General features: G+C 40.1%; 101 protein-coding genes and 3 pseudogenes (1 of these 104 running past the window's edge). 69 read left to right on the top strand and 35 right to left on the bottom strand.

The genetic code is table 11. The features are described 5' to 3' along the window. Positions 1–1,909, bottom strand: partial view of a phosphate acetyltransferase gene (pta, locus tag C1642_RS07295; protein WP_001092293.1) — the 5' portion only. 236 nt of this gene lie to the left of the window's left edge; only the first 1,909 of its 2,145 coding nucleotides appear in the window; its start codon is at positions 1,907–1,909; its stop codon lies off the left edge, out of view. A 43-nt stretch (positions 1,910–1,952) separates the two neighbouring features. Further along, on the bottom strand, positions 1,953–3,155 hold the full coding sequence (locus C1642_RS07290) for an acetate/propionate family kinase (RefSeq protein WP_000236000.1): 1,203 nt from the start codon (positions 3,153–3,155) through the stop codon (positions 1,953–1,955). Between the two features lie 762 nt (positions 3,156–3,917). Between C1642_RS07290 and edd the strand changes: the two genes are divergently transcribed. From edd to C1642_RS07265, 5 genes and pseudogenes are all read left to right on the top strand, one after another. Beyond that, entirely contained in the window at positions 3,918–5,771 is a 1,854-nt protein-coding gene (edd, locus tag C1642_RS07285) for a phosphogluconate dehydratase (protein WP_000365488.1), read from the top strand. Positions 5,772–5,791: 20 nt separating this feature from the next. Continuing rightward, positions 5,792–6,412, top strand: coding sequence for a bifunctional 4-hydroxy-2-oxoglutarate aldolase/2-dehydro-3-deoxy-phosphogluconate aldolase (eda, locus tag C1642_RS07280; protein WP_000034283.1), 621 nt, complete (start codon positions 5,792–5,794; stop codon positions 6,410–6,412). Positions 6,413–6,607: 195 nt separating this feature from the next. Then, positions 6,608–7,966: a gluconate:H+ symporter gene (locus C1642_RS07275; protein ID WP_058061622.1), complete on the top strand. Its 1,359-nt coding sequence runs from the start codon at positions 6,608–6,610 to the stop codon at positions 7,964–7,966. Positions 7,967–7,983: 17 nt separating this feature from the next. Then, positions 7,984–8,496 (top strand): gluconokinase, encoded by a 513-nt coding sequence (locus tag C1642_RS07270; RefSeq protein ID WP_103236126.1) that lies wholly within the window; start codon positions 7,984–7,986, stop codon positions 8,494–8,496. 172 nt (positions 8,497–8,668) lie between these two features. Next, positions 8,669–10,290 (top strand): annotated as a pseudogene (locus C1642_RS07265) (NADP-dependent glyceraldehyde-3-phosphate dehydrogenase). 105 nt (positions 10,291–10,395) lie between these two features. On the opposite strand, the gene C1642_RS07260 reads toward C1642_RS07265, so the two are convergent. Continuing rightward, positions 10,396–11,661, bottom strand: coding sequence for a glutamate-5-semialdehyde dehydrogenase (locus C1642_RS07260; protein WP_001154159.1), 1,266 nt, complete (start codon positions 11,659–11,661; stop codon positions 10,396–10,398). A 299-nt stretch (positions 11,662–11,960) separates the two neighbouring features. Between C1642_RS07260 and C1642_RS07255 the strand changes: the two genes are divergently transcribed. Continuing rightward, positions 11,961–13,274, top strand: coding sequence for an alpha/beta fold hydrolase (locus C1642_RS07255; protein WP_017816405.1), 1,314 nt, complete (start codon positions 11,961–11,963; stop codon positions 13,272–13,274). A 53-nt stretch (positions 13,275–13,327) separates the two neighbouring features. Here the strand turns inward: C1642_RS07255 and C1642_RS07250 are convergent, their stop codons facing one another. Both C1642_RS07250 and nagZ read right to left on the bottom strand, forming a co-directional pair. Then, positions 13,328–14,170 carry a class I SAM-dependent methyltransferase gene (locus C1642_RS07250; protein WP_002132835.1) on the bottom strand — a complete coding sequence of 281 codons (843 nt, stop codon included), beginning with the start codon at positions 14,168–14,170 and terminating at the stop codon, positions 13,328–13,330. 325 nt (positions 14,171–14,495) lie between these two features. Further along, a complete protein-coding gene (nagZ, locus tag C1642_RS07245; protein ID WP_031999782.1) occupies positions 14,496–15,515 on the bottom strand; it encodes a beta-N-acetylhexosaminidase in 1,020 nt (339 codons plus the stop codon). Between the two features lie 192 nt (positions 15,516–15,707). On the opposite strand from nagZ, the gene C1642_RS07240 reads away from it, so the two are divergent. From C1642_RS07240 to C1642_RS07175, 14 genes are all read left to right on the top strand, one after another. Next, positions 15,708–17,891: a carboxy terminal-processing peptidase gene (locus C1642_RS07240; RefSeq protein ID WP_000776302.1), complete on the top strand. Its 2,184-nt coding sequence runs from the start codon at positions 15,708–15,710 to the stop codon at positions 17,889–17,891. A 138-nt stretch (positions 17,892–18,029) separates the two neighbouring features. Further along, on the top strand, positions 18,030–19,328 hold the full coding sequence (locus tag C1642_RS07235; protein ID WP_103236125.1) for a glycosyltransferase family 4 protein: 1,299 nt from the start codon (positions 18,030–18,032) through the stop codon (positions 19,326–19,328). 24 nt (positions 19,329–19,352) lie between these two features. Beyond that, complete coding sequence (locus tag C1642_RS07230; protein ID WP_000669565.1) at positions 19,353–19,904, top strand: phosphatase PAP2 family protein; 552 nt, start codon at positions 19,353–19,355, stop codon at positions 19,902–19,904. A gap of 99 nt (positions 19,905–20,003) precedes the next feature. Next, complete coding sequence (gene iscX, locus C1642_RS07225) at positions 20,004–20,204, top strand: Fe-S cluster assembly protein IscX (protein ID WP_000524329.1); 201 nt, start codon at positions 20,004–20,006, stop codon at positions 20,202–20,204. Positions 20,205–20,317: 113 nt separating this feature from the next. Then, the gene (gene ndk, locus C1642_RS07220; RefSeq protein WP_000963851.1) at positions 20,318–20,749 is read left to right on the top strand and encodes a nucleoside-diphosphate kinase; all 432 of its coding nucleotides are present in this window, start codon (positions 20,318–20,320) and stop codon (positions 20,747–20,749) included. A 122-nt stretch (positions 20,750–20,871) separates the two neighbouring features. Further along, on the top strand, positions 20,872–22,104 hold the full coding sequence (rlmN, locus tag C1642_RS07215; RefSeq protein WP_000093084.1) for a 23S rRNA (adenine(2503)-C(2))-methyltransferase RlmN: 1,233 nt from the start codon (positions 20,872–20,874) through the stop codon (positions 22,102–22,104). Positions 22,105–22,119: 15 nt separating this feature from the next. Further along, positions 22,120–22,920: a type IV pilus biogenesis/stability protein PilW gene (pilW, locus tag C1642_RS07210; RefSeq protein WP_193789719.1), complete on the top strand. Its 801-nt coding sequence runs from the start codon at positions 22,120–22,122 to the stop codon at positions 22,918–22,920. After that, positions 22,911–23,702, top strand: coding sequence for a helix-turn-helix domain-containing protein (locus C1642_RS07205; RefSeq protein ID WP_000405161.1), 792 nt, complete (start codon positions 22,911–22,913; stop codon positions 23,700–23,702). Before pilW ends, C1642_RS07205 begins: the two co-directional genes overlap by 10 nt. 21 nt (positions 23,703–23,723) lie before the next feature. Beyond that, a complete protein-coding gene (ispG, locus tag C1642_RS07200) occupies positions 23,724–24,839 on the top strand; it encodes a flavodoxin-dependent (E)-4-hydroxy-3-methylbut-2-enyl-diphosphate synthase (protein ID WP_000572095.1) in 1,116 nt (371 codons plus the stop codon). Then, positions 24,836–26,128, top strand: coding sequence for a histidine--tRNA ligase (gene hisS, locus C1642_RS07195; RefSeq protein WP_000095253.1), 1,293 nt, complete (start codon positions 24,836–24,838; stop codon positions 26,126–26,128). Before ispG ends, hisS begins: the two co-directional genes overlap by 4 nt. A gap of 28 nt (positions 26,129–26,156) precedes the next feature. Then, positions 26,157–26,855: a YfgM family protein gene (locus tag C1642_RS07190; RefSeq protein ID WP_000058788.1), complete on the top strand. Its 699-nt coding sequence runs from the start codon at positions 26,157–26,159 to the stop codon at positions 26,853–26,855. Then, the gene (gene bamB, locus C1642_RS07185) at positions 26,855–28,000 is read left to right on the top strand and encodes an outer membrane protein assembly factor BamB (RefSeq protein ID WP_103236124.1); all 1,146 of its coding nucleotides are present in this window, start codon (positions 26,855–26,857) and stop codon (positions 27,998–28,000) included. The genes C1642_RS07190 and bamB overlap by 1 nt, the downstream gene beginning before the upstream one ends. 187 nt (positions 28,001–28,187) lie before the next feature. Then, positions 28,188–29,597: a ribosome biogenesis GTPase Der gene (gene der, locus C1642_RS07180; RefSeq protein ID WP_000805592.1), complete on the top strand. Its 1,410-nt coding sequence runs from the start codon at positions 28,188–28,190 to the stop codon at positions 29,595–29,597. Positions 29,598–29,714: 117 nt separating this feature from the next. Beyond that, on the top strand, positions 29,715–30,371 hold the full coding sequence (locus tag C1642_RS07175; RefSeq protein ID WP_103236139.1) for a 4'-phosphopantetheinyl transferase family protein: 657 nt from the start codon (positions 29,715–29,717) through the stop codon (positions 30,369–30,371). A gap of 67 nt (positions 30,372–30,438) precedes the next feature. Here C1642_RS07175 and secB read toward each other — a convergent pair whose 3' ends face one another. From secB to rsgA, 4 genes are all read right to left on the bottom strand, one after another. Continuing rightward, positions 30,439–30,897 carry a protein-export chaperone SecB gene (secB, locus tag C1642_RS07170; protein ID WP_001288260.1) on the bottom strand — a complete coding sequence of 153 codons (459 nt, stop codon included), beginning with the start codon at positions 30,895–30,897 and terminating at the stop codon, positions 30,439–30,441. A gap of 27 nt (positions 30,898–30,924) precedes the next feature. Continuing rightward, positions 30,925–31,182 (bottom strand): glutaredoxin 3, encoded by a 258-nt coding sequence (grxC, locus tag C1642_RS07165; protein ID WP_000729828.1) that lies wholly within the window; start codon positions 31,180–31,182, stop codon positions 30,925–30,927. Between the two features lie 11 nt (positions 31,183–31,193). Continuing rightward, on the bottom strand, positions 31,194–31,610 hold the full coding sequence (locus C1642_RS07160; protein ID WP_000443006.1) for a rhodanese-like domain-containing protein: 417 nt from the start codon (positions 31,608–31,610) through the stop codon (positions 31,194–31,196). Positions 31,611–31,707: 97 nt separating this feature from the next. Then, positions 31,708–32,766: a ribosome small subunit-dependent GTPase A gene (gene rsgA, locus C1642_RS07155; RefSeq protein WP_103236123.1), complete on the bottom strand. Its 1,059-nt coding sequence runs from the start codon at positions 32,764–32,766 to the stop codon at positions 31,708–31,710. 125 nt (positions 32,767–32,891) lie between these two features. Between rsgA and orn the strand changes: the two genes are divergently transcribed. The 3 genes from orn to C1642_RS07140 all read left to right on the top strand — a co-directional run bounded on the left by orn (position 32,892) and on the right by C1642_RS07140 (position 35,286). Continuing rightward, a complete protein-coding gene (orn, locus tag C1642_RS07150; RefSeq protein ID WP_000099436.1) occupies positions 32,892–33,458 on the top strand; it encodes an oligoribonuclease in 567 nt (188 codons plus the stop codon). Positions 33,459–33,613: 155 nt separating this feature from the next. Continuing rightward, positions 33,614–34,345 carry a Bax inhibitor-1/YccA family membrane protein gene (locus tag C1642_RS07145; RefSeq protein ID WP_001191562.1) on the top strand — a complete coding sequence of 244 codons (732 nt, stop codon included), beginning with the start codon at positions 33,614–33,616 and terminating at the stop codon, positions 34,343–34,345. Positions 34,346–34,482: 137 nt separating this feature from the next. Further along, on the top strand, positions 34,483–35,286 hold the full coding sequence (locus C1642_RS07140; protein WP_004735881.1) for an enoyl-ACP reductase FabI: 804 nt from the start codon (positions 34,483–34,485) through the stop codon (positions 35,284–35,286). 69 nt (positions 35,287–35,355) lie between these two features. Here the strand turns inward: C1642_RS07140 and C1642_RS07135 are convergent, their stop codons facing one another. From C1642_RS07135 to C1642_RS07105, 7 genes are all read right to left on the bottom strand, one after another. Next, a complete protein-coding gene (locus tag C1642_RS07135) occupies positions 35,356–36,750 on the bottom strand; it encodes an efflux transporter outer membrane subunit (RefSeq protein ID WP_171304698.1) in 1,395 nt (464 codons plus the stop codon). A gap of 22 nt (positions 36,751–36,772) precedes the next feature. Then, positions 36,773–38,767 carry a MacB family efflux pump subunit gene (locus tag C1642_RS07130; RefSeq protein WP_000165905.1) on the bottom strand — a complete coding sequence of 665 codons (1,995 nt, stop codon included), beginning with the start codon at positions 38,765–38,767 and terminating at the stop codon, positions 36,773–36,775. A 2-nt stretch (positions 38,768–38,769) separates the two neighbouring features. After that, complete coding sequence (locus C1642_RS07125) at positions 38,770–40,110, bottom strand: MacA family efflux pump subunit (protein WP_001124214.1); 1,341 nt, start codon at positions 40,108–40,110, stop codon at positions 38,770–38,772. A gap of 107 nt (positions 40,111–40,217) precedes the next feature. Next, a complete protein-coding gene (gene holA / locus C1642_RS07120; RefSeq protein WP_000762831.1) occupies positions 40,218–41,207 on the bottom strand; it encodes a DNA polymerase III subunit delta in 990 nt (329 codons plus the stop codon). Positions 41,208–41,226: 19 nt separating this feature from the next. Then, a complete protein-coding gene (gene lptE, locus C1642_RS07115; protein WP_000549819.1) occupies positions 41,227–41,736 on the bottom strand; it encodes an LPS assembly lipoprotein LptE in 510 nt (169 codons plus the stop codon). A 27-nt stretch (positions 41,737–41,763) separates the two neighbouring features. Then, on the bottom strand, positions 41,764–44,388 hold the full coding sequence (gene leuS / locus C1642_RS07110; protein ID WP_031959665.1) for a leucine--tRNA ligase: 2,625 nt from the start codon (positions 44,386–44,388) through the stop codon (positions 41,764–41,766). Between the two features lie 186 nt (positions 44,389–44,574). Then, positions 44,575–44,910: a DUF4124 domain-containing protein gene (locus C1642_RS07105; RefSeq protein ID WP_001054472.1), complete on the bottom strand. Its 336-nt coding sequence runs from the start codon at positions 44,908–44,910 to the stop codon at positions 44,575–44,577. Between the two features lie 504 nt (positions 44,911–45,414). Between C1642_RS07105 and C1642_RS07100 the strand changes: the two genes are divergently transcribed. From C1642_RS07100 to C1642_RS07075, 5 genes are all read left to right on the top strand, one after another. Further along, positions 45,415–47,139 carry an acetolactate synthase 3 large subunit gene (locus tag C1642_RS07100; protein ID WP_000422094.1) on the top strand — a complete coding sequence of 575 codons (1,725 nt, stop codon included), beginning with the start codon at positions 45,415–45,417 and terminating at the stop codon, positions 47,137–47,139. Further along, positions 47,139–47,630, top strand: a complete 492-nt coding sequence (gene ilvN / locus C1642_RS07095) for an acetolactate synthase small subunit (RefSeq protein WP_001215920.1) — start codon at positions 47,139–47,141, stop codon at positions 47,628–47,630. Before C1642_RS07100 ends, ilvN begins: the two co-directional genes overlap by 1 nt. Before the next feature lie 32 nt (positions 47,631–47,662). Continuing rightward, positions 47,663–48,679 (top strand): ketol-acid reductoisomerase, encoded by a 1,017-nt coding sequence (gene ilvC / locus C1642_RS07090; RefSeq protein WP_001165443.1) that lies wholly within the window; start codon positions 47,663–47,665, stop codon positions 48,677–48,679. A 330-nt stretch (positions 48,680–49,009) separates the two neighbouring features. Beyond that, entirely contained in the window at positions 49,010–51,064 is a 2,055-nt protein-coding gene (locus C1642_RS07085; protein ID WP_000510211.1) for a GGDEF domain-containing phosphodiesterase, read from the top strand. Between the two features lie 607 nt (positions 51,065–51,671). Beyond that, positions 51,672–52,235 (top strand): TetR/AcrR family transcriptional regulator, encoded by a 564-nt coding sequence (locus C1642_RS07075; protein ID WP_103236121.1) that lies wholly within the window; start codon positions 51,672–51,674, stop codon positions 52,233–52,235. Between the two features lie 215 nt (positions 52,236–52,450). Here C1642_RS07075 and C1642_RS07070 read toward each other — a convergent pair whose 3' ends face one another. Beyond that, positions 52,451–53,023, bottom strand: coding sequence for a TetR/AcrR family transcriptional regulator (locus tag C1642_RS07070; RefSeq protein ID WP_000043988.1), 573 nt, complete (start codon positions 53,021–53,023; stop codon positions 52,451–52,453). Between the two features lie 330 nt (positions 53,024–53,353). Here C1642_RS07070 and C1642_RS07065 point away from each other — a divergent pair, with 330 nt between their 5' ends. The 14 genes and pseudogenes from C1642_RS07065 to C1642_RS06995 all read left to right on the top strand — a co-directional run bounded on the left by C1642_RS07065 (position 53,354) and on the right by C1642_RS06995 (position 71,753). After that, positions 53,354–54,217 (top strand): iron-containing redox enzyme family protein, encoded by an 864-nt coding sequence (locus C1642_RS07065; protein ID WP_032014121.1) that lies wholly within the window; start codon positions 53,354–53,356, stop codon positions 54,215–54,217. A gap of 379 nt (positions 54,218–54,596) precedes the next feature. Then, positions 54,597–57,418 (top strand): annotated as a pseudogene (locus C1642_RS07060) (DUF2345 domain-containing protein). A 6-nt stretch (positions 57,419–57,424) separates the two neighbouring features. Beyond that, positions 57,425–59,014 carry a type VI secretion system effector DNase TafE gene (tafE, locus tag C1642_RS07055; protein ID WP_001113300.1) on the top strand — a complete coding sequence of 530 codons (1,590 nt, stop codon included), beginning with the start codon at positions 57,425–57,427 and terminating at the stop codon, positions 59,012–59,014. Between the two features lie 14 nt (positions 59,015–59,028). Beyond that, positions 59,029–59,889 carry a type VI secretion system immunity protein, TaeI family gene (locus C1642_RS07050; protein WP_001070892.1) on the top strand — a complete coding sequence of 287 codons (861 nt, stop codon included), beginning with the start codon at positions 59,029–59,031 and terminating at the stop codon, positions 59,887–59,889. Between the two features lie 128 nt (positions 59,890–60,017). Beyond that, positions 60,018–60,896 carry a type VI secretion system immunity protein, TaeI family gene (locus tag C1642_RS07045; RefSeq protein ID WP_000564189.1) on the top strand — a complete coding sequence of 293 codons (879 nt, stop codon included), beginning with the start codon at positions 60,018–60,020 and terminating at the stop codon, positions 60,894–60,896. Between the two features lie 128 nt (positions 60,897–61,024). After that, positions 61,025–61,888, top strand: a complete 864-nt coding sequence (locus C1642_RS07040; protein WP_103236120.1) for a type VI secretion system immunity protein, TaeI family — start codon at positions 61,025–61,027, stop codon at positions 61,886–61,888. A gap of 132 nt (positions 61,889–62,020) precedes the next feature. After that, a complete protein-coding gene (locus C1642_RS07035; protein ID WP_001108359.1) occupies positions 62,021–62,572 on the top strand; it encodes a hypothetical protein in 552 nt (183 codons plus the stop codon). Positions 62,573–63,076: 504 nt separating this feature from the next. Beyond that, a complete protein-coding gene (locus C1642_RS07025) occupies positions 63,077–64,669 on the top strand; it encodes a peptide chain release factor 3 (RefSeq protein WP_000008538.1) in 1,593 nt (530 codons plus the stop codon). 69 nt (positions 64,670–64,738) lie between these two features. Further along, positions 64,739–65,581, top strand: coding sequence for a hypothetical protein (locus C1642_RS07020; RefSeq protein ID WP_103236119.1), 843 nt, complete (start codon positions 64,739–64,741; stop codon positions 65,579–65,581). A gap of 87 nt (positions 65,582–65,668) precedes the next feature. Next, positions 65,669–66,610, top strand: coding sequence for an RsiV family protein (locus C1642_RS07015; protein WP_103236118.1), 942 nt, complete (start codon positions 65,669–65,671; stop codon positions 66,608–66,610). Continuing rightward, positions 66,610–67,422, top strand: coding sequence for a TatD family hydrolase (locus C1642_RS07010; protein ID WP_103236117.1), 813 nt, complete (start codon positions 66,610–66,612; stop codon positions 67,420–67,422). Before C1642_RS07015 ends, C1642_RS07010 begins: the two co-directional genes overlap by 1 nt. A gap of 124 nt (positions 67,423–67,546) precedes the next feature. Continuing rightward, entirely contained in the window at positions 67,547–70,273 is a 2,727-nt protein-coding gene (gene acnA, locus C1642_RS07005) for an aconitate hydratase AcnA (protein ID WP_103236116.1), read from the top strand. A 117-nt stretch (positions 70,274–70,390) separates the two neighbouring features. Next, positions 70,391–70,864, top strand: coding sequence for a RidA family protein (locus C1642_RS07000; protein ID WP_103236115.1), 474 nt, complete (start codon positions 70,391–70,393; stop codon positions 70,862–70,864). A gap of 124 nt (positions 70,865–70,988) precedes the next feature. Beyond that, positions 70,989–71,753, top strand: coding sequence for a ThiF family adenylyltransferase (locus C1642_RS06995; RefSeq protein ID WP_103236114.1), 765 nt, complete (start codon positions 70,989–70,991; stop codon positions 71,751–71,753). 63 nt (positions 71,754–71,816) lie between these two features. Here the strand turns inward: C1642_RS06995 and C1642_RS06990 are convergent, their stop codons facing one another. Further along, positions 71,817–71,939, bottom strand: a complete 123-nt coding sequence (locus C1642_RS06990) for a hypothetical protein (protein WP_087606384.1) — start codon at positions 71,937–71,939, stop codon at positions 71,817–71,819. Positions 71,940–72,041: 102 nt separating this feature from the next. Here C1642_RS06990 and C1642_RS06985 point away from each other — a divergent pair, with 102 nt between their 5' ends. Next, complete coding sequence (locus tag C1642_RS06985; RefSeq protein ID WP_103236113.1) at positions 72,042–72,935, top strand: LysR family transcriptional regulator; 894 nt, start codon at positions 72,042–72,044, stop codon at positions 72,933–72,935. 7 nt (positions 72,936–72,942) lie between these two features. On the opposite strand, the gene C1642_RS06980 is transcribed toward C1642_RS06985, so the two are convergent. From C1642_RS06980 to C1642_RS06960, 5 genes are all read right to left on the bottom strand, one after another. Then, the gene (locus C1642_RS06980; RefSeq protein ID WP_000587862.1) at positions 72,943–73,452 is read right to left on the bottom strand and encodes a hypothetical protein; all 510 of its coding nucleotides are present in this window, start codon (positions 73,450–73,452) and stop codon (positions 72,943–72,945) included. A 336-nt stretch (positions 73,453–73,788) separates the two neighbouring features. Then, on the bottom strand, positions 73,789–74,793 hold the full coding sequence (dusA, locus tag C1642_RS06975) for a tRNA dihydrouridine(20/20a) synthase DusA (RefSeq protein ID WP_103236112.1): 1,005 nt from the start codon (positions 74,791–74,793) through the stop codon (positions 73,789–73,791). A 148-nt stretch (positions 74,794–74,941) separates the two neighbouring features. Further along, positions 74,942–76,126, bottom strand: a complete 1,185-nt coding sequence (locus C1642_RS06970; RefSeq protein ID WP_000106691.1) for an MFS transporter — start codon at positions 76,124–76,126, stop codon at positions 74,942–74,944. An 18-nt stretch (positions 76,127–76,144) separates the two neighbouring features. Then, positions 76,145–76,552: a RidA family protein gene (locus tag C1642_RS06965; protein WP_103236111.1), complete on the bottom strand. Its 408-nt coding sequence runs from the start codon at positions 76,550–76,552 to the stop codon at positions 76,145–76,147. A 67-nt stretch (positions 76,553–76,619) separates the two neighbouring features. Beyond that, positions 76,620–77,546: a DMT family transporter gene (locus C1642_RS06960; protein ID WP_045544549.1), complete on the bottom strand. Its 927-nt coding sequence runs from the start codon at positions 77,544–77,546 to the stop codon at positions 76,620–76,622. A 237-nt stretch (positions 77,547–77,783) separates the two neighbouring features. On the opposite strand from C1642_RS06960, the gene C1642_RS06950 reads away from it, so the two are divergent. From C1642_RS06950 to C1642_RS06940, 3 genes are read left to right on the top strand one after another with little or no spacing between them, the layout of a single operon-like run. Further along, positions 77,784–78,911: a Re/Si-specific NAD(P)(+) transhydrogenase subunit alpha gene (locus C1642_RS06950; protein ID WP_001165468.1), complete on the top strand. Its 1,128-nt coding sequence runs from the start codon at positions 77,784–77,786 to the stop codon at positions 78,909–78,911. Between the two features lie 11 nt (positions 78,912–78,922). Continuing rightward, on the top strand, positions 78,923–79,237 hold the full coding sequence (locus C1642_RS06945; protein ID WP_000230434.1) for a proton-translocating transhydrogenase family protein: 315 nt from the start codon (positions 78,923–78,925) through the stop codon (positions 79,235–79,237). A gap of 12 nt (positions 79,238–79,249) precedes the next feature. Next, positions 79,250–80,704, top strand: coding sequence for an NAD(P)(+) transhydrogenase (Re/Si-specific) subunit beta (locus C1642_RS06940; RefSeq protein WP_000394402.1), 1,455 nt, complete (start codon positions 79,250–79,252; stop codon positions 80,702–80,704). A 51-nt stretch (positions 80,705–80,755) separates the two neighbouring features. Here C1642_RS06940 and C1642_RS06935 read toward each other — a convergent pair whose 3' ends face one another. The 6 genes from C1642_RS06935 to C1642_RS06910 form a co-directional block, all read right to left on the bottom strand. Further along, entirely contained in the window at positions 80,756–81,577 is an 822-nt protein-coding gene (locus C1642_RS06935; protein WP_103236110.1) for an SDR family NAD(P)-dependent oxidoreductase, read from the bottom strand. 251 nt (positions 81,578–81,828) lie between these two features. Continuing rightward, complete coding sequence (gene rsfS, locus C1642_RS06930) at positions 81,829–82,230, bottom strand: ribosome silencing factor (protein ID WP_001047580.1); 402 nt, start codon at positions 82,228–82,230, stop codon at positions 81,829–81,831. Between the two features lie 81 nt (positions 82,231–82,311). Further along, a complete protein-coding gene (locus C1642_RS06925) occupies positions 82,312–83,106 on the bottom strand; it encodes a hydroxypyruvate isomerase family protein (RefSeq protein WP_000532984.1) in 795 nt (264 codons plus the stop codon). Between the two features lie 16 nt (positions 83,107–83,122). Continuing rightward, positions 83,123–83,989 (bottom strand): NAD(P)-dependent oxidoreductase, encoded by an 867-nt coding sequence (locus C1642_RS06920; RefSeq protein ID WP_001008365.1) that lies wholly within the window; start codon positions 83,987–83,989, stop codon positions 83,123–83,125. A gap of 10 nt (positions 83,990–83,999) precedes the next feature. Then, entirely contained in the window at positions 84,000–84,788 is a 789-nt protein-coding gene (locus tag C1642_RS06915) for a crotonase/enoyl-CoA hydratase family protein (protein ID WP_001196726.1), read from the bottom strand. Between the two features lie 96 nt (positions 84,789–84,884). Further along, positions 84,885–87,692 carry an ATP-binding protein gene (locus C1642_RS06910; RefSeq protein ID WP_000064534.1) on the bottom strand — a complete coding sequence of 936 codons (2,808 nt, stop codon included), beginning with the start codon at positions 87,690–87,692 and terminating at the stop codon, positions 84,885–84,887. 172 nt (positions 87,693–87,864) lie between these two features. Between C1642_RS06910 and cysM the strand changes: the two genes are divergently transcribed. Genes cysM through C1642_RS06890 form a run of 4 tightly spaced genes read left to right on the top strand, consistent with a single transcriptional unit; the run spans position 87,865 to position 93,358 of the window. Continuing rightward, the gene (cysM, locus tag C1642_RS06905) at positions 87,865–88,779 is read left to right on the top strand and encodes a cysteine synthase CysM (RefSeq protein ID WP_000072604.1); all 915 of its coding nucleotides are present in this window, start codon (positions 87,865–87,867) and stop codon (positions 88,777–88,779) included. 22 nt (positions 88,780–88,801) lie between these two features. Beyond that, positions 88,802–89,620 (top strand): 3'-5' exonuclease, encoded by an 819-nt coding sequence (locus C1642_RS06900; protein WP_103236109.1) that lies wholly within the window; start codon positions 88,802–88,804, stop codon positions 89,618–89,620. Between the two features lie 9 nt (positions 89,621–89,629). Next, on the top strand, positions 89,630–91,021 hold the full coding sequence (gene rlmD, locus C1642_RS06895) for a 23S rRNA (uracil(1939)-C(5))-methyltransferase RlmD (protein ID WP_103236108.1): 1,392 nt from the start codon (positions 89,630–89,632) through the stop codon (positions 91,019–91,021). 30 nt (positions 91,022–91,051) lie between these two features. Further along, positions 91,052–93,358 carry a RelA/SpoT family protein gene (locus tag C1642_RS06890; RefSeq protein WP_000259109.1) on the top strand — a complete coding sequence of 769 codons (2,307 nt, stop codon included), beginning with the start codon at positions 91,052–91,054 and terminating at the stop codon, positions 93,356–93,358. A 44-nt stretch (positions 93,359–93,402) separates the two neighbouring features. On the opposite strand, the gene C1642_RS06885 is transcribed toward C1642_RS06890, so the two are convergent. Beyond that, the gene (locus tag C1642_RS06885) at positions 93,403–94,176 is read right to left on the bottom strand and encodes an SDR family oxidoreductase (protein WP_000682841.1); all 774 of its coding nucleotides are present in this window, start codon (positions 94,174–94,176) and stop codon (positions 93,403–93,405) included. Between the two features lie 111 nt (positions 94,177–94,287). On the opposite strand from C1642_RS06885, the gene mazG reads away from it, so the two are divergent. The 9 genes from mazG (at position 94,288) to yjgA (ending at position 100,926) form a co-directional block, all read left to right on the top strand. Further along, complete coding sequence (gene mazG, locus C1642_RS06880; RefSeq protein WP_000359489.1) at positions 94,288–95,094, top strand: nucleoside triphosphate pyrophosphohydrolase; 807 nt, start codon at positions 94,288–94,290, stop codon at positions 95,092–95,094. Further along, complete coding sequence (locus C1642_RS06875; protein ID WP_103236107.1) at positions 95,063–95,473, top strand: ComEA family DNA-binding protein; 411 nt, start codon at positions 95,063–95,065, stop codon at positions 95,471–95,473. The genes mazG and C1642_RS06875 overlap by 32 nt, the downstream gene beginning before the upstream one ends. Before the next feature lie 124 nt (positions 95,474–95,597). Further along, positions 95,598–97,061: a polynucleotide adenylyltransferase PcnB gene (gene pcnB / locus C1642_RS06870; protein ID WP_103236106.1), complete on the top strand. Its 1,464-nt coding sequence runs from the start codon at positions 95,598–95,600 to the stop codon at positions 97,059–97,061. Beyond that, positions 97,058–97,540, top strand: coding sequence for a 2-amino-4-hydroxy-6-hydroxymethyldihydropteridine diphosphokinase (gene folK / locus C1642_RS06865; RefSeq protein ID WP_000219215.1), 483 nt, complete (start codon positions 97,058–97,060; stop codon positions 97,538–97,540). Before pcnB ends, folK begins: the two co-directional genes overlap by 4 nt. 45 nt (positions 97,541–97,585) lie before the next feature. Beyond that, the gene (gene panB / locus C1642_RS06860; RefSeq protein ID WP_000624763.1) at positions 97,586–98,395 is read left to right on the top strand and encodes a 3-methyl-2-oxobutanoate hydroxymethyltransferase; all 810 of its coding nucleotides are present in this window, start codon (positions 97,586–97,588) and stop codon (positions 98,393–98,395) included. 3 nt (positions 98,396–98,398) lie between these two features. Next, positions 98,399–99,247: a pantoate--beta-alanine ligase gene (gene panC, locus C1642_RS06855; protein WP_000846362.1), complete on the top strand. Its 849-nt coding sequence runs from the start codon at positions 98,399–98,401 to the stop codon at positions 99,245–99,247. A 22-nt stretch (positions 99,248–99,269) separates the two neighbouring features. Then, positions 99,270–100,121, top strand: coding sequence for an RNase adapter RapZ (gene rapZ, locus C1642_RS06850; protein WP_000821671.1), 852 nt, complete (start codon positions 99,270–99,272; stop codon positions 100,119–100,121). Continuing rightward, positions 100,118–100,387 (top strand): HPr family phosphocarrier protein, encoded by a 270-nt coding sequence (locus C1642_RS06845; RefSeq protein WP_000567533.1) that lies wholly within the window; start codon positions 100,118–100,120, stop codon positions 100,385–100,387. The genes rapZ and C1642_RS06845 overlap by 4 nt, the downstream gene beginning before the upstream one ends. A gap of 2 nt (positions 100,388–100,389) precedes the next feature. After that, positions 100,390–100,926 carry a ribosome biogenesis factor YjgA gene (yjgA, locus tag C1642_RS06840; protein ID WP_000124014.1) on the top strand — a complete coding sequence of 179 codons (537 nt, stop codon included), beginning with the start codon at positions 100,390–100,392 and terminating at the stop codon, positions 100,924–100,926. Positions 100,927–100,987: 61 nt separating this feature from the next. On the opposite strand, the gene C1642_RS06835 is transcribed toward yjgA, so the two are convergent. Next, positions 100,988–102,616: an acyl-CoA synthetase gene (locus C1642_RS06835; protein ID WP_000253052.1), complete on the bottom strand. Its 1,629-nt coding sequence runs from the start codon at positions 102,614–102,616 to the stop codon at positions 100,988–100,990. Positions 102,617–103,027: 411 nt separating this feature from the next. On the opposite strand from C1642_RS06835, the gene thrS reads away from it, so the two are divergent. The 4 genes from thrS to C1642_RS06810 all read left to right on the top strand — a co-directional run bounded on the left by thrS (position 103,028) and on the right by C1642_RS06810 (position 106,814). After that, the gene (thrS, locus tag C1642_RS06830) at positions 103,028–104,950 is read left to right on the top strand and encodes a threonine--tRNA ligase (protein WP_103236105.1); all 1,923 of its coding nucleotides are present in this window, start codon (positions 103,028–103,030) and stop codon (positions 104,948–104,950) included. Between the two features lie 5 nt (positions 104,951–104,955). Further along, the gene (gene infC / locus C1642_RS06825) at positions 104,956–105,507 is read left to right on the top strand and encodes a translation initiation factor IF-3 (RefSeq protein ID WP_012297364.1); all 552 of its coding nucleotides are present in this window, start codon (positions 104,956–104,958) and stop codon (positions 105,505–105,507) included. A 205-nt stretch (positions 105,508–105,712) separates the two neighbouring features. Beyond that, entirely contained in the window at positions 105,713–106,333 is a 621-nt protein-coding gene (locus C1642_RS06815; protein WP_000566575.1) for a glutathione S-transferase N-terminal domain-containing protein, read from the top strand. A 52-nt stretch (positions 106,334–106,385) separates the two neighbouring features. After that, positions 106,386–106,814, top strand: coding sequence for a YqaA family protein (locus C1642_RS06810; RefSeq protein ID WP_103236104.1), 429 nt, complete (start codon positions 106,386–106,388; stop codon positions 106,812–106,814). A gap of 40 nt (positions 106,815–106,854) precedes the next feature. On the opposite strand, the gene nreB is transcribed toward C1642_RS06810, so the two are convergent. Then, entirely contained in the window at positions 106,855–108,048 is a 1,194-nt protein-coding gene (gene nreB / locus C1642_RS06805; RefSeq protein ID WP_103236103.1) for a nickel resistance MFS transporter NreB, read from the bottom strand. Between the two features lie 146 nt (positions 108,049–108,194). On the opposite strand from nreB, the pseudogene C1642_RS19130 reads away from it, so the two are divergent. From C1642_RS19130 to rplT, 3 genes and pseudogenes are all read left to right on the top strand, one after another. Next, positions 108,195–108,326 (top strand): annotated as a pseudogene (locus C1642_RS19130) (hypothetical protein); the annotation flags it as partial. Further along, positions 108,314–108,508: a 50S ribosomal protein L35 gene (gene rpmI, locus C1642_RS06800; protein WP_001096359.1), complete on the top strand. Its 195-nt coding sequence runs from the start codon at positions 108,314–108,316 to the stop codon at positions 108,506–108,508. The pseudogene C1642_RS19130 and the gene rpmI, both read left to right, overlap by 13 nt. 11 nt (positions 108,509–108,519) lie before the next feature. Further along, complete coding sequence (rplT, locus tag C1642_RS06795; protein ID WP_000124858.1) at positions 108,520–108,879, top strand: 50S ribosomal protein L20; 360 nt, start codon at positions 108,520–108,522, stop codon at positions 108,877–108,879. A 47-nt stretch (positions 108,880–108,926) separates the two neighbouring features. On the opposite strand, the gene C1642_RS06790 is transcribed toward rplT, so the two are convergent. Next, positions 108,927–110,081 carry a hypothetical protein gene (locus tag C1642_RS06790; protein WP_005112076.1) on the bottom strand — a complete coding sequence of 385 codons (1,155 nt, stop codon included), beginning with the start codon at positions 110,079–110,081 and terminating at the stop codon, positions 108,927–108,929. Positions 110,082–110,103: 22 nt separating this feature from the next. Continuing rightward, positions 110,104–111,105: a hypothetical protein gene (locus C1642_RS06785; RefSeq protein WP_058062375.1), complete on the bottom strand. Its 1,002-nt coding sequence runs from the start codon at positions 111,103–111,105 to the stop codon at positions 110,104–110,106. 157 nt (positions 111,106–111,262) lie between these two features. Here C1642_RS06785 and pheS point away from each other — a divergent pair, with 157 nt between their 5' ends. From pheS to C1642_RS06770, 3 genes are read left to right on the top strand one after another with little or no spacing between them, the layout of a single operon-like run. After that, the gene (gene pheS / locus C1642_RS06780) at positions 111,263–112,243 is read left to right on the top strand and encodes a phenylalanine--tRNA ligase subunit alpha (protein ID WP_000050953.1); all 981 of its coding nucleotides are present in this window, start codon (positions 111,263–111,265) and stop codon (positions 112,241–112,243) included. A gap of 33 nt (positions 112,244–112,276) precedes the next feature. Continuing rightward, positions 112,277–114,658: a phenylalanine--tRNA ligase subunit beta gene (pheT, locus tag C1642_RS06775; protein ID WP_103236102.1), complete on the top strand. Its 2,382-nt coding sequence runs from the start codon at positions 112,277–112,279 to the stop codon at positions 114,656–114,658. Then, positions 114,655–114,951 carry an integration host factor subunit alpha gene (locus C1642_RS06770; protein WP_000126166.1) on the top strand — a complete coding sequence of 99 codons (297 nt, stop codon included), beginning with the start codon at positions 114,655–114,657 and terminating at the stop codon, positions 114,949–114,951. Before pheT ends, C1642_RS06770 begins: the two co-directional genes overlap by 4 nt. A gap of 170 nt (positions 114,952–115,121) precedes the next feature. On the opposite strand, the gene C1642_RS06765 is transcribed toward C1642_RS06770, so the two are convergent. After that, positions 115,122–115,343, bottom strand: a 222-nt coding sequence (locus C1642_RS06765) for a hypothetical protein (protein WP_103236101.1), incomplete at its 5' end; no start/stop codon positions are given.

Genomic DNA, 115,343 nt, shown 5'->3' with positions numbered 1-115,343 from the left:
CCTTTTGGCGTCCTACACTTTCAACTGAAGCCGCATCGTATTGTAGTGGACCGTCAATCAGTAAATCAGGCCGGCGTTGCTGTGCAATTTGAGTTGCTTGTTGCACTTTTTCAACATCAGCACCAGTACCAGATGTACCAGTTGAGTAGCTGATCATGGCAATACGTGGGTCAATTCCAAACGCTTTTGCAGAGTCAGCAGACTGAATCGCAATTTCGGCAAGTTGTTCGGCTGTAGGGTCTGGGTTAATTGCACAGTCACCGTAGACATAGACTTCATCCGGTAAAAGCATAAAGAAAATGGATGAAACCAGTGAGTACGCTGGAGCGGTTTTAATCAGCTGGAACGCTGGACGCACTGTATTGGCGGTTGTATGAACTGCCCCCGAAACTAATCCATCCACATGATCTAGAGCTAGCATCATGGTGCCGAGAACTACAGTATCTTGTAATTGCTCTTTAGCTTGTAGGTCGTTGAGTTTGCCTTTGCGGAGTTCAACCATTGGTGCAATATATTGGTCACGGATCTGATCTGGATCAATAATTTCTAACCCGGCCGGTAACTCGATACCACGTGCTTTTGCTACGTCATGTACAGCTTCTGGTTTTGCTAACAAAATACAATGCGCAATACCACGAGCCTGACATATAGCAGCAGCTTCAATAGTGCGTGGCTCATCACCTTCTGGAAGGACAATCCGTTTTTTAGCTGCAATCGATTTTTGTACCAGTTCATGACGGAATGCAGAAGGGGAAAGGCGTGGTGTAGCACCGTTATTACTATGTTGTTTAAGCCATTCGACATCTATGTGACTGGAAACAAATCGGGTCACTTGTTCGGCACGTTCAGTGTCATCGGTTGGAATTTCATTACCAAAATCGGATAGGCGCTGCGCAGTTTCTAGTGTATTTAAATGGGTATGTAAAATTGGCAACCCTTGTTTGATAGCACTTTGGCAAAACTCTAAAAGCTTGGGAGCAGGAGCTTCACGTTCAGTCAACACTAAGCCTGCCAGTGGAATACCATTACTGGTGGCGAGACTACTTGCCAGTAATACATCGGTACGTTCAGAAGCGCTAATAATCAGTTCACCAGCAATGAATTTATTCAGTTCATATTCAATGCTTGAGGCAATTAAACTTGAGTGCAAAATACGACGTGTTTTTGCTTCGCCTTGATTTACCCATTGGCCATCAATCACGCTCGCGATGTCTAATGTTCTAGGTACACTTAAGGTATTACTAAACGGAACTAGACCAATAATTGGTAAATCGCTTGATCCAAAGTAGCGGTTATATTTTTGCAATTCTGCCGTAAATTTTGCGATGTCTTCAGTTGGACGTAACGACGGGTCAAATGCGACAGGTATTTGAGCTGTTTCTTCAGACAACCCGCGTGTACGCATAAAGAGTACGCCCGCTGTTCGGTTAGAGGTTGCACCACCAAACTGCCGTAAGTGAGCTTCAACTTTCTCTGCTGTTTTACGTGGGTTTTGAATATCTGCTGTACTGACTAAAACCACTTCAGCATCAAGCGCTTGAGCAAGGCTTGCATTAAGTTCACTGGCAAAATGGTCTTGCCCATTTGGTAATAAGCCTTCAACAATAATCACATTATTGTCTGCTGCGATACTGCGATGAAGACTTACTGCTTCTTCAAGTAACTCATCGACTTCACCAGCCGCAATGCGTTGGGTTAGCTTTTCATGAGAAATGGATTGAACAGTTTTGCTTTGAAATAAATGACCAAATAAAGATGTAGTTCGGTCTAAATTTTCTTGATCTACCTGAGAGAACGGTTTTAAAAAGCCTGCTTTAATCCCATTACAATCAAGTGCATAAATCATACCTAAGCAGGCAGAGGTTAAACCAACCCCTTCACCTGTAGGAATTAATAAAATTGTATTCATATAAACCTATAAATAAATGAATAGCGTTTTTTGACTACTGTAATTAAGCAAGGCTTACTTCAGGAGATGTATTTTGTGAAACCTCTACAACCTGACGAGTTTCTTTGGCAATACGGCCTTCTTCATCGGTTGGAATCACCCAGATTTGTGGACCTGTGCCGCTATCAATACGGCCTTCTGTACCACGTTTTAAATTGTTGTTCTGGTCTTTATCGAGCTGTAAACCGAAATGAGGTAAATAAGCTAGAGTTTTTTCACGTATATAAGCTGAGTTCTCACCAATACCGCCTGTAAAAATCAAGCCATCAATACTTGGTAAACCACAACTTAGGGCAGCAAGTGATTTTGCAAGGCGATAGCTAAATACTTCAATCGCGAGGCAAGCATCTTCATTGCCATTTTCAGCAGCTTCAATCACTGTACGCATATCGTTAGAGAGTTGTGATAAGCCAAGTAATCCACTTTCGTTATTTAAAACTTTATCGATTTTTGCTAAGTCCCAGCCAAGATTTTTAGCAAGGAAGCTGTGTAAGCTTGGATCGACATCACCACTACGTGTTCCCATTACAACACCTTCAAGTGGAGTAAGGCCCATAGAAGTATCAACACTTTGTCCATTCCACACTGCACAAGTCGAGCTACCATTGCCCAAGTGTGCTGTTAACCAACCGCCTTTTTGGAATTTTCCTGCCAGTTCACTGCCGCGGTCAGACACATAAGCATGGCTTGTACCGTGGAAACCATAGCGACGAACATTATGTTCTGTATATAAAAACTTAGGGATTGCATAACGGTATGCATGTGCAGGCATAGTTTGATGAAATGCGGTGTCAAATACGGCAACTTGAGGTAATTCAGGGAATAGGCGCATCGTTGCTTCAATCCCGATTAAGTGAGCAGGATTATGAAGCGGTGCAAGCGGAGTGGCTGCACGAATACGTTCTACAATTTCAGGGGTGAGTAGTTCAGCTTTGGTAAGGCTTCCACCATGTACGACACGATGACCGATTGCTTGAGGTTTATAGTTTGCAAGACGTGCAAGTAAAGTTTCTAAAGCTTTGGCGTGGTCAGCATAAGGAATTGAAAGCTCTAGCGGTTCTCCACCGACGGTAATCCCTTTAATACGAGCATCAGCTGCCCCTAAGTTTTCTGCTAAACCGTAAATACGATCTTCACGACGCTCTGAAACCAGCGCGTATTTAATAGATGAAGAACCGCAATTAATAACTAATACTGATGTAGCCACGTTGAAATACCCAAGTCCTGATATAAAAATAGTTTTCCTAACTTCCTGATCAAAAGGCATTAATTGTGTGATGCATTAAGAGCAGGTTGTGATGTTTTAACATGTGTTGTTTTTCTGTCCAAGATAGACTTTAGCCCATTAGACTTAAGCACTATCGACCATTAAATTTTTTATAACTAATATTCGCTCAGTATAAAGCTTAACCACTGTATTTATTGTTTTTTTGTAGAAGAATTAAACAGTTTTTTGTATATATTTATGAAAGGTAGATTTCTATTTAATGTATTTTTCAAATATTTGGTATAAATTTTTTAAGAAAAAAGAAGTGCTGCTATTTTAATCAAACTAGAGGGGAGTATTACAAATAATATACGTAAATGAAATTAAATTTTAATCGTTTATATATAGGTTAAAATGAATAAATCATAAACATTTTTAATATAAAACTTAGTATAAAAAAGTCGGTATTAATACATTTATAAGAATATTTTATTGCTTTGATATTATGAGAATTTTCTCATAGTTAATAGAGGCAGATATACCAATAAATATAGTCAAAAATAAAACCAGCTTCTCGTTTAAAACTTAAACATAATTTGTATTTAATACCGATGCTCGAGTATTACCGTAAAGTTGACTAGGGCTTGCATGTCGCTTTTTGCCTTAATAATATTGTTCCTCCCCCTTATCAAATGATGATGAAATATATCATTTGGTCTATTTTTATGTTCCGGCTTATCCGGTTGTACAGGAGCGTCCAGCATGGACTTGCCGAATCCAGTATTGGCAAAAGTTACTGAACGTGTAATTGCGCGTAGCCAAAAAACTCGTTCTGCATATTTACAACGTATTGAACATGCCCAAGGCAAATTCCCAGCTCGTGGTGCACTCTCATGTGCCAACCTGGCTCATGGTTTTGCTGGCATGGAAGATAATGAAAAATTAATTATTAAAGTTGGCCGTGAACCAAATATTGGCATTGTGTCTTCATATAATGAAATGCTTTCAGCACATGCCCCATATAAAACATTCCCTGATATTATAAAAACAGCTGCACGTGAAAATGGTGGTGTTGCACAGTTTGCGGGCGGTGTACCGGCAATGTGTGATGGTATTACTCAAGGTAATGCCGGTATGGAATTATCACTATTTTCACGTGAAACCATTGCGATGGGGACTGCGATTGCACTTTCCCATAACATGTTCGATGCCGCATTGTGTCTCGGGGTATGCGATAAGATTGTTCCGGGCTTGCTGATTGGTGCTTTGCAGTTTGGTTATCTACCAACCATTTTTGTCCCTGCGGGGCCAATGAGTAGCGGTTTGTCGAATGATGATAAAGCTAAAATCCGCCAGCAATTCGCGACAGGTCAAGTAGGACGCGATGCCTTACTTGAAGCTGAATCGGCTGCCTATCATGGTCAGGGCACATGTACATTCTATGGTACTGCGAACAGTAACCAAATGTTGATGGAAGTGATGGGCTTACATTTGCCAAGTGCGGCATTTGTTCATCCTCATACCCCATTACGTGATGCTCTCACTGCCGAAGCTGCTAAACGTGTACTTGACTTAACTGCCGAGCGAGGCAACTACACGCCGATTGGCCATGTTATTGATGAAAAAGCTATTATCAATGGCATTGTGGCTCTACTGGCTACAGGTGGTTCAACCAACCATACGTTGCATCTTATTGCGATTGCACGTGCGGCTGGCATCTTAATTGACTGGGATGACTTTGATGAGTTGTCTGCTGTTGTTCCATTGCTCGCAAAAATCTATCCAAATGGCAAGGCCGATGTAAACCATTTCCAAGCTGCGGGTGGGGTAGCCTTCCTTATTCGTAACTTACTTGAGGCTGGTTTGTTACATAACGATGTGACGACTGTCGCTGGTAAAGGTTTACAGCATTACACCAAAGAACCGAAATTGATTGACGGTAAGCTCACTTGGGTTGACGGGGTAGTTCAAAGCCTTGATGACAAAGTACTCCGTAGCATTGATGCGCCGTTTCAGCCAGATGGCGGCTTGCGCTTAATGCAAGGTCGCCTTGGTCGTGGTGTTATCAAGATTTCTGCGGTTGCACCAGAGCACCGTAAAGTGAAAGCACCGGCAATTGTTTTTGACTCGCAAGAAGCGGTACAGGCAGCGTTTGATCGTGGTGAATTGCACCGAGACTTTATTGCGGTTGTTCGTTTCCAAGGTGCGCGTGCTAATGGTATGCCTGAGTTGCACCGCTTGACTCCTGTGTTGGGTGTTTTACAAGATCAAGGCTTCCATGTTGCATTAGTAACCGATGGTCGTATGTCTGGTGCTTCAGGCAAAGTGCCAGCAGTCATTCATTTGTCTCCAGAAGCGTTATTGAATGGTCCGATTGGCAAAGTTCAAACCGGAGATATGTTAATCATTGATGCTGAAGCTGGTGTACTCGATATTGAGTTAGATGAGCAGACTTGGCAGTCACGTCCTGTTGCTCAACCAGAACATCAGGCAGAAAACGAAGTTGGTTTTGGCCGTGAATTATTTGGTGTGTTCCGTGCGGCAGCAGCGCCTGCTGAACATGGCGCATCTGTGTTTGGTGCACTTGTTGGCGAAGAGCCACAAGGGCAGATTTAAGACAAAGGAATTACAAAGTAATGAGCAAGATTGAAGATGTTGTCAAATTAGGTCCAGTAATTCCGGTGTTGGCTTTTGACTCTGCCGAACAAGGTGAACATGTCTCACGTGCGTTGCATGCTGGTGGTGTAAAGGTACTGGAAATTACTTTACGTACAGCTGCTGGGCTTGCTGCCATTGAACGTGCATCTCAGTTAGCAGATGACATTGTGGTGGGTGTGGGAACAATTACCAAGCCTGAGCATTGTGCGCAAGCTAAAAAAGCTGGTGCTAAATTTGGGGTATCACCTGGTTTGACCAAAGACTTGCATTTGGCTGCACAAGATGCAGGTTTACCTCTTTTACCAGGCGTAATGACACCGAGTGATCTCATTCAAGCGATTGAGTTGGGCTACGACATTGTGAAGTTTTTCCCTGCTCAACAGGCAGGTGGGGTTGAGATGCTAAAAGCATTTTATGGTCCATTTCCAAACTTACGTTTCTGCCCAACAGGTGGAATTACAGCAGAGACAGCTCCAGATTTTTTAAAGCAACCTAATGTGGTGTGTGTAGGTGGGTCATGGTTAACGCCTAAACCTGTTGTCGCTGCACAAGATTGGGCTGAAATTACCCGTTTAGCCCAAATTGCAAGTCAGTTGTGAGTTTTACGAAAGTAATTGTGGTTTAAAAATCTAAAGTGTCTTTTAGGTGCTTTAGATTTTTTGTGATGCTGTGACTGGCGGTTGCCAGTCATACTAAATATAAAAAATGAGTGCTTCAACAATGAGTATATCTCTGGTTGAAGACCTTTATTTAGGCATTGCCTAGATAACATTATTCCAAGGAGAAAGTGTCACATGGAGACGGTTCAGGGTGGCATGTTGCTTGTCTATACTTTAATTGCGATCGTTGCTTTGATTGTCATGATCGCGAAGTTTAGAATTTACCCCTTTTTAGTTCTTATTATTGTTTCTCTAGGTTTAGCTCTTGCAGTTGGCATGCCAATGGACGGGATTGTTAAATCATATGAAGCAGGTACCGGTAAAACACTAGGTCACCTTGCGATTGTGATTGCGTTAGGAACCATGCTTGGCAAGATGATGGCTGAGTCAGGTGGTGCAGAACGAATAGCAATTACTTTAATTAAATGGTTTGGTGAAAAACATATTCACTGGGCTATGATGTTCATTGCGTTAATTGTAGGGCTTCCGGTATTTTTTGAAGTTGGTTTTGTACTTCTTATTCCAATTGCATTCAATATTGCCAAACGTACAGGTAAATCATTATTAATTGTTGGTTTACCTATGGTTGCGGGTTTATCGGTCGTACATGGGTTGATTCCACCGCATCCAGCCGCTTTGCTTGCGGTACAGGCTTACCATGCCGACATCGGTAAAACCATTATGTACAGTTTATTGGTTGGCGTCCCGACGGCGGTTGTTGCAGGTCCATTGTATGCATTATGGATTAACAAATATGTCAAATTGCCTGAAAATAATCCTTTAGCAAAGCAGTTTGTTGAAGCAGATACTAACAATACACGTGAATTGCCGAGCTTTGGGATTACCTTATTTACGATCATGCTACCGGTTGCATTGATGCTAGTTGGTAGTTGGGCAGATGTTTTCTTTGCACCAAAAACATTCCCAAATGAGTTATTACGCTTTATTGGTACTTCTGATATTGCATTGCTTATTGCTGTTTTGGTCAGCTTTATTACTTTCGGCACTATGCAGGGTTTTAACCGTGAACAAATTGAAAAATTCTGTGGTGGATGTCTGGCTTCAATTGCGGGTATTTTGCTGATTGTTGGTGCTGGTGGCGGTTTCGGCGGTATTTTAAGAGACAGTGGAATTTCTAATGAAATCGTCTCTACTGCTTTAAAAGCAAACCTTTCACCATTGTTATTAGGATGGCTTGTTGCTGCTCTCATACGTCTGGCAACAGGTTCGGCTACTGTTGCGATGGCCACGGCTTGTAGCATTGTTGCACCTATTGCGGCAGCAGCAGGTGTAGTCGTTAGACCTGAACTTTTAGTATTAGCGACAGGTTCTGGATCATTAATTTTCTCCCATGTAAATGATGCTGGTTTCTGGCTAATCAAAGAATATTTTGGAATGACAGTTGGGCAGACACTGAAGACTTGGTCTGTACTGGAAACAATTATTTCGGTACTTGGTTTGTCTTTCACATTGTTGCTTAGTGCTGTTTTGTAATTAGAGGTAGGTAATCCATGATAGTGATAGCAATGGGTGTTTGTGGCACAGGGAAAACCCTTATTGGTGAGTTGTTATCAGAGCGTTTGGCTTGTGAGTTTCTTGATGGCGATACGCTTCATTCAGCTGCAAATAAAAGTAAGATGAGCCAAGGTATTCCTTTAACCGATGAAGACCGCTTGCCATGGTTGCAAGCTATTCGTCAGGCAATTGACGCAAAACAAAGAGATGGTGAAACGGCTGTGTTTACATGCTCATCTTTAAAGCGGATGTATCGCGATATTTTAAGAGGGCAGGACCAGAACGTTAAGTTTGTATATCTAAAAGGTTCTTATGAACTATTACAGCAAAGACTTGCAGAAAGATCTGGTCATTTTTTTGATCCGGCATTGTTACAAACCCAGCTAGATACATTAGAGGAACCTGATGTGAATGAAGCAATTGCTATCGATATTGCTCTCACACCAGAACAGATCATTGAACAAGTTATCCAGAAGCTAGGGGTAACTGATAGTGTGTGTCGGGGGTAAATTCATCTAGAAAATATCGAAACTATCCATGCTTTAAGAATTCACCTTGTGGTCTACGGTTCAAGCAAGGTGAGTACTGATAATAATAGTGGTATTGATCCGAAGAAGAACTGATTTCAGTGTACGGTTCGGGGATATATAAAGACATACAAATAATAAGGTATTAAGAAGAATGAATCAGTTAAATAATTTACAGCATAAATTTCCAGTAGTGGACGGTATTCCTGAAAGTGTACGTTTGCCATCTCAAATTCATCAGCGTGTCTCACTCGTGGATGGTGAGTTGAAGTTATGGGCTGGTGCAACCAAGAAAACATTATCTCCGATCTGGATTCAGCAGCCTGACGGTAGCCTACAGCAAGTTGAACTTGGTAGTTATCCAGTCATGGGCGAAAAAGAAAGCGATGAAGCACTAGAGGCAGCGGTACGAGCTTATAACAATGGTCGTGGCGAATGGCCAATGATGAAGGTTAGTGAGCGTATTGCATGTATGCAAAATTTCATTCAACGCATGGTAGAGCAACGAGATCTGATTATTAAGCTGATCATGTGGGAAATTGGCAAGAGCTTGGCTGATTCAGAGAAAGAATTTGATCGTACTATTACCTATATGCGTCAAACCATTGATGCCCTGAAAGATCTGGATAATGCTAACTCCCGCTTTGTGAAGGCACCATTGGTCAAATTCGTCGTACTCCATTAGGTGTTGTGTTGTGTATGGGGCCATACAACTACCCGCTAAACGAAACCTTTGCAACCCTGATCCCGGCTATGCTGATGGGTAATACCATTATTTTTAAACCGCCTCAATTTGGAACCTTATTATTTGAACCATTGCTAGAGGCATTTCGTGATTCATTTCCAAAAGGGGTGATCAATACCATTTATGCACCAGGTTCTCTAGTAGTGCCGCATTTGCTGGCATCTGGGCAAATTAATGTACTGGCACTGATTGGTTCTAGTAAAGTGGCCGACCACTTGAAAAAGCAACATCCTAAATCTCACCGTCTGCGTGCGATTTTGGGGTTGGATGCGAAGAATGCAGCTATCATTTTGCCAGATGCTGATTTGGACCTGACAGTGAAAGAGTGTCTGTTGGGTGCATTGTCATTCAATGGTCAGCGTTGTACAGCTTTAAAAATGCTGATGGTGCACCGTTCGATAGCCGATGAGTTTGTTAACCGTTTAACGACTGAGCTGGCTAAACTGAAAGTAGGTATGCCGTGGGAAAAAGGTGTATCTATTACGCCGCTACCAGGCATGCACCGTACAGCCTACATGACTGAAGTGATTGAAGATGCGGTGGCAAAAGGAGCAAAAGTGGTTAATCCGGAAGGTGGTGAATTCTGCAAAACCATGTTCTATCCAGCCGTAGTTTATCCAGTGACTGAGGGGATGAGACTGTATCGCGAAGAACAGTTTGGCCCAGTGGTACCAGTTGCTGTTTATGATGATATTGAAACTGTATTGGATTATGTCACTACTTCTGATCATGGTCAGCAGGTGAGTATTTTTGGTAGTGACCCAGCGCAAATTGGCCATTTGGTCGATACACTTGTACATCAAGTTTGTCGTGTAAACATCAACTGTCAGTGTCAACGTGGTCCTGATGTATTCCCATTTGGTGGTCGTAAAGATTCTGCAGAAGGTACACTTTCTGTGCATGATGCGCTTCGTGCATTCTCGATCCGCTCTATGATTGCGGCTAAACAGACGGATGACAGTAAAGGTATGCTGGCTTCTATGGTGTCTGAGCACTATTCGAAATTTGTGAATACCGACTTTATTTTCTAATTGATCTATGGTTAAAAAAAACAGCCTTCGGGCTGGCTTTTTTATGGGAAATAACAAAATAAAAACGCCTGATATGGATCAGGCGTTTTTATTTAAATAGGAGGCTTATTGACGAATTTGACCGTCACCTAACACAATCCATTTTTGAGAAGTTAAACCTTCTAAGCCAACAGGGCCGCGTGCATGAATCTTATCTGTTGAGATACCAATTTCAGCACCTAAACCATATTCAAAGCCATCGGCAAAACGAGTTGATGCATTAACTACGACAGAGCTTGAATCTACACGAGCCAAGAACTGACGTGCCAAAGTATAGTTCTCTGTCACAATTGCATCGGTATGATGCGAACCATATTTGTTGATATGGTCAATTGCTTCATCAATACCGCTAACCACTTTAACTGCAAGAATCGGCCCTAGATATTCGGTATACCAATCTTCTTCTGTCGCAGGTTTGACAGTAGTACCCAAAATACGACGTGTTTCTGGGCAACCACGTAGCTCAACTTGTTTTTCAGCATAAAGCTCAGCAATGTGTGGTAAGAAAACTTCTGCAATTTTTTCATCAACGAGCAGAGTTTCCATTGCATTACAAACGCCGTAACGATGTGTTTTAGCATTCAAGGTAATTGGTAACGCTTTTTGTAAGTCTGCTTGTGCTTCTACAAACACATGACAGTTACCATCAAGATGCTTAATCACAGGAATACGAGCTTCGTTGGTTACACGCTCAATTAAGCTTTTACCACCACGTGGAACAATGACATCTACATACTCAGCCATAGTAATGAGGTGACCAACCGCTGCGCGGTCAGAAGTTTCAATCACTTGTACTGAGTGCTCAGGTAAACCAGCAACTTTTAAGCCATGCTTCACCGCTTCTGCGATTGCTTTATTTGACTCAAGTGCTTCTGAGCCACCACGTAAAATAATGGCATTGCCCGATTTAATTGCTAAAGATGCAGCTTCAAGTGTGACATTTGGACGTGATTCGTAAATCATACCAACGACACCTAGAGGTACACGCATTTTCCCAATTTGAATGCCTGTGGGGCGATATGCAAGATCCGTAATTTCCCCAATTGGATCGACAAGCGCGATCACATCTTTTAAACCTTGCAACATCCCTTTAAAACGTGCGGGCGTAAGCTCAAGACGATCAAGTAAGGCGCTGTCGAGCTGGTTGCTACGACCTTTTTCCATGTCGATTTGATTCGCCGCCAAGATAGCTGCTTGGTTGTTTTCCAAAGCAGTATAAATAGCAGAGAGTGCATGATTTTTAAGTGAGGTAGAAGCACTTGTTAAGACGCGTGAAGCATCACGTGCTTGTTGCCCAACTTTTTGCATATATTGTTCAATTGAATCTTGCATAGCATTTTTTAATCATTTACCAATGACTACGATAGTAGCAGTCAAATGCGGAACAATGAATGGCTTTTTTGGAAAAATGTGACCGCTATAAAAAAACATTTAAATATTTTGCAAACTATTCGCGGCTTAAACAGGATGAGCGGTCAATTCAGCGATTGCGTATATTTCAGACAATTGTTTAGAATGGACTTGTGCAATACAAACTAATACAAATTTTAAAGATTTGTGCATAAAAGATTACATGTTCAAGAAGGAACTCTTGCAGCATAAAAAAATTACAGCAAGGAGGAAGCAAGGATATGAATTCCATTATTCAAATGGATTCGGAGATAAACCAAGCTTATGCCGGTTTTGGGTTTTTCGATATCTACCATAGAGATAGTTTTAAACAGCCAGCTCGTACCACATGGATTGACGGTTGGAAAATTGAATACATGGCGATTGCAGACCCACAAACGATTCACAAAACACCGATTGTGATTGTTGGCGGTGCTTTTCAAAATTTTAACTCGTATAAATATTGTGTTGAACAACTATTTGAAAGTGGCCCAGTGATTTTAATCGACTTGCCATCTATGGGCGCAAATCAACAAATTACCAATCGAGATACCGGAATTTCTGCTGGAACATTAGAGCTTCCCGATTTGTCGGAAATGTTAGGACGTTGGCTAGATATCGTCGGAATTCAAAAAGTTTCTGTAATGGGAATGTCGTTGGGTTCAGTTGTTGCTTCTTGTTTTGCTTATCATCGTCCAGATTTGATGGACCGTATGATTTTAATGGGTGTCATGCAAAAGACCCGTAAAAGTTGGCGGATGATTCTGGAAGAGTCGCTCAAACTCATGCAAGAAAATCGTATGGAAGAGTTTGGGCAAGCGGTAATTTTATATTTGGTGAATCATGCCAAATTAGATAAAACACGTATGTCGCCTACAGCTAAAAAATTATTTTTTAGGCAAATGGCAGAATTTACGGGTACTGAACGAGAGCGTTATGAAATTAACTGTAATCGCCTTTTGCGTTTAACAGATGTACCTATTCCAGAATGTAAGACACTGGTCGCAGCAGGGCAGTACGATAGTTTTACTTTGCCTCATGAAAATGCCAATTTTGCTTTGCAATGTCCGAATATGGAATTTGCTCTGATTGCTAACGCCGACCATGTGCCGCAGCTCCAGCGTCGTAAAGAAACTATGAGTTTGTTCACTTCATTTTTGAAAGGTGAATCTATCCAAAATCTGGATGGCATTATTCCAATGACGCGTGAGCAAATGCAAAACATGGAACGCCGAGGTGAAGAGCGTATACCAGTTCTCCAGCCTAAAACCAAACTGAGCCACCGTGAATGTGAAACAGAGGTGCCAGTGACGATTGTTGACGTGACTTTCTTTGGGATGTATTTGAAGTTAGATGATGTAGCACAGCTTGAGTTTGTAAATGAACACCCACGTGATTTGGCTTTACATTTAGAAGATGAAGAGGGTGCTTTCTCGATTGAGTGTTTAATTTTTGAAGCTACTGAACAAGGAGTCCGTGCCTTATTTAAACATGGTAGCTTTGAGCTTGCTGACCGTTTAAGCCGCTTCATTGCTCGCCAGAAACAAGCAGCTTAACGTTTAATTCTTTTATGATTTGGAAGCCTCAAAACTCACGAGGCTTCCATTTTTTATTTTAATTGAGCATGGATAGTCCAGACTAAGTCGCCTAAATGCTCTTCATCGCTGTCTCTAGAAACTTGTCCAAAGAATATTTGAGGTTGTTCAACGTTAACTTGACTAAAGCCTGCATCTTTAAAAAAGTCTTTCACTTCTAGTGGAGTCTTAAAATGAAAACTAAATGAGCTTCGAGACATAAGTTTAAGTAATTTACTACTGTTCCAGATAATACTAGCAAGTTTGTTTTTAACGGGTTCAGGATACAGGTCGGTTAAATAATAAAGCTTTTTAAAGGAAGCACCATAGTGGGCAATGGATTGGATCAGTTGCTTTAATAAGTCTTTATCAAAATAGTTGATTAAACCTTCACTGATTACAACTAGTGGGCGATTAGAGTCAAATACTTCAAATGCTTGAGCAAAGGCTTCGGTAAATAAATCGACTGATAAAACCTCAGGTGCATTTTTTTCAATTTGTTGTAATGCATTTTGTTTGGTTTGTGCCATATCGGGTAAATCAAGCTCTCGATAGCTAATGGAAGGATAATGCTGCCTAAACCACCAGCCACGTGGTGATAAACCACAAGCGATTTCAAGAACTTGTAAATCAGGGTTTTCTTGAATTAACTTCTCTAAATCATGATCAAGCATGGTATGGCGCTGTTTAAGCGTCGTGCGCATGCTGCCGCCCACATATTTCTCTGCCCAAGACTCTAATGGGTGAACTAAATATGCCAGTGATTTGCCTTTACTGGTGGCAAGTGCTTCATGTGAGATCCCCATTTGATACCAGATATAGCCTGTATAGTGGGCTGTAAAAGAAATGTGGCGGTGTTTTGAAAGGTGTTGTGTCATTCGTCCTGAACTCGATTTATTGTTTTTGTGTGATCTTCATTATTAATAACAATGAAGAGGTTCTAATGCATTGATGGTGAATGAACCTGCATGACGGAGTCCTGTCAATTAGGTTGGCATTCTGGGATGAACTTTCAGTTGGAGTTACTTTTCTTTCGGGAAAAGTAACCAAAACCATTGTCATACGCAAAACCTGTTCACTTTCTGCATCTATCAAATATATTGAAGCAATCAATATCCTTCAGCAGATGAGCAGGTTGCGTATGACTTATCCGCGTATCAGATAGTGAATAGGTTTTTGTAGCCAATTAAAATTTTTACTAACTTAAATCGAATTCTTAAACTCTTCAATGGCTGTTTTGACAGCTTGCCAGTCATTTCCAAGCGATAAAGTTTCACCAACTTGGATTTGTGGAATTCGACCACGCATACGTTCTAAACGCTCTTGATTTGGTAGTTCTAAGTTTGCAATACCATCGAGTGCTGTACATGCTGCACTACGGTCATTACACACTAGCCCCATATCACAGCCTGCTGCCAGAGCCGCTTGAATACGCGCATCTGCACCCCCAGCGACACAAGCAGCTTGCATGCTTAAGTCATCGGAGAAAAGTACGCCATTAAATTTCAAGCGATTACGAAGGACTTCTTGAATCCAGAAAGGTGAGAAACCTGCCGGATTTGGGTCAACCTGATCGTAAATCACATGTGCAGGCATGAGCGCATCTAGCTCAGGCATAAGCTTAATAAAGCTTTGCATGTCATGGTTATAAATTTCGTCATAGCTACGGCTATCGATTGCAGCTGCGACATGTGAATCGGCTTTTACCGAACCGTGACCAGGGAAGTGCTTACCGGTATTTGCCATGCCGGCTTTTTTCATACCGCGCATAAATGCGCCAGCGAGCGGAGCGATATCTTCAATATTTTTAGAGAAGCCACGGTCACCAATTACATCGCTAATTGCATTCAGATCTAAAACTGGCGCAAAACTAAAATCGATCCCCACAGCCAAAACTTCAGTTGCCATTAACCAGCCGCACTGTTCAGCTAATCCAAGTGCTTTTTGAGGTTGAGTGATATAGAGCTCGCCAAAACGGCCCATGGCTGGCAATAATGTAAAGCCAGATTTTAGACGTTGAACGCGACCACCTTCTTGGTCGACAGCAATCAAAATATCTGGGCGAACTTGGCGCATATGGTCGGTTAAAGCACGGACTTGTTGTGGTGATTCAATATTTCGTGCAAATAAAATCATGCCACCGACTTGCGGAGCTTGTAATAGTTCAATATCTTCTTGAGTAAGTTCTGTGCCGGCTATGTCCAGCATCAACGCGCCAATCATATTGGTTCCATTTGAATTTTGATTGAAAAACAATAAGCGAATTTTGCAATGATTTGCTACATTTTGTCAGTACAGAATATGATAAAACTACACGGTATAAACAATTTAGTTGGTTAAGATGTTGAATCTGCTTAGTTCATATCGATAACAGAGCGTGTAAGATACGAACACCCAAGGAAGTATTAAGAATTTATGAAACTTCAAACTATAGCTTGTGCAGTAGCAATCGCGACTGGCGGTTTATTCTTCTCTCATACGATGAACGAAGCAAGAGCAGCAACCAATACTGCTGCTGTTTCTCAATCGATCCAGCCAACGCAAGAGCAAGCCTTGGTGGCTCGTCAACTGGCAACTTTAGTAGACCGCCAACATTATTTAAATATGCGTCTGGATGCGAACACATCTAACCGTATTCTTGATATGTACTTAGACAGTCTTGATCCGGACCACTCATTATTTTTAGACGCTGAAGTTCAAAACTATAAAAAGCTCTATGGTTCAAATTTTGGTGCTTCATTAAAAGCGGGGAATTTAACTGGGCCATTTGCTATTCACCAGCAATATCGTGAGCGCTTAAAACAGTTTTATGAGTTCATGCTTGCTGAGTTGAAGAAACCACAAAACTTAAAACAGCCAAATACTTTTATTGAAGTAGATCGCGAAAAAGCACCGTATTTTAAAACGTCAGCTGAACAGCAAAATCACTGGCGTAAAATGCTGGTTTCTCAGTTAATTAATTTAACAATTAGCCGTGAAGAAGAGCAGGCAAAACAAAAGGCGTTAAAAGAGAACCCTTCACTTGCTGATGGTCAAGATTTAACAGGCCCCGAAGATTTAACGCCAGCTCAGACTTTGACTAAGCGTTATACGCGTCAGCTTGAAAGAATTAGTCGTGTGAAAAGCGACGATGTGTTGGATAAAACATTAAATGCAATGTTGGCAACTTATGATCCGCACAGTAACTATTATCCGCCAATTGATGCGATAGAGCTGAACCGCCAAACAACCTTACAACTTGAAGGTATTGGGGTATCGATTCGCCCAGAACGTGGTAATGAAGATTACACCAAGATTGAAACTATTGTAGAAGGTGGTCCTGCAAGTAAGTCTGGTCAAGTGAAATCAGGAGACCGAATCGTTGGTGTCGCTCAAGAGGGCGGCAAAATGATCGATGTGGTCGGCTGGTCGAGTTCGGAAATTGTTGGGTTGATTCGTGGTAAGCGCGGTACAAAAGTAACGTTGAAGCTTCTTGGTGCTGGTGCATCAATGAGTCAAGCACGCAATGTGACTTTGGTACGTGATGTTATTCAAGAAGAAGATGCCGGTGTTCGTTCACGTACAGTTGAAGTGACACGTGATGGTAAAAAGCATCTATTAGGTGTGATTGAAATTCCGTCGTTCTATTTTGACTATCGTTCACGTCGTGCTGGTCAGCAATATCGCTCAGTTTCTGAAGATACGGCAAATGCTTTTGAGGCATTAAAAGCCAAGAAAGTTGAAGGTATTATTATTGACTTGCGTAATGACCCAGGTGGTTCATTAGAAGAAGTTGCACGTATGCTCGGACAAGTGATTAAGTCAGGTCCAGTTGTGCAAATTCGTGATGGCAATGGCAACGTAAGTGTATTTGAAGACAACGATGGTGGTCAGCAAATCTATACAGGTCCACTCGCTGTATTGGTGAACTTGGCATCAGCATCTGCAAGTGAAATTTACTCTGCTGCAATTCAAGATTATGAGCGTGGCATTATCATTGGTAGTACAACCACAGGTAAAGGTACAGCTCAGGTTCAACTCGATACTTTGGCATATGGTCAAGCAACCTTAACTCAGCGTAAATTCTACCGTGTAACTGGTGGTAGTACACAAAACAAAGGTGTAGTGCCAGATATTAAGCTTGTTGATATCTATAACGAAGAGTTTGGTGAGCGTAAATCGAAAAATGCGTTGAAGTGGGATACGATTCCGACTGCACCATTTAAGCGTGAAGGTTCAGTGCAGCCATATGTAGCGAAGCTGTCTCAACTTTCGGAACAACGTGTTGCTGTTGATCCACAGTTTAAGTATTTAAATAAACGTACGGCAATTGCGAAGGTTACGAGTGACCAGAAACAAGTTGTGCTTGATATTGATAAGCGCCGTGCAGAGCTTTTGAGTTTAGAAAAGCAAACTTTAGATGCTGAAAATGAACGTCGTATAGCAACAGGTCAAAAACCTTTCCCTAACTGGGAAAGCTATCAGGCTTCTCTAGATGCTCTAGCTGAATCTCGTGCCAAAATGAAAGCTAATCAACGTCCTGCGTTGCCAGAAGAAGAAACATTCGTAAATGAAGCTGCGAATGTATTGATGGATTATGCGAAATTGCAGAACCGTTAAGTTCTCTTGTCTGTTTTATGAAAAAGCACGCTGTTCTCAGCGTGCTTTTTTAATTTTTATGTCAGTAAACTGTCATGCATTTATCATCAAAGTGTCAAGAAAGCTGCTTAATCTTTAAGCATGAAAATAAATATACTGATGGATGGCGCTATGCAAGGCTCATACGCGACAGCACTATTAAAACAACAGCAACTTCCTGAAAGCTTCCAATTCTATTTTAAACAAAAACAGCATTTGTCTAATACTCAGGAATTGCACCAACTTCACGAGTTGGTTCGTCCTCGTTTAAAAATTGCGATTGTGACAGAAACATGGCCGCCTGAAATTAATGGTGTAGCACTCTCTTTGTTGCAGTTATGCCAAGGTTTACAGAAACAAGGGCATAAAATTCTACTTGTTCGACCTGAGCAAAAAGCCAAATGTCATGATTTTTTGCCAGAACAAGAATGTCTGGTCATGTCACAAGCGATTCCAAAATATCCAACTTTGCAATTTGGCTGGCCCCAATATTTAAAAGTTTCAAAAGCTTTTGAAAAATTTGTGCCAGATGTCGTACATATTGTGACTGAAGGGCCGTTAGGTTTAACAGCCATGCAAGCTGCAAAAGCCAAAGATATTCCGGTCTCTAGTGGTTTTCATTCGCCGTTTCAAGATTTTAGCAGGTTCTTCGATTTGGCCTTTTTGGTGAAGCCGATTCAAAAATACCTTTGCTGGTTCCATAACAATACTCAGGTGACCTGTGTTCCGAGCAAGGACACGGAAGAGGCTTTACGCGGTTTTGGAATTACATGTCCTCTAGTCGTTGTTGGGCGAGGAGTGGATACTACTCGTTTTTCACCAAAACATCGCTCAGAAAGCTTACGCCAGCAATGGGGCGTTGAATCCGATACACGTGTCATGTTGTATGTAGGTCGTTTATCACCGGAAAAAGAAGTCCAGCTGATCGTTGAGAGTTATGCAGCTATGCAAAACATTCAGCAACAGAAAACTAAACTGGTTGTGGTGGGAGATGGCCCGGATCTTGCTCGATTAAAAGCACTACCTGAAGCGAAAAATGTTATTTTTACGGGTAGTTTGCGCGGGCACGATTTGGCAGTCGCATATGCAAGTGCCGATGTCTTTGTATTTGCAAGCCAAGTTGAAACGTTTGGTAACGTAGTTTTGGAAGCAATGGCGAGCGGTTTGCCAGTTATCGCGTATGATTATGCATGTGCACACCAGTATTTAATACATGGCGTAAACGGTTGGTTAAGCCCACTTGGGCATAAGAACCATTTTATACAACAAATTTATCAGCTTCCTTCAATACAACAACTTAGAGAAATGGGCATACAAGCCTGTCATAAAGTACAGCAAAGCGGTTGGCAACTTCCGGTACAGCAATTAGAACAGGCATTTTATCAGGTAGTGAAGGAACCCTCGGTGGACTTCACCTAAGTATCCTAAAATAGGAGAACAACCATGAAATTTAAGAATGCAAAAATAAAAATACTCGATCTCGATTTACGAGGCTGTTTATATCTCAATAATTTCTCTCATTCACAGCGTGTGGCATTATTCTTCAAAATTATTAGCCGTGCTGGTGACGGACCTTTTTGGTACCTCATGTTGGCGATTGTATGGGGAATGCAGGGCATTACCTATAGCTTGCAAATTATCTATTTGCTACTTGGTGGTTCAGTTGGAACAGCAATTTATAAATTCTTAAAACATAAAACCACGCGTCCACGTCCTTACCAAGTACATCAGGTGATTGTTCTCGGTGAAAGACCACTCGATCACTTTAGTTTTCCATCAGGTCATACGTTACATGCTGTCATGGTAACAATTGTGTTGGGGTATATCCAACCTGTGTTGCTTGCAGCGATGTTGCCGTTCATGGTGCTTGTGGCATTGTCTCGTATGGTACTTGGGCTTCACTATCCGAGTGATGTGATTGTAGGCGCACTTATTGGTGCAGCAGTAGCAAGTCTGATTATTTTTGTCGCGCCATTATTGGGCATTGCTTTATAACGAACAGTAATTTTTATCAGCTTAAGCTATCGATTAGGTTTGTGGATTTGCTAAAGTACACAGTTCTTGATTTAGCAGATTAAACAGATAGGAGCCGCTATGGGCTTACGTTGGACAGATACGATTGATATTGCCATTGAATTGTCAGAAGCACATCCAGAAGTTGATCCGCAATGGATTCGTTTTACCGATTTACATGCATGGGTTTGTGCGTTACCAGACTTTAGTGATGACCCAAATAAATCAACCGAAGGATTGCTAGAAGCTATCCAAATGGCTTGGTTGGATGAAGTTCGCTAAAAACAGTAGAAAAAATCGCAACTTTTACACATTCAAAGCTGATTATTGCCTATGACATCGGTATAATGCGGCAAATTTTTTAAAGTTTAAATCTTAAAATAAAGGAGCCACTCATGGCAATTGAACGTACTTTGTCTATCGTAAAGCCAGATGCTGTGTCTAAAAACCACATCGGTGAAATTTTTGCTCGTTTCGAAAAAGCGGGTTTAAAAATTGTTGCGACTAAAATGAAACACCTTTCTCAAGCTGATGCTGAAGGTTTCTATGCAGAGCACAAAGAACGCGGTTTCTTTGGTGACTTAGTTGCATTCATGACTTCTGGTCCAGTTGTTGTATCTGTTCTTGAAGGTGAAAACGCAGTTCTTGCTCACCGTGAAATCTTAGGTGCTACAAACCCTAAAGAAGCGGCTCCTGGTACTATCCGTGCTGATTTCGCTGTAAGCATCGATGAAAATGCTGCTCACGGTTCTGACTCAGTTGCTTCTGCAGAGCGTGAAATTGCTTACTTCTTTGCTGACAACGAGATCTGCCCACGCACTCGTTAATCGAAAGCATTCAAACCAGATAAGTGGTATACTACTTATCTGGTTTTTTTATTCTCTCAAGAGCATATTGTTTGATTCTTGAACAATATATTCTTTTTTTGACATGGTTTAGGTAAATACACATGAGTTCTGCAGTGGTCGTTTCATCTGAAAATCTTGATGGACAGCAGCAATCTTCGTCCACGCCAGCATCGCCTGCTGCCGAAAAAGTGAATTTACTTGGCATGTCACGTGCTGAATTAGAAAAATTCTTTGAAGATATTGGTGAGAAAAAGTTTCGTGCCGGTCAGGTTATGAAATGGATTCATCAATACTTTGTTACTGATTTTGCTGAAATGACTAATATTTCAGGCAAATTGCGTGCAAAGCTTGAACAAATTTGTGAAATTAAAGCCCCTGAAGTGGTACACCGTCATTATTCAAAAGACGGAACACGTAAATGGGTGTTTCGTGTAGGTGAAGGTTCTGGCTCTTTAGTAGAAACTGTATTAATTCCTGCCGAAGATAAAACAGGTTCACGCAAAACTTTGTGTATTTCTTCACAAGTGGGCTGCGCATTGGACTGCTCATTTTGTTCAACAGGTAAGCAAGGTTTTCAGCGTGATTTAACCCCAGATGAAATTATTGGGCAACTTTGGATGGCAAACTATTCCTATATGGAAGAAGTGCCTGTTGCTGAGCGCGAGCGTTCAGTGACCAATGTCGTAATGATGGGTATGGGTGAGCCACTACTCAACTACGATGCCGTATTAAGCTCAATGCACATTATGCTCGATGACTTTGCTTATGGTATGTCAAAACGACGTGTGACTTTGTCAACGTCAGGTGTTGTGCCAAAAATTGACCAACTTGCAAAAGATATTGATGTTGCTTTAGCAATTTCCCTACATGCGCCAAATGATGAATTGCGCAATGAACTTGTGCCTATTAATAAAAAATATCCATTAGCTCAGTTGATTGCGGCATGTCAGCGTTATATTGCCAAAGATGGTAATGAAAGCGCGCGTAAACATGTGACCATTGAATATGTGATGTTAGAAGGTGTGAACGACCAACCTGAACATGCACAGCAGTTGCTTAAATTACTTAAAAACTTACCAAGTAAAATTAACTTGATTCCATTTAATCCGTTCCCTCATGCGCCATATGGACGCTCAAGTCGAAATCGTATCATCTCTTTCCAAAAAACTTTGTCTGATGCAGGATTTGTGTGTACGATTCGTCAAACACGTGGCGATGATATTGATGCCGCATGTGGACAATTGGTCGGCCAAGTTGCTGACCGTACGCGTCGTGCTGAGCAGTGGCAAAAGAAAGTGGCTCAACGACAAGAGATTTTACGTACACAAGGATAATATTGAGGGCAGACTTTGAGTACTCCGAAGTTGAAGATCATGTTATGTATGGGGGTTGCTGTTGCACTTTTGACAAGTGGTTGTCAGACTTCGCAAACGGTTAAAAAGGACCCGGAAAAAGCAGTAAAAGTGCGTACGCAGCTTGCTGCCGAATACATTCGTTCTGGTGACTTGGATTCTGCAAAGCGTTCTCTTGACCAAGCGTTAAGTGTCGATAGTCGTGATGCAACGGCAAATATGATGATGGGTATTTTATTGCAACAAGAAGGCAGTAAACCCAATTTAGAAAAAGCGGAACATTACTTTAAGCGTGCAATTTCGTCTGAACCAGACAATGCTCAGGCACGTAATAATTATGGTACGTATTTGTACCAAATGGAGCGTTATAATGATGCTATTGAGCAATTTCGTATTGCTGGTGCAACATTAGGCTATGATCAACGTTACCAGGCTTTAGAAAATCTGGGGCGAATTTATTTAAAACTAGGCGATATTGCGAGTGCTGAAAAAACATTCAAACAAGCACTTCTTGCTAACCGCGAATCTTACATTTCAATGTTAGAGTTAGCAGAAATTTTTTATTTGCAGCAGCAGGTTCCGGCTGCTACACAAATGTATGAACAATATGTTCGTACAGTGGGGCAGAAAAATCAGGGTGCACGTGCACTTTGGATTGGTTTAAGAGTGGCTCGAGCCAATGCGGATAAAATGGGAATGCAAGTTTTAGTAAACCAGTTACGTGCTTTATTCCCGGAAAGTCCAGAATATCAACGTTATTTGCAATTACAGTATAGTACTGAGGCCGTATGGAAATAAATCCTAATTCACAGCAGCCAACTGGCTCAAGCTTACCGACTTCTGCTTTAGGAAATATTCAACGTCCTGGTGAGTATTTACGTCAAATTCGTGTTTCTCAGAAAAAAGAATTAGAGCAAGTATCTTCAGATTTAAATATGCCGCTGAAAACGCTTAATGCGTTAGAGCAAGACGACTATAAATCTTTGCCAGAAGCGACTTTTATCAAAGGCTATTATCGTTCTTATGCGAAGTATTTAAATACTGATGCAACTGCAATTATCCAGCGTTTTGATGAGATTTATGCAAACGATACTGGGCTTTTGCCAAATCATGCTTTAAACAACTCACCAATTAAAATCATGGGTAAATTACCGGGTTCTAATAGTGATCGTAACAAAAAATGGTTAAAGCGCGCACTGCTTGCAATTTTGATTATTGCTGTCGTGTCATTAATTGTGATGGGTGTCCAAAAATGGACCTCAAACAAAGAAGATGCTGAGCTGCCAAAAGCAAATCAGTCTAATGTTGAAGTTTTACCTATGAAAGGGAATGCTTCTGCAACAGTGGGTGACCAATTGGTGTTAAACTTTAACCGTCCAACTTCTGTTCATATTGTAGATGCAACAGGGAAGGTTTTAGCGACGGGTCGTCAGGCATCGACTTTAACCTTAAATGGTGAGTCTCCATTCCAGATTCGTCTTGATGATGCAACGGCTGTGTCATTAAGTCTAAACCAAGAACAGATTTCATTGTCTCCATATACGGTAAACGGTAAAGCTGAATTCCGTTTATCCCGCTAATACCATGAGTTGAGCGATACAATGATAGAGAACCCAATTAAACGTCGACCAACACGTAAAATCCGTGTTGGTTCGGTCTATGTCGGTGGCGATGCACCTATTAGTGTGCAAAGTATGACAAATACCGAAACTTGCGATGTTGACGCAACTGTGGCTCAGATTGAGCGCTGTGTTGATGCAGGTGCAGATATTATGCGTGTTTCAGTGCCTTCTATGGAAGCTGCTGAAGCCTTTGGTGCAATCCGTAAGCGTGTTTCAGTTCCATTAGTTGCTGATATCCATTTTGACCATAGAATTGCTTTGGCAGTTGCAGATTATGGCGCGGACTGCTTGCGTATTAACCCGGGCAATATCGGTTCAGACCAGAAAGTTCGTGAAGTTGTGGCTGCGGCACGTCATCACGGTATTTCTATGCGTATTGGCGTGAACGCGGGTTCTCTAGAAAAAGATTTACAGAAAAAATATGGCGAGCCTACAGGGCAGGCACTTCTTGAGTCAGCTTTACGTCATATTGATATTTTAGACCGTCTTGACTTCCATGAGTTTAAAGTCAGCGTAAAAGCATCGAATGTGTTTTTAACCATGGATGCTTATCGTTTGCTTTCACAACAAATTGATAATCCATTGCACTTGGGTGTAACCGAGGCTGGTATTTACCGTACAGGTACTGTGAAATCAGCGATTGCTCTTGGTGGGTTATTAATGGAAGGCATTGGCGATACGATGCGTATTTCGCTTGCTGCTGAACCTGAAGATGAAATCAAGATCGGTTTTGATATCTTAAAATCGCTTGGCCTACGTTCTAATGGTATTAACTTTATTGCTTGTCCAAGTTGTTCTCGCCAAGAATTTAACGTGATTCAGGTGATGCAGGCTTTAGAAGAGCGTTTAGAAGATATCCGTACACCAATGGACGTTTCGGTTATTGGCTGTAAGGTAAATGGCCCAGGTGAAGCAAAAGAAGCAGATATCGGGGTTGTTGGGGCTGCGCCTCGTTCATTGGTTTATCGTAATGGTGAAAAAAGCCATTTAATTGATACCAATCAATTGGTTGATGAAATCGAAACTATGGTTCGTCAACGTGTTCAAGAGCTTGAAGAAGCTAAATCTAAAGAAATTATTCGTAGTTCATCATGAGTTCAATTGTCGCAATCAAAGGTTTTAATGACGTTTTACCAACGCAAACAGCAGCGTGGAGACGTCTCGAGCAGCATTTAGCATCTTTAATGGATGCATATGGTTACCAACAAATTCGTTTGCCGATCGTTGAACAAACGGGACTATTTAAACGTGCTATTGGTGATGCGACCGATATCGTAGAAAAAGAAATGTACACATTCTTCGATAAAGGAAACCCACCTGAGTCACTGACTTTACGTCCGGAAGGAACAGCGGGTTGTGTTCGTGCGTTGGTTGAACATAACTTGTTGCGTGGTGCTACGCCACGTGTGTGGTATATGGGACCTATGTTCCGTTATGAAAAACCACAAAAAGGCCGTTACCGCCAGTTCCACCAGTTTGGTGTGGAAACTTTTGGTGTAGCGACTCCTGATATCGACGCTGAGTTGATTATGTTGACTGCCCGTTTGTGGAAACGTATGGGTGTTGATCACATGGTTCAACTTGAGTTGAATACTTTGGGTGAAACAGATGAGCGTACGGAATATCGTAATGCTTTGGTTGCGTTCTTAAATGAACATAAAGATGCTTTGGATGAAGATTCACAGCGCCGTTTAACAACAAACCCATTACGTATTTTAGATTCTAAAATTGAGTCGACTCAGAAAATTCTGGAAAATGCGCCGAAATTACATGACTTCTTAAAAGAAGACAGTTTAAGCCACTTCCAACAATTACAAGATTATTTGACAGCCGCAGGCATTAAATTTGTAATTAACCAAAAATTGGTACGTGGTCTAGATTATTACAATAAAACTGTTTTTGAATGGACAACAACAGCATTAGGTTCGCAAGGTACAGTATGTGCAGGTGGACGCTATGATGGTTTGGTTGGCCAGTTAAAAGGTAAGGCTGATCAGTCTGTTCCAGCGGTCGGTTTTGCAATGGGGATGGAGCGTTTATTGCTTCTACTTGAGCAAGTCGAACAAGCTGAAATTGTACGTGACTGTGAAGCGTTCTTGGTTGCAGAGCCTGCTTATCAATCTAAAGCATTAGTTTTGGCAGAACAATTACGTGACCAATTAGAAGCTGCGAATAGTAACATCCGCATTAAAACTGGTTCACAAGGCAGCATGAAGAGTCAGATGAAAAAAGCTGATCAGGCTGGGGCTGTTTACGCCATAATTTTGGGTGAACGTGAGTGGGAAGCACAGCAGCTTGCTATCAAAGAGTTGGCAACAGCTGAGCAATCACAAGTTGCATTGGCTGAACTTGTACCATTCTTAATTGAAAAATTTACAAAATAAACTGAAACATCTGGAAAAGGACAATCACATGAGCTTAAGTGATGAAGAACAATTCGACAGCTTAAAGTCGTTCGCCAAAAAATATGGTTCTGCCATGATTAGCGGGATTCTCATTGCATTGATTGCCTTTTTCGGGTGGGAATATTGGCAAAAAAGAAATCTTGCAACGAGCCAGACAGAAACTGCAAAAGTACAGCAGTTAATGGATGAAGCAAATGCAACAGCCGATAATCCAAATGCTTTAGCTTCAATAACAGCTTCGGCAGATAAGATTGTAAAAGACGATATTGATTCAGTTCAGGCGATACAAACTCAATTTGTATTGGCAAAACTTGCATATGAAAAACAAGATTATGCTGCTGCTGAAAAAGCTTTGAAAAAAGTTGAGAATTCAAAAGTAAAAGATGAAGGACTGATTCAGGTTGTAAAATTGCGTTTAGCAGATGCACAATTGGCGCAAAACAAATATGATGAAGCTCTAAAAACCTTGTCTGGTGATGTCGATCCGGCATTTAAAGCAACAGTAGAAGAGTTACGCGGTGATATCTTTGTTGCTAAGAAAGATATTGATTCTGCTAAAAAAGCATATCAAGCTGCATGGGATTCGTTACTGGAACGTAAACAAGAGCGACAAATTTTACAAATTAAACTCGAAAGTGTTGGCGTTTTAGTTGAAGATCCACAGATTGAGCGCCCAATTTTGGAAACACAGGTGGAAGAGTCTTAATGAATCAGAAATTCAAACTGCCTTTGGCAATTGCAATCGCATCGGCTGTATTGGTCGGATGTTCTAGCAACAAAGTAAAAGAAGCAAAACCAAATCCACTACCGAAATTGACCGAGTCAAATAAGAGTTTGGTGCCCGTGTTTTCACGCAGTGTTTCTTCTACGAATAAGGCAGATCCATTACGTTTACAACTTGACGCTAGCGAAGGTGTTGTTTTTACCCTTGAACCTAAAGGTGAAGTTGCTGCATACCGTGGTAAACAACGTCTTTGGGAGAAAAAAGTTAGTAAATTGGGTTTAAGCTCTGGTGTTGAAGCAGCTGAAGGTATTGTTGTTGTTGGTAACAGCAAAGGTCAGTTATTTGCTTTAGATCAGGCAACGGGTGAACAAAAATGGACTGCACAATTATCCGGTGCTTTATTAAGTCCTTCTTTAGTTCAGTCTGGCCGCGTGATTACAATTGCAAATGACGGTACTGTATTTGCACATGATGTATCATCTGGACAACAAGTTTGGGCATATAAATTGCCAAATGTTCAGTTCAGTTTACGTGGTCAACCATCGCCAGTGAGTCTTGACCCTCGCACTGTTTTAATTGCTTCTGCAAATGCATATGTTTATGCAATTGATACGATTAGTGGTATTCCGCGCTTCCAACGCCGTGTTGCAGTAAGTGAAGGGCGTTCTGATATTCAGCGTTTAATTGACATTGATGGTGATCCGGTTGTTGCGGGTCAACTCATGGTAACAACTAGTTTCCAAGGCCAAGTAACTGTTACTGATCTTGCTTCTCAACGTGTGGTTTGGAGTGAAGATTCAAGTAGCACCAAGCGTCCAGAAGTTTATGATAATAAAGTGTTTGTTTCGTCAACTGACGGCAAGCTTACTGCTTATGACTTAACAACAGGCGAACAGCTTTGGCAAAATGATAGTCTCTTAAACCGTCATTTAAGTAATCCTGTCGTCTTGGGATCGGACCTCATTGTTGGTGATTTGGATGGTGTTTTACACCTAATCGACCCGACAACAGGTAAGTTGATTGGTCGTTCTAAAACAAGTGGTGAGGTCAATACATTACGTGTGATTGAGAATCAGCTCTATGTTTCGACCCGAAAAGGCGATTTAAGTATTTGGCAGAATCGTTAATTTTGTTCGCTTGTGCTAAAATAGCCGCTTAACAAATTACGCTGTTAAAAATATCGGGGTGTTTGAATTAAATCAGTTCAAAGCCCCGTCTTTTATTATGGTCATATCTGACCTTAAAATATATCTCCTGTACTGTTTCTAATGCTCATGCCATGAGATATGGCTGGTCTTGAATTAAGGTTATTGTATGAAACCCGTTATTGCGCTCATTGGTCGTCCGAATGTCGGAAAATCAACGTTATTTAACCAGATTACCAAGAGTCGTGATGCACTTGTAGCCGACTTCGCGGGTTTGACTCGTGACCGTAAATATGGTGATGCGACTTATCAAAATAAGTCTTTCATTGTTGTTGATACTGGCGGTATTGGTGAAAGTGAAGGCGGTATCGATAACTACATGGCCGAGCAGTCGAAAACAGCCATCAATGAAGCAGATATTATTATTTTTGTAGTTGATGCGCGTGCGGGATTGTTAGCTTCTGATGAGCAAATTGCCCGTGAATTACGTACTTTAGGCAAGAAAATTTATCTTGTTGCCAATAAGGTTGATGGTGTTCATGCTGAAGCTGCTTTGGTTGAGTTCTACAAGCTTGGTATGGGTGAACCATTACAAGTTGCAGCGAGCCATGGCCGTGGCGTACAACAAATGCTTGAGGATGTACTTCAAGATATTCCAGAAGATGAAAACCCTGAAGAGCATGACAAAGATACCGGATTGCGTCTAGCAATTATTGGTCGTCCGAACGTAGGTAAATCAACGTTAGTAAATCGCTTACTTGGTGAAGACCGTGTGGTAGCGTTTGACCAACCGGGTACAACTCGTGACTCTATTTATATTCCGTTCGAGCGTGAAGGTCGTAAATACACTTTAATTGATACAGCAGGTGTACGCCGTAAAGGTAAAGTTGATGAAATGATTGAGAAATTCTCAATTGTGAAGACTTTACAAGCGATGAAAGACGCACATGTGGTGGTGGTTGTAGTTGACGCCCGTGAAGGTATTGTTGAGCAAGACTTACATTTAATTGGCTATGCGCTGGAAGCTGGGCGTGCCATGGTCATTGCGATCAATAAATGGGACAACATGAGTGAATACGACCGCAAGCAGTGTAAGCTTGATGTTGAGCGCCGTTTTGACTTTATTCCTTGGGCTCGAATTCACCTTATTTCTGCTCTACATGGTACTGGGGTGGGTGAGTTATATCCATCAATTCACCGTGCTTATGAGTCTGCAAACTTAAAGGTATCTCCTGCGAAATTGACGCAAATTTTGAATGATGCAACTGATCAGCATCAGCCGCCGACAGTTCAAGGCCGTCGTATTAAAATGCGTTATGCGCACATGGGTGGGCAAAATCCACCAACTATTGTGATTCACGGTAACAAGGTGGATAAGACTCCTGCAGATTACCGCCGTTATTTAGAGAATGTGTTCCGTAAGGTTTATAAGCTTGAAGGTACACCAGTTAAAATTGAATTTAAGACTTCTGAAAACCCGTTTGAAGGCCGTAAGAGTCAGGTCGATGAGCGTACAGCTGCACGTCGTCGTCGTTATATTCAGAAATTCAAAAAAGCAGAAAAGAAATTTAAACGTTAATCTGTTTTTAATTGAAAAAGCCCAAAGTCTTCTTTGGGCTTTTTATTGTATTGTCTAATCAGGTATCAGTAAGGTTTTAATGCTAGCTTTGAATTATGGATGGTTCGGATTAATAAAATGAATAGTAAACATGTGGACATTTATATAGGAAAACTCAATGATTTTTTAAATCGAAAACAACACGACTTTCCCGACTTTCGTACATTTAATGAGTATAAAAAACAGCAAATACAACTTATTAAAAATAAACTGATTGCTCAAAAGCTAGAGATAGCACCAACAGATTTAGTATTTGCAAAATATGAGTATGGCAAACCTTACTTACTGGACCATGCTCTGCATTTTAATCATTCACATAGCCAACAATATTATGCTTTAGCGCTGAGTGAGCGAGTTAAAGATATTGGTATAGATGTTGAAGAGCTTGATCGTAAAGTACGTCTGGATAGTCTAGCACAACATGCTTTTCATCCTGATGAATATGCAACGTGGCAAAGTCTAGAACAAGATAGAGAATATTGGTTTAAAGTCTGGACGACTAAAGAAGCTGTTTTAAAAGCATCGGGTCTTGGTATACGTTTAGATTTAAATACCTTAAACACCCAAGCACATCCTACAAATCATGGCGGATTATGTTCGCATGAGCTTATTGGGACATTTGCCTACCAAAACTTTGTGTTCGGTAATATGATCTTAACAGTCGCATGGCGTTCAGAACAATCATGCGGTGGATTCCAGTTTCCTTCTATTCAGATTCATTCACTTGACCGTTAAATCTAAATTACTCCCATAAAAAAACCGCGAATTACGCGGTTTTTTGAGTTTAGGGTAAGCTATAAAATTAAGCTTGACCTTCAACAGCAGCAGCTTGAGCACGTTGCATGTTTGCTTCGAACTCTGCATCAAAGTTGATTGGAGTAAGAAGTAACTGTGGGAAGCTACCTTTTGTTACTAAGTCGTTTACAGCTTCACGTAAGAACGGGAACAAAATGTTCGGGCAGTATGCACCCAAAATGTAAGGTAAACGGTCTTCTTCGATATTATCGATTAAGAAAATACCAGATTGAGTTACATCTACGATGAACGCTGTTTCATTATCGTTATTGGCTTGAACCACAACTTTTAAAGATACTTCAAAGTGAGTTGGGTCAATCTTTTCAGCAGCAGAAGAAAGATTGATGTTAAGTTCAGGTTGCCATTGTTTAGTGAAAACTTGTGCCCCTGGAACCTCAAAAGAAATATCTTTTGTATAAATACGCTCTAAAGCTAATTGTGGTTGAACTTGTTGTTCTTCGCTCATTGTTTTTTCCTTAATATGGATGCGATGTTAAGCCAATAATTCGTCGAGTTTACCTTCACGCTCTAAAGCATAAAGTTGGTCAAAACCACCGATAAACTGATCATTAATAAAAATTTGTGGAACAGTACGATGATTTGTACGTTGCATTAATTCAGCACGTACTTCTGGCGCTTCAACAGAAAGATTTACTTCTTTGTAAGCAACACCTTTACGCTCAAGTAATTGTTTCGCGCGAACGCAGTACGGGCATACAGAAGTTGAGTAAACAATGACATTTGCTGCCATAACAATTCTCCTTAAGCTTTTGGTTTGCTTTTAACGAGAGGTAAGCCTTGAGCTTTCCAGTTACTGATACCACCATCAAGGCGATAGCTGTCATGGTGAGCGACTTTCTGTAAAGCGCTACCAGCAACTTGCCCTAGGTTGCAAATAAATACCAATGGACGGTCACTTGCTTTTAATTCATCAGCATGACTTGCAATTTGGCTATAAGGAATATTGCGGCTACCACTAATGTGACCTTCGCGGAAGTCTTTGCTATCGCGTAAGTCAATCAAAAGGGCATTTTTCGCTTTCACTAAAATACCAAGCGACTGTGGAGAAATTTTACGACCGTTACGTTGACCTTCAAAAATGAAGAACAATACGATCAAGACTCCGAGTGTACCAAACAAAATGGGGTGATTCCCCATAAACTCTAACCAGCGTTCCACAAGTCACCTAAAAAAATTAAAAACAAAATTGACCTAGAGTATAGCGTATATAGATGGTGATCAAAATCACCACTTCAAGGGCAAATGGGGTAGAAAATTAGTTTTTTTGCTGAGCTTCTTGAATCTCATCGATTAAACGTAAAAAGCTGTCTAGGCGGCGTGGTAAAATTTCACCTGCTTCAACAGCCTGTTTTAAGCCACAGTTCTTTTCATGAGTATGAGTGCAATTACGGAATTGACACGAACCTAAATGTGCTTCGATTTCAGGGAAGCCCATACGAATTTTATCTAAATCGAGATGCCAAAGCCCAAACTCGCGAATTCCCGGTGAATCAATCAAGGCGCCATTTTTACCAAAGTTGATTAAACGTGTAGAAGTTGTGGTGTGCTGTCCAAGTGCTGAGTTTTCAGAAATGATATTGGTTTTTTGTTCAGCATCTGGAATGAGCACATTAATAAGTGAGCTTTTCCCAACCCCTGACTGACCTACAAAAGCTACTGTCTCGCCATCAAGACGCTGGGACAATGCTGAGATGTCACCTTTAGAATGACAAATCATGACTTCATAGTCTAAATTTTCATACTCTTTGAGCATGTCGAGAATCGGATCATTTTCAGTGAGTAAATCTGATTTATTAAGCACTAAAAGAGCCGGAATATTTGCATCTGCACATGCCACTAAGTAGCGGTCAATCAAAGTAGGTGCCGGTTCTGGCAGTGGGGCAAAAACAATAACGATTAAGCTGATATTCGCAGCTACAGGTTTTACTTTGTGATAGCGATCCGGGCGTGTAAGTAAAGATGTACGTGGATGAATTGCGGTAATAATCCCTAAACCTGTATTAGGGTCAGCTTGCCACTTCACTCGGTCACCAGTGACCAGTAATTCAAGGTTTGTACGGGTGTGACAGCGCCAAACGCTATTTAATTCAATGGGTTTCCAAAACGGTTCTGGTTCGCCTTCGGCGACTTGCGGTTTTTCTGGGTGATGATCGGGTACAGAAAGTGCCTGTACTTCAAGTTGACGTCCATAGTGCTGTACAACCAGCCCATCTAGATCTTGTGAAGTATCGACTTCTTCTTGGCGAGTTTTATGCTGTTTTTCAATACGACGTTGCTGTTGCTCAGTTAAACGACGCTTACGAATTAGAGCCATTCATATCCCAAAAAAACCATTGTTTGAAGACCGCAAAAATAGCACGAAGCTGGTATGGAATTACAGCGCAGAAGCAAGAAATTTGCTACTATTGATGTTTTTACGGCACTTTAGAACGTACATTCATGAGCAGTACTTTAAATACACGATTAATTTGGATTGATCTGGAAATGACAGGTTTAGATACCGACAACGACCAGATTATTGAAATTGCAACAATTATTACAGATGATCATTTAAATGTACTTGCCGAAGGTCCGGTTTTGGCTATTCATCAACCTGATCGTATTTTAAATGCAATGGATGAGTGGAATACGCGTCAGCACGGCCAGTCAGGTTTAATTGAACGAGTTCGTCGTAGTAAATTGACAGCTCGTGATGCTGAGTTACAGACTTTAGAATTTCTAAAAAAATGGGTAAATCCAAAAGTTTCACCAATGTGTGGTAACTCGATTTGTCAGGATCGCCGTTTCTTACATCGTCTTATGCCTGAACTAGAACAGTATTTCCACTACCGTAATCTTGACGTATCTACAGTAAAAGAACTCTCAAAACGCTGGCGTCCTGAAATTATGAGTGGTCTGAAAAAAAATGCATCACATTTGGCGATGGATGACATTCGTGATTCCATTTCTGAGCTTAAGTATTACCGCGAATACTTCTTTATTATGAATACTGACGGTAAAGATTGATTAGGTTATTCAAGTAAGAAGAAAAGGGGACGAAAGCTCCCTTTTTTATTGTTTAAAGGACATTGTTACAATAATGCCAAGTGGGAATTTGGCTTTCATATTCATTTTGCTTAAAATGATGTTTTAAGTTTATTTATTATAAAAAGAGAGCATTTATGCAAAGTAATAACCCGATACTGACACGCGTTGAAACGGTCAGTGACTATAGTCAACCGATGACCGTGCAAGGTGCGATTCAAAAATCTGTTATGTTGACCATCATTGCAGCCGCAGTGGGTGTCGCTTTATTTTTCTATGCAGCCTTTACTGCAAATGTTGGTATTGCTTATGCGGCTTCAATTGTGGGTGCAATTGGCGGCTTGGTTTTAGCTTTAATTACGACTTTTAAACCAACAACTGCTCCAACTTTGGCAATTCCTTATGCTTTATTTGAAGGGGCTTTCTTAGGTGGTATTTCTTTTACTTTCCAGTTGAAATATCCGGGCGTTCCTCTTCAAGCTTTATTGGCAACTTTCGTCACGACTTTGGTGATGTTTGGTCTATATAAGTTTCAAATCATACGCGCAACTGAAAAGTTCAAATCAGTTGTGATCTCTGCATCTCTGGCGATCTTTATTGTATTTATCGTGCAGATGGTGATGCGTTTAGCGTTTGGCTCAAGCATTCCTTATATTTTTGAAAGCAACTGGTTAGGTATTGGTTTTGCTGCTTTTGTTGCAGTGATTGCTTCACTGAACCTAATTTTAGATTTTGATTTGATCGAAACTAATGCAGCATATCGTGCACCAAAATTCATGGAATGGTTGTGTGGTATTGCCTTACTTGCAACTTTAGTATGGATGTATATCTCATTCTTACGTTTGCTTGGCTTATTGTCTGACGACTAAAAATGAGTTGGTAAAAAGTCGCTCCTAAATCGGAGCGATTTTTTTTTCGTGCGATTTTTGAAAAAAGATGCATTATGCAATTTCGAAAAACGTTGAATATTGGCATTATGCTGAAAATTGTTTTGAGTGAGATCGGCATGACACAAGGACTTTTAGCAGGTAAACGCTTTTTGATTGCAGGCGTTGCTAGTAAATTATCAATTGCTTATGGTATTGCACAAGCATTACACCGTGAAGGTGCTGAGCTTGCATTTACTTATCCAAACGAAAAATTAAAAAAACGTGTAGATGAGTTTGCTGAGCAATTCGGTTCTAAGCTTGTGTTTCCATGTGATGTTGCCGTTGATGCTGAAATTGATAATGCATTTGCGGAACTTGCAAAACATTGGGACGGCGTAGACGGTGTTGTGCACTCAATCGGCTTTGCACCTGCGCACACGCTTGATGGTGACTTCACTGAAGTGACTGACCGTGACGGTTTTAAAATTGCTCATGACATTAGCGCATACAGCTTTGTTGCAATGGCACGTGCTGCAAAACCTTTATTACAAGCTCGCCAAGGTTGTTTATTAACTTTGACTTACCAAGGTTCTGAGCGCGTTATGCCTAACTACAACGTAATGGGTATGGCAAAAGCATCTTTAGAAGCTGGCGTTCGTTACTTGGCATCAAGTTTGGGTGTTGACGGTATCCGTGTAAACGCAATTTCTGCGGGTCCAATTCGTACTTTAGCTGCTTCTGGTATTAAATCTTTCCGTAAAATGTTAGATGCTAACGAAAAAGTTGCACCGTTAAAGCGTAACGTAACCATTGAAGAAGTGGGTAATGCAGCGTTATTCCTTTGCTCACCTTGGGCTTCAGGTATTACTGGTGAAATTCTATATGTAGATGCTGGTTTCAATACTGTAGGTATGAGCCAATCTATGATGGATGATGAATAAGTCTTAAGATTTATTCAGACATAAAAAAAGCCGTAGTTGAAGGACTACGGCTTTTTTACTGGGCGCAAGTTATTGCGGCAGTTCTTTTACAGGTGAACCGCCTAATGCCTGCATAAGGGTGACATAAGCGTTGTATTGGCTTTGTTTGGTTTCAACAAGACTCAAGCGCGCAGTACGTGTAGTTTGCTGTGCATCAAGAAGTGTTTTTAACGCAACAGCGCCATAACGGTAGCGGACTTCAGTTAAACGTTCAGTTTTTTCTGCAAGTTCGACATTACGCTCTTGTAACGCTACTTGTTTGTCGAGTTCTGTGCGGCTTGATAACGCATTTTCTACATCAGCAAAAGCCTGATAAAGCGTTTGGCGATATTGAATAATCGCTTTTTCATAATCTAGGTTGCTAATCGCGATATCTTTTTTCATATCGTTATATTGCAAAAACGGTAGGCTTAAACTCGCTCCAAGCGTAAGGGCAGGGTTATGTAATAACTCCGTTAACGATGTGCTGCTTGAACCTAAACTACTGGTTAAGCTAATTGACGGGTAGTAGCTTGCTTTAGTTGCATCTTTAGTTGCTAGTGCTTTTCTCAAGCGAAGCTCAGCTGCTTGCAAGTCTGGGCGACGTGACAAAATATCCGCTGGTAAACCCGCACCAATAGCAGGCAGCGCTGTACGTGGTAAACGCTGTGGCTCTTGAATATTGAGTTGCTGTACTGGCTCATGCAATAACACAGCAATGGCTGTACGCGTTTCAACAAGCTGTTGCTCAATCTGGCTTAAACTTGCTTTTTGGCTTTGAACAGACTGCTCGGCTTGCGTAAGGTCTAATCCTGAAACTGCACCTGCTTTATACTGAGTTTGAACTAACTGATAAAGCTTTTGTGAAGTGGCTAAGCTTTGCTGTGCAGTTGCATACCGTTCATTTAAATAACCAAGTTGCCAGTAGAGTTTCGCAGTAGTGGCAATCAGACTTTGACCAGTAGCTTGAAGATCTTGTTCGGTTGCTAACGCTTCCCATTTACTTGCTTCAGTTTGACGAGCAAGCTTGCCAAACAAATCAAGTTCATAGCTCACCCCAGCACTCATTGATAAACCTTTCGCACTGTCATCTCCCGAATTTAAGTCGAAAGAATGTCCTGTAGAAACACTAGAGCTGGTCCGTAAGCCTTGTTTATTCGCGGTTAAATCAGCTTGCAAGCGTGCTTGCTTGAGTGTGATTCCCGCAACAGCCAAATCACTATTGCGCTCTAAAACATTAGTTACGAGTTGGTTGAGCTGTGCATCTCCAAACAATGTCCACCAACGGTCAGAATATTGCTCAACCGATGCTGTTTTAGCTTTAGCCTTATCGTACTGAAAACTACCCGGAACTTGTACAGCTGGTGCTTGGTAAGGTGTTTTTACTACAGCGGCACATCCCACAAGAGAACTAGTGAGGAGAAGTGCTGCGCTAAGTTTAGTCATAGAAAAAGACATGCAATTTTCCTTATTCTCGTGATAGTGCTGCAACAGGGTCAAGTTTTGCTGCATTCTTGGCAGGTAAGAAGCCGAATACGACACCAATCAATGTTGAACACACAAACGCAGCAACAATTGATGTGGTTGAATAGGCGACAGCAAAGTTGCCACCGGCAAACTTATTAATCAGTTGTCCTAAGCCCAGTGATAGCAGTACGCCAAGTACACCACCAATCAAACATACTAAAATTGCTTCAATCAGGAACTGCTGCAAAATATCACTTTGTCGAGCACCCACAGCCATACGCACACCAATTTCTTGCGTACGTTCAGTCACCGAAACCAGCATAATATTCATTACCCCGATACCACCAACTACCAGAGAAATTACAGCAATTGCTGATACTAAGAGGGTCATAGTACTTGTGGTTTTCTCAATGGTTTGTCGGATACTGTCACTGTTCATGGTGAAAATATCTTGGGCACCGTGGCGCTGGGTTAATAAGTTAACGATGGCGTTTTCAGCAGCACTGGTCGAGTATTTATCATTAATACGTACGACAATATTACGGACATGGGCTTGCCCTAACATACGGCTCATGACCGTGGTATAAGGCATATATACATTCAGCGTGTCATCCGAACCCATTCCGCTGGTCTGAGGTTCTACAATGCCGATAATACGAGCTGGTACGCTACCCAGTAACACGACTTGCCCGATTGGGTTAGTACCATCGCTAAAGAATTGTTTTTGCGTATTGGTATCAATGACTACATCTTGCGAACGGTCGCGGACACTTCGTTGATCAAAGGTTTGGCCGTCTTTAAAAACTAGACCTTTTACATCGAAATAATCGTTACTTACACCGTTAATAGTCGCATTTGCTTCATTTTGTTGATAACGCATGGTCTTGGATGTACTGACCATCGGGCTGACTGCACTGACATAAGGTTGTGTCATTAATGCATCGGCGTCGGCAGGAACCAGCGTTTTAAAATTGGCTGTCTTGGAGTTATCACCAAAACCACGACCTTGGAATACCGTAATTGTGTTGGTGCCTAAACTGCTAATGTTGCTCAAAATCTGTTGTTGAGAGCCATTACCCAGTGCGACCACCGTTACGACAGAGGCAATACCAATAATGATCCCCAGCATGGTTAAGAAAGTACGCATGCGGTGGGCATTCATGGACAGTAAAGCCATTTGAAAGGCTTCGGATAAGCGATCTAGGGTTGAACGCCAAGCCGAAATACTTTTGCCTTTTTTCTGCTTATTTTGTAAAGCAGGTGCTGCATCTGGATCAGATTTAACTTCTTCTAAAGACTGGTCTGGAACATTAGGACGGTCACTAATAATTTCCCCATCACTAATTTCGATAATGCGCGTTGCATTCTTTGCAACTTGCATATCGTGCGTTACCAAAATAATCGTATGGCCAGCCGCGTTGAGTTCACGCAAAATTCGCATCACTTCAACGCCGCTATGTGAATCGAGTGCCCCTGTTGGTTCGTCGGCCAAGATCACATCGCCGCCATTCATTAAGGCACGTGCAATTGATACACGTTGCTGTTGACCACCTGAAAGCTGGCTTGGTCGGTTTTGCGTTTTAGTACCTAAACCTAACTCCGTGAGCAGGGCAGTAGCTCGCTGTTTACGGTCTGCTGGAGTAACACCAGCATAAACAGCTGGAACCTCAACGTTACCTTCAGCTGATAAGTCACCCAGTAAATGATAGCGCTGGAAAATAAAACCAAAATATTCACGGCGTAACTGCGCTAACTGGTCGGGCTCTAGCTTACCGGTTTCTTGACCATTAACCTTATAACTACCACTTGTTGGGCGGTCCAGACAGCCCAAAATATTCATGAGCGTTGATTTACCAGAGCCGGACTGGCCAACAATAGCAACCAGCTCACCCTCATAAATGGTCAGGTCAATGCCTTTTAAAATTTGAATCGTGCTTTCGCCAGCAGGGAATTCCCGGACCAGATTGCTGACTTCAAGCAAAGCTTGTTTTGTCATGCTTACATTCCCATTGGACCGCTACGGCGACGGTTATTACCACTGTTTGCAGAAGCTGCAGAGTTTTCTGAACTATCAGCGATCACAACTTGGTCACCTTGTTTTAATCCGGCAAGTACTTGTGCATTTACACGGTTATTAATACCTACCAAAATTTGTGTTGGTTTAGTCGTACCATCTGCTTGTAAAACGCGAACTACACTTAGTGTTGCTTTGCCTTGTTCAATAAGTTGTTTTTGTTCAGGAGTTAAATTTAAGCGTTCTAAACGAACACCATTACCTTGATGCTTGCGTTCTGCACTTGGAGTAGAACTCGCTTTATCTGCTGATTGACCCTGTTTTCTTTGGCCAGAAAATTGTTTGCTACTTAACGCAGAAGATGGAACCAATAAGGCATTTTTTGCTGAATTTAATACGATATAAACTTGTGCAGTCATATCAATACGCAATTTGCCGTCCGTATTTGGAACATCAAATAAAGCGTTGTAGTAAACAGCTGAGCTTGTTGTTGAACTTGTGGTGCTGTTTGATTCACTAGAGATCGAATCTGGAGCAGGTTCAATTTGACGTAAGGTTGCATATCGCTTGGTTTCATCACCTAAGGTCGTGAAATAGACCTGCTGACCTTTTTCCACTTTCATAATATCGGCTTCACTCACCTGTGCTTTAATCGTCATATTTTGAAGTTTTGCAATTTTGACGATAGTTGGAGCACTTTGGTTTGCGTTTACCGTTTGACCTTCTTCGGTCACAATCGCAACAACCGTACCATCAGTTGGCGCAACAATACGTGTATAGCCAATATTGGTTTGTGCTGTTGAACGCGTTATTTTTGCAGACTCAATTTGTGCATCTAATGCTTTAACTTGTGCCTGAGCTGTTTTATAAGCAGCTTCAGCCGACTCTAAATCTGCACGAGGTGTTGCATCTTGAGCATACATTTGTTGTTGACGACGATATTCGAGTTGTTTCTCGTTTAAAGAAGCGATTTGCTGAAGACGCTGTGCCTCTAAATTTTTAATATTGGCATCAGATGTTTTTAAACTGTTTTCTTGGGTGGTCGAGTCAATTTGTGCAATAAGTTGACCTTGTTTTACTTGATCACCAAGCTGCACATACATCTTTTTAACCTGACCAGATACCTGAGCACCCACACTAATAAGCTTGGTTGCATCAAGTGTACCGGTTGCAAGTACATTATTCTCAATATCCCCACGAGTTACCTCTGCTGTAATATATTGAGGTTGCTGTTGTTTAGGCTTTAAGAATTTCCAAGCTAAGACAGCAATAATGGCGATACAGACGACAATAATTACGAGTTTAATTGGCTTTATTTTTGGCATGGCGAGAGGTCGAAAAGTCTAAAATTTAACTTAGTATAAGAGTCAAATGAGGATAAAACGTGAATTTTTATGATATTTCAATAAAGCAGGCAAATGATTTGGCTGCCCTAATGTATAAATAATGTTTTTCCACACAGCTCGGCAATGGCTTGTTGCATTAAATGTTGGGCATTCTCATTTGACATGCCTTTGATTGCGGCATCAATTTGTAAAAGCAGGGCAGACCATCCCAAAAATTGCTGTGGATTGAGTCTTCTTAATGCTTGTTGATATAAGCTAACTTTTGTTTTCCATATACCTAGTTGTAATGCATTATGTGGTTGTTCAAACAACTGCATTAATAAACGCATTTCTTTACTTAATGTCCATAAGATCAAGCTTTCCGGTTCACCGGAACCGATTAAATATTGAAAGATCTTAATGGACTGAGCAAGATTACCTTCTAATAACGCATCGCTTAAATCGTAAGTGGTGTAACGAGACTGATCTTGTAGACACGCATATAACTGTTCAATTTGAATTAGTTTCTGGTCTGGAAAAGTATCTCTTACCCGCATCAAGCTATTTTTAGCAGCGAGCAGGTTATGCTCATGATGCTGCATGAGCCACTGCCAAGCATCATTGTCGAGTTGAATTTCTAACTTCTCAGCCTCAGCGGCTAATATTCGTTGACGATCTTGCGGATAGTTAGCAGTAAGGGCAACCACCACACCGTTCGCTTCAACAACTTGGAAAAAAGCAGATTTTAAGCTGCTACTGTCTTGTTTGGGTAAAACAATTAACAGCAGGTTAGTTTCATTATGCTGGATATAACTTTTTAGCTGTTTTAAACCATTGGCATCGGGCTTGATATTGCCGTGAACTTCAATAGCAAGTTGCTGAGAAAATAAAGATAGGCTGTTCAGTGCATTAAAGACATTTTTCCAGTCACTTACACTACTAATATCGTAGCGCTGTCTTTCAATGTCTTGTTGCTGCCAGCTTTTGCGAAAAGTGTCGAGTAAATTTTGTTCTAATAAAGGTTCCTGTCCATGCAGGATCCACGCACCCCGAGCTTCCGGAATGCGTTTGAGGGCTTGTAAATAGTCAAGTTTCATTACTTAAGAAAAGATACGTCTATGGTTGAGCTTTTGGTAAGCGATTGGCTGAAATTTGACGAGTAATTTGCTGTGCAAGGTCATCAATTACAATACGTTGCAAGTAACTCTCTTGCTGGTTCTCAGTGTTGACCGTTGCCAAATCATATTGATAACTACGAGCTGCGGTTAAAGTACGCGGCTCTGTAATTTTATTACCTTGACGGTCTTCGATTTGGAAAGTTACAGTCAAGCGTAATAACACTTCTGTAAGTTTACCATTTAGAAGCTGACGACGAGGCGTGTATTCTAAAACACGAAGAACATAGGCGTCGTTGTCATTGCTGAGCTGAACACCATTTGCCGTTAAATACACTTTTAATTGTGTTTCAAGGTCATCGGTTTTTGCCGGTAACTCAAGGCTTAATTTTTTATAAACAAGTGGAGTCGCAGTCGGGTTGGTTCCTTTTAAATGGAAACCACACCCGACTAAGCCTGCACTAAGGCCTAAGGTTAAAACAACAGCGGCTAAACGTTGGGCTAAGTGCATGCTTGATCCTCTCATTAATACCTGTAATTAAACCACGAGGTTAACCAATTTGTTTGGAACCACAATCTCTTTTTTGGTTGGTCCTGTTAAGAACTGCTGAACTTCTGGTAATGCTTTCGCTTGAGCTAATAACTCATCTTTAGAAATATCAACAGAAACTTCAAGTTTACCGCGAAGTTTACCATTTACTTGTACAACAATCGTTTGAGTATTGCGGGTTAATGCAGAAGCATCAACTTCAGGGAAAGTTGCTTCTGTTAAGTCCGTACCAAACTGAGCCAATAAAGTCTGGCTTAAATGCGGAGCAAATGGAGCAAGTAAAGTTAACAATGTGGTGATTGCTTCACGTTCTACAGCAACGTCATTGTCATCTTTTGCTTCAAACTTATTGCTTGCGTTTAACAATTCCATCAATGCAGCAATTGCAGTATTAAACGCGTGACGACGCTCAATATCATCACTTACTTTTTGAATGGTTTCGTGTGTCTTACGACGTAAATCTTGAGCATCTTTAGACAAGTTTGCTTTATCAATTGCTGTTGCAGAGTTTCCTTTTTCAAGGAAGCTTGCTACCAGACGCCATACACGTTTCAAGAAACGGTTTGCACCTTCAACACCTGCATCAGACCATTCTAAAGATTGATCTGGTGGTGCAGCAAACATCATAAATACACGAGCTGTATCTGCGCCGTATTGATCAATAATGGCTTGTGGGTCAATACCGTTATTTTTCGACTTGGACATTTTTTCTTGTCCGCCGATAATCACTTCTTGACCATCACCTGAATATTTTGCAGAAATGATGCGACCTTTCTCATCACGTTCTAATTCGATATCAGCAGGGTTGAACCAAGTTTTCTTACCATTTTCTGCTTCACGATAGAAAGTATCTGCAAGCACCATGCCTTGAGTTAACAAGTTGGTAAATGGCTCATTACCTTGTACGACACCTTCATCACGCATTAATTTGTGGAAGAAGCGTGCATAAAGTAAGTGAAGAATCGCGTGTTCAACACCACCAATATATTGGTTTACAGGAAGCCAGTTTTTAGCTGCTTCAGGTTTTACCATACCACCAGTAAAGTCTGGAGATGCATAGCGTGCGTAGTACCAAGATGATTCTACGAATGTGTCCAATGTATCTGTTTCACGGCGTGCATCGCCACCACAGCAAGGACATTTAGTTTCATAGAATTCAGGCATTTTATTTAGTGGATTACCTGAACCATCTGGAACAACGTCAGTTGGTAATACAACCGGAAGTTGATCTTCAGGAACTGTGACTTGACCACAAGTATCACAGTTGATCATTGGAATTGGACAACCCCAGTAACGTTGACGAGAAACACCCCAGTCACGTAAACGGAATTGAACTTTAGAATTTGCTAAACCTTGTGGTTCTAATTTTGCAAGGAATGCATCGAATGCAGCTTGGAATTCTAGACCGTCAAATTCGCCAGAGTTAACAAGTTTACCTTCTTTAGAACCGTACCATTCTTGCCATTCAGTTGCAGAGTAGTCTGCATCGTCAGCACCTTTGGCATCAATGACTTGCTTAATTGGCAAGTTGAACTTGTTAGCAAATTCGAAGTCACGTTCGTCATGTGCTGGTACAGCCATCACTGCGCCAGAACCGTAAGACATTAATACGTAGTTCGCAATCCAGACAGGGAGCTCTTCGCCAGTTACAGGGTGTTTTACAAACAAACCTGTTGCCATACCTTTCTTCTCGGCTGTAGCCAAGTCAGCTTCTGCAACTGAACCCATGCGGCATTCTTCAATAAATGCAGCCAATTCAGGATTATTTTCAGCAGCTTTAAGCGCAATAGGGTGTTCTGCTGCAACGGCAACGTACGTCACACCCATAAGTGTGTCGGCACGTGTTGTATAAACAGTTAAGCCGTCAGCATAAATTTCAGTATTGGCAGATGGGAAGGTAATTTCCATACCTGTAGAACGACCAATCCAGTTACGCTGCATGGTCAACACTTGTTGAGGCCAGCCGTCTTGTAGAGTGTCTAGGTCGTCTAATAATTCTTGTGCATAGTCCGTAATACGGAAGTAGTACATTGGAATATCGCGTTTTTCAACCAATGCACCTGAACGCCAGCCACGACCATTTTCAACTTGTTCGTTTGCCAAAACTGTTTGGTCAACCGGATCCCAGTTTACTGTTGAAAGTTTACGGTAGATTAAACCTTTTTTATAAAGCTGAACGAACAACCATTGTTCCCAGTGATAGTACTCTGGTGTACACGTTGCAAATTCACGGTCCCAATCTACAGATAGACCTAATTTTTTTAATTGGTCACGCATGTAAGCGATGTTTTCAAATGTCCATTTTGCCGGAGCAACTTTATGGGCAATTGCAGCGTTTTCCGCTGGTAAACCAAATGCATCCCAACCCATAGGTTGTAATACGGTTTCACCTTTTAAACGGTAAAAACGGCTAATTACATCGCCAATGGTATAGTTACGCACATGACCCATGTGCAGTTTGCCACTTGGGTAAGGGAACATTGACAGGATGTAGCGATGTTTACCTTCGACAGTGTCGGCAACTTTAAAGACTTTACGATTTTCCCAATCTTGTTGGACTGATGGTTCAATCGTGTTTGCTTGATATTCTGGGTCAATGTGAGAAATAGTCATAGACGTAAGCTATACAACGAAAATTGAAATGAAAGATTGCTGCACAGCATAGCGCAAAATAGAGGAAAATGTCAGTTTTTAGAGCAGGATTTTATCTTTTAATCTGCGCTATAAAATTTCCCAATCTATTCTTGTTTATTTTAAATAATCGAAGAGTGGTAAAAATATTCACCACTCTCATTTTAATTATCTTGGTGCCGATACAGACGGGGCAGGTGGGACCGGGACAGCAGGTGCACCTTTTTCCACTGCTACGTTAGTTACTTCTTGCACGACTTTATCTTTATCCTGAGATGGTTGTTCTGAGTTTGATGTTGGATTTTTCAACAATGGTTGACTGCCGTAAGTCGAAACTTTGTTCAAATGTTTTGCTCCTTTAGGTGGTGGCGTCGTGGTGTAATGTGTCGAGCCACTTTGATCCATCCATTTATAATATTGTTGTGCCTGACTTTGACTTGAGCAAAGTAAAATCGCTGTTGTAGCGGCTGTATACAGGCTTGTTTTTAAATAAGATAAATTCATATCAGTTCTTCCCCAATGTAAACTGATTATATTTAAATAAACTTTATAAATAAGCAATTTACAATGGATCGTTTTATATAAAAATAATAAATTTTTAATAAATAATGAGCTAAGAAGAGTAAATTCACGATTTAATATTAGATTAAAAAAGCAGCAGCTAAAATTTTTTATGGAAAAACCTTTTCTTTATTCTTGACTTTGTATATAGAAACAACAAAAATGCTTTCTCTAGTTTTATATGCATTTACTCGATCACCCTTCGAATAACTGTCATGTTTTGTAATAGACATTCTCTCTAGCCGAGAGATTGATTTTACTAAAGTATGTATATCCAGACATGCTTTATTAATGTTAAAACAGCTTATACGGCTGAAAAACAGAAATTTTTCTATTGCAACGAAAACTAGACAATATGTGTGCTATAACAGTGCAGACAATTCAATGAATGAAACACTATTTATGCCTTCCATAAAATAGTGATATAAGATTTTAGGGTGAATCACGTTGGAACTTTTATCTGGTGGTGAAATGCTCGTTCGCGCTCTTGCGGACGAAGGCGTTGAACATGTTTTTGGTTATCCAGGCGGCGCAGTATTACATATTTATGATGCGCTATTTCAACAAGACAAAATCAATCATTACCTCGTGCGCCATGAGCAAGCTGCTGGTCATATGGCAGATGCCTACTCGCGTGCTACAGGTAAGACAGGCGTAGTACTGGTCACTTCTGGTCCAGGCGCAACCAATACAGTAACTCCAATTGCAACAGCTTATATGGACTCAATCCCAATGGTGGTTTTGTCTGGCCAGGTTGCATCACATCTGATTGGTGAAGACGCTTTCCAGGAAACTGATATGGTTGGTATTTCACGTCCTATCGTGAAACACAGCTTTCAGGTCCGCCACGCAAGTGAAATCCCTGCAATTATTAAAAAAGCATTCTATATCGCATCAAGTGGGCGCCCTGGTCCAGTTGTAGTCGATATTCCTAAAGATGCGACTAACCCTGCAGAAAAGTTTGCATACGAATACCCTGAAAAAGTGAAGATGCGTTCATATCAACCACCTTCACGCGGCCACTCTGGTCAAATTCGTAAAGCAATTGATGAGTTACTTACTGCAAAACGTCCTGTTATTTATACAGGCGGTGGTGTTGTACAAGGGAATGCTTCTGCGTTATTAACCGAACTTGCACATTTACTTGGTTATCCGGTAACTAACACACTTATGGGGTTAGGCGGATTCCCGGGCGATGACCCACAGTTTATTGGCATGTTAGGTATGCACGGTACATATGAAGCCAATATGGCAATGCACCATGCAGACGTAATTTTGGCGATTGGTGCGCGTTTTGATGACCGCGTAACAAATAACCCAGCCAAATTCTGCCCGAACTCAAAAGTGATTCATGTTGATATCGACCCTGCAACCATTTCAAAAACGATTATGGCGCATATTCCGATCGTTGGTGCAGTAGAGCCAGTTCTTCAAGAAATGTTGGCACAGTTAAAACAATTAAATGTGTCTAAACCAAATCCTGAAGCAATTGCAGCTTGGTGGTCTCAAATCAATGAATGGCGCAAAGTTCATGGTTTGAAATATGAAAATCCATCTGATGGCACTATGAAGCCACAGCAGGTTGTTGAAACTTTATATAAAGTGACCAATGGCGATGCCATTATTACTTCTGACGTAGGTCAACATCAGATGTTTGGTGCACTTTATTATAAGTACAAACGTCCTCGCCAATGGATCAACTCAGGTGGCCTTGGCACCATGGGTGTTGGTTTACCTTATGCAATGGCTGCGAAGCTTGCTTTCCCAGACCAACAAGTTGTTTGTATTACGGGTGAAGCTTCAATTCAGATGTGTATTCAGGAACTTTCAACCTGTAAACAATATGGCTTGAACGTAAAAATCTTGTGCTTGAACAACCGTGCATTAGGTATGGTGAAACAATGGCAAGATATGAACTATGAAGGTCGTCATTCAAGTTCTTATGTTGAGTCATTACCTGACTTTGCCAAGTTAATGGAAGCTTATGGTCATGTAGGCATTCAAATTAATCATGCCGATGAACTTGAATCTAAGCTTGCAGAAGCAATGGCAATCAATGATAAATGCGTATTTATCAACGTTATGGTTGACCGTAGCGAACACGTTTATCCAATGCAGGTTGCAGGTCAATCTATGCGTGATATGTGGATTTCTAAAGGGGAGCGCATTTAATGAGACATATTATTTCTGTACTCGTTGAAAACGAAGCTGGTGCGCTTTCTCGTTTGGTGGGCTTATTCAGTCAACGTAACTACAACATTGAAACACTTAATGTTGCACCAACCGAAGATCCGACATTATCGCGTTTAACGTTAACGACTTATGGCGATGACCATAAGATCGAACAAATTACGAAACAGCTCAACAAGCTTGTTGAGGTGGTAAAAGTAGTTGATTTATCAGAAGGTTCACATATTGAGCGTGAACTCATGCTAATCAAAGTAAAAGCATTGGGTGCTTCACGTGCTGAAATTAAGCGTACTGCGGATATTTTCCGTGCGCAAATTGTAGACGTGACACCAACGACCTATACCATTCAAATAGCAGGGACAACTGAAAAATTAGATGGTTTTATCGATGCGCTTGCAGAAAACACCATTCTTGAAGTCGTTCGTTCAGGTGTATCAGGTATCGCCCGTGGCGAAAAAGTTTTAGCCATTTAATTTTTTAAAAAGTATTTTAGCGGAGAACACAAATGCAAATTTTTTACGATAAAGACTGTGACTTATCAATCATCCAAAGCAAGAAAGTTGCGATTATTGGTTACGGTTCTCAAGGTCATGCTCATGCACTTAACCTTAAAGACTCAGGTGTAGACGTAACTGTAGGTTTACGTGCTGGTTCAGCTTCTTGGAAGAAAGCTGAAAACGCTGGTCTTAAAGTTGCTGAAGTCCCAGCAGCAGTTAAGCAAGCTGACCTCGTAATGATTTTGACTCCAGATGAATTCCAATCACAACTTTACCGTGACGTGATTGAGCCAAACATCAAAGAAGGCGCGACTTTAGCATTTGCTCATGGTTTCTCTGTTCTATATAACCAAGTTGTTCCACGTAAAGACTTAGACGTAATCATGGTTGCGCCTAAAGCTCCTGGTCACACTGTACGTTCAGAATTCCAACGTGGTTCAGGTGTTCCTGACCTAATCGCAATTCACCAAGACGCTTCTGGTAATGCACGTAACGTTGCGCTTTCTTACGCTTCTGGCGTAGGTGGTGGCCGTACAGGTATTATCGAAACTTCATTCCGTGAAGAAACTGAAACTGACTTATTCGGTGAGCAAGCAGTTCTTTGTGGTGGTGCAGTTGAACTTGTGAAAATGGGCTTCGAAACTTTGGTTGAAGCTGGTTATGCACCAGAAATGGCTTACTTCGAATGCTTACACGAACTTAAGTTAATCGTTGACTTGATGTTCGAAGGCGGTATCGCTGACATGAACTACTCAGTTTCTAACAATGCTGAGTACGGTGAATACGTAACTGGTCCTGAAGTAATCAATGAACAGTCTCGTGAAGCAATGCGTAATGCATTAAAACGTATTCAATCTGGTGAATACGCGAAGATGTTCATCCAAGAAGGTGCATTGAACTACCCATCTATGACAGCTCGTCGTCGTCAAAATGCTGCACACGGTATTGAACAAACTGGTGCTAAATTACGTGCAATGATGCCTTGGATTCAAGCGAACAAGATCGTAGACAAAGAGAAAAACTAATTCTCTTTTCTATTATTTTTAAAAGAACCCTGCTAAATGCAGGGTTTTTTATTTTATTACCCCCTAAAACAAGTTTAAAAAAACATCATTAAGGTCAATTGACCTAGACTTAAGAAATCCTATATTTTTCATATAATTGGATGCTTAATTTTTGTTTACTTTATTGATTTCTAAAGTAAAAAATACTTGACCAAATGTTAGATAATGTTATTGTTTATAACTGACTAAAAAAGTCGAATTTACTAATTTTTCTTTAACGTGTTTAATTGTATTTTGTGCAATGAGTTGAACAAAATAAAAAAAAGTATTGAATAATCATGGAAGTCCAATATGGGTCATGTTGATTACGATAGCACATTGATCGTCGGCTCTTTTATTGCGGCTGGCGCTATTTGCTATATTGTGATTTCCATGGAGCAGTTAATATTTAAGCAAACTTATAAAAAGATTGAGCCGTTTATTTTGTTACTCAATGGATTATTACTCGCAGCAGCGATTAGTATTGTCCATATTGTCGGCATGCATGCTTACCATTTATTTGAAGCAGCTTCCTCGAACGTTCCTTTAATTACACTGGCTTTTGGCATTAGTGCTGTACTTTCAAGTGTCGCAATTTGGCTGACTTCTCGTTTTACACTTCCTATATTTAGACTCATTTTAAGCTCAGTCATTATGGGAATTGGGATTTCTGCTTCTTATTATGTGAGTATGTTAGGCTGGAATATTGATATTTATAAGAAAGACTATACCTCTTTTCTTATTTTATTTTCTGTCTTAATTGCCATGAGCGGGTCGGGATTAGCTTTCTTGCTGGCCTATAAATTAAAAGAAAGTGAACGTCACCGTATAAGTTTAAAATTAGCCTTTGCAGTGATGATGACCCTAAGTATTATGGGGATGCACTATACGGCACTTATTTCGACAAATATTACCGATAAGTTTGTAAGCCAATATCAGGCTGAACATGACTTGCTGTTATTTACAATTATTTTGGTTACCTGTTTGGTGCTGGTCGCGAGTTTTATTGTTGCCGTGCTGGAACAACGACTGAACCAGCGAAATCTAGAACTGCGCAAAGCCAATAAAGAATTAGCCAACCTCTCTATTCAAGATAACTTAACTAAATTACCAAACCGACTTTATCTAGTGGATTACGCCGAAGTTCTCCTTTCAGATCACCGTTATAAAGACCAAAAAATTGCTTTTCTCTATATTGATTTAGACCGTTTTAAATCGGTAAATGACGCGTTTGGACACCACATTGGTGATCAACTGCTTATACAAATGGCCAATCGTTTACATTGGCAACTCAATGAAAAATGTAAATTGCTTAGAATTGGTGGGGATGAGTTTTTACTAATTGCTGAAAACACTGATACTGAAGAGGCAATGCAACTTGCTGAAAAAGTATTACATCTTATTCAAGACAGTTACCAAATTTCCGGTAAAGAAATTAATATTTCAGCAAGTCTAGGTATCGCACTGTTCCCTGAACATGGGCAAAATGTTCAAGACCTGCTGATGAATGCCGATGCTGCCATGCTGATGTCTAAAGAGCAGGGCCGCAATACTTATACCGTCTTTAGTTATTCTACCCATCAACAAGAAACAAGAAGTCAGTCAAAACTGATCAATGATTTATACAAAGCAGTCGAAGAAAAACAATTTGTTCTCTACTACCAGCCAAAATTTAATACCAATCTTGAGATTTGTGGGGTAGAAGCACTCATTCGCTGGAACCATCCATCTTTAGGTATGCTGACACCGCATATGTTTATTGGTGGCGCGGAAAAGACAGGTTTAATTATTCCAATGGGATATTGGGCGCTTGAGCAAGCTTGCCAACAAATTCAGGAATGGGAACGTAGCAATACGCAGTTTTATCCAATCGCAGTCAATTTATCGGCCTTGCAGTTCGAAAATAAAAAGCTCTTTAGTACACTCGAAGGTTTGTTAAAAAAATACCAAATTCAGCCGCATCACCTCATTATTGAAATTACCGAATCAACCGCAATGCGGCATATCGACTTAAGCATTCGTGCTTGTGAACGACTGCGCGATATGGGTATTCGGGTGGCAATTGATGACTTTGGGACAGGGCACTCAAGCTTCTTATATTTAAAAGATTTACCAGTCGATGAACTTAAAATTGACCGTGGTTTTATTGTCGATTTAAAACCAGGCTCAAAAGAAGAGGTCATTTTAGAAAGTATTATTCATTTGGCGAAAAAGTTAGGTTTAACCGTAACAGCCGAAGGGGTGGAAACACAGCAACAAGTTGAGATTTTAACGCGCTTGGGCTGTCAGCAGTTCCAAGGTTATTTGTTGGGTATGCCTGTAAATGTAGGGCAACTGATTCAGTCGCAAGGCGCTCATTTTGTTTAACCTAAATATTTGGTTAAATTTATAAAATACTACTTGATATAATATTTAAAATAATAATTTAGTTAATCTAATGAAAAATAATAAGAATTTTTAAAACTTGTCATAAATTCCACATTGACACTTGTAAACTCTCAGATTATCCTTTGCCTGCTGGCCTACATTGCCAGCCGGTTGTCGCAGACCGATTAGTAAAGGCATCAGATTATTCCCTCTGAGGAGTAGTCTTGTGTGTACAATCGTCCCTCGCTCGTTGCGGTAGGACGAGTGAGGGACACCTTTGGGTGTGCTGATTCTTTACTATCAGTCTGCGAACCCTTGCTCGTTCTGCCACCATAATCTTTTATTAATGCTTTGGCAGAACTCCCCAAATAAGGAGTTGGCTATGCATACTATTTTTACACCTCCCAGTTAGTCTTTATGCAGTTTGATCACCTTTAGGTTTTCAGGCGTCAGTTCTTCACGACTAAAAAATCATATCAACAATAAAACTTGAGATGCGTTAGGGCAGTCTTTGGGGCCTTTGCATGCTTTTTTTGCTTAGAGCAAAAGTTGCAGTCGTTTTATCTCTTTTAAACACAACAAGAAATTATTTTATAACGGTAACTATATGCCATATTCAGATCTCTCATTTCGCGCGTTAAGCGTGCTCCATAAGTCTCGCTACCTTTTTAATAAACATGGTTTTCATAACGTAGGAGTAGACCGCATTGTGCGAGAAGCAGAGGTGCCAAAAGCTTCGTTTTATAACTATTTCCACTCTAAAGAACGGCTTATTGAAATGTGCCTACACTTTCAAAAAGACATCTTAAAAGAGCAAGTACGCTCAATCATTTACATACAAAAAGATTTAAGCTTGCGTGAAAAACTCAAGGAGATTTTCTTTTTACATACAAATCTGGATGGTTATTACCACTTGCTATTTAGGGCTATTTTTGAAATTGAAAAACTCTACCCCGCAGCTTATCAAGTGGTTGTACAGTATCGGCATTGGTTAACTAATGAAGTTTATAAATTGCTTTTAACTGTGAAGAAAGATGCTACGAAAAGCGATAGCGATATGTTTTTATTTACATTAGAGGGGGCTATTATTCAGCTGCTAGATGAAACTAGGGGTGATACGAGAGAACTGTTATTTACTTATATTTTAAAGGGTATTTTTCTTAAAGATTAATTTATTAAAATCTATATGTTTATTAACTGATATATTTAGAATAACTAAATTTATATAGAGTTCAGGCGGTTGTGCTTTTAAAACATATCGGCCTGAACTTTATATTGAACCAGATAAAAAACAGATCTGATCACCTGATAGAGCATGTATTACAGATCTTCTCATCTTCAAAATAAAACTTATAATATGGTAAGGAACCGTAATAATTAAATTTTTTAAGCAGCTTCATATTTTTGTTTTGTTTCAAGCTCAATGAGTTTATTTATATAAGACCATGTTTCTTCAGAGTTAATTTCTGGTTTGTTAATAGTCCCGTCAATAATAAGCCCATCTATAATGTTAAGAAAAAGACTGCTTAATACTTTTGGATCTTCAATTTCTAACTCTAAAAATATAGATAAAACTAGACTGTAAATCCATTCACGGTATTTATTTACTTGTTTTTTAATAGAAGGATAGAGCTGCAGGACTTCTATCGTTGCTTTTTTAAATAAACAACCACTAAAATCTTCAGTGTTAATCCAGTCGATATACCAATTAAAAATACTTTTTAGTTTATTTAATGGGTCATCTACACTATTAACTTTATCTAATAAAGAAGTTTGGACTTCTAAAATTCTTCGGCGAAGACACTCTTCAATTAAAACTTCTTTAGAAGAGAAGTACTTATAAAAAGTCATTTTTGCAACTTTAGATTCAGCAATAATTTTGTCTACCCCAATAGAGGTATAACTTTTCTGATTAAAAAGGGTCATTGCTGTTGTTATAATCGTTTCTCTTTTTGACATTGGTTGCCCCGTCATAGATATTTTTTGATTAACTTTGCTATTGTAAAGTATGAAAGCTTAAATAAAACTTATTTAATGATATTTAAAAAATTATATTTATTCAATAGCTTGGTTTGCCTTGATAAATAAAGAAATAAATATTTTATTGGCAATAGTTTACTTTTTTAAATAATATTAATTAATCCATTGATTTGTTGAGATAATAAACATAATATCAATTCGTTAAGTATGGGTATACGGAATTTATCCTTTTTACGTTCGAATACGTAATGGAAATAGAGGGATAGCCTTTAGCTTAACTATAAGAAAAACTTTTTATTGAGAATGATTATGTCAAAAAAATTTGAAGACTTTAATAATCCAAGAGAAAAAGCATTGCAGGGGATGAAAGATAGTATTCCCGCTTCACAATGGGAAGAAAACTTACAGTTTCTCAAACAATTAAGGAATAAAATTGCGCAATTGCCAGTAAGTAAACACCCTGCAATTGAAATATTAAATAACGGTTATCTTGATAAACAAACCCTCACTCGTATTCATTTAGAATATCGTCATGCCATTGTTCAGATTTTTACCGATGCTTTATTAAAGGCGCAGTTTCTGACAAAACAATTGGAGCCAAAGCTTCACTCGGGCGCTAAAATGTTTCCACGGGTGTTGTTGAGCTTAAATATATTAGATGAATTTGGTTTTCGACCGGGTTTAGATAAAGATCATTATTATTTAGGCAACCCTGAATATGCACATTATCCATTATATGAAGATTTGCTAAATGACTATGGTTTGACTGAGGCTGACCGCCGTAATTATAAACCTTCAAAAATTGCAGATCAGGTGAGAACATTTTTAGAAGCTTCTTACGATCGTTATATTAATGTGGTGGCATTATTGGCGGTGGCAGAAGAAGAAGTCATTCTTTTTAGCCCGCCATTACGACAAGCAACCAAGTTTGTAAATATCGATGTTGAGGGTGGTGGTTATTACCATGTACATGGCGTTTCAACAGATGAAACAGCTGAAGCTGCTGATGATGACCATCAAGATGACCTTTGGTTTGCGTTGGCTCAAGCCATTACCAAAGATGACTATGAAAACTTGATTCAACTATGTCTTGATTATTGTGCATTGTGGACTGAGTTTTGGGATGCACAAATTGCCGATGTCCAATTTATTGAAGAAAAGAAATTAGCATAAGCTGTTCAGTTTATTCGTAAAAAGCCTGTTGATATTGAACAGGCTTTTTTAATGGCTCAATTAAAAATATTCCAAATATGAAAACACGGATAGACAACTCAACAATCTCTAAACAGGACCTATAAATCTGCTACAATTACGCCAATTTTTATTTTGATCGACTTTAGATCTTTGGCACTGCAATCTCCGCAGTAGGTGTATTTCATGAGTTTTAAAGATGAGTTAGCGGCACAGGTCGCTGAAGTATTGAGCTTTTTATTTTAGTGTATGGATAGGGTGTCCGACTAGCCATTAACATTGCAATTGATATAAAAAATAGACAGATCTGTACGCATTTTATAAAATATAATCGATTAAGTCTCAATTTATAACAAACGTAATGTTTAATAATATTTCCCAAGTTTTAGAGAGTATAGGTTTTCTCTCACAGCATCGTTCGGTGTATCTCCAGTTTTCAGATGCATCCCTGAATAGTCAGGTTTTTTTACAACGTATAGATGGGCAACATTATCTTAATCAGGGCATGACAGCCGAGCTGATTTGTTTATCAACCAATGCTCATATTCCACTCAAAACATTTATTGGGTTGCAGGTTGCGGTTGATCAGGTCACAGATCAAGGCCAACAGTTTCGTACTACAGGGATTATTACTGGAGCATCACAAGGTCAGAGTGATGGTGCTCTAACCTTATATAAAATCACCATAAGTGATCCAACCTACCTCTGGCATAAACGCAGAAACAGTCGTGTGTTTATGAACAAAAGTGTACGGGATATTAGCGAAATTCTGTTTAAAGAATGGCAGGGGAAAAGTCCTTTATTTGCATCTAGTCTGACTTTAGATTTGAGCGGCTTAAAACAGACCTACGATGTCCGTCCTTTTGTTATGCAGCTCAATGAAAGCGACTATGACTTTTTAACTCGCTTATGGCGTAGTGAAGGTATTAGTTGGCTCATTGATGAAGCAGAGCTTACCGTGGCGAGCAATACGGACAATATTCAGCCACAAAAATTACGCCTTATTGATGACAATAGCCAGTATCAGGCACTGACTAGAAGGACAATCCGTTACCATCGTAGCAGTGCAACTGAACAGTTTGACAGTATGACCAGTTTGATCGCTGGACGTCATTTGCAGCCGACTTCTGTTTTTGTGCAGCGTTGGCAGTCAGATGTACTACAACAAACTGATGGGGCAGGCAGTGTACAAAGTACACATCAGCATAGTACCAGCTATGACAATCAAAGTTTAAGCCTTGAAGATGCATGGCACTTCAGTCCGGCATGGATGCAGGATTTAAACGGCGAAGATGGGGCAACCTCAGCAAGTAATCAACAACTGGAAAAATTTAACCAGAACTTAAGCGCTTACCATGATGCCCAATCCAAACAGTTTGTTGCTCAAACCACAGTACGGGATACACAAGTTGGTTACTGGTTTGAACTGAATGAACACCCTGAAATTGATCTGCATAGTGGGGCAGATAAAGAGTTTCTGATCATTGGTAAGCATTACTACAACCAAAATAACTTACCGAAAGACTTAAACCAGCAAATACAAACTTTAATTACACAAAGCCATTGGCAATCTAGTCATACAAAAGAGCGTCAAGGCAATCAACTGATTTTACAACGTCGCCATATTAAGACAGTTCCTGAATATCAGCCCTTACAAGATCGTCCTCAAGCCTCTGTACAACGTGCCCGTGTAGTCGGACCTGAAGGTGAAAGTATCTATGTCGATCAGTGGGGCCGTATTAAAGTCCGATTTCTGTTTACCCGAGCTAATGACCATAGCCATGATGGAGGCGCGGGGAGTAACGACAAGGATACTGATTCGGCTTGGGTTGATGTTGTAACCCCGTGGGCTGGAAAAGGGTAGCACGCTTCTTGCCACGTGTTGGTGAAATTGTTGTCATCGATTTCTTTGACGGCAATATTGACCGTCCGTTTGTAGTGGGACGTATTCATGAAGCCGAACGTCATCCAGCCCAGTTCGACCAGAAAGGGCAGCTACCTGACACTAAAAAACTCAGCGGTATTCGTTCAGAAGAAGTTGATGGCAAAGGCTTTAACCAGCTACGTTTTGATGATACGACTGGGCAAATTAGTGCACAGTTACAAAGTAGCCATGCGGTCAGTCAGTTAAACTTAGGCAACTTAAGCCATCCAAAAGATAAGGCCGAGAGTGATGGTCGTGGAGAGGGCTTTGAACTCAGAACTGACCAGTGGGGCGCGGTTAGAGCAGGTAAAGGTTTACTTGTTAGTACCCATAAACAGGACCAAGCTCAAGGCACACATTTAAATGCAGCCGATGCCAAGCAACAAATCGAAGGTGGTCTTAATAATGCTAAGGCACTGAGTGAAGTTGCTAAAAACCAGCAAACTGATCCATTGGAAATGCTTGAGAACTTAAAAACGTTCATAGAGCAAATTGAACAACAAGATAAAGAGAAAGCTGCCACTTTTAAGCAAGCCTTGATGGTCTTAACAGCACCAAACAGTATTGCAGTCGCTAGTAATGAAGATATTCATTTAAGTGCAGATGGTCAGTTAAGCCAAAATGCTGGGGACAGCATTAGCCTAAGCACTCAAAAGAACCTGATTGCACATGCACAAAACAAGATTAGCCTGTTTGCCGCTCAACAGGGAGCACGGCTCTATGCAGGCAAAGGTAAAGTTGAGATACAAGCGCAAGGCGATGGAGCAGATTTAATTGCCCGTAAAGGTATCCAGATTATTTCTACAGAAGACAAAATAGAAATTAATGCTTCTAAAGAAATTGTGATTACCTCGGGTGGTTCCCAAATCAAGATTAATAGCTCAGGTATTTTTCCAGTCACTGGCGGGAAGTTTGAGGTGAAGGCTGGGCAGCATGTGTTTATGGGGGGAGCAAAGGCAGATTATGTTTTGCCTTCTTTACCAACACAAGAAATCAAGACCGATGACTTATTACTAGAATATTTACATAGTGATGGCACACCTGTTAAAGGTGCTGATTATGAGGTTTTATTATCTGATGGTTCCATCCGTAAAGGAAAACTAGATGCTTCGGGTAAGGCTATTGTGAGTGGTGTACCTGCTGGACGAGCCAAAATCCAATATGGAGAAGACCAAAGTAAAGATGAATTTCCAGCTTTAGAAGTAGATGACTGGTTTACTCAACTTGGAAGCAGTACAAAGACTGGAAAAGAGGAATAAAGAATTATGCCAGATCCTCAAAATCAACAATTCTGGTCAAAGATCGCAGAACGACCTACGGAAATACAACAGCAGTTTTGGTATGGCGCTGAAAAATTAGCAAAGTATCTCAATGATAATCCAGCTATGTATAAAGGTTATATGACCTATGATACAAGTAAGCCTGATCCTAATCTGTCATGGTGGGAAAAGATATTATTTTACAGTGGACAAGCTCACTACAATGAGGCGGTGACCCACTATAACACCAGTAAAGTAATCGCTGATCAAGGGAGCTGGTTGTGGGGCATGCTCAAAGGTGACTTTAATAAAGATCCTTCAATGTCTCAGATTATTGTTGGTGGACTCATAAGTCTTATACCTGTAGCTGATCAGGTGTGTGATATCCGCGATTTGATTGCCAATTTTATCACCTTGTCGGATGAGAAAGCCCGAACGAAAGATAACTATATGGCACTTGCTTTGACAAGTGTGGGTATCATTCCTGAAGTTGGTTCAGCAATCAAAACGATTGTGAAATCGAGTCGGGCAAAAGATGTTAGTAAGGTCAAGTTATTTAAGTTCATGGAGTATTTTGAGGAGGCTTTAACAAAGCTCAAAATTAAATGTCCATGGGGTAAGGCACCAGAGGCATGGTTAAGGTCTCGACCATGGAAAGGCATAGCGACACAAGCTTTTAATACTTTAAAAAATAATATTGACCGAATCCTATCTGTCATTAATAAGTGTTTGATACGGTTCAATGGTGCATTGAAAGTTGCCTTAGCAAAATTTCAGGCAACCCTAAACCATGTTTTAAATACCATCAAAAAGTATATTGATCAGTTGTGTGATGAAGTAGATAAGGCAATCGGTCGTTTATTACCTCAACAGCCATTAGCAATGGCACATGCTGGTGGCGGTGGTAAGAATGCCCCTACAGGGCGTTATGAGGCCAATGTTAGTTCCGGTAAAAAAACAGAAGCGAGTCATCGTCAAAAGAAAGAAACACCTCCACCACCAAGGAAAATGAAGCCGAAGCATGTGGTTGAGCCGTGTTTGGAACCGAAAAAAGGGTTGAGGAATAGTTGGGGTAAAAAGACTGGTAAGTCTCAGGCTGAACTAGATGCCGAGTTTGACCGTCAGCTTAAGCGGCAAGAGGAAGGGCTTAACCGTCTAACGGTTGAGGAGTATCAACAGAACAGACAACTTTATGAAAAGTATAAACGGGCTGGAACAGGTACTCAGCAACAAAGAATCCGAGAAGATATGCAACGACAGTTAGAGGAATCTGAATATAAAAAATTAAAAACAGAGCAACCTCAATTATCGAAAGGCCAAATAGAAAGAATGGCTGAAAATAATGCTAAAAAAACGTTAGAAGGATTAGATGTCTTACATAATCCAGATATGCAATTAGGTGGTTTTGATGTCAAATATGATCCTAAAAAGCCCCCTACACTAGATGATTTTGGGCATAGTGGTGTAAACCGTTCTATTGGCTCTCAAATGGCCGCAAAGAAGCGGCTTGCCAATATGGATGCGGCGGCAGCTCAAGCTAAAGCGAAGGGAATGGGGAAAGATGCGATGGATGTTGAATTGAAGCGTTGTAAGTAATAGAGGGTAGTAAGATGAACCAAGAAGATATTGATTACTTTTATGAGAAATATGGTCAACCAATTGATAAAGTTGAGGTGACAGAGGACATCATAAAAAAATATCGGGGTAAACTGCCTGAAAGTATTTTAGAACAATGGCATTTATTTGGTTTTGCTGGTTATTTGAATGGTTTGTACTGGATTACGAACCCAGATGATTATGCTGAAGTAATTTATGACTGGTTAGAGGAGACACCATTGCCTGATGATGATGTTTATCATGTATTGGCCCGTTCCGCATTTGGTGAGCTATTAATTTGGGGTGAACGTAATTATGGTAGATATTACATTAAAACAATGGAAGGTATCCTACATGACAATGGCGAACAGCTAGAAAGCGCTGAGTTTTATGGTAGTGATTTTTTCTTTTTACCTAAAAAAAATTATCTAGATTACACAGACAAAAATGGCAATAAACTATTTGATCGTGCTGTAAAAAAATTAGGTGTTTTAAAGGCAGATGAAATGTATGCATTTGAACCTGCTTTGGCATTAGGTGGGGAAGAATCATTACAGCACCTAACAAAAGTTAATCTTCCTGTTCACATGAAGCTACTAAAACAGGTAACTCCATTAAGATTGAGAACTTTTGAGGATCTTACGGCTGCTCTATATGGTACATCGTATAGTGTGGACGATTTAACAAGTGGACAAGATGCTGAGTCACAATATCAAGAATCTGTTCAAGCTGGAGAAGTTTGTCCTAGAACAGGTTACTGGACAACGCCTGCACAACCCAATACACGCCATTATTGTAAGAAAGGTGAAGTTCTTCCTGAAATTAAGGAACAAGACTGGGGTGAAGTGTATTGGTATTGGGATGGTGAGAACTGATTAGATGCCCGTAAGGGCATTTTTGTTTTTGCCTTTGTTTATAAATTGGGTAAAGCAAAAGTTCTGTAAGAGCGCATGAAAGATGTGATGGATGTTGAGTTCGAACATTGCCCTACATAGGATTAAAAATGATCGATGCAGATTTTGAATATTTTTTAGAAAAGTTTGGGCAACCGCAGCAAGCAGTTAGAGTCACAGACAATATTCTTAATAAATATAAAGGAAAACTCCCTGATCAATTATTGGAATACTGGAAAGAGGTAGGTTTTTGTACTTTTAAAGAAGGATTGTTTTGGATTACCAATCCTGATGATTATGCTGAAGATATTTATCACTGGTTAGAAAATACTGATATTCTAGATGAGGATGTTTGGCATGTTATTGCTAGATCAGCATTCGGAGAACTTTACTTATGGGGTGAAAAAAATTGGCAAAAATATGATTTAAATATTATAAATGGTGAAGTATTTCAGAATAGTGTAGGTTTTAACGATGAAAAGCATAAAAACGATGAAATTATTAGAAACTTCTTTGCTTTCTCTGATTTAGATGAATTTGATAGAAAAGATGAAAATCTTAAACCCTTATTTGACCGTGCTGTAAAAAAGTATGGTCCACTCTCAAGCAATGAAGTATTTGGTTTTGAACCTGCTTTGGCACTCGGTGGGAAGTCCGTTCTACAGAACCTGAAAAAACTGGATATTCATGTTCATATGGCAATACTCAAAGAGTTTACTAATGTTTATAAGACTGATCTGGAGGGGTTAGGGAAAATATTATATGGCGAGAATGCTTCTTTTAGTAAAGCTATTGAGCAGGTCAGTCAGATAGAAAAAACTCATTCTCAAGTTATTAGTATTCAAAGTGGTCAACCATGTACTAAGTCTGGCTATTGGTTTACTCCAGCCAAAGAGAATTCACGTCAGTATTTTAAAGAATGTGAAATATTTCCTAATTTTGTTACAGATTGGGGAGAGGTTTACTGGCAGTTCGATGGTGATGAATAAAAGAATGTCCGAAAGGGCATTTTTATTTCTACTCGGATTTATAAATATAAGTACAGCTAAAGCGAAGGGAATGGGGAAAGATGCGATGGATGTTGAATTAAAACGTTGTAAATAAGAGGATTCTAAATATGTTACATCCAGATTATGCAAAAGATTTTAAAGAATTGTTTGGTGAGCCAATTGATAAAGTTGAAGTCACAGAGGACTTCATAAAAAAATATCGGGGTAAACTGCCTGAAAGTATTTTAGAACAGTGGCGAATTATTGGTTTTGCAGGTTATTTGAATGGTTTGTACTGGATTACAAACCCAGATGATTATGCTGAAGTGATTTATGACTGGTTGGAAGAGACGCCATTACCAGATGATGAAGTCTACCATGTGTTAGCACGTTCTGCATTTGGTGAACTATTAATTTGGGGTGAACGTAATTATGGTAGATATTACATCAAAACTATGGAAGGTATCCTGCATGATAATGGGTTGCAAGAGGAAGGTGCTGAGTTCTATGGAAACCTCTTTTTCTTCTATTCAGATAAAGATTCGTTAGACCATATTGATAAAAATGGGAAAAAGCTATTTGAGCGAGCTGTAAAAAAATTAGGGGTTTTAAAGGCAGATGAAATGTATGCTTTTGAGCCTGCTTTGGCATTAGGTGGGGAAGAGTCATTAGCATATCTGACAAAAGTAAATCTTCCTGTTCACATGAAGTTGCTAAAACAGGTGACTCCATTAAGACTGAGAACTTTTGAGGATCTTACGGCTGCTCTATATGGTACATCGTATAGTGTGGACGATTTAACAAGTGGACAAGATACTGAGTCACAATATCAAGAATCTGTTCAAGCTGGAGAAGTTTGTCCTAGAACAGGTTACTGGACAACGCCTGCACAACCCAATACACGCCATTATTGTAAGAAAGGTGAAGTTCTTCCTGAAATTAAGGAACAAGACTGGGGGGAAGTATATTGGTATTGGGATGGTGAGAATTAATAGATGCCCGAAAGGGCATTTAGTGCTCAGTTGGCAGGTGTGATTGCAGAAGGCGGTGGAGAATAATATTGATTCTCTTGTCGAGAAAAAATTGAGCGTACATATTAAGAAAGTAGTATGGAGTATTAATAATTGAATTATTTGTTTAAATTTTTGCTAATTGTACCAGTTCTTCTTCCTATAACATCTTTGTTTGCTAAGGCTGATAATACTAAATATCATGCAGTAGCTGCTTTTATTACTGGTAAAGTTTATTCATGTGAATATAAAATAACTTATACTAATTATGAAAAGCAGAAAATATTTGAAAATGAAAAAGTAGCCTATAAAAATCTACCATTTATTTATACTAAATTGTTGCATAGTGTTTATCATAGAGAAACATATTCTAGGGATAAATTACCTACAAGTTTGAAAACTGATATGGAAAATGGCTCAACGGCGCAAGCACCAAGGGAGTTAAACATTAAAGTAGATTTTGATGTGAAGATGGATAAAAGAGCTTATAACATTAGACTTACCCCAAGTACAGGTTCAGAGAGCTTGGACCATAGTATTAAGAATGCTTTTTCAAGTGCTAAATTTGATACCAAGAAAAAATTTTGGTGGGGAGATACTTTAGCTTTTTCTGATGAAATACGATTAGAGAAATTAGATACTTGTCAGGTACGAAATCTTCATTAAATGTAAAATTAATAGCGATAGAATTTATTCTGGTAACTTTATTAATAATTACTTAAATTTTCAATAAATATGAGAGCGGATTGTAAATGATTTTTTTGCTACCTCTTCTAAGTATATGATAAATTTTACTACTTAAATTTGGTCGATACTATCCCTCATCATGCATAGGCATTTCAACTTTTCCATCTAAAAAGTCTGCATACCATTGAAGCATAGAGCGTCTGTTTCTCAGCTATCTATCATCACTGCCTAAGTCATTTAAATATGTTTGTACAGTAGTTCTAGAACTAGAAGAGATTATTGATAAACTATAATGTGAAAAAATTTAGAAGTCGTGAACTTAAACACCTAAGTAGTGATTTCAAATTTTGAAATATATGGACAAGTCTGGAGTTGTCCACAAAGTCGATAAAAACAATTTATAAATCTGCTACAATTACGCCAATTTTTATTTTGATCGACTTTAGATCTTTGGCACTGCAATCTCCGCAGTAGGTGTATTTCATGAGTTTTAAAGATGAGTTAGCGGCACAGGTCGCTCAACGACGCACATTTGCTATTATTTCCCACCCCGATGCCGGTAAAACCACCATGACAGAAAAACTGTTGTTATGGGGTAAAGCGATTCAGGTTGCAGGGATGGTAAAAAGCCGTAAATCTGATCGTGCAGCTACATCTGACTGGATGGAAATGGAAAAAGAACGTGGTATTTCGATCACCACGTCTGTTATGCAGTTCCCATATAAAGGTCACACGATTAACTTACTCGATACACCGGGGCACGAAGACTTCTCGGAAGATACTTATCGTACCCTTACTGCTGTTGACTCTGCACTGATGGTGATTGACGGTGCAAAAGGTGTCGAAGAACGTACCATCAAATTGATGGAAGTGTGTCGTATGCGTGACACACCAATTATTTCATTCGTCAACAAAATGGACCGTGAAATTCGTGAGCCACTTGAGTTGTTAGATGAAATTGAAAACGTCTTAAACATTCGCTGTGTACCAATTACATGGCCACTTGGTATGGGTCGTGACTTTGCTGGTGTATACAATATTCTTGAAGATAAATTGTATGTCTACAAAGCAGGTTTTGGTTCAACGATTACCGATATTGAAGTACGTGATGGCTATAATCACGCCGATATTCGTGAAAAAGTTGGTGAATTAGCTTGGGCTTCTTTTGAAGAGTCACTTGAGCTTGTGCAAATGGCAAATGAGCCATTAGACCGTGAACTTTTCTTACAAGGTAAACAAACTCCGGTTTTATTTGGTACAGCATTAGGTAACTTTGGTGTTGACCACGTTCTCGATGCATTTATGAACTGGGCACCTGAACCTAAAGCACATCCAACGCAAGAGCGTATGGTTGAAGCAAAAGAAGAAGGTTTCTCTGGCTTTGTATTTAAAATTCAAGCCAACATGGACCCTAAACACCGTGACCGTATTGCCTTCATGCGTATTTGTTCAGGTAAATACGAGAAAGGCCTGAAAATGAATCACGTACGTATTGGTAAAGAAGTTCGTATTAGTGATGCGTTGACTTTCCTTGCAGGCGAGCGTGAGCACTTAGAAGAAGCATGGCCGGGCGATATTATTGGTTTACACAACCACGGTACAATCCAGATTGGTGATACTTTCACTAGCGGTGAAAACTTGCACTTCACAGGTATTCCTCACTTCGCGCCAGAAATGTTCCGCCGTGTACGTTTGAAAGACCCATTAAAGTCAAAACAGTTGCAAAAAGGTTTGAAAGAGTTGTCTGAAGAAGGTGCAACTCAGGTATTTATGCCACAAATTAGTAATGATTTGATCGTGGGAGCTGTGGGTGTACTTCAGTTCGACGTTGTTGCTTACCGCTTGAAAGAAGAATATAAAGTTGACTGTGTTTACGAGCCAGTAAGTGTAAATACAGTGCGCTGGATTCATTGTGATGATGAAAAGATTCTTAACGAGTTTAAGAAAAAGGCACATGACCAACTTTCTATTGATGGTGGCGGACACTTAACGTATCTTGCGCCAAGCCGAGTGAACTTGCAGATTATGCAAGAGCGTTGGCCTGATATTGAGTTCCGTAGCACACGTGAACACTAATCATGTAAATGTGACAAACAGCTTCGAATAGAAGCTGTTTTGTTTTGAAAAATAAGAAAGGATGATGAAATGAACTTGAGTAAAAAGACAATTATTGCGCTTGTGGTTGCAGCCATAGCTCTAATTTTAGCTATTTGTATATTTGTCTGGAAAAAGCCTCAGTCTTCATCATCTTCTCAAGAAAATTCAGCTTCTACTCAAGACCATCCGGTTGAGAAAGCAGAGGTTTTACCTTATTTAAATTTGACCGAAACCAAAGCAAGTTATGCAGTGCCGTTTTGTGAAAAGAAAAATTGTATTGATGTCGGTATTCAAACCATAAAAACCCAAGATGCGTGGTTAAATAGCTGGATTGAAAAAAATCAGGCGAAAGTTATTCAAGCTCAAATTAATTTGAAAAAAGATTTAAGCCTTCAACAAGCGATTAATGCTTACGTGAAAAAGTCGGATGAATGGCAAGATAAGTATTCTAAAAATCGTGCTTATGAATTACACATTCGTACACGCATTGCCTCGCAGCGTAACCAGTATGTGTTATTGCAATTGGCTTTAGACAGTAAACAAGAAGAGATCACCATAAAAGACCGTTATTATTTTTTCGTGGCTGATCGTAAACTGCATAAAAACTTAACGTTGCTTGATGTGCTTAAAAAAGACCAGCAACCGACAGTACATCAAATTGTTCAAACTGCGTATCAGGACTGGTTGAAAAAGCAAACTGCCGATGTCAAAAAACAAGCCCCAAAAACTTTATATTGGGGACAAGCTGACTGGTTCTTTGATGGTGAAGGGGTAGGTTTGCACTATCAGGCAAATCAGATTACGAAAGATGCGCCTCAACTTGATATTTATTTAACAACAGAACAAACGAAAAAAATATTGCAACCTCAGGTTTATGAACAAATGTTTTAAGTTGGTAGCAGAATTTGCAACCTACTTGTAGATGCGCTAACTTCATATGAGTTATGCATAATCTTCTCAGAATAAAGGCAAAATATGATGTTAACTTCTAAGGCTTCGCTACGTTTAACGCTACTTGCTTCTGCGATATTTTTGGTGGCATGTCAGCCTAAAAGTGATCCTAAAGAGTCGGAAGATCAGCAAAAACCGGCTGTGGTTGAACAAAAGCCTGTAGAACTGACTTTGAAAGGGGAAACAGTTCCAAGTAAAGTGACTTTACCGGATTGTGATGGTAAAACTTGCCCTGAATTTACGGTAGAACGCCTACAAAGTAATTTCCCTTTTATTGATAAGATTATTGATCAACAAGTTTTAAAAGCACTTGGACAGATTCTTGAAATTGCAGAACCAGATGCAAAAGCAGCACAAGCTGATAAGAAGACAGAAGCTTCAGCAGCTGCCGCTACAGAGCAACAAGATAGTTTCGATGCTCAGGTTCAGCGCTATGCAAATTCATTTATTGATTTAGACAATGAATTAAAGGCTCTAAGTAGTAATCACCAGATTAATCTGTTGGTGAAACCTAAAATCATACAGTCTCAAGGTAAAGTCGTAACTGTTGTTGTAAATAGTAGTAGCTATTTAGGCGGGGCACATGGCTCGGCAGCGCAGCAATATTATAATTTTGACTTAAAGAAAGAAAAGCAGGTCAAACTTGAAGACTTATTACGTCCAGAGAAAAAAGCGGCTTTAGACAAATTAGCACATGAAGCGTTTAAAGCTTGGGTGACAGACTCAAAACTTGCAAATAGTGTGAGTGAATATGAGCAAGCTTGGCCGTTTAAACTCACAGAAAATTTCCTGTTAGGTGATCAGGGCTTAATTCTTCAATATGGCGAATATGAAATTGGACCTTATGTGGTCGGGCTACCTCGTTTAGTCATTCCATATGACCAATTACAAGAAGTATTGAAAGAAGAATATTTGCCGCAGCCTAAAGCTAAACCAGCTTCGACACCTGCCGCAAAAAGTGCCAGCTAATGCATCTGTTTGATACTCATACCCATTTTGATGTTGCCGATTTTGATGAAGATCGGCACCAGTTAGCACTTGAAGCTAAAAAAGTGGGTGTGGATGCTCTGGTGTTAATAGGCTTTTTACAGTCACGTTTTGATGATTTGGTACACACTCATCATCAGCTCAAGCAGTGGGACAACGTGCCTACTTCTTATTTAGCACCGGGGTTGCATCCGTTTTATATTGAGCAGCACAAACCAGAGCATCTTTCTCATCTTGAACAGATTTTGCAGCAAGAAGACTGCGTCGCAGTAGGAGAAATCGGCTTAGATACCTTCTTAAAGGAACACAAGCAGCCCGATATATATGCCAAGCAAAAACAGTATTTTGCTGATCAGTTAGATCTGGCAACTCAATACCAAAAACCGGTGTTGCTTCATATACGAAAAGCACATGGTGATGTGCTCGCACTATTAAAAGCGCATAAGTTTAAACTCGGTGGCATTGCTCATGCCTTTAGTGGCGGAGTAGAGGAGGCAAAAGGCCTGATTAAGCTTGGTTTTAAAATTGGTGTGACGGGACAAATCACGAACCCCAATGCGAAAAAGCTTCATACGGTTGTGCAGGCTATAGGTGCCGAGCATTTAGTGATTGAAACAGACTGTCCTGATATGACGCCACTTTGCTGTCAAACTTCAACTGAGCAGCGTACTCGAAATACGCCTGTGAATTTACCTTATGTACTAAAAAGTTTGGCTGAAAATTTAAATATGGCAGAGTCAGAATTAGCAGATTTGCTGTGGAAAAACTCTTTATCTGCTTTGAAATTATCGTAATAAAAATCAAAGATTAGAAATAGTAACTAAAACAAAACACAGCGATTAAAAAAGAAGCTTAAAGTAAGAAAACAACATGTAAAAACGTGAAAAATAACATTGCCAGACATGGGAGGATAACCCAATGGCTAAGTATAGCAATATCAATAGTTTTAATGCTTTACAGACGCTAACAGTAGGTTCCAGCAATTATCAGATTTTTAGCTTAACCCAAGCCGAGAAAAAGCTAGGTGACATTGCCAAACTGCCGAAATCATTAAAAGTACTGTTGGAAAACTTATTACGGTTTGAAGATCAGCACAGTGTTAAAACAGAACACATTTATGCTTTAGCTGAGTGGCTAAAAACCCGTACCTCAGATCAAGAAATTCAATATCGACCTGCACGGGTTTTAATGCAAGATTTTACCGGCGTTCCGGCAGTCGTTGACTTAGCCGCAATGCGTGCTGCAATGGCTGAAGCGGGGGGTGACCCTGAAAAAATTAATCCGTTATCACCTGTAGATCTGGTTATAGACCACTCTGTGATGGTAGACCATTTTGCCGATGATCAGGCTTTTGAAGAAAACGTTCAAATTGAAATGCAGCGAAATGGCGAGCGATATCAATTTTTGCGTTGGGGACAATCTGCATTTAATAACTTTAGTGTTGTGCCACCGGGTACCGGTATTTGCCATCAGGTCAATTTAGAATATTTGGCTCAAGCAGTGTGGCTAGGTGAAGACAACGGGGGTACAGACTCACATACCACTATGATTAATGGTCTAGGGGTATTAGGTTGGGGTGTTGGGGGTATTGAAGCAGAAGCTGCCATGTTAGGCCAGCCTATTTCTATGCTCATTCCTGAGGTGATCGGTTTTAAACTGACTGGAAAATTACAAGAAGGGATTACAGCAACTGACTTAGTGCTGACCATTACTCAAATGCTTCGCCAAAAAGGTGTGGTAGGTAAATTTGTAGAATTCTATGGAGATGGCTTAGCCGATTTACCACTTGCTGACCGTGCGACCATTGCTAATATGGCACCTGAATATGGTGCAACTTGTGGTTTCTTCCCAATTGATGAAGTGACTTTGGGTTATTTGAAATTAACAGGTCGTCAAAGTGACCGTATTGCATTGGTTGAAGCATATAGCAAGGCGCAAGGCTTATGGCGTAATCCGGGCGATGAACCTGTGTTTACAGATACTTTAAGTTTAGATATGAGTACGGTTCAGGCAAGTTTGGCAGGTCCAAAACGCCCTCAAGACCGTGTGCTTTTATCGGAAGTACCTAAAACGTTTAATGCGCTCATGGAATTAACCCTTAAGCCAGCCAAAGAAGCGAAAGAACGTTTAGAAAATGAAGGCGGTGGCGGTACGGCTGTAGAAGCGACCAAAGCCAATATTCAGCATGAAAGCCCATCTTGTGTAATTGAAGGACAAGAATATCCCTTAAATCATGGCGATGTCGTCATTTCAGCGATTACTTCATGTACTAATACTTCTAACCCAAGTGTCATGTTGGCAGCCGGTTTACTTGCTAAAAAAGCAATTGAAAAGGGTTTGCAGCGTAAACCGTGGGTAAAAAGTTCACTTGCGCCTGGTTCTAAAGTCGTGACTGACTATTTATTGGCGGCTGGGCTTACGCCGTATTTAGATGAGTTGGGCTATAACTTGGTCGGATATGGTTGTACAACGTGTATTGGTAACTCAGGTCCTTTACCTGAACCAATTGAAGATGCAATTCAGTGTCATGATCTAAACGTGGCATCTGTACTTTCGGGTAACCGTAACTTTGAAGGGCGTGTGCATCCATTAGTTAAAACCAACTGGCTTGCCTCACCACCACTTGTGGTTGCCTATGGTTTAGTTGGGAATATCCGTACAGACTTAACGACTCAACCAATCGGGCAAGGTAAAGATGGGCAACCTGTTTATTTAAAAGATATCTGGCCAAGTCAGGCAGAAATTGATGCCGTCTTACAAAAAGTAAATACCGACATGTTCCACAAAGAATATGCTGCGGTGTTTGATGGTGATGAAAGCTGGCAAGCGATTCAGATTCCAAAAAGTAAAACTTACGAATGGGCTGATGACTCGACTTATATTCGTCATCCGCCGTTCTTTGAGGGTATTGGTGAGCCACCAAAACCAATCAAGAATATTGAACAGGCACGTATTTTGGCAGTGCTTGGTGACTCGGTAACAACCGACCATATTTCACCAGCGGGTAATATCAAAAAAGACAGTCCAGCTGGCCGCTATTTACAAGAACAAGGTGTAGAGCCAAAAGACTTCAACTCTTATGGTTCACGACGTGGTAATCACGAAGTCATGATGCGAGGCACCTTTGCCAACATTCGTATTAAAAACGAAATGCTCGGCGGCGAAGAAGGTGGTAATACCATACATGTGCCAAGTGGTGAGAAGCTTGCTATTTATGATGCGGCAATGCGTTACCAACAAGAACATACACCGCTTGTGATTATTGCTGGTAAAGAATACGGAACAGGTTCTTCACGTGACTGGGCTGCCAAAGGAACGAACTTGTTAGGTGTAAAAGCTGTCATTGCTGAAAGTTTTGAACGTATTCACCGTTCAAACTTGGTGGGTATGGGCGTGTTGCCACTCCAGTTTGTTGATGGCCAAACCAGACAGTCCCTCAACTTAACGGGTCATGAAGTCATTTCGATTCGTGGTTTATCGGATGGTATTCAGCCTCATGAAATTCTTGAAGTTGATGTGAAAGGGCCAAATGGGGTAGCCAGCCACTTTAATGTGTTATGCCGAATTGATACGTTAAATGAGGTTGAGTACTTTAAGGCTGGTGGTATTTTGCATTATGTACTGCGGAATTTGATTGCTTCATAAATGGCTATTTTCAAAAGTTATATAAAAAAGCCTTATTCATGAGGCTTTTTTATTGTCTTTGTTTAATGGATAGGCTAAATATAAATGAAATAACTTTTGTTATAAGAAGAAGCAATAATGGATAGAGATACAGTATTTTTAAAAGTTGAATCTCGATTGGGGTATGATTTTTCAGGAGATATAAAAATAGGAGGTAAATATACCTCATTAATTGAACACGCTGGACTTGTATTTATTAGTGGTCAAATTCCAAGAGTGGGAGATACGGTACGGATTTGTGGAAAAGTTGGATTAGATGTTGATTTATCAGATGCACAGCTTGCTGCAAGTATTAGCACCATGAGAGCTTTAGCAATTTTAAAACAGCACTATGGGACTTTAGATGTTATTGGAAAAGTTTTACAAATGAATGTATTTGTTCATTCAACGTCATCGTTTATACAGCAAAGCGAAGTTGCTGATGGAGCATCTGAAATACTTTATGAAATTTTAGGTTCAGATACAGGACGGCATACACGTACATCGGTTAGTGTGTACCAACTTCCAAAAAATGCATCGGTTGAAATCAACTTCATTTTTGCTTTGAAATAAAAGTAAGTTAGTGGAATTCAATTATTTCAATTTTACTGGGTATTTTTATTTGTAAGAGCGGCAAGACGCTCTACGTAAAAAACAGTAAAATATATGGTTTGATTTTTTAGAGAAAGCCAGTTCCATGTCCGATTTGCCACAAAATGATGAATATGACCGCCGTTTTGCAGGTGTAGCCAAAATTTATGGTGATTCATCGTTCCAGCACTATGAAAAAAGTCATGTGATGGTGATTGGAATTGGTGGTGTCGGCAGTTGGGCGGTAGAAGCTTTAGCACGTACAGGTATTGGCGAGATCACACTAGTCGATATGGATGTAGTTGCAGCATCAAATGTGAACCGTCAGCTACCTGCAATGACATCAACTCTGGGCTGTGAAAAAGTTGAGATTATGGCGGAACGTTGTCGCCAAATTAACCCACGTATTAAAGTCAATATTATTGATGACTTCTTAACACCAGAAAATGTTGCAGAACTTTTGAACCCTGTACCGGATATTGTTTTGGACTGCATTGATGACGTTAAGGCAAAACTGGCTTTAATGCTCCATTGTCGTTTTAACAAAATTCCTTTGATTGTATCTGGTGGAGCTGGTGGTAAGCTCGATCCGCTTAAAATTCGTGTGGCCGATCTATCAAAAACAGAACAGGACCCAATGTTAGCGAAGCTACGTAGTCAGCTTCGTGCTCGTGGCATTTGTAAAAAGCCAAAAGAGAAATTTGGCATTACCTGTATTTACTCAATCGATAATCCATTTTCAAGTGCAGATGTCTGCCCATCAGCTGGCTTGCGCTGTGGTGGCTATGGTTCAGCGGTAGTGGTGACTTCAAGCTTTTCTATGATTGCTGTGGCTGAAGTTTTGAAAAAACTCGATTTAAAGAAAGCCTAATTTAAATATGGAAAAGGCATGCGCTTATGTGAGTGCATGCCTTTTATTTTTGAGAGAAACTATTTAATCGTACAGTTCTAGGTTGTCTTGCTGGGGCTGTGTGGGTAGCTGCTGATCATAAAATTTAAAGCACCATAAAATTAGAATAACAATGGTGCATATTGCGAAACCTTTTAAATACTTCATGAAGAATTCAATCAAGGGAATGGTCTTAATAAAATTCTAGTCAAGGTTATTCATCTAATCTAATATAGAAAATAGACCGAATGATCTAATTTTGAGATGGTAATGCTCACATTAAAACAATTCCAATATTTCATAAAAATTGTTGAAGAAGGAAGTTTTACTGCTGCCTCAGAAAAGCTATTTATTGCTCAGTCTGCTTTAAGTCGGCAAATGAAACTATTAGAAGAAGAAATTGATTTTCAGTTGTTTGATCGTACGGACAAAAGAGCAAGACTCACGCCAGCGGGAGAGGTCTTCTATAAGAAAATAAAAGATAACTTGCTTTATTTAAATGAAATTATTGACCTGTCTAAAAGTGTTTCGGAAGGGAAAAATCGACAGATTAAAATTGCTCATTCCAGCAGTATTGTCGTGGATAATACAAAGGTTCAGATATTAAAAGAAGTTAGCTTAACGCAGCAGTTGAGCTTTGAGATTAATACCTTATCATCCGAACAGCAAATCTTAGCGTTATTAAATGGTGAAATTGATATCGGTTTGATCCGCCCGCCAGTTCGGCATACTTTAGATGGTATAAATACTCTTAAGTTATATGAAGAGCCTTTAATGGTGGCTGTGCATATTGATCATGCCAAGTTTGCTAAATCAGAAAAGGTTTATTTAAAAGACTTAAAACATGAGTGTTTTGTATCAACGCCTCATGCCGAAAGAGGAGGCTTAAGTTATTTGGTCGCAAATCTGTGTTTAGCCGCAGGATTTACCCCACAAAAAGCCTCCATTCAGTCGCGTAAGATTTCACAGTTACAGCTCGTGGCGGCAAATTTAGGGGTAGGTATTGTTCCTGCGGAGTTTCAACAAATCTTACCTGCCAATGTAAAACTAATACCTTTGGCAGATTCTCTATCTCTTTCGGAAGTTTTACTGGTCTATAGAAAAGGCCATGATGAAATCATTCAGCACTGCGCCGAGCAAATTCATCAAATGTTTCTATCTTAGAAGTGAATTAGCCTAATCTATAGTAAGTATAGGTGACGTTATCATCTTTATAGACGTCATAACTACTTTGTTTAAAGTCCGACACCCATTCACTTCCTGTGTAACCAGCGATATGACCGTAAATATGGTTACGGGTTCTGTGAATGATATAAATATCGCCTTCTTGTGGCTCATCAAAGGCTGGATTTATTTCTTTATAGCCAATTTTCTTGAGGGTATCGCCCCAATCTGATGCTGCAATCGGATGGTTTTCAACATCGGCACCAGCAGACTCAAGCGCAATACGGATGCTACGTGCACAACGCGCTTTACTGCGTCTAGAGGTAATACTTTCTAATTTAGCTACGAATTTTTCTACATCAATGGCTGGAGGAGTGTTGGTTTCAGTGGAGTGATTATTGGGTTTCATGGTGAATGGATAAGGGAGGCTTGGTGTGCTGTGGGATACAACAATGGCTGCCTGATTTGAATCCTGATACATATAGTTATCAGCTACTTGTCCGTCATAAATAATCATCGTGAAATCTCTACCCGTACTACCTATATCCGTATTTAGAAAATCACCACCTATCTGTGGCGTTCAGAGATACTAATGGCCCAAACTTAAAAGTTTTGTTTATGTTATGTAATAACGTATCTTTTTGCCAGTTTTTATTTCTGGCCATGGAAAAAAGGGCTAATTAAAAGAGCTTTTGAAATCATACAAATTAAGTTTTTGATATTATTGAATATAAATAATTAATCAGAGCTTAATTTTGAATATTTCGAGCCAACATATTGCGAATATACTCAAAATCTAAGTCTCTGATTTAAAATGCCACATTTTCTTACAATTTTAGAAACATGGGCTGGCTTAAAATTGGTGTTCCTTTAAATACTCTTCAGTACGGATAATGGCAGCTTGCATATTATGAATTGCATTCTCGACATCAGTTAAAGTTTTTGCATTTCCACCACTTAGCGCCTGACGCCATTTGCGAGCGCCCGGTAAATTTTGGAATAAACCTAAAATATGACGCGTAATGATAGAGAGTGGCGCACCCTCAGCTAGACGTTGTTTAATATACGGTAGCATTTGTTCCATAATATCGAAGCGATCCGGTGCTTCTAGGTTCCAAAGTTGGCCGAGCTCAGCAAGTAAGTAAGGGTTGTGATAGGCTTCACGGCCAATCATGACGCCGTCAACGTGCTGTAAATGAGCTTGAGTTTCGGCAAAAGTTTTAATACCGCCATTAATTTCAATAGTCAGATGCGGGCGTTCTTGCTTTAAACGGTAAACATCTTCATAGCGTAGCGGTGGTACTTCTCGGTTTTCTTTCGGAGACAAACCTTTCAATATCGCAATACGGGCATGTACAACAAAGTGAGTACAACCTGTTGCTGCTACAGTATCTACAAAGTGCAGCATTTCTTCGTAAGACTGCATGTCATCAATACCGATACGGTGCTTAACCGTTACCGGAATGTTGACGGCTTTTTGCATGCTGTGAATACATTCAGCGACCAAGTCTGGTTCTGCCATTAAACATGCACCGATTTTATTGTTCTGTACACGGTCACTTGGGCAGCCTACATTCAAGTTGACTTCGTCATAGCCCCAGTCTTCAGCCATTTTTGTGCAAGTGGCAAGCTCTTGTGGGTTTGAGCCGCCAAGTTGCAATACGATTAGGTGTTCTTGGGTGTTATAGTCCAAATGGCGTTTCGCATCACCAAATAGAATCGCGCCCGTAGTCACCATTTCTGTATAAAGTACAACGTTTGGGTTAAACAACCGTGCAAAGAATCGGTAGTCCTTTGTAGTCCAGTCCATCATTGGGGCTACTGAAATACGAGGTTGTAACGATTGAAGTGTTTGCATAACCGATAGACCCAAAAGTCGCTAAATTAAAGAAAGGGCAGCATTATACGGGGTTTAGCCCTGAATCGACAGTGGCATTTAACTGCGTAATTTATAACCGCCCTAATGTTAGATATAGTAAGATGATTTTTAACAAATTACTTTATAGCTAAGCCATTTGCTTTTTTTGTAAGAAAGCATCAATCATGCTAAATAAAATACAAAATACAACGAGTCCAACACCTGCTAGGCAAGTCATGGTCCATCCACCACGATTCCATGCAAAAATCCCTAATGCCGAGCCAGCTGCACCACCAATAAAATAAGTAGTCATATAAATAGCATTAATACGAGATTTAGCATCGGGACGTAAACGGAAAATAATACTTTGGTTGCTGGTGTGGACAAGGGCAAGTGCCAATTGAATTAAAGCAAAACCAATAACATAAGCTGAAAGTAGAGTTTGTCCGAAATAGAAACAAATCCAGCTTACTAAAAATAGCCCGCAACCCATCCAAGTGAGTAAACGTGTGTAGCCTTGGTCGGCATATTTGCCGATATAACGTGTTGATAACGCACCAAAGATACCGACTAAAGGTACCAGTCCAATAAATAGATCGGGTAAATGATGTGCCGAGGTCAGTAGTAACGCGATTGTTGAATACAAAATACTCACTGACGCAAAGGCGAATGCACCTGTAAGTGCTCTTAATAATAGTCGCTTTTCCTGCTTTAAAAGCTGAGCCATGGAAACAAAGATTTGTCCATAGTTCAATTTCATACGCATGACATAAGGCAGGCGGCTTTTTAAGGTATAGGCCAACAGAAGCATTAATATACCGCTTATGGCATAAACGACTTTCCAGTGGAAAAGGTTGGAAAATAAGCCAGCCAGACTGGTAGAGAGTAAAATCCCGACCAATAAGCCACTCATTAAGAAGCCAATAATCTCACCAGTTTTTTCAGGTTTAACCGTCATTGTTGCAAGAGGAATAAGCACTTGAGCTGCAACTGAAAACAAACCCGCTAAAATTGTACCGATCCAGAGCATAGGTAAGTTAACAGCAAAAGCAGAGGTAAATAGGCCAACTGCACAAAGCATCATCAAAAAAGGAATAGCTTTGGCTTTATTGACGATATCCCCCATTGGCACAATAAAGAGTAAACCTAAGGCATAAGACACCTGAGCAAATGTTACTGTTAAAGCAGCTTGTGCTTGAGTTACAGCAAAATCTTGCTGAATAGAGTGAATAAGGGGTTGGCAATAGTAATTCACACCTGCACATAGGCCACATGCTGCTGCCATCAACCAAAGTAAAGGTTTATTTTGACTGATATCTTCAGGGGTAGACATGATGTTCTCTCGATTTTATTAAATGTATGCCGTTGCTTCGACTTCAATGAGCATATGTTCTAGTGCAAGACGCGGCACAGGAATGAGTGTGCAGGCTGGAAAAGGATGATTTTTCCATAAATCCTTCATAATTTTAATCAAAATCTGATGTTTTTCTACCGAATGGTCAACAACTAGAATTCTTAAAACGGCGATATCCGTAAGTTCTGCATTGGCAGCTACTAACGCATATTTAATATTTTCAAATGCTTGTAGGACTTGTTCGCTGAAATGAGAACTTAATTGACCTTGTTGGTCTTCGCCACCTTGACCTGCAATATGAATAATATTGTTAAAATTGCTTACTACAGCGACATGACTATAAGCGTTAGGTGTTGGGTCATATAAAGTAGAAGGATTTATGATTTTAAAAATTTCTTTGTTCATGGAACTCAACCGTTTAATAAAATTTAGATGAGTATCCAACCTCAACTTAAGTTTAGGTCAAGAGCATTTAGTGTTTTAGTCTTTTCTTTCTTAAAGTAATCATCATTACACCGACTATATTGAGGAAACAACCGACCCATTGCCATATATTTAGGTGTTCATTTAAAAAAGCAACGGCAAGCAAAATCGTTAAAACTGGTCCGATCGAAGCAATCATTGCAGATTGAGAGGCACCTAATCGCTCAATGCTTTGCATAAGCATAACGGTAGGTAAGACAGTGACTAAAAAGCCTAAGCCAATCCCGTACCAAATTACACTTGAGGGAAGTTGTAATAGGAGTTGAAACGGGTGAGAAGTACTTAAAGTGTAATGGGTTAATGTACCTATACAGGCAACTGTTAAAGCTAAACCTGTGAAATTCCAAGAACCAAATTTTTTAATTAATGGTGGAGTCAGCAGTAAATAACCGGCAAAAGCTAAAGCGCTAGCAAATACAAAACTTGTTCCGAGCCAAAAGTTGCCCTGAATTGGTGCATTGTTGTGCTCTTGCAGCATCACTAACACGGTTCCACCATAACTAAGAAAAATGGCGAATAAACTTTTTACATCTAATTTTTGTTTGTAGAGCAGACTTGAAGCGATCACGGTAAGTGTGGGATATAAAAATAGGATGATTCGCTCTAAAGAAGCGCTAATAAACATGAGGCCCATGAAATCGAGCCAGCTGGCAAAGTAGTAGCCTAATAGACCGGCAAAAATTAAAATTAGCCAATCCTTCTTTTTTATGCCCTGATTATGATGCCTATTGAACCAGCAAATTAATAGAAAAAACGGTAAAGCGCTTAACATCCGTAAAGCCATCAGGACTGTACCGTCTACTAATGGAGAAAGGGCATAAGTTTGTTTAATAAAAATCGCTTTTGTGCTGAATAGAAAAGCAGAGCAAAGCGCAAAAAAAGACCCAATTTGAAACGAAGATAAAGAAATTTTCATATACAGGACTGTATAAGAGAGACTATTGTCTGCAAAAAAGAAAAATCCTCCTATATTACACCTCATGTAAAACATCGTGAATCATCAGTTCAAAATATAGGTATTTATTAAATAAATAGTGGGTGGTATTTTCAAAAAGTTCAATTAGAATCCAAATTCTGTACAAAGAATACACATGGGGGAAACATTGCGGGTTGCAATGTTTTTGACAATGAGAAATTAGCTTGAGGAACGCTCATGCAGATCGGAATCCCAACCGAAACTGTCGTCGGTGAAAATCGTGTAGCTGCTACGCCAGAGACAGTAAAGAAGTTGATTAGCGCTGGTCATAGCGTTGTGATTGAACGTGGTGCTGGTGTAAAGGCTGCGTACATTGACAGTGCTTATGAACAGGTCGGTGCAACCATTACGGATGATGCCTATACGGGTAGTCAAATTATTTTGAAAGTTCGTGCGCCACAAGGCGGGGAAATTCAAAAACTTGCAGCAAATACAACTGTTGTAGCAATGTTTGATCCTTATCGTAATACCGAGCTAGACCAATTTGCGAATCAGCAAGTGTCTGCTTTTGCTCTGGAATTGCTTCCTCGTACGCTTTCTCGTGCACAAAACATGGATGTGTTGTCTTCTCAAGCAAACTTAGCTGGTTATAAATCAGTTTTGCTTGCAGCTGCTGAATATCAACGCATGTTCCCAATGCTTATGACTGCTGCTGGTACTGTAAAGCCTGCACGTGTTGTGATTATGGGTGTTGGGGTTGCAGGCCTTCAAGCGATTGCTACTGCAAAACGTTTGGGTGCAATTGTTGAAGCAACAGATTTACGTCCAACAGCAAAAGATCAGGTTGAGTCTTTAGGCGGTAAGTGGTTAGACGTACCAATGTCTGAAGAAGAACAGCAACGTGCAGCAGATGCAGCAAAAAATGGTTATGGCTGGATGCCGGGTGAGCAATACATCAAAGACCAAGCTGCGATTGTAGATAAAGCTGTGTCGAATGCCGATATCGTGATTACAACAGCATTGTTGCCAGGTCGTGATGCACCGCGTCTGATCAAAGCTGAAACTGTTGCCAAAATGAAACCAGGCTCTGTCATTTTAGATATGGCAGTTGAAACAGGCGGTAACGTTGAAGGTTCTAAAGTTGGCGAAACTGTTGTCACTGAAAATGGCGTAAAAATTTTGGGTATTCCAAATATTCCGGCCACTGTTGCGACAGAAGCTTCTGCATTATATGCACGTAACGTTTTTAATTTCGTAGAGACTTTATTCGACAAAGAGAAAAACTTTGCGATTAATCAAGAAGACGAAATCCAAAAAGCCCTATTGGTCACTCATGGCGGTCAAGTGCTGCTTAAGCGTGGTTAAGGAGATTTCTCATGGTTGAAACTATTACAATTTTCGTCCTTGCCATCTTCGTAGGTTATTACGTTGTTTGGGGTGTTACACCAGCTTTGCACACGCCACTTATGGCGGTAACCAACGCATTGTCATCGATTATTGTTGTTGGTGCGATGTTACAAACAGTTGGCCTGCCTGTACTTGGTGTAGATGCAAATGTTGCATTTCAAAGTGTGAATGTTGTGAGCGTACTTGGTGCGATTGCAGTATTTTTAGCAAGCATTAATATTTTCGGCGGCTTCGCAGTAACTGCACGCATGTTGGAAATGTTCAAGCCTAAGCAAAAGAAATAAGAGGGCTTTGACATGGAATTTATTCAAGCAAATGCAAACTGGTTGTACCTTGTAGGCGCAATTCTCTTTATCTTGACGCTTCGCGGCCTATCTGGTCCTAAAACAGCAATTCAAGGTAACCGTTACGGTATGATCGCAATGGCGATTGCAGTTGTAACAACCTTCTTTGTTGCCAATAACCCAGTTATTTGGATGATTGGTGGTGCAATGGTGCTTGGTGCGATTGTGGGTATTGCACGTGCACGTACTGTACCCATGACTCAAATGCCTGAAACTGTTGCACTTATGCACTCATTGGTGGGTTTGGCTGCGGTTTTGATTGCAGTTGCAGCAATTTTGCATAACAACCAGCTTACAGCATTGTTTGCTCAAAATGAGGCAGCATTAACAGCGGCTGGCGTGCAACATGCACACATGAGTAAGGTTCACCTATTTGAATTGTTTGTTGGTTGTTTCGTTGGTGCGATTACCTTTACGGCATCTGTGTTTGCTTACGGTAAATTGGCTGCGAAAAAATGGGCTAAAACAATCTCTGGTGCATGGGTTAAACCTGTTCAAGCACTTATCTTTGTTGCGATGTTGGCTTGTGGTTTCTACTTCTTCACAACTGGCAACATGACTGCTTTCTGGGCAATGACCGCACTTGCACTTGCATTTGGCTGGGTATGGATTGCACCGGTAGGTGGTGGTGACATGCCTGTAGTGGTATCGCTTCTTAACTCGTTCTCTGGTTGGGCAGCAGCAGGTATTGGTTTTACCCTTGAAAACAACATGTTGATCGTTGCGGGCTCACTTGTGGGTTCATCTGGTGCGATTCTGTCATACATCATGTGTAAAGCAATGAACCGTTCAATCATCAACGTATTGTTTGGTGGTGCAATGGGTGGTGCAGCAGTTTCTACAGCTGCTAAAGGTGAACAAGTTCAGCGTAACTACCGTTCAGGTTCTGCTGATGATGCTGGCTTCTTAATGTCAAATGCAGACAGCGTTGTGATTGTACCGGGTTATGGTATGGCGCAAGGTCGTGCACAAAATGCTGTAAAAGAGTTATGTGAAATTCTAAAAGAACAAGGTGTTCGCGTCCGTTTCGCAATTCACCCGGTTGCAGGTCGTATGCCTGGTCACATGAACGTATTGCTTGCTGAAGCAGACGTAGCATATGAAGACATCTTGGAAATGGATGAGATCAACTCAGACTTCCCAGCAACTGACGTAGTACTTGTTATTGGTGCAAACGACGTTGTGAATCCTGCTGCAAAAGATGACCCAGGTTCACCAATTTATGGTATGCCGATTCTTGAAGCACATAAAGCACGTACAATCATGGTGATTAAACGTTCTATGGCGACAGGTTATGCTGGACTTGATAATGACTTGTTCTATAACGAAAAAACAATGATGATCTTTGGTGATGCTAAGAAAGTTGTTGAAGATATGACGAAAGCAATTAACGGTACAGGCCACTAAGTTGCTTTGATATAAAAAACCACCTTCGGGTGGTTTTTTATTTTTTGAAGGTTAGAGGAACTTTTCCACTAGAGTCATAGATTGCTGATAGAGGTCGCGTGCTAATTGCTGGTTTTTGGCATGAGAAGATTTCCAGTCAGGCATATGCGCACTGACATATTCACCATTGCGGTTTTGCCATGTGTCGCCAGTCGCCATTTCTGTAATGAGCTTTGCAGGAACCGAGGTTGGAACTAAACCTACTTTCATGGCTGCATAAACTGGTTTTGGTAAATCGCGATAAATATCGGAAGCAACACCACCGGGGTGTAATGCATTATTGGTAATTGAACTATCTGCTAGTTGTTCAGCTAATGCATTGCTGAACAGTAAGTTTGCAAGCTTGGATTGTCCATAATAGAACAGGGGATTGTAAAAACCTTCCGCACGAAATTTATTAGGCTTAATTGAGCCAACCCAGTGAGCAATAGACGCTAGATGAATAATACGTGCTTGAGGAGACTGCTTTAAAACGGGGAGTAGTTTTTGAGTTAATAAAAAGTGACCTAAATAGTTAACGCCAAATTGCTGTTCAAACCCATCTACGGTGAGTTGCTTTGTTTTTGAAAATAGACCGGCATTATTAATAAGTACATCAAGGCTACCATATTTATCTGCAATTTCTTCGGCAGCTTTTTGAGTTAATTCAAGGCTATTTAAGTCAAGAGAAACGACATCGACTTGTCCTTGGTCGAGTGAGCGTAGTTTGTTTTGTGCCTCTAACGCTTTTTGAGAATTTCGGCATGCCAAAATGACATGTTGTCCTTGTTTTACAAGTTGTTCGGCTGTGGCAAAGCCAATTCCTGTATTGGCGCCTGTAATGAGTATCTTCACTTTTTAGTGCTCCGGTTATGCTATTTATTGATGAGACTATAAGAATTGGTATAGTGCTGGAATTCTGACAATTTGTCATGTCAATTTTAAATAAGAGTGATGACTTGCTTGTTAGTGTTATTAAAGTTTTGTTGAGTTAACAGCTTTTCATAGGAAGTGAGAGTAAGGGTGGCTGTTTAAATAATAAAAGTTTGAGTAAGTATATAAACAAAAAGCGGCTCAAAAGAGCCGCTTTTTTTAAAAGCAAAATTTTATGCGACCGACTCTGGAGCAGTACGCCATAAGCTTTCTAAATCATAGAATTTGCGGGCAGTTGGTAGCATCACATGTACTACAACAAAGCCAAGATCGATTAAGATCCATTCGGCATCTCGTTCGCCTTCAACGCCAATCGGGCGGAAACCAGCTTTTCGAGCTTCTTCTGCAACATTGTCAGCAAGTGCTTTGACGTGACGAGTAGAAGTACCACTCGCGATGACAATAGCATCAGCAACATTGCTAATAGAACTAACATCTAACTGTAGAATATCTTTTGCTTTTACATCAACTAAAGCGTCATGGACGACTTTAAGACAAGCTTGTACGTCTTTATTTGAGGTGTTCATTGCGAAATCGTGAGAATTAGACACGCTGGGCGATGGTTCTAAATTCATATAGGGTATATTTTCCTGACAATTACTCACTATCTAATATAGTGGTTTTCACTCAGAATTTCAAACAAAACTAGTAACAGTTTATATATTTACATCATCGGAAAAATATTTCTTTTTCCATGTAAATGACTGATTTGAGCCATTTTTAGGTTTATATTCTGCCGCAATATAGCCCTCATAAGCACTTTGCTTAATCCATGAAAAAATTTGCTCATACGGTATTTGAGCTGTATCGGGTTCATGGCGTCCCGGACAATCTGCAAACTGAATATGGCCAATCTGGTGAATATTTTCTTGTAACCCTTCAAGTACATCTTCACCCATCATTGCCATATGGTAACAGTCATATTGCATTTTTAAGGCAGGGTGATTGACTGCTTCTAGCATTTCTTGGGCTTGGGCAATGTTCTGTACCAAAAAGCGTGGCATATCTGTGCCATTAATCATTTCAAATACAGGTTCAATATCGTGTTCTGTCAGTAAATCACAGGCTAATTTTAAGTTGCTTGCAAGTGTCTTAAGGCAAGGAAGTAAGTCAGAGTCTTGAGGTTGCTTGCCTGCCAAAATGTTAACACGTGGTACTTTTAATGCTGTGGCATAGCGAATTGCTAACTGTAATGCTTCACGAAATGCTGCCTCTTGACCCGGTATACCTGCTAAGCCATTTCCACCTTGCATAAGGTCACCAGCAGGAACGTTAATTAAACATAAATTTAAGTTGTAACGTTCAAGTTGGTCTTGAATATCAGAAATGGCAAGCTCGTATGGGAATTGAATTTCTACATGTTCAAAGCCCTCTGCATGGGCTAATGCAAAGCGTTCAATTAAAGGAACTTCGGTAAAAATCATGGATAAGTTAACGGCAAGACGACCCATACACAAACTCCGTTTATTATTGCTCTACTACTTGAATCATAGTAGCTAAATCTTTCTCAGCAAAGCCATTTTTTTGGTGAGTTTGTAGCTGTAATAGAGCTTTTTGTGCAACGGGGATGTCTAAATTAACATTGTTAGCCAATGTTACTGCGTTGTTAAGGTCTTTCGATAATGTTTGAACTTTCCACTGAACAGGTTCGAAAGTATGAGTCGCCATACGTGGTGCCAGTATTTGAAAAGGTTTTGAGTCGGCAAATCCGCCAGCTAGGGCAGGAGCGAGTAAAGTGGTATCTACGCCCGCCCGATCTGCCAGTGCAACTGCTTCGGCAATCAAGGCGCTGTTTGCTGCCACAATGAGTTGATTGCAAATTTTAGTTGCTTGTCCTGTGCCTGTATCTCCCATTCTTGTGACACGTTGGGAAAGAACATTATAAACAGGACTTAAAGCTTCAATAGTTTGAGCATCGCCACCTGCAAAAATGACTAGCGTGCCTTGTTCTGCCCCAGCTGTACCGCCTGAAACAGGGGAGTCAATCCATATCACATCTTGTGAAGCAGCAGCCTGAGCAAGTGCTTTTGTCGCAGCAACAGAGAGACTTGAGAAGTCGACAATGACCTGACCCGCTTTTAAGTTTGTTTGAATTTGATCAAATACTGCTTGCACAGCTTTATCGTCGGCTAGGCAAGTTAAAATGAGTGGGTACTGTCCGATGTTGGAAAGATCGAGTGCATGTGCGCCAATATCAATAAGTTCTTCACAAGCAGATGCTGTTCGATTCCATACTGCGACCTGAAAGCCGGCTTGTATAAGACGGCTTGCCATACGGCTTCCCATAAGACCTATGCCTAAAAAAGCAATAGGAGTATTACGATCAAAATTCATAATAAAGCTCTTATCTATATTGGCGTGGTAAAAATTTAACTTCCGGATGTTTGTCTTTTTTACGAGCAAGTTTGCTATTTTTACCAAGTAATAATTTAAGTTGCCAGATTTTTTCTAAGCGTAATGATTTTTCTGGTTGATGTTCCATTGCATCTAGTACACGTTTTGCAGCAGTCAATGCATCAGGTGAGCGCTGTAACATTTCCGAAGCGATCGCATTTGCTTTTTCTAATGGGTTCTCACTTAAGTGAGTCACAAGTCCAATATCTTTTGCATAATTTCCATCAAAAACACGGGCAGTTAAAGTCAGCTCTTTTGCAAGGTCAACTCCAATCAAGCCTTTGAGCGAACGGGTAAGTCCCATATCGGGTACTAAGCCCCAGCGGCTTTCCATAATCGACATTTTAGTGTCTGGGTGGGCAATGCGGATATCGGCAGCTAGTGCAAGTTGCATACCTGCCCCAAAACAATAACCTTCAAGAGCGGCAATAACAGGGACGGGCAAATTTTGCCAAATAAGAAAGGCTTTTTGGAAAAGACTTTGTCCTGGTTTAACAAGTTCCCAAATGGCAAATGCAGAGTTCTTAGGATTGTTTAAGTCAGATAAATCAATACCAGCACTAAACACTTGTGCTTCACCCGTCAAAATTACACAGCGGATATCTCGGTCTTTTTGTATAGCTTTAGCCGTTGTTACGAGTTCTTTGAGTAGAGCAAAACTCATAGCGTTACGTTTATCAGGACGGTTTAGATAAACTGTTGCAATGCCATTATTTTTCTCAATACGTAATAGTGCCATGAAATTCCCGCTTATTTTTTTATCGATAAGCGGAGCATAGCATGGCTGGAAATTGGAAACATGACAGGTCAGTCATGCCTATTTAGCAACTATTATTTAATCTGGTATGACTAAAATTTGATGAGCTGCACTCTCAACTTCTTTAATGACGAGACCTAATTCATCGAAACGTCTCATGACTTCTTCAATGAAGCCATCGTCAGCTCTACGGCGTTCTTTGCGTAGCGTAGAAATAAATTGTTCAAAGTCACCTGTCACTTGTTGAAGTTTTGGTGTGCCTACATAGCGTGTAGCACCATAAAGACGGTGTAGTACATGCTCAAGCTGAGGAAAGTCTTCAAGCTCAATGAGTTGTTGCATTTCTTCTAGCTCGGTTGGGAAGCTATCTACCAACATTTTGAGAAGATCTTGAGCTAAATCTTCTTTGTTTGCTGCCAGTTGTAAACTTTGCTGCCAATTTAAAATTTCTGGATCTAATGCTTCTGCAACCACATGATGATCTTTAGCTAGATTTTGCGCAGTAAAGTTGTTTTTCGTCCATTGCGTTAAAATTTGAATGATTTGCTCCATTTGAATTGGTTTGGTGACATAGTCATTCATACCAACTTTAAGAAGCTTTTGCTTTTCATCTGCAAGCGCGTGGGCTGTTAGAGCAATAATTGGAAGTTGCATTTCCCCATCTAAAGTGGATTCTAAAGAGCGGATCGCACGTGTGGTATCAATGCCCGACATAACCGGCATTTGAATGTCCATAAATACCAAATCAAATGGTTTAAGTTTCTGATCAATTCTTTCTTGAATAATATTAAGCGCTTCTTGTCCACTTAAGGCCTTAGTAGTTTTGACATTTAACTCACCTAATAATGCTTCTAAAACAATTAAGTTAGGTAAATGGTCATCAACCGCCAAAATATGTAACCCCTGTCCATTAAAGTCTTGTTGTTCCTCTTCAAAGATAGGTTGGTCACTTAATAATTGAATGAGGCCACTGCGGCTTAATGGTTGATAAAGTGGGCGAGCGCGATATTCGGTGAGCATGTTTGGCTCAAGCGTCATTTGATAGCCGTAAACTGCTAAGTTACCTTGATAGCGGCTACGAATTTCTTTGAGTAGAGCTTCAGTATCACCACTATGATCAACAATGAGCCATGTATTGTCTTTCTGGTCGAGATGTTTTAAGCGGCTAAACAAGTCCAGAATAGATTGAGTTTCAATATGTGGTACTTGATAATTTTCAAGATAGTAGCGTAAAACACTCGCTGTTGCAGGGTGAGCTAAATAAGACACCACTTGTAAATGTTCGAAGTGAGGATGTTCAATCTCATGTTCTTCATCTACAGCAAACTGTGCAGTAAACCAGAATGTTGAACCTTTTTCTGTTGGAGCACGTTCTTGGTTATCTTCAAAGCCAATTTGGCCATGCATGAGATGAACCAATTGTTTAGAAATTGCCAGACCTAAGCCTGTACCACCAAATTGGCGGGTAACAGATGCATCGCCTTGCGAAAACGACTCAAATAATTTTTTACGGTCTGTACCACTTAAACCAATACCACTGTCCTGAACACTAAAATGAAGCAAGCACTGACCGATGTCATCATGTTCCATACGTACACGAACAATAATTTCACCATCTGGCGTGAACTTGATGGCATTGGAAATCAAATTAGTCAAAATTTGCTTAAAGCGTAAAGCATCACCAATTACCTGTTGAGGAATGTTATCTGCATAATAAAAAGCCATGGCAATATGCTTTTGTGCAGCCAAAGGTGACAACATATCCATGACATCAAATACAGCTTCTTCTAAGTCAAAAGGTGCTGTTTCAAGTTCCAGTTTACCTGCATCAATTTTTGAGAAATCTAATACATCATTAATTAATGCTAATAAATGGGCGGAGGACTTGCGAATAGTTTGTAAATAAAGGTTCTGTTCGTTACTTAAATTTTGTTGGCGAAGTAATAAATGAATAAAGCCATCAATACTATTAAGCGGTGTACGAAGTTCATGACTGATATTGGCAAGGAAAACCGATTTTGCCTGATTAGATGAAATGGCTTGGTCGCGTGCTTGACGGTAAGTAATGTTTTGAACTTCTAAAGTATCTAAAGTTCTGCGTAAGTCTTCTTCTGTTTGCTCGGTATGTTCTTTTAACTCTAAAAAACTAAAATGTAAGCGTTTCACCACGTTTGCGATATCGCGCTGGAGTAATCTTAACTCACCGGAACTGTTAATCACGATGTGTTGGTCTAAAGTGTCTGCATTGAGACGCTGTAATTGCATACGTATTTCATACATGGGTGCAATCCAGCGGCGAGAATAAAAGTTAAGACAGAGCAAAAGTAATAATAAAGTCATCAGACCGGTAATGACCAAAGCAATCAAAATGCGATAACGCGCTAATTCAAGTGGTTGATTATCCATTTCAATCAAGAGCCAGACAGGAGGCTTTCCTGCGGTATCAATGATACGGACTCCATAAATATTATTATGGTTATAAGAGATCGGACCAAAAAAGTTATTGTTTTGTGTGAAGTTAGGCCAGTAACGATTATCTCGATAACCGATACTTAAATAAGTCTGACCATTACTATCAATTAAAGCAGCACGCTTTAGATTTTTCTCGCTAAACATACTTTGCATAATATGTTGAGCATGATCATATTCGTCTGGTTGTAGTTCTACTAATGTGTAGAGATCTTTAGCAATTTGATTGTAGCGTGCCAAAATCGCTGAGGCATGATGCAATTGTTGTTGCTTTGCAGAACGTGATGTTTCAGTTAAAACCAGAAAAGCCCCAACACACGTTAAAATCATAATGGGCACAAAAATAAGAGCAATTAATTGCCCATATGCATGATTCAGACGTAAGCGTTTCGATAAGGTTTTATTGAAATTAGACATAGCTACATCAGATTGATCTCTCTGTAGGGCATATTATCACGCTTTATTTTAAAACAGACGGCATTTTATAACTGACTGGGCTTTAATCACTTTCATTAAAAAGCATAGTGAAATGGATGCAGTACCGATCATTTTTTCATACAATAGTGCCACCCCGATTTAGGTGTTGATCATGAGTAATACACAACCTGATTTTTTAGCCGACGAATTTTTGTTAGATCACTATGTAGGTAAAACACCTCTGGTCCGTTTGCAGCGCTTGGCTTGTCATACGCAGGCAACGGTTTTAGCAAAATTGGAAGGTAATAATCCAGCAGGTTCTGTAAAAGATCGTCCTGCATATAACATGATTATGCAGGCTGAAAAGCGTGGTCAAATTAAACCAGGTGATACATTGGTTGAAGCTACCAGTGGTAATACCGGTATTGCTTTAGCTATGGTTGCGGCGATGCGCGGCTATAAAATGAAACTTATTATGCCAGGGAATTCAAGTCAGGAGCGTAAGGACGCCATGCGTGCTTATGGCGCAGAATTGATTGAAGCGCCGAATATGGAAGCTGCACGAGATATGGCTTTGCAAATGCAAGCTGAAGGCCTAGGTTTAGTCCTCAATCAGTTTGGCAATCCAGATAATGTGGAAGCTCATTACCTTACGACTGGCCCTGAAATTTGGAAACAAACAGGTGGAAAGATTACCCATTTTGTAAGTTCAATGGGTACAACCGGTACCATTATGGGTGTTTCTAAGTATTTAAAAGAACAAAATCCAGATATTCAAATTATTGGTTTACAACCTTCTGAAGGTTCAAATATTGCCGGTATTCGCCGTTGGCCACAAGAATATTTACCTACAATTTTCGAACCAAAGCGTGTTGATCAAATTATGGATATTCCGCAAATTGAAGCGGAAAAAACAGCTCGCCGTTTAGCACGTGAAGAAGGAATTAGTGCAGGTACATCTTCTGGGGGGGCGGTATGGGCTTCAGTAAAAATTGCAGAAGAAAATCCGGATGCTGTGATTGTTTGCATTATCTGTGACCGTGGTGATCGCTACTTGTCTACAGGCCTGTTCTCAGTACAGGACTGATGACTCATAATTGAGAGAAAAAATGCGTTTTCCTACTTTAGTTTTTGATATTGAAACTTTAACTGATTTAAAAGCGGGAGCGCATTTATATCATCTTGATTTGCCAGAGGCAGATGTTGAACAGGCACTCACAAAAATCCGTCGCCAAGAATCCGGCATGGATTTTCAGCGTTTGCCTTTACATGAAATCGTTTGTATTTCTGGTTTGTGGATTGATGAATCAGGTTTCAGATTATTTTCTTTTAGTCGGGAACACTATTCGGAAGCTGAAATTTTACAGAAATTTCTATCCATTTTTGATAAGCGCCATCCAACTTTAGTGAGCTGGAATGGCTCGCAATTTGATTTGCCCGTCATTTTGTTCCGTGCCATGTATCATGGTCTTTCGGCACCCGGGTTATTTGATCAAGGCGAGCTTGATAGTCAGAAGCGTTTTAATAATTACCAAAACCGTTATCACCACCGTCATATTGATTTAATGGATGTTATGGCAATGTTTAATGGCCGTAATTTCCAGAAACTCGATGATGTAGCCTGTATTTTAGGTTTACCAGGTAAACGTGGTGAGTCGGGTTATCATGTGCCTGAATATGTACGTACAGAACAATGGTTAAAGTTAACCAGTTATTGTGAAGGTGATGTGCTCAATACATGGTTTATTTATTTGCGTTGGCTATTGCTCAAAGGCCAAATGAATGTAGATGAGCATAACCACTGGATTAGTTCGAGTATTGAGTATTTACAGACTATGCCTCAGCAAGCCGATTTTCTTGAGGTGTGGCAACGTACATCGAAACATACCGAATTTACGTCCCACTATTTTAATCTTTTAAATTTTTAGGTTCATTCTTTGAAACAGCAAGCCAAATCTCGTAAACCTCAACAACCCGAATATATTTTTCAGGTTGAAACTCTTTCTCATGAGGGGCGGGGAATTGCGCATTATGGTTCTCATCCAGACCATCCGGCAGATAAGCATGGTAAAAAAGTGTTTATTCGTTATGCGTTGCCTGGAGAAACAGTAAAAGCCCAAATTACGCATGAGGCTAAGCGGCTTGAAGAAGCTGAAATGGTAGCGCTTTTAGCAGAACCTTCAGCAAATCGTGTAGAGGCAGTTTGTCCTCATTATGGTATTTGTGGTGGTTGTAGCATGCAGCATATCCACCCCGATGAGCAGATCCGTTTAAAGCAAAATGTCCTCCAATCACACTTGCAACACTTTGCTGGTATTCAGCCTGAACAATGGTTACAACCAATTCGTTCTTTGCAAAGTGATTATCGCCGTCGTGCTCGAATAGGTGTGCGCTATTTGCCAAAACAGGACCGTTTGATTCTAGGTTTCCGTGAGCATCATAGTAATCGTTTAACATCTATCCATACTTGTAGCGTTTTGGATAAAAAGTTATCAGATAGTCTGCCAGAATTGCGTAATTTACTCCAAAGTCTAAAAGGCAAAGCGCATATTGGTCATGTAGAATTAGCAAAAGGTGATCATGAAACATCTTTATTAGTTCGTCATATCGAAAAACTAAACAATGCTGATGTCAACCAATTAAGACAATTTGCGTTACACAAAGGCTGGCAGTTGTATTTGCAACCTAAAGGACCCGAAAGTCTTCGTCGTATTGATGAAGAACAAGGAGCTATGCGATTACATTATGCTTTAAATGCATTTGATGTAAATTTTGCTTTTTCGCCATTGGATTTTACGCAGGTCAATGCCACAGTAAATGAACAAATGGTGCAATTGGCATGTGAATTGCTTCAATTGCAACAGGGTGAAAGAGTACTAGATCTGTTTTGTGGGTTAGGTAATTTTTCGCTTCCACTTGCACGATGTGTTGGTGCAAAGGGTCAGGTTGTTGGTGTGGAAGCAAGTGAAGAAATGGTGCAGCGGGCAACAGATAATGCAAAGCGTAATAATCTGGTGCAGGCAAGCTTCTTTTCACAAGATTTAACAAAAGATTTTTCGCATCATTCTTGGGCAAATCAAGGATTTGATGCATTATTGATTGATCCTCCTCGTGCTGGTGCATATGAAATTATGCAGTATGTACCGAACTTTGGAGCAAAAAGAATCGTTTATGTATCATGTAATCCAGCAACATTAGCAAGGGATGCCGGTGTTTTGGTTCAACATGGTTACCAGTTAAAAAAAGCAGCGGTTATGGACATGTTTACGCACACAGAACATGTTGAATCGATTGCTTTATTTGAGAAAATTCAAGAGATAAACGATTAAAAACATGAGTTACATATCCAGGAGAATGGTATGGTCACAGTACGTGAACAGTTACCTGAACAACTAACTGAGTTGTCAGAGGAAACGACTGTAGAGCATGCCGCCGAAACACAAGTCGGTTTAGCCTCATGGTTGGATCGGGTTCGTGAAATATTAGATGGGGCAGAGCTTAAACAACTCGAAGAGGTTGCGCATTTAACCCTACAAAAAGAGTTAGATTCAACGGTTAATCATCGTTCCAATACATTTGCTACTGGTGTTGGAATGGCTGATATTCTGGCGCATTTACATGTAGATGAAGATACTTTATCTGCTGCAATGCTTTATCGTAGTGTTCGTGAGGACATTACTGATATAGAAGAAGTAAAGCGAAAGTTTGGTGAGCAAGTTTATAACCTTGTCAAAGGTACTTTGGCAATGGGTAAGCTTTCAGAGCTTATTGAAAAAAATAAACGACTAGAAGACCATTTTAATAACAACCAACGGGAACATTTAAGCGGCATTTATAAAATGCTGATTTCAGTGACCGAAGATGTTCGTGTCGTTTTAATTAAGTTAGCTGAACGTACTTACTCTTTACGTGAGTTGGCAAACTCATCACGTGAACGTCAAGAGCGTGTGGCGCGTGAAATTTTAACTATTTATTCACCATTAGCGCATCGCCTTGGTATTGCACAGCTGAAGTGGGAACTTGAAGACTTAGCGTTTCGTTATTTGGCGCCAGACCGTTATAAAGAGATTGCTTCATTACTCAATGAAAAACGTCTTGAGCGTGAACATTATATCCAGTTCGTGATAGACCGTTTAAAAAGTGAATTGGCGGCGCATGGTATTGAAGCTGAAATTACAGGTCGAGCAAAACACATTTATTCGATTTATCGAAAGATGAAAAGCAAAAACCTAAGTTTCGATCAGCTTTATGATATTCGTGCTTTACGTGTATTGGTGAATAGCGTACCTGAGTGTTATCACTCATTAGGTATTGTTCATCAGATTTGGCGTCATATCCCACATCAGTTCGATGACTATATTACTAACCCGAAAGCCAATGGTTATCGCTCATTACATACTGCTGTTATTGCTGAGAATAAATCCTTAGAGGTACAAATCCGTACTCATGAGATGCATGACGAAGCAGAGTTAGGGGTATGTTCGCACTTTAACTATAAAGAAGGTTCAAAGAATACCGACCACTCTTTTAACCACCGTTTGCATTCGCTTCGTGCTGTTTTGGAACATTACCAAGAACGTAATGAAACAACAGTACATCAAAATGAAGATGAGACGGAAGGTTTTGATCAGCTTCAAGACTTTGAAGGTTTTGAAAAGATTTATGTCTTTAGTCGTGATGGTGATATTAAAGAGCTACCACGTGGCTCAACAGTTTTAGACTTTGCTTATCATGTGCATACAGAGGTAGGAAACAAGTGTTATGCAGCACGTGTTAACCAGCGCTATGTACCATTAACCTATACGTTAAAAACAGGTGAGCAGGTTGAGATTTTAACCAAGAAGGATCGTGAGCCTAACCGTGACTGGTTGGTGAACTCTTTAGGTTATATCAAGACAGCTCGTGCCCGTGACAAATTACGTCATTGGTTCAGACAGCAAGACCGTAGTAAGAACCTTGAAGTTGGCCGTGAGTTACTAAACAAAGAATTGTCTCGATTGGCGATTCACCCTAAGAGTATCGATCTCAACGATTACTCGTCACATTTTAATGTGAAAACAGGGGATGATATTTTGGTTAGTCTGGTCAGCGGCGATATTAGTTTGCATGCTCTGATTAATCAGATTAATCGTCAAATGCATCTGGATCAGGATGAACCTGAACTGGTACTTAAACCAACATTAAACCCACGTGCTAGTCATACTCTGTCTGCGCATGGCATCTTAATTGATGGTTTAGACAATGTTGAGCTACATATTGCGCAGTGTTGCCAACCAGTTCATGGTGAATCAATTGCCGGTTATATCACGTTGAACCGTGGGGTAAGTATTCATAAAGTCTTATGTTCTGATTATCAACGTATGATCAAGCAAGAGCCAGAACGTGCTGTTGAAGCCGATTGGGAAATGCAGCCAACTCGTGGTCAAAGTGTTCAAATTGTAGTTGAGGCTTATGATCGTCGTGGCTTACTCAAAGACTTAACTCAAGTGATTTTTTCTGACCAGATTAATATCCGTCAGGTGAACACAATTTCTGAGGCAGATGGTATTGCTAATATGAAGTTGCTCATTGAGGTGAAAGGCTTGGCTCAGCTTTCACGTTTGTTAGCTCGTTTAGAGCAACAACCGGGGATTATTAGCGCACGACGCATGATTCAAGGTGTTTAACTAAATTGAGAAAAAGGCCGTCAATTGACGGCCTTTTTTATAAGCTACTTTCTTGATAGATAAATATTAGTTAAACGATTTAAAAACTGGGGGCTTATTGTTGAGAGTTGATAAAGCAATTTGGTTTTTATACCAACTGGAGTGTGAGTAGGTGTCCAGAAATGAGCTTTTTTCTCTACAAGTGAAAGCACCTGTTGAGCAATATCATTAGGCGTTAAATCGACTCCCATGTTTTGAATAGAACCTGCATCCATATTGTTGACCATTGCGGTTTGTACAAATAAAGGCATCACATCTAAAACACGAATACCGTATTTTTTCCATTCCACATCTAAACCTTCGGTAATTCCTCTCACTGCAAATTTACTGGCCGAATAAGAAATGAGGTCAGCTTGCCCGTAAATTGCAGAAGCTGAAGAGAGATTAATGACTCGTGCAAAAGAAGCTTGCTTTAAATAAGGGAGTGCAGCATGGCAACCATTGATTACGCCGTTTACATTAATATTGATTGTTCTTTGGTGTGACTTGATATCGATATTTTCAAAGGCTCCGGAATATAAAATCCCTGCGTTATTCACCAAAATATTAAGCTCGCCAGCCCAGTCGGTAAATTCTTTTAATATATGTTGCCACTGGCTGTAGTCACTGACATCTAGATACCCTGCGCATGCATTCGGCCCTAATTCCTGCGCTAAATTTTGAGCAAGCGACTCATTAATGTCATAAATGCCGACTTTATAACCCCGCTGATAAAATACCCGTGCAATTTCTGCTCCAATACCTTGAGCTGCGCCACTAATCAGAATGCTATGTTTCATCTTTTTTTCTCTTTATCGTTACAATATGACGAATGATTTGCCGCTTTAATTTTGATCATAGCAAATTAAGATTTTAAAGTTACTGACCAATTTTTTGAACTTGAGGGTTACATGGATAAATTGCTTAAAATTATGCAAGAGCTACGTGAAAAATGTCCGTGGGACCAAGAGCAAACTCCAATGTCACTGACTAAATATGCGATTGAAGAGGCATATGAAGTCGAGGCTGCAATTCGTCAAGGTGACATTAATGAAATTCGGAATGAATTGGGTGATCTGTTATTACAAGTGGTATTTCAATCGCAAATGTTTAGCGAGCAGGGGGCGTTCAATTTTCAAGATGTGGTTGAGGCAATTAGTGAAAAATTAGTACGACGTCATCCGCACGTTTTTCAAGCAGACCAATTTAACAACTTAACACCAGAACAAGTAAGTGAGTTATGGAAACAAATTAAACAACAAGAAAAGCAAGGCAAACCACAATCAAGATTAGATGAAATTAAACATGGACCAGCACTATCTCAAGCGCAGGAAATTCAAAAAAATGTCGCAAAAGTTGGGTTTGATTTTGAAACGGTAGAAGATGCTTATACAAAATTAGAAGAAGAATTAGATGAGTTTAAACAGGCACTTAAAAATCAAAATAGTAATGAAATTCAAGATGAATTTGGAGACTGCCTGTTTTCATTAGTCAATGTAGGACGTAAACTTGGCATTTCAAGTGAAAGTTCACTTTTATCAACCATACATAAATTTAGAAGTCGTTTTGCTTTTATTGAAGAGCAAGCCATAAAACAGCAAAGAACATTGGAAGACATGACCTTGTCCGAAATGGATGAATTGTGGAATCAGGCAAAACGACAATTAAAATCAGGGGAAAAACCACATGCAATACAGCATGAGATTTTGGAAAAATAAGTATTTTGTTTTAATAATTTTGTGCTTGGGAGTAATTTCACCTTCGGTTTACACACAATCTTTTGATCAAAACTTTCAAGAATGGAAGGCTAAACAACAGATGTATGACCAAAAGTTAAACATCACTAAGTCTTCTCATTCTAATGGTTCTAAAATTTCTCAAACTAAAAATTTTAATGACTCTACAGGGCAAATTCATTTGAATCAGGCGAATGTAAATGAGTTTCAGCAGTTAAAAGGTATAGGTGAGAAAAAGGCTCAAGCGATTGTAGAATACAGACAAAAGAACGGTAGCTTTAAAAATATTGACGAAATTAAAAACGTTAAAGGAATTGGACCAGCTATTTTTGAAAAAAATAAATCGCGTTTAGCCTTATAAAAGTTCTATTCGTCAATTATCATTTCCTACGCAATCTAAGAGAATCAAATTGCCCTTTGTGTGTGTTAGAGCTATGATTAGCGACAACTTGTTATTTACGTCCTGACGTAGGAGACAGCGTCTTTTGCAAACCTTGCGAGCGTCAAAATGTGGTTTGTCCACAGCCCAACTTCCTTCTTCGATTTTAGATGTGATCGATAGTCTGACTAAAGCAGGCTATGAAGCTTATATTGTTGGGGGTGGTGTCCGTGATTTAATGCTAGGACTCAATCCTAAAGATTTCGATGCAGTCACCAATGCAACACCTTCTCAAATTAAAGAAGTTTTTGGCCGTCGATGCCGAATTATTGGCCGTCGATTTGAATTGGCACATGTCTATTCAGGACGTGAGCTAATCGAAGTTGCAACTTTCCGTGCTCCTCCTAAAAAAGCGGTGACCAGTGCTTCGGGCATGATTTTACGTGACAACAACTGGGGAACCATCGAACAGGACTTTGCTCGACGCGATTTTTCTATCAATACTCTGTACTACCAGCCGCGTAAGGGTATTGTGCTCGATTTCTGTAAAGCAATTGATGATGTCAAAAGTAAGACTTTACGTTTATTGGGCAATCCTGTGCAACGTTTTGAAGAGGATCCGGTGCGTATGCTTCGGACATTACGTTTTGCAGCTAAGCTCAACTTTAAAATTGATCCGGCAATTCTCGACATTTTTGATGTTGAGATGACACAATTACTTCGTGATGTTTCACCACACCGTTTATACGATGAGTCTCAAAAGCTTTTCACAATGGGGCATTTGGCACGCGTATTACCAATGTTGATTGACTTTGGCGTGTGGAAACAGCTTTTTGCTGATATTCGTCCGGATCTCACTCCATTTATTCAACGTGCAGCAAAAAATACTGATCAACGTATTCAGGTGGGTAAAACGATTAATCCGGCATTTTTCTATGCGGTTTTATTGTGGCAGCCATTTTTAGAGCGTTGTGATTTTTATTTATCAAAAGGCGTTGTTCCGGCCGAAGCACGTGCTCAAGCAGGTTTGGATGTTTTAAAACGTCAAGCAACACGCACAGTTATTCCTCGTTTTGCCGAAACTTTTATTCGTGAAGTTTGGGAAATGCAAACCCGTTTGCTTAATCCAAAACCACAGCAAATTGAAGCATTGGCAAGCCATGCTCGTTTCCGCGCTGGGTTTGATTTCTTATTACTTCGTGAAAAGTCAGGTGATGACACAACACAGGGAATGGGAAGCTGGTGGGAAGCTTACCAAGAAATGTCAAACGACGAAAAAGAAGCTGCGATTAGCCAATATAATCGTCAGAAGGCGAAAAGTCGTCGTAAGGTTGCTGCTGAGCCTGTTGAAAGCAATAAAGTTGATACGGAAATTGAGCCTTTGGTTGATGTTCCAGAGCCTCGAAGCCGTCGTGGTAAAAAAGAGCGTGCACGACAAGAGCAGTCTATTGACCGTTTTATTGAAAAATCTTCCGCAGCACAAACGAATGTGATGAGTGATCATCCAATTTTAAAGCGCAAGCGGGTACAACGTGATTTGAGCCAAGTTATTTTTGGGCCGACACAATGACAGTAACCACATATATTGGCTTAGGAAGTAACCTAGGTGATTCACGCCAGATTCTGTCTGAAGCGATAGCCAAACTTAAATCTCTTGGTGAAGTGAAAGTATCTAAACTTTACCAAAGTCCCCCTATGGGTCCCCAAGATCAGCCGAATTATCTAAATGCAGTCGCTCAGTTAAAAACCGAGTTACTTCCGCTTGAATTACTTGATCAGTTACAGCGTTTTGAGCAGGAAGCTGGGCGGGTGAGACTCCGTCATTGGGGGGAGCGAACTTTAGATCTTGATCTACTGATTTATGGCAATGAAAAAATACAAAATGAGCGCTTAACGGTGCCGCATGTAGGAATATTACAACGAGATTTTGTTGTGATTCCTTTATTAGATTTAGATGCTGATCTACATATTAATGATCAGCCACTTAAAAATTTAGAACTCATACAGCAGCCAACGCTGACTGTACTTGCTGATGAGTCTTGGGCTTAAAGCCGGACTTATTACGTTCTGCAAACTCCTGTAGAGGATACCATCATGATTAGTCTAAGTGACTTAAGAAAATTTAAAGCCGAAGGACGTAAGTTCTCTTGCCTAACTTGTTACGATGCAAGTATGGCAAAAGCAATGGAACTTGCTGAAATTGATACGATCTTAATTGGTGATTCTCTTGGAATGGCAATTCAGGGGCGTGACTCAACTTTACCTGTAACTGTTGAAGACATGGCCTATCATACAGCGGCAGTCCGTCGCGGTAATCAGCATGCTTTAATTATGACTGACTTACCATTTATGAGTTATGCCACTTTAAACGATGCTTTGCAGAATGCGAAAACAGTTATGCAAGCTGGTGCCCAAATGATCAAAATCGAAGGTGGTGCATGGTTAAGTGAAACTGTCCAAGTGTTAACACGTAATGGTGTGCCTGTATGTGTACATTTAGGTTTAACCCCGCAGTCTGTACATGTATTTGGTGGCTACAAGTTACAAGCTAGAACGCGCGAAGCAGCCGATCAGCTTATTGCCGATTGTACTGCGGTGGTTGAAGCGGGTGCGGCAGTTTTATTACTTGAATGTGTTCCGGCACAATTAGGTCAAGAAATTGCCGAATTGTTCCCAAATACTCCTGTGATCGGTATTGGGGCAGGTAATGCGACTGATGGTCAGGTATTGGTTGTACAAGACATGTTAGGACTAACGTTTGGTCGAGTTGCGCGTTTTGTACGTAACTTTATGAAAGAGCAATCTGGTGAAACAGCGATTTTAGATGCTTTTAAAGCTTTTCATGCTGCTGTACAAGATCAGTCGTTCCCAGCTAAAGAACACACTTTCCAAGTTGAGCTGTAATTCATGAAAACAGAAACCACTATACAAGGCTTAGCTGCTTCTTTAAATCCTGCTAGAGCTGCACGTAAAATCATTGGTTTTGTCCCAACGATGGGAAATCTACATGAAGGCCACCTCACTCTTGTTCGTGAAGCGAAAAAGTTATGTGATGTTGTGGTTGTGAGTATCTTTGTGAACCCAACACAGTTTGGTCCGGGTGAAGATTTTGATAATTATCCGCGTACGTTAGAGCAGGATAGTCGTCTACTTGCAGATGTTGGCTGTGACATTATTTTTGCACCATCAGTTGAACAAATGTACGGTACACAACCTCGCTTAACTAACATTAGCGTCAGTCAAATTACTGATGATTTATGTGGAAGCTCACGTCCGGGGCATTTTGATGGTGTGGCACTGGTTGTCACCAAACTCTTTAATATTGTGCAACCGAATTATGCTTTCTTTGGTCAAAAAGACTACCAGCAATTAGCAGTGATTCGCCAGTTTGTACAGGATTTGAATATTCCGTTAGAAGTTATTGGCGTACCAATTGTTCGTGCAGAAGACGGTTTGGCACTGAGTTCAAGAAATGGTTACTTGACTCCTGAACAGCGTCAGGTTGCACCAGTCATTTATCAAGGTTTAAAACAAGCCGAAGAGCAATTACACCAAGGTAAAGATTTACAACAAGTCTTGGCAGATTTGAAAACACTGTTGACAGACAATGGTTTTGTTGTGGATTATGTGGAGGCTCGTCAACCTAATTTGTTAGCTGCTTCTCAATTTGATCGTGATATTGTGTTGTTTGTCGCGGCAAAGTTAGGTGGAACGCGCTTAATTGATAATCTACAAGTTGCCTTTACACCTCAATAATATATAAAAGGACAGCCATGCCATGAAGCGTATACTTATCGTGACAGGACAGTCTGGTTCAGGAAAATCTTCAGCTCTTCAAGTATTAGAAGATTTGGGCTACTACTGTATTGATAATTTACCTTTGGCATTGCTGCCTGAGATCGTGGCAAAGCTAGATCATGAAAATAATCTTGAGCAGCTTGCTTTAGGGGTGGATGTACGAAGTACTCGGGCAGATATGCAAGAGTTCGACCATGTTTTTGAGCAATTACAAAAACATGGTACGGTTGATGTGATTTATCTGACGACACAAGATCAAGATTTGATTGCACGATTTAGTGCTTCACGTCGTCCACATCCGTTAGCAAATCGTTTCAAAAGCCTTTTACAGTGTATTCATGAAGAAAAGCAGTTGCTGATTCCAATTCAGTTTCGTGCCACTGTTCACATTGATACCACAGATAAAAGTGTTCACGATTTAAAACATATCTTGCTATCAAAATTAGGACAATCAGATAATCTGATTGTTATATTGCAGTCATTTGGTTATAAACATGGCATTCCTTTAGATGCCGACTATGTTTTTGACGTACGGCATTTACCAAATCCCCATTGGGATTTAGAATTACGCCGCTTTTCTGGTTTAGACGAGCCAGTTAAACAATTTTTAGAAGCAAGTCCACAAGCAAATGAAATGTTTGAGGACATTCTCCACTTCTTAAAAAAATGGCTGCCGGCATTTGCTGAAGGGCATCGTCACTATATGACGATTTCAATAGGTTGCACAGGCGGCCAGCATCGTTCAGTTTATATGGTAGATAGACTAAAACAAGCACTTGAGGCAGAATGGTCTGTTCAGGTCTTACACAGAGAAATGAAGCACTGGTCATGATAGACACAACTGTTGATGTAATTAATAAACTCGGTTTACATGCACGTGCATCAGGAAAACTGATAGAGGTCACTACAAAGTTTCGTTCGTCAATTCAAATTGGTAAGGGCGATCATTTAGTAGATGCAAAGAATATTATGTCGTTACTGATGTTAGGTGCAGGTAAAGGGACTACTTTACGTTTAGTCATTGATGGCACTGACGAAGAACAGGCATTAAATGAAGTACAGGCGTTATTCGCCGCAAAATTTTATGAGGCAGATTAATCGTGGCACGTCGTCCCAAGCGTTATACTGAAGAAGATTTTGATTCTTTAGAAGGACGTGCAAGTAAAACCGAACAGAAAAAAGCAGTTCAACGTATGGCTGCTTTAGGTGAGCAGTTAGCACAACTTTCTATCAAACAAATTCAAAAACTTCCTGTTGATGAGCGTTTAATTGATGCTCTTTTGGAAGTTCAGAATATTAGTTCATTCGAAGCGCGCCGTCGTCAGTTTCAGCGTGTTGGTAAACTCTTGCGCAATGAAGATGAGACAGTCATTTTATCTTATTTAACTCCTCAGCAAGGCGCGAAAAAACAAGCTCAACTCATGCGTTGGGTAGATCGTATGATCGAGCAGGGCGACCCTGCAATCAATGAATTTAGCAAAATCTATAATGCATCCGAGCGACATACTTTACGTCAGCATGTGTTAAGAATTAATCGTGATAAAACCCAGCAAGTTGCAGAAGCAGATCTTGAAGCAACTAAAATGAAATTTATTAACTATGTACAACAGGTTGCTCTATTGTCAGATCAAGGTTAATACAGTTTTAAATAAAAAGCGGCGTTAGATACGCCGCTTTTTTATTTTTATAGAGTTCAGGTTAAGCACGTTCTTTTGCCCATTCGCGCAAGATGAATTTTTGCAATTTACCTGTTGAGGTTTTTGGAATTTCAGTAATCACCACATCTTTAGGAACTTTAAAGCGCGCAAGTTCTTTTTGACAATGCTCAATAATTTCTTCAGGCGTGACACTAGCCCCAGTTTTTAATTCAATAAATGCGCATGGTACTTCTTGCCAACGTTCGTCAGGTTTTGCCACAACAGCGGCTGTTAAAACTGCTGGATGTTTATATAAAACGTCTTCGACTTCTAAAGATGAAATATTTTCTCCACCTGAAATAATAATATCTTTAGAGCGGTCAGTAATTTTTGCATAACCATCTGGGTGGCAAACCGCTAAGTCTCCAGTGTGGAACCAGCCACCTGCAAAAGCTTCCTCAGTTGCCTTTGGATTTTTTAAATATCCTTTCATGACAATATTGCCACGGAACATGATTTCTCCCATGGTTTCACCGTCATTTGGAACTGGCTGCATCGTTTCAGGATCTAACACCCGCATACTATCTTGTAAAGGATAAGGTACACCCTGACGAGAGTGTAGTTGCGCTTGCTCGGTAATGGAGAGGTCGCTCCATCCCGCTTGGGAAGCACAAAGCGCAGATGGTCCATAGGTTTCGGTTAAACCATACACATGGTTGACATTAATCCCAATATTTCGCATACCTTCAATGACAGCGACAGGTGGTGCAGCACCTGCCACCATAACTTCAACATGATGTTCTATGCTTGGCTGTTTTTCTTTCGGTAGGTTAATAATCATGGACAGGACAATAGGAGCACCACAGAAGTAATCAACCTTATGTTTTGCAATAAGCTGCATCACCAGTTCTGGGTCAACTTTACGTAGACAAATATTGGTTCCGCCACTTGCTGCAATACTCCATGCAAAGCACCAACCATTACAATGAAACAGAGGAAGTGTCCATAAATAAACGGCTCGAGGTTTCATGCCACAAGCTAAAATATTACTAGCCGCATTTAAATAAGCACCTCGGTGGTGATAAACCACTCCTTTAGGATTTCCAGTGGTTCCAGAGGTATAATTTAAACTAATTGCATCCCACTCATCTTCAGGTAATTGCCATTCAAAATTGGCATCGCCTTGAGCTAACCATTCCTCATATTCGAAAGAACCAAGGAATTGGTTTTCGCCTTCATACTCTTCATCAGCAACATCAATCACAATAATATGTTGGTTAGGAATGAGTGATAAAGCTTCTCTTGCTAAATTAACAAACTCGGGGTCAACTAAAAGCACTTTAGTTTCAGCATGCTCTAGCATAAAAGCGATGGTTTTAGCGTCTAAACGGGTATTTAGGGTATTAAGAACAGCACCCGCCATTGGTACAGCAAAATGTGCTTCAATCATTGCTGGTACATTTGGCAGTAAAACTGAAACCGTATCATTTTTAACTATGCCTAATTGTTGAAGCTGAGATGCAAATTGACGGCAGCGCTGATAAGTTTGTTTCCATGAAATCTGACGGTTGCCATGAATAATAGAAGCTTGGTCTGGGTAGATATAAGCTGCACGTTCTAAATAACGCAGAGGGGATAACGCAACAAAGTTTGCGGGTGTACGTGGTAATTCGTTATAGGCACTAACCATGTGAAACAACTCCATGTTCTATTTTTTAATTCATTCTTTGAAAATATGGCTTAATAGTAATCAAAGCATTAATGCTTTAGTCTTAAAGAGAAATACCTCCCAGTCAGAAAATGAGCAGAAATGCTATTTTCAACATCTTAAATCAGTTCTGATGAATAATTATCCTATTTATGTATTTCTGAAAATTTAGCTAGGTCCTTATTAAAGTCATTTATTGCTGTTTACCGTATAAGCAAAATGTATTTATGATTTTATGAGTACAAAGGTTTTCACTTGGCTTGAACAAGTGTAAAATCTTTCAGGTTTTTTAATTTTGATTTACACCGTTTTTATATTTTGAGGCTTGCCTCGATCATAATCTCGCGGTGAAATGCTCCTTCGTATAGGGCATCACTCCTTAAGGATTTTTTTATGCCAATTATCACATTGCCAAATGGCGATCAAAAGAGTTTTGATCACCCTGTATCTGTTATGGAAGTCGCTCAAAGTATTGGGCCTGGTTTAGCAAAAAATACCGTTGCTGGACGAGTAAATGATCGCTTAGTTGATGCATGTGACTTAATTACCGAAGACTCGACCTTACAAATTATCACTCCAAAAGATGAAGAAGGTCTTGAGATCATTCGCCATTCTTGTGCACACCTTGTAGGGCACGCAGTAAAACAGCTTTTCCCTGAAGCAAAAATGGTGATTGGTCCGGTCATCGAAGAAGGTTTCTATTACGATATCTGGATGCCACGTCCTTTTACACTAGATGATATGGCAGCGATTGAAGAGCGTATGAAAAAGCTCATCGATCAAGATTATGACGTTATCAAAAAAATGACACCGCGTGATGAAGTCATCAAAGTATTCACTGACCGCGGCGAAGAATATAAATTACGTCTTGTGGAAGACATGCCTGAAGAAAAAGCAATGGGCTTGTATTACCACCAAGAATATGTAGATATGTGTCGTGGTCCGCACGTACCGAACACAAAATTCTTAAAATCATTCAAGCTTACTAAAATCTCTGGTGCTTACTGGCGTGGTGATGCGAAGAATGAACAGCTTCAACGTATCTATGGTACTGCCTGGGCTGATAAAAAACAGTTAGCAGCTTATATCAAGCGTATTGAAGAAGCTGAAAAGCGTGACCACCGTAAAATTGGTAAAGCATTAGACTTGTTCCATATGCAAGAAGAAGCACCGGGTATGGTGTTCTGGCATGCAAATGGCTGGACTATTTATCAAGTACTAGAACAGTACATGCGTAAAGTTCAGCAAGACAATGGTTACCAAGAAATCAAAACTCCGCAAATCGTAGATTTTACGCTTTGGGAAAAATCTGGTCATGCGGCAAACTATGCAGAAAACATGTTTACGACTCATTCTGAAAGTCGTAACTATGCTGTAAAACCGATGAACTGTCCTTGTCACGTTCAAGTGTTTAACCAAGGATTAAAGTCTTACCGTGATTTACCAATTCGTTTAGCTGAGTTTGGTTCTTGTCACCGTAATGAGCCGTCTGGTTCTTTACACGGTATTATGCGTGTTCGTGGTTTTACTCAAGATGATGCGCATATCTTCTGTACTAAAGAACAGATCGGTAAAGAAGTTGCAGACTTTATTAAACTCACTTTAGATGTTTATAAAGACTTTGGCTTTGAAGAAGTTCAAATGAAATTATCTACTCGCCCAGAAAAGCGTGTAGGGGATGATGTACTTTGGGATTTAGCTGAAAAATCTTTGGCAGATGCTTTAGATGCAGCTGGTCTTGAATGGGAATTGCAGCCGGGTGAAGGCGCATTCTATGGTCCAAAGATTGAGTTCTCTTTAAAAGACTGTCTTGGTCGTGTATGGCAATGTGGTACCATTCAGTGTGACTTCAACTTGCCAGTTCGTTTAGATGCTTCTTATGTAACTGAAGAAAACGAGCGTGATCAACCTGTCATGTTGCACCGTGCAATTCTTGGTAGTTTTGAGCGTTTTATTGGTATACTAATTGAACACTACGCTGGTTTTATGCCGCCTTGGCTATCACCTGTACAAGCATGTGTCATGAATATTACTGATTCTCAAGCTGAAGCAAGTGAGCAAGTTGTGGCAAAACTCAAGGAAAATGGTCTTCGTGCTATTTCTGACTTGAGAAATGAAAAAATCGGATTTAAGATTCGTGAGCGTACTCTAGAGCGCATTCCTTACCTGTTAGTTCTTGGTGATCGAGAAGTTGAAGAAGGTACAGTGAATGTACGTACTCGCTCAGGAAAAAATTTAGGTACTATGTCAGTGGATGCTTTCATTGACTTAGTGAAATCTGCCGTCGCCGAACGTGGCCGGTATATTGTGGAGTAAGAAAGATTAAACAGCCTGACCGTAACCAACAACAAGGTGCAAAGAGTAACCGTCCAGCAATTAACGATGAGATCCGTGCAAAAGAAGTACGCCTTGTCGGTGCTGATGGTGAGCAAAAAGGAATTGTTTCATTAAATGAAGCACTGCGTGCTGCTGAGGATGCAGATCTTGACCTTGTTGAGATTGTCGCAAACGCTGAGCCGCCTGTTTGTAAAATCATGGATTACAACAAGCACTTGTTTGACCTGAAACAGAAGCAAAAAGATGCCAAGAAAAAACAGCATCAAGTGCAAGTGAAGGAAATCAAACTACGCCCAGCAACTGATGTAGGTGATTATCAAGTTAAGCTTCGTGCTATTCTGAAGTTCCTTGAAGAAGGCAACAAAGTTAAGATCACCTTACGTTTCCGTGGTCGTGAAATGGCTCACCAACAACTTGGTTTAGCTCAATTGCAAAAAATTGAAGCAGACGTAGCTGAGTTAGGGGTTGTAGAGCAAGCACCGAAAATGGAAGGTCGACAAATGGGTATGTTACTTGGACCGAAAAAGAAAAAGTAACACTCAAAAAAAGCACTGCAAAAGCAGTGCTTTTTTATGCCTCTCGTCTTTTAGCCCTATTTTCTTAAACTGACGTTTAATATCGTTTTAATCCAAAGTTATTCTCAATTTTTATGTGTTTTTTGGTGTTGGAAATATCATTGTATTACCCAAAACATGATATAACGCAAGACGCAGTCATGATAACGATGAATAGGAAAATAGAATGATTGATCTATATTATTGGGGCACACCCAATGGACATAAAATCACAATTGCCTTAGAAGAAATGGGACTGGATTACACCCTTTACCCAATTAATATTTTAGAAAATGATCAATTTCAACCAGACTTCCTGAAAATTTCTCCGAATAATAAAATTCCTGCCATTGTTGACCAAGATGGTCCACGTGGTGAGCCAATTTCAGTATTTGAATCAGGCGCGATCTTGCAGTATTTAGGACGAAAAACTGGATTGTTCTACCCGACAGACGAGCAAGAGCGAGTTGAAGTGGAACAATGGCTTATGTGGCAAATGGGTGGTTTAGGTCCTATGTTAGGACAAAATCATCATTTTAACCGCTTTGCGCCAGAGAAAATTCCCTATGCTATAGACCGCTATGTAAATGAGACTAAGCGTTTATATGGTGTGTTGAATAAACAGCTCATTGGTCAGAAGTTTGTTGCAGGGGAATACTCCATTGCTGATATGGCAATTCTACCTTGGATTTTGCGTTATGAATGGCAGGGGATTCAATTAGAGGATTACCCGTATGTACAAGAATACATTGTTCGCTTAACAGCACGCCCTGCAGTACAAAAAGCATTATCAATTAAAGTCATCTAAGTTTATTGGTAGGGTAATGAATAAGGTGAAAGGTGATTTGGTCTAATTTAACATGCTAAGTTACTTTTTACTTTTTCTGAGTGCTTTTGGGGCGGCTACCTTATTACCGCTACAATCAGAAGCTGTACTCGCTACTTTACTATTAAAAGGTGAGCATTCAGCTTTTCTTCTCATTTTGATTGCTACTTTTGGAAATGTACTAGGTTCATGTGTGAACTGGTGGTTAGGTTTAAAAATAGAACAGTTTAAACATAAAAAATGGTTTCCAGTCTCTGCAAAACGTTTAGAACAAGCCCAACGCTTTTATCATAAATATGGCTTTTATTCGCTGCTTTTAAGTTGGACACCTGTGATTGGAGACCCTATTACTTTGGTTGCTGGCTTATTCAAAGAAAATTTTTGGCGTTTTTTATTTATGGTCCTTATTGCTAAAGCTGGGCGTTATATTTTCATTTATTGGGTAATTACAGGTTTTATTTAAAATAAAAGCATCCGAAGATGCTTTTATTAAAATGATTTAACTAATTTTCTGAGCTTTTAGTAATATCGACTTTAAAAAGATCATTGGTTTTTAGCCAACAGAATGTCACCACTGCAAGAGTCATACAACCACCAAAAATAGTCGCTGCAATAGTACCCAAATATTTGGCAGCCAAGCCTGATTCAAATGCACCCAGCTCATTACTTGATGAGACAAACATTCCATTTACAGCCGCTACGCGACCACGCATATTTTCTGGTGGGAATATTTGCAAAATGGTTTGTCTAACTACCACCGAAATACTGTCGCAAGCACCCGTCATCGCCAACGCAAATAGTGATAACCACATGTTGTTCGAGAACGCGAAAAGGATTGTAAATACACCAAACCCTGCAACTGCAAGTAGCATATTACGCCATGCGTGCTGAGTTGGCGGAAAACGAGTTAAAGCAATCATAGTAATGAGCGCACCAATAGAAGGAGCTGCACGCAAGTAACCCAAGCCTTCAGGACCGACTTTTAAAATATCTTCGGCAAAAATAGGGAGTAGAGCGATTACACCACCAAATAAAACAGAGGCAAGGTCTAAAGAAATCGCCCAAAGAACTATTTTGGTTTTCCAAATAAAGCGAAAGCCATCGCCTAAGCTTTCTAGAACATTGGCAGTTTCAATTTTAGGAAAGCTACGCTTATGTAATAAATTAATGAGAATAAAGCAGATACTAAGTAGACCGGCAACACTAAAAAGACTGGTTTCTTTGCCTAAATAAGCGAGCATGAACCCACCGAGCATAGGCCCAATAATTACACCACTCTGCCAACCAATAGTTGTCCATGTTGCACCATTTGCATAAAGCTCACGTGGAATTAAAAATGGTTTTAGGGACGTAGCAGAAGGGTTATAAAAACCACGTATGGTGCCCAAACCAAAAATAACCGCATAAATACCCCAAGAAAGGAAATTTACACTGATATGACCCAACCCATGCAGATGGAACAGTAACCATAAAACTAAAGGAAGAGGTACTGAGAAAAATAAACAGATTTTCATGATGACCTGTTTATTAAATTTATCAGCAAAGTAACCACCCCAAAGCGATAGGGCAATAAATGGAATGGCTTCTGCTAGTCCAATTAAACCTAAAGTTAAAGGGTCTTTGGTAATTTGATAAAGTGAATAGGCAACAATAATTTCTTGAATCAAAATTGCTAATGTTAAGCAAAATTGATGAATGCATCATGTTTCTGCATTTGAAATATCGTATGTTGATAATTTGCCCATATTATAGGGGTAAATAAGCAGCGATGCTGAAATTATTGCCGATTATATTCATCTAAAAAAGAGATAGGTTTCTCTCATTTCTAAAGGGATTAATTTAAAAAAATTCTAGGAATAGTTTTAATTTTAGTCAGCATACTATAAAATACGCGCTTCCTTACCTGCAGGTCGATTTTGCAATGGTGCAGTCGTGCCGAACAGGTGCCCAAAAGAGGTTACTATGGCTAAGTTAAAAACTCGCCGTGGTGCAGCTAAACGCTTCAAAGCGACTGCAAACGGTTTTAAGCGCAAACAAGCATTCAAGCGCCACATTTTGACCAAAAAATCTGCTAAGCGTATCCGTCAATTGCGCGGCTGTGTAATGGTTCACGTAAGTGACGTTGCTTCAGTTCGTCGTATGTGCCCATACATCTAAGGAGATTATAAATGGCTCGTGTAAAACGTGGTGTAGTGGCTCATCGCCGTCACAAAAAAATTCTTGCTCGCGCTAAAGGTTACTACGGTGCTCGTTCACGCGTTTACCGCGTAGCGTTCCAAGCGGTAATCAAAGCTGGTCAATACGCTTACCGTGACCGTCGTCAGAAGAAACGTCAATTCCGTGCTCTATGGATTGCGCGTATCAACGCTGGTGCTCGTCAAAACGGTTTGTCTTACAGCCGTATGATCGATGGCTTGAAAAAAGCTCAAGTGATCATCGACCGTCGCGTATTAGCTGACATCGCTATGCATGATGCAGTAGCATTTGCTGCTTTAGCTGAAAAAGCTAAAGGCGCATTAGCTGCATAAGCTTAGAGATTCAAAAAAAGACCGCTTTTTAGCGGTCTTTTTTATATCTATTTTTTTGATAAAATATATAAAAAGCTGATAGCGCCACAGATTATTAATACAAATTGCACAAATTTAAATTGTATGGTTAACCAGTACAGTACATACAACAATACGAAGACAATCAATAAAAATAGTGCGATAGAGGTGATTGCTTGTAATGTAGTCATAGATGGTTCTTGCATTTCGATCGCGGTATTTGGTATTTGATCTGAATCCCTTGATGTAGAAACAACATTTGGAAGGTCTGACGTAGCAAGATGTAGCTGATTTAACAATTCTTTTTGTTGTACTGTGATTGATGTGGCAGATTGTAAATGATTTGCTGTATAGCAAATAAGTTCAACGAATTGTTGATGAATGATTTCTTGATATTCAGAGAGTTGAAGATATTGTTCATGACTAAAGTTTTGATAGGGCGAGCTATCATTGTGAGGATGCATAAGAGAGCTAAAACTCGACTGGACTTGTTCAAAAAGATGAATAAGGCTAAAGCCCAAATTGGGTTGAGGCATAGGTTGTTCGAGTAGAGGAAAACTCTCTTCATCATACTGATCTAAATAGAGGTTATTTACCATTTTAAAATTAAAATAAATGTACTGTGCCATAGGGTGTTGTTTTAGATTTTTTACAATATTTTCAATAAAATCATCCCAATGGTGCATTTGCCCAAATTGGTTACAGGCTTTTTGTTGTTGAGGACTTAGTTCAATGATACTCATACAGAGTAGTTGATTTGTATAGCGTTGACTAGAGGCTATACCCCAAAATTCACGAGGATCACCAATAGGCTCGATTTCTAAATATTTTTCATATTCAATCTGAGCAAGGGCAATCACTTTATCATTGTTTTGTAATGTGATGACAGGATAGTTATGTTGAGAAAATTCAAAAATAGGATGAGGATTTAAAGCTGTTGCTGAAAAAAGAATGTCAAAAGGGTAGAGTTTACATTGTTTAAAACCTTGCCGAGCAAGATCGATTACCAAGCCATCAATAGAATCATAAAGTAATTTATTGGAATTAAAATCACGTACATAAAATAATTGATGAGTGTGAATGCTCCAATAATGTCGAAGCTCATGGTAATCAATTTTATGATCTAAATATAATTGGGTGTTGTATTGAAAGCCAAATGCAAATTTCCAATAATCGCTAATCATGATATAAAGCTAAGCCCTAAATTTATAACCCAAAATAATAGGCTAAAGCACAAATAATTATTGTCAGAACAATAAGCTTGATTACCCCTGTTCCTCCAGCTTTGTGATGAGGTGCTTTTAAATGAGTTGCGGACTCATTCGTTGCATCAAAAGGAGAGGGTTTCTCAACAGGTTTTAATTGAGCTGTTTGATAGTGATTTGCTGCTTTCACAATAAGTTTTGCAAATAGGTCGTCAGTTTTGTGGGTAAAGTTTCTTAAGTTAATAATTTGTTCTTGGTCTAGGTCTTCCCCTAAAGGATCATTTGCGGTGCGTTTTTTCTGCTCTAAATAATCTGATAAGGCCTGAGTGCGGTAGAGGAGTTGATGTGCACAATCTGCTAGGTAGCTTTCAGGAATAAGAGCAAGAGTTGGTTGATGCTCTAACGAAATTTGATGTGTTGACCCATCAAAATATTTTTTCTGAAATTCTGGTTCTTCAAAACCTGCTGCATACTTACTTCGAAATAACTCAGTTTCCATAAAGTCTGCAATTTCATCCCATTGAGGTGCTTTTAAGTCAACTTCAACTTTTTTAGATAATTTTTCATTCAATTCAAAACGCCAGAAAGTCTCTAAGCGTAAATCGCTGCGTTGAGTCAGAGGCGGCTCAAACTCGTTATCGCTGCTGTACCATTCGGCAAGCTCATGTCCAAAAATCCATGCGATTTTCTTATTGTTTTGATGACTTACAATAAAATGAGCATAAGGTAAAAGTTCGACATTACTATTCGGGTTTTGCTCTTCATTTAAAATAGTAGATAGGTGAAGAGAGATTTGAGTCGTCCCTTGTTTTTTGAGTGCTTCTAACCAAACTTGGAAATGTTGAGCAAGTAAATGTTGTGAAATTAAGTCACGAAATTGAAAACTATGTTGGTCAAAAATATGATGTTGTCGCCATTGGCTAAAACTTAAATTCTGACGTAGGTATTCGTTACCATAGGTCACAAGTGTAAGTTGTTGTTTCCAAATCTGATTAAGCGCCATAATAATTGATCTCATTGACGATGCTATTATTTTATACGTTTTATCTTTTTGTTGCCTAATACATTTTTCATGATGGATAAACTTCATCAATACGGTGAAAAACTGTTAGAATGCAGTGTTTTATTATATTTTTAAATTTGTTGCTTTGAGAGTTACTATGTCACTGGAAGCCCTGACCACAGAAGCGCTTGCTGCCATTGCAGCAGCTCAAGACCTTGTTGCACTTGATCAGGTGCGTGTGCAATTTACAGGGAAAAAAAGCCAGCTTGCAGAACAATCGAAAGCATTAGGGAAAATGGACCCTGAAGAACGTAAAGTACAAGGTGCTGCGATTCATGCTGTTCGAGAAACAATTAATAACGCTTTAACTGAGCGTCAAACAGCATTACAACAAGCTGCACTGGCGCAAAAATTAGCAAGTGAAACCATTGATATTACTTTGCCAGGCCGTGGACAGCGCGTTGGTACAGTTCATCCTGTTACTCAAGTGCAAGAACGTATTTGTCAGTTCTTTACTAAAGCTGGCTTTACGGTTGCTACAGGACCAGAAGTTGAAGATGACTATCATAACTTCGAAGCATTAAATATTCCTGGGCACCATCCTGCACGTGCTATGCATGATACTTTCTATTTCGATGCAAACCATTTGTTGCGTACGCATACTTCTGGTGTGCAAATTCGTACCATGGAAACAAGCCAGCCGCCAATTCGTATTGTATGTCCAGGCCGTGTATACCGCTGCGACTCAGACCAAACGCATTCGCCAATGTTCCATCAAATTGAAGGTTTGTACGTTGCTGAGAACACCAGCTTTGCTGAATTAAAAGGTTTATTGATTAACCTACTGAATGAATTTTTTGAGAAAGATTTAAAAGTACGTTTCCGTCCATCATATTTCCCATTTACAGAGCCTAGTGCGGAAGTGGATATCATGGATGAGCGTGGACGTTGGTTAGAAGTATTAGGCTGTGGCATGGTACATCCAAATGTATTGCGTGCTGCGGGGATTGATCCTGATAAATACAAAGGCTTTGCTTTTGGTTTAGGGGTAGAACGTTTTGCAATGTTGCGTTATGGCATTAATGACTTGCGTATGTTCTATCAAAATGATGTGCGTTTCTTACGCCAATTTGCCTAACATTTTTTCAGGATTAAATAAGGTTTTATAAAGATGAAGATTAGCGAAAATTGGTTACGCACATGGGTTAACCCAGCAATTGATAGTGATACATTATCTGATCAGTTGACTATGCTTGGTCTTGAAGTAGATGAGCTGGCACCTGTTGCTAAGCCATTCACTGGAGTTGTGGTTGGTGAAGTTCTAACAGTTGAGCAGCACCCTGATGCAGACCGTCTGCGTGTAACAACAGTGAATATTGGTTCAGGTGAGCCTTTACAAATTGTATGTGGTGCTCCTAACGTTCGCGCTGGGATGAAAGCACCTGTGGCAACTATTGGTGCAATATTACCGGGTGATTTTAAAATCAAAAAAGGTAAGCTTCGTGGTGTTGAGTCACAAGGCATGCTGTGCGGAGCCTCTGAAATTGACCTTGAAGATAAAATCGATGGTTTACTTGAGTTACCTGATGATGCTCCAGTAGGGGTAAACATTCGTGAATACTTAAAACTTGATGATAATGTCATCGATATTAGTATTACACCAAACCGTGGTGACTGCTTTAGTATTCGTGGTATCGCACGTGAAGTTGCAGTGATTAACCAACTGCAAATGAATGAGCCTGAAATTAAATCGGTTGATGCGACAATCACTGATGAGAAAAAAGTAGTCATCAGCACTGATGGTGCTCCACGCTACTTAGGACGTGTCATTAAAAATGTAAATGTTAAAGCTGCGACCCCTGAATGGATGGAACAGGCTTTAGCACGTTCAGGAATTCGTACTCATAGTATTTTAGTTGATGTAACCAATTACGTCCTCATGGAATTGGGTCAGCCAATGCATGCTTTCGATTTAGCTAAAATCGAAGGAAATGTACACGTTCGCCAAGCTCTGCCACAAGAAAAGTTACAGCTTTTAAATGATCAAGAAGTTGAGTTGCAAGAAGATGTGATGGTTATTGCAGATGACCAAAAAGCACTAGCAATCGCTGGCATCATGGGTGGTCTAGCATCAAGCGTAACTGATGATACGACTGATATCTTCTTGGAAAGTGCATTTTTTGCTCCGCTTGCGATTGCTGGACGTGCTCGCCGCTTTGGCTTACATACAGATTCTTCACAACGTTATGAACGCGGTGTAGATTTTGAATTGCCGTTAATTGCGATGAACCGTGCTTCTCAGCTTATTCAAGAGTTGGCGGGTGGTGAGTTCGGCCCAATTACTGTAGCTGAAAAATCTGATTTACTTCCGAAACGTGAAGCGATTGAACTTAAGCAAGCTCAAGTAGACCAGTTGTTGGGTTACAAAGTAGCGGCAGAGTTCATTACAGATGCATTAACTCGATTAGGTTGTGAAGTCACTGTTCAAGCGGATGGTGAATGGAGCATAGTTCCACCATCACATCGCTACGATATGGCAATTTATCAAGATTTGATTGAAGAAGTTGCACGTATTGATGGTTATGACAATATTCAGATCGGCTTACCAAGTATGGATGTTCAACTTGCTAAGTACCAAGATCGTTTTGAAATCGCGCAGTTACGTCAAACGGTAGTCACTTTAGGGTATCAAGAAGCGATTAGCTTTAGCTTTGCTGATGCAAAACTTGAAAAGCAATTGAACCCGCAAGTAAGTCCGTTAATGTTGGCAAATCCAATCTCTAGTGATTTGGCTGCAATGCGCAGCACATTGCTTTCGAGTTTAATCCCTTGTGTACAATATAATTTAAACCGTCAGCAAAGCCGTGTACGTTTCTTTGAACTAGGTTTGCGTTTTGATTATCAAAATGCTAATTCTATTCAGGATCTGAAGCAAATTCCTACATTGGCTTTAGTTGCCGTAGGTTCTCGTGAACCTGAATCATGGCATGCTAAGCCACAGCCAATGGATTTCTTCGATTTTAAAGGTGAAGTAGAAGAGATTTTAGCTGCTGGACGTGTCAAAGTTGAGTATGTACGTTCAGAGCGTCCATGGTTGCATCCAGGGCAATCTGCTGAAATCTTAGTTGATGGCCAATCAATTGGTTACCTAGGCCGCTTGCATCCATCTTTAGAAAACGAACTAGATTTGAGCACAACTTGGGTTGCCGAGCTTGATCAGGCTGCCGTTTTGCAATCTTATGTATCTAATTTTACAGAATTATCACGTTTTCCTTCGGTTAGACGTGATATTGCGCTTTTAATCTCTGATAATATAAATGTCAGAGATATTCAGCAGTTAATCGAAAAAACTGGTGGAGAGCTTTTAGACTCTACTTGGTTATTCGATGTGTATACGGGGCAGGGTGTCGAAGAAGGTAAACGCTCATTAGCGTTTGCGTTATTATGGCAACATCCTTCACGTACGCTTGAAGATGCTGAAATTAAATCTGGTATGGACAATATAATCCAAGTGTTGGAAAACACTTATCAAGCGACATTGAGGGCCTCATGACAGCATTAACTAAAGCAGACATGGCTGATCATTTAAGTGAGTTAACCAGCTTAAATCGCCGTGAAGCAAAACAAATGGTCGAGTTGTTCTTTGACGAAATTAGCCAAGCGCTTATTGCGGGCGAGCAGGTTAAGCTTTCTGGTTTCGGTAATTTCGAGCTTAGAGATAAACGCGAGCGTCCAGGACGTAATCCGAAAACTGGCGAAGAAATTCCGATTTCTGCACGCCGTGTAGTTACCTTCAGAGCGGGTCAGAAATTTAGACAACGCGTTGGAAATGAGCAGATCGATTGATCTGCTTTTTTATTTATGACTTTAAATAAATCTAGAATAAATTTTTCTTAATATTAGAAAAGTATACTTAGCCATTAATACATCAAATCTATTTTAATGTGTAAACATAAAATTTAGGCATAAAAAAAGAGGACAAAATGTCCTCTTTTTTATCTAATCTAGAATCTAGATTATTGTGCAGCAGAAGCAGCAGCAACGTCAGAAGCAGCAGCAGCAACGTCAGAAGCAGCAGCAGCAGTTTCAGCAGCAGCAGCGTCAACAGCTACAGCAGCTTCAGAAGCAGCAGCAGTAGCTTCAGAAGCAGCAGCTACAGCTTCAGATGCAGCAGCAGCAGCAGGAGCTTCTTCTTTCTTAGAACAACCAACGAAAGCTAAAGTAGCAGCAACAGCAGC

Source organism: Acinetobacter sp. AKBS16 (assembly GCF_002899995.1).
In the GTDB taxonomy this organism is placed as follows: Bacteria; Pseudomonadota; Gammaproteobacteria; order Pseudomonadales; family Moraxellaceae; genus Acinetobacter; species Acinetobacter baumannii.
This window is presented reverse-complemented; position numbering and strand designations above follow the sequence as displayed.

Coding starts and splice junctions, on each gene's coding strand:
- C1642_RS06810 (WP_103236104.1), top strand. CDS start 106,386: ATGCTAAGTTACTTTTTACTTTTTCTGAGTGCTTTTGGGGCGGCTACC.
- eda (WP_000034283.1), top strand. CDS start 5,792: ATGAGCAAGATTGAAGATGTTGTCAAATTAGGTCCAGTAATTCCGGTG.
- rpmI (WP_001096359.1), top strand. CDS start 108,314: ATGGCTAAGTTAAAAACTCGCCGTGGTGCAGCTAAACGCTTCAAAGCG.
- C1642_RS06785 (WP_058062375.1), bottom strand. CDS start 111,105: ATGGCGCTTAATCAGATTTGGAAACAACAACTTACACTTGTGACCTAT.
- C1642_RS06890 (WP_000259109.1), top strand. CDS start 91,052: ATGGTCACAGTACGTGAACAGTTACCTGAACAACTAACTGAGTTGTCA.
- C1642_RS06940 (WP_000394402.1), top strand. CDS start 79,250: ATGGAATTTATTCAAGCAAATGCAAACTGGTTGTACCTTGTAGGCGCA.
- lptE (WP_000549819.1), bottom strand. CDS start 41,736: ATGCACTTAGCCCAACGTTTAGCCGCTGTTGTTTTAACCTTAGGCCTT.
- C1642_RS07020 (WP_103236119.1), top strand. CDS start 64,739: ATGAACTTGAGTAAAAAGACAATTATTGCGCTTGTGGTTGCAGCCATA.
- C1642_RS07050 (WP_001070892.1), top strand. CDS start 59,029: ATGAACCAAGAAGATATTGATTACTTTTATGAGAAATATGGTCAACCA.
- C1642_RS07025 (WP_000008538.1), top strand. CDS start 63,077: ATGAGTTTTAAAGATGAGTTAGCGGCACAGGTCGCTCAACGACGCACA.
- C1642_RS07070 (WP_000043988.1), bottom strand. CDS start 53,023: ATGTCAAAAAGAGAAACGATTATAACAACAGCAATGACCCTTTTTAAT.
- C1642_RS07040 (WP_103236120.1), top strand. CDS start 61,025: ATGTTACATCCAGATTATGCAAAAGATTTTAAAGAATTGTTTGGTGAG.
- panB (WP_000624763.1), top strand. CDS start 97,586: ATGATTAGTCTAAGTGACTTAAGAAAATTTAAAGCCGAAGGACGTAAG.
- C1642_RS07000 (WP_103236115.1), top strand. CDS start 70,391: ATGGATAGAGATACAGTATTTTTAAAAGTTGAATCTCGATTGGGGTAT.
- C1642_RS07260 (WP_001154159.1), bottom strand. CDS start 11,661: ATGCAAGATTCAATTGAACAATATATGCAAAAAGTTGGGCAACAAGCA.
- C1642_RS06950 (WP_001165468.1), top strand. CDS start 77,784: ATGCAGATCGGAATCCCAACCGAAACTGTCGTCGGTGAAAATCGTGTA.
- grxC (WP_000729828.1), bottom strand. CDS start 31,182: ATGGCAGCAAATGTCATTGTTTACTCAACTTCTGTATGCCCGTACTGC.
- panC (WP_000846362.1), top strand. CDS start 98,399: ATGAAAACAGAAACCACTATACAAGGCTTAGCTGCTTCTTTAAATCCT.
- acnA (WP_103236116.1), top strand. CDS start 67,547: ATGGCTAAGTATAGCAATATCAATAGTTTTAATGCTTTACAGACGCTA.
- rplT (WP_000124858.1), top strand. CDS start 108,520: ATGGCTCGTGTAAAACGTGGTGTAGTGGCTCATCGCCGTCACAAAAAA.
- C1642_RS07010 (WP_103236117.1), top strand. CDS start 66,610: ATGCATCTGTTTGATACTCATACCCATTTTGATGTTGCCGATTTTGAT.
- C1642_RS06845 (WP_000567533.1), top strand. CDS start 100,118: ATGATAGACACAACTGTTGATGTAATTAATAAACTCGGTTTACATGCA.
- pheT (WP_103236102.1), top strand. CDS start 112,277: ATGAAGATTAGCGAAAATTGGTTACGCACATGGGTTAACCCAGCAATT.
- C1642_RS07190 (WP_000058788.1), top strand. CDS start 26,157: ATGAGCTTAAGTGATGAAGAACAATTCGACAGCTTAAAGTCGTTCGCC.
- C1642_RS06970 (WP_000106691.1), bottom strand. CDS start 76,126: ATGTCTACCCCTGAAGATATCAGTCAAAATAAACCTTTACTTTGGTTG.
- C1642_RS06900 (WP_103236109.1), top strand. CDS start 88,802: ATGCGTTTTCCTACTTTAGTTTTTGATATTGAAACTTTAACTGATTTA.
- C1642_RS06945 (WP_000230434.1), top strand. CDS start 78,923: ATGGTTGAAACTATTACAATTTTCGTCCTTGCCATCTTCGTAGGTTAT.
- C1642_RS07145 (WP_001191562.1), top strand. CDS start 33,614: ATGCAAAGTAATAACCCGATACTGACACGCGTTGAAACGGTCAGTGAC.
- C1642_RS06990 (WP_087606384.1), bottom strand. CDS start 71,939: ATGAAGTATTTAAAAGGTTTCGCAATATGCACCATTGTTATTCTAATT.
- C1642_RS06965 (WP_103236111.1), bottom strand. CDS start 76,552: ATGAACAAAGAAATTTTTAAAATCATAAATCCTTCTACTTTATATGAC.
- pheS (WP_000050953.1), top strand. CDS start 111,263: ATGTCACTGGAAGCCCTGACCACAGAAGCGCTTGCTGCCATTGCAGCA.
- C1642_RS07255 (WP_017816405.1), top strand. CDS start 11,961: ATGAATTCCATTATTCAAATGGATTCGGAGATAAACCAAGCTTATGCC.
- cysM (WP_000072604.1), top strand. CDS start 87,865: ATGAGTAATACACAACCTGATTTTTTAGCCGACGAATTTTTGTTAGAT.
- holA (WP_000762831.1), bottom strand. CDS start 41,207: ATGAAACTTGACTATTTACAAGCCCTCAAACGCATTCCGGAAGCTCGG.
- iscX (WP_000524329.1), top strand. CDS start 20,004: ATGGGCTTACGTTGGACAGATACGATTGATATTGCCATTGAATTGTCA.
- C1642_RS06960 (WP_045544549.1), bottom strand. CDS start 77,546: ATGAAAATTTCTTTATCTTCGTTTCAAATTGGGTCTTTTTTTGCGCTT.
- C1642_RS06985 (WP_103236113.1), top strand. CDS start 72,042: ATGCTCACATTAAAACAATTCCAATATTTCATAAAAATTGTTGAAGAA.
- C1642_RS06920 (WP_001008365.1), bottom strand. CDS start 83,989: ATGAATTTTGATCGTAATACTCCTATTGCTTTTTTAGGCATAGGTCTT.
- C1642_RS07275 (WP_058061622.1), top strand. CDS start 6,608: ATGGAGACGGTTCAGGGTGGCATGTTGCTTGTCTATACTTTAATTGCG.
- C1642_RS06815 (WP_000566575.1), top strand. CDS start 105,713: ATGATTGATCTATATTATTGGGGCACACCCAATGGACATAAAATCACA.
- C1642_RS07130 (WP_000165905.1), bottom strand. CDS start 38,767: ATGACAAAACAAGCTTTGCTTGAAGTCAGCAATCTGGTCCGGGAATTC.
- C1642_RS07230 (WP_000669565.1), top strand. CDS start 19,353: ATGAAATTTAAGAATGCAAAAATAAAAATACTCGATCTCGATTTACGA.
- C1642_RS07075 (WP_103236121.1), top strand. CDS start 51,672: ATGCCATATTCAGATCTCTCATTTCGCGCGTTAAGCGTGCTCCATAAG.
- C1642_RS06910 (WP_000064534.1), bottom strand. CDS start 87,692: ATGTCTAATTTCAATAAAACCTTATCGAAACGCTTACGTCTGAATCAT.
- C1642_RS06885 (WP_000682841.1), bottom strand. CDS start 94,176: ATGAAACATAGCATTCTGATTAGTGGCGCAGCTCAAGGTATTGGAGCA.
- C1642_RS07140 (WP_004735881.1), top strand. CDS start 34,483: ATGACACAAGGACTTTTAGCAGGTAAACGCTTTTTGATTGCAGGCGTT.
- C1642_RS06995 (WP_103236114.1), top strand. CDS start 70,989: ATGTCCGATTTGCCACAAAATGATGAATATGACCGCCGTTTTGCAGGT.
- bamB (WP_103236124.1), top strand. CDS start 26,855: ATGAATCAGAAATTCAAACTGCCTTTGGCAATTGCAATCGCATCGGCT.
- C1642_RS07205 (WP_000405161.1), top strand. CDS start 22,911: ATGGAAATAAATCCTAATTCACAGCAGCCAACTGGCTCAAGCTTACCG.
- tafE (WP_001113300.1), top strand. CDS start 57,425: ATGCCAGATCCTCAAAATCAACAATTCTGGTCAAAGATCGCAGAACGA.
- hisS (WP_000095253.1), top strand. CDS start 24,836: ATGAGTTCAATTGTCGCAATCAAAGGTTTTAATGACGTTTTACCAACG.
- C1642_RS07135 (WP_171304698.1), bottom strand. CDS start 36,750: ATGACTAAACTTAGCGCAGCACTTCTCCTCACTAGTTCTCTTGTGGGA.
- C1642_RS06915 (WP_001196726.1), bottom strand. CDS start 84,788: ATGGCACTATTACGTATTGAGAAAAATAATGGCATTGCAACAGTTTAT.
- C1642_RS07105 (WP_001054472.1), bottom strand. CDS start 44,910: ATGAATTTATCTTATTTAAAAACAAGCCTGTATACAGCCGCTACAACA.
- C1642_RS07270 (WP_103236126.1), top strand. CDS start 7,984: ATGATAGTGATAGCAATGGGTGTTTGTGGCACAGGGAAAACCCTTATT.
- ndk (WP_000963851.1), top strand. CDS start 20,318: ATGGCAATTGAACGTACTTTGTCTATCGTAAAGCCAGATGCTGTGTCT.
- edd (WP_000365488.1), top strand. CDS start 3,918: ATGGACTTGCCGAATCCAGTATTGGCAAAAGTTACTGAACGTGTAATT.
- C1642_RS07235 (WP_103236125.1), top strand. CDS start 18,030: ATGGATGGCGCTATGCAAGGCTCATACGCGACAGCACTATTAAAACAA.
- dusA (WP_103236112.1), bottom strand. CDS start 74,793: ATGCAAACACTTCAATCGTTACAACCTCGTATTTCAGTAGCCCCAATG.
- folK (WP_000219215.1), top strand. CDS start 97,058: ATGACAGTAACCACATATATTGGCTTAGGAAGTAACCTAGGTGATTCA.
- C1642_RS07085 (WP_000510211.1), top strand. CDS start 49,010: ATGGGTCATGTTGATTACGATAGCACATTGATCGTCGGCTCTTTTATT.
- C1642_RS06770 (WP_000126166.1), top strand. CDS start 114,655: ATGACAGCATTAACTAAAGCAGACATGGCTGATCATTTAAGTGAGTTA.
- orn (WP_000099436.1), top strand. CDS start 32,892: ATGAGCAGTACTTTAAATACACGATTAATTTGGATTGATCTGGAAATG.
- C1642_RS07125 (WP_001124214.1), bottom strand. CDS start 40,110: ATGCCAAAAATAAAGCCAATTAAACTCGTAATTATTGTCGTCTGTATC.
- C1642_RS07065 (WP_032014121.1), top strand. CDS start 53,354: ATGTCAAAAAAATTTGAAGACTTTAATAATCCAAGAGAAAAAGCATTG.
- C1642_RS06875 (WP_103236107.1), top strand. CDS start 95,063: ATGCAATACAGCATGAGATTTTGGAAAAATAAGTATTTTGTTTTAATA.
- ilvC (WP_001165443.1), top strand. CDS start 47,663: ATGCAAATTTTTTACGATAAAGACTGTGACTTATCAATCATCCAAAGC.
- C1642_RS07015 (WP_103236118.1), top strand. CDS start 65,669: ATGTTAACTTCTAAGGCTTCGCTACGTTTAACGCTACTTGCTTCTGCG.
- der (WP_000805592.1), top strand. CDS start 28,188: ATGAAACCCGTTATTGCGCTCATTGGTCGTCCGAATGTCGGAAAATCA.
- leuS (WP_031959665.1), bottom strand. CDS start 44,388: ATGACTATTTCTCACATTGACCCAGAATATCAAGCAAACACGATTGAA.
- rsfS (WP_001047580.1), bottom strand. CDS start 82,230: ATGAATTTAGAACCATCGCCCAGCGTGTCTAATTCTCACGATTTCGCA.
- C1642_RS06980 (WP_000587862.1), bottom strand. CDS start 73,452: ATGATTATTTATGACGGACAAGTAGCTGATAACTATATGTATCAGGAT.
- C1642_RS07250 (WP_002132835.1), bottom strand. CDS start 14,170: ATGACACAACACCTTTCAAAACACCGCCACATTTCTTTTACAGCCCAC.
- C1642_RS07175 (WP_103236139.1), top strand. CDS start 29,715: ATGAATAGTAAACATGTGGACATTTATATAGGAAAACTCAATGATTTT.
- rapZ (WP_000821671.1), top strand. CDS start 99,270: ATGAAGCGTATACTTATCGTGACAGGACAGTCTGGTTCAGGAAAATCT.
- secB (WP_001288260.1), bottom strand. CDS start 30,897: ATGAGCGAAGAACAACAAGTTCAACCACAATTAGCTTTAGAGCGTATT.
- nagZ (WP_031999782.1), bottom strand. CDS start 15,515: ATGATTGGCGCGTTGATGCTGGACATAGCCGGCACAGAACTTACTCAA.
- thrS (WP_103236105.1), top strand. CDS start 103,028: ATGCCAATTATCACATTGCCAAATGGCGATCAAAAGAGTTTTGATCAC.
- C1642_RS06925 (WP_000532984.1), bottom strand. CDS start 83,106: ATGGGTCGTCTTGCCGTTAACTTATCCATGATTTTTACCGAAGTTCCT.
- C1642_RS07240 (WP_000776302.1), top strand. CDS start 15,708: ATGAAACTTCAAACTATAGCTTGTGCAGTAGCAATCGCGACTGGCGGT.
- rlmN (WP_000093084.1), top strand. CDS start 20,872: ATGAGTTCTGCAGTGGTCGTTTCATCTGAAAATCTTGATGGACAGCAG.
- ispG (WP_000572095.1), top strand. CDS start 23,724: ATGATAGAGAACCCAATTAAACGTCGACCAACACGTAAAATCCGTGTT.
- C1642_RS06790 (WP_005112076.1), bottom strand. CDS start 110,081: ATGATTAGCGATTATTGGAAATTTGCATTTGGCTTTCAATACAACACC.
- ilvN (WP_001215920.1), top strand. CDS start 47,139: ATGAGACATATTATTTCTGTACTCGTTGAAAACGAAGCTGGTGCGCTT.
- rsgA (WP_103236123.1), bottom strand. CDS start 32,766: ATGGCTCTAATTCGTAAGCGTCGTTTAACTGAGCAACAGCAACGTCGT.
- C1642_RS07045 (WP_000564189.1), top strand. CDS start 60,018: ATGATCGATGCAGATTTTGAATATTTTTTAGAAAAGTTTGGGCAACCG.
- mazG (WP_000359489.1), top strand. CDS start 94,288: ATGGATAAATTGCTTAAAATTATGCAAGAGCTACGTGAAAAATGTCCG.
- C1642_RS06835 (WP_000253052.1), bottom strand. CDS start 102,616: ATGGTTAGTGCCTATAACGAATTACCACGTACACCCGCAAACTTTGTT.